The sequence below is a fragment of the Magnetovibrio sp. PR-2 genome, assembly GCF_036689815.1.
Lineage (GTDB): Bacteria > Pseudomonadota > Alphaproteobacteria > Rhodospirillales > Magnetovibrionaceae > Magnetovibrio.
The window spans coordinates 57,672-167,617 of sequence record NZ_JBAHUR010000008.1; the positions used below are offsets into that span (position 1 = coordinate 57,672).

The window sequence follows — 109,946 nt, forward strand, 5'->3', positions numbered from 1 at the left end:
AACTTCTGGCCAGCAACGAAGAGCTTCAAAGCACCAACGAAGAATTGCAATCGGTGAACGAAGAGCTGTTCACCGTCAACGCCGAACACCAAAGTAAGATCATGGAGCTCACCGAGCTCAACAACGATCTGCACAACTTCATGAATTCTGGCAACGTCATCACCTTGTTCTTAGACGAACAGCTGAACGTACGCCGCTTCACGGATAATGCTTTGAAAGTCTGGAGTCTAACTGAACACGACGTCGGACGTCCCTTCGATCACTTGGCGCAGAATTTATCAGGCGCGAACTTGGTCGATTTGGTCGAACGCGCCAACCGCACGGGCGAAACCATCAATCAAGAAGTTCACACCGCACACGACAGTGAAATCTATCTGCTGACGCTTCAGCCCTATGTGGTTTCTGAATCAACCCGCACAGGCGTGGTCATGAGCTTGAGCAACATCACGGCACTGAAACAAGCCCAAGACAACGAACAACGCGCACTGGAACGCGCCAAGGAAGAGGCTGAAAAATCCAACGACGCCAAGTCGAACTTCCTCGCCGCCATGAGCCACGATTTGCGCACACCACTAAACGCCGTGATCGGTTATTCGGAATCCATCCTTCACGAAGTCTTCGGACCCATGGAGCATGAAAAATACGGCGATTATATCCGCATCATCCACAACAGCGGCTATCTGCTGCTGAGCTTGGTCAACGATATTTTGGACATCTCCAAAATCGAAGCGGGCGAATACGCCATCACGCGCTCACCGTGCAATATGGGCGAATTGGTCGAACAAAGTGCGACGCTGATCCAGCCCAATGCCAAAGAAAAGAAAATCGACGTTAAATTCGAAATTCCGGGCGATCTTCCGCCGTTCGATGTCGACGCGCGTGCCTTGACCCAGGTGTTCAACAACCTGTTTAACAACGCTGTGAAATACACCGGCATCGAAGGCACCATCACCGCGAAGGTCTACCAACAAGGCGAGGCCGCCGTTGTCGAAATCATCGATACCGGCATCGGCATGGACGAAGACCAGCTGCGCTCCGCGTTCGAACCCTTCCGCAATTCCACCGCAGCTGTCGCTTCGACGGAAAAAGGCACGGGGTTAGGGCTGTATCTCTGCAAGCGCCTAATGGACATGCATGGTGGAACCATCGAATTGACCAGCACGCCCAACAACGGCTTGACCGCGACTTTGCACTTTCCCCAAAATATCGTAACATAAGATTGGGCAGCACAGTCAGGGAGAGAGCGTTTGACACAGGCAAAAATTCCACCGGTTGCATTTACGGTTGACGCCGACAACATCATCATTGACGTCAACGATCAATGGGACCTGTTCGCCATCGAAAATGACGCGGACGGGTTGGTGCACGCACACGTCATCGGACAGCCCTTGTTAAAGTACGTCACAGGCGATTCCACCCGTATGTTTGTTGAAGTCATGCTTCAAGGTGCGCGTGTGCGCAACACCATTATCTCCAAGCCCTATCGCTGCGATTCACCGGATTTGAAGCGCGCGCTTGAAATGCGCATCATTCCGTTGGACAACCACGAGGTTCGGCTGGAAAATCACATCGTTTCGCTGCAAACCGTGGCCCAGCCCGTGCATTTCATCGGGCACGCCACCCCATCCAGTGACCGAGTCAAGCGCTGTTCCATGTGCAACAAGGTCGAACTAGACCAGGAATGGCGTGACCCTCTTGACGGCTCGGTTGCCCAAAGCTTCCTCGATCCCAGTTCGGTCAAAGTCTATTACGGTGTCTGTGATCCTTGCCAAGGCATGGGCTCGCATTAGAACTTTATTCGCTCAAGCCCTTGGCTAAAGCCCCGATATCCCCTACATACGTTGAGTAATCATTCCAACGCGTGGGGACATTATGTCGTCTGACATCGAAGATAAGCTCAATCTGCTTCAAGACTTGATCCAACAGGCCAAATCCAAAGGCGCAGACGCCGCGGACGCTCTGTTTGCCGAAGGTACCTCCCTGTCACTATCGTGCCGTAAGGGTGAGGTCGAACAGCTGGAACGGTCCGAAGCGCAAGACCTGGGCCTGCGCGTCTTTGTCGGCAAATCGGCGGCCATCGTTTCCAGCTCCGATACGGACAAGGCAGCCCTGGACGAACTGGTGGAACGCGCCGTTGCCATGGCGAAAACCGTGCCCGAAGACCCGTTTGCGGGCTTGGCCGATCCCGACCAACTGGCCACCGAATTCACCGACTTCGACATGTATGACGCCACCGAATTCAGCGCAGAACAACTCACCGCCTTCGCCCAAGAAGCCGAAGACGCCGGACTGGCCGTGAATGGCGTGACCAACACCGAAGGTGCCACCGCAGGCTTTAGCCAGTCCGCCATTGCGTTTGCAGCCTCCAACGGCTTTGCCCACACCTATCAGCGCTCACGCCACTCCTTGAGCGCGTCCATGCTGGCCGGTGAAGGCACGGGGATGGAGCGCGATTACGACTACACCGGCGCCGTTTGGGCCGAAGACCTGCAAAACCCCGATATAATCGGCCGCACAGCGGGTGAGCGCGCGGTCCAGCGCCTCAACCCCAAAAAAGCCGAGACCCAACAAGTCCCCATCGTCTACGACAACCGCGCAGCACGGTCCTTAGTTGGGCACCTGTCCAGCGCCATCAATGGCTCAAGCATCTCGCGCGGCACCTCGTTTTTGAAAGACAGCATGGGCAAACAGCTGTTTGCCGACGCCATCAACATCGTTGACGACCCGCACCGCAAACGCGGGCTGCGCTCCTCTGCCTTTGACGACGAAGGTTTGGCGACCCAGGCGCGCAACGTCATTGACCAAGGCCAACTCACGACGTGGTTCTTGGATTTACGCTCGGCCCGCCAACTGGGGCTACAGTCTACCGGCCATGCCAGCCGCGGCGTGTCCAGCCCGCCGTCACCTGGGGCATCGAACCTCTATCTGGAAGCCGGCGACGTTTCTGTTGAAGATCTGATCAAAGACATCAAACAAGGCCTTCTGGTCACAGAGCTGATCGGTATGGGCGTGAACATGGTCACTGGCGACTATTCACGCGGGGCCAGCGGTTTTTGGATTGAAAACGGCGAAATCGCGTACCCGGTCAGCGAAGTCACCATTGCCGGACACTTGAGCGAAATGTTTAAGGAATTGACCCCGGCCAACGACCTGGAATTCCTCTACGGCGTTGATTCTCCTAGCGTTCGCATCGATGGCATGACGCTAGCGGGGGCCTAAGGCCCTGTGCTATTGTCTGGGCAGTTTCTTGAGCTGAAGTTTAGGGTCAAAGCGTGACGCACATTTCCACCACCAAATTGATGGGCCGTTTGTGGCGTGAGCACATCCGCACCTATGCGGGTTGGTTGATTCTGGCTGTGACTTTCATGGCCGTCGTCGCCGCCTGCACGACGTTTAGCGCGTATCTCATGAAACCCATCGTCAACGACATCTTCGTCAACCGCGACGAAGATATGCTGTGGCTGATCGGTGGATCGGTCTTCATCGTCTTCATCGTCAAAGGCATCGCGACGTACGCGCAACAGGTGCTCATGTCCAAGGTCGGCATGCGCATTGTCGCGGACTTGCAAAACCGCCTGTATCGTCACTTGACCGACCTGGACATCAGCTTTTTTCACGCCAACGCCACCGGCACATTGGTGTCGCGCTTTACCGTCGACATCACGTCTATGCGCGTCGCCGTGTCACATGCCATTACCGTGTTTGGCAAAGACATGCTGTCGCTCATCGGTTTGGTCGGCAACATGTTCTGGCAGGACTGGCAGCTGGCCTTGATCGCCATTTTCGTTTTTCCCGTCGCCATTTCGCCCATCGCAAAAATCGGGCGGCGCATGCGCAAAGTCACGGTGAACTCGCAAGTCGAAACCGGGCAGTTGATGACAACCTTGGAACAAACCTTCCAAGGCATCCGCATGGTCAAAGCCTATTCCATGGAAGGCTATGAGCGTGGCCGCGTCGACACCTTGGTCGAAAAACTCTTTGGGCTGAGCTACAAAGGTGCGCGCACCCGTGCGCTGTCCAGCCCTATTATGGAAACCTTGGGCGGCGTCGCCATCGGCATCATCATTATCTATGGCGGCTTTCGTGTCATTCAAGACGCCACGGACCCCGGCAGCTTTTTCTCTTTCATCACGGCACTGCTTTTGGCTTATGAGCCGATGAAGCGTTTGGCGAATTTAAACGCCACCGTGCAAGAAGGCTTAGCAGGCGCGCAACGCACCTACAAAGTCTTGGATCACGTCAGCCGCATCCAAGAAACCGAAGGGGCGGCCACCTTGAACGTCAGCGGTGGTAAAATCCAACTGGAAAACGTGTCGTTCAGCTATCCCAAATCCGACGAAGACGGCTTTCACGAAACGGCTTTGGACAACATCAACATCACCATTCCCGCTGGCAAGACCGTGGCCTTGGTGGGCACGTCCGGTGCGGGCAAATCCACCATCATGAACTTGGTGCCGCGCTTTTACGATGTCACCGACGGCAAGGTTTTGATCGACGACCAAAACATTCGCGACGTCACCTTCGAAAGCCTGCGCAACGCCATTGCCCTGGTCAGCCAAGAAGTCACCCTGTTCGATGACACCGTGCGCGCCAACATCGGCTATGGGCGTAAAGGTGCCAGTTTCGAAGATATCCAAGACGCCGCCCGCCACGCAGCCGCCCACGACTTTATCCAAGAGCTGCCCGAAGGCTACGACACCATGGTCGGTGAGCACGGCGTGCGTCTGTCCGGCGGTCAACGTCAACGCTTGGCTATCGCGCGCGCCATGTTGAAAAACGCACCTATTCTACTGTTGGACGAAGCCACATCTGCGCTGGATACGGAATCGGAACGCCACGTGCAAACGGCCCTGGAAGAACTGATGGCCAACCGCACCACTTTGGTCATTGCCCACCGCCTGTCCACCGTTGTGGATGCAGACTTGATCATCGTCTTGAGCCAAGGCCGTGTGGTCGAACAAGGCTCCCACGACGAACTGCTGGAAAAAGGCGGCCAGTACGCCAACCTCTACCAACTGCAATTCGCTGAAGACGCCACTGAACAAGCTCTCGAGATTTAAATCGGAGTTCACCTGTGAAGCTCTACAAACGCATCTTTGAAAAACCCTGGGCTCAGAGCGCTATTTCCGCTCTGGCAGCGGGCTATATGCGTTTTGTGCGCCTCACAAGCAAATGGGAACACCGTGGGCTGGAGAACGTCGAAGGTCTTGTGGAAAACGAAACGCCGATGCTCATCAGCTTTTGGCACGGGCGTTTGATCCCAAGCCTGTTTGGCTGGCCCTATGCATCGACACTGCACATTTTGTCCACCCCGCATCGCGACGGCCAAATCGCGGCCAAGGCGTACAACCGTTTTGGCATCAAGACCATTTGGGGCTCGACCAAAAAAGGCGGCACCGAAGCGGTGCGCAACATCATCAAGGTCCTAAAATCCGGCGGTGTGGTGGCGCTGACCCCCGACGGCCCCAAAGGCCCCCGCCAACGTATGCAGCAAAGCTCCGTAGACATTGCGCGCATGACCGGGGCGAAGCTGGTGCCCTTCGGCATTTCCGCAACCAAACTGAAATGGCGCAACAGTTGGGACTGCATGGTGATCCCTAAACCGTTTTCGCACTACATCATTATTTTTGGCGAACCGATGGAAATCCCGCGCAAAGCCAGCAAGGAAGAGTACGAAACACTGCGCCAAGAGTTTGAAAACCGCATGAACGCGCTGCAACTCGAAGTCGACGAAGCCTGCAACCAACCCAGCCCCGAACCTGCGCCTGTGAAATCGGAGACAGCGTCATGAAGCTTTCGCTGTATCGCATGGCGACGACGCTGGGCGGGCCATTGATCCGTCTGTATCTCAACAAGCGACTGAAACGCGGCAAAGAAGATGCGGCGCGCTTTGAGGAACGCTTAGGCATCGCATCCCTGCCCCGCCCCGATGGTCGCTTGGTATGGATCCATGCGGCAAGTGTGGGCGAAAGCTTATCGGTTCTGACGTTCATTGACCGGGTGCAAAAAGACTACCCCGACACCTCCATTTTGGTGACCACCGGGACCCTGACGTCTGCGCGCTTGATGGCTAAACGTCTTCCCCAAGGGGCGGTTCATCAGTATGTCCCCGCTGATTGCGTGAGCTACGTTCGACGGTTCTTAGAACACTGGAAACCCGATTTGGCGTTTTGGGTCGAAAGCGAATTTTGGCCCAACATGGTCATAGAAACCCGGGCGCGGGCCGTGCCCATGGTGGTGCTGAACGGACGCATGTCGCAAAGCTCTTATGAAGGGTGGCGTAAAAGCCGGGCGATGATCGGGCGCATTTTATCTGCGTTTCCTCTGGTCCTCGCCCAAAGCGATACGGACGGCTTGCGTTTCCAAGACCTAGGCGCCAAGGCCGTCGACGTTCCCGGCAACTTAAAATATGCCTCGGCTCCGCTGCCTTATGACGAAGCCGAGCTGACAAAGCTAAAATCCACCATCGGTGAACGGCCCGTTTGGCTTGCGTCTTCGACCCACCCTGGTGAAGAAACCATCGCAGGCCGCGCTCACAAGACGCTCCGGGACAAACTCGACAATCCGCTGACCATCATTGTGCCGCGTCACCCCGAACGGGGAAGTGAAATTGCAGACGACCTGAAAGCGTCAGGCTTAAACGTCGCTCTACGCTCAATCGGCGATGACCTTTCTGATCAAACAGATGTCTATATCGCCGACACCTTGGGCGAGCTGGGCATATTTTATCGCTTGTGCTCGGTCGTGTTTATCGGCAAAACCCTTGCAGGATCGGGTGGGCAAAACCCCATCGAGCCCGCGCAACTGGGCTGCGCCTTGATTTTTGGACCGGACATGAGCAACTTTGAAGATGCCTCCGCCCTGCTGTCCGATGCAGGGGGCGCGCACTGGGTCGCCAACGAAGGCGAGCTCACAAACACCTTAGAGGACTTAATGACCAACGAACAGAACCGCACCAACGCGGCCCAACAGGCTCAAGACGCCATAGCCTCCGAAGCCCAAGTTCTAGAACGCGTGATGACAACTCTGACCCCCTATTTAAAGGGAGATCACGATGCGCGGATTTGACTTTTGGGATCGTAAATCCAACGGTCTGCTGCCGAGCTTGCTGCGCCCCATCGGCTGTGCGGTCGCCGGGATTGCCGCACTGCGTCAACGCACGGCCAAACCGTGGAAAGCCCCCGTACCCGTCATTTGCGTCGGCAACATTGTCGTTGGCGGCGCAGGCAAAACCCCTGTGGCCTTAGACTTGATTGAGCGTCTAAAAGCCCGCGGCCAAAACGTACATGTGGTGTCACGAGGGTACGGCGGCTCGCTGGTCGGGCCTGAACGTGTCGACCTAAACGTTCACACCGCCAAAGAGGTTGGGGACGAACCCTTGCTGTTGGCGCAAAAATCACCAACCTGGGTCAGCCGCGAACGCCGCTTGGGCATCGAGGCCGCTGTCGAACAAGGGGCCAGCCTCATCATTATGGATGATGGCTACCAAAACCCAAGCGTTGTGAAGGATCTGTCTTTGGTCGTCACCGACGGCGGCTATGGCTTTGGCAATGGTCGGGTGATGCCGGCCGGTCCCTTGCGCGAACCCGTCGAAAAAGGCCTCAGCCGCGCTGACGCCGTTATTTTGTTGGGCGCCGACGAAGCCGACGTGTGGGGGCGGGTGCAGCGCCACGGCTATAAATCCTTGAGCGTTATTCGCGCCCAGTTCAAACCCGTCGGTGATTTCGAAAGCTTGCGCGATAAAAAAGTTTTTGCATTCGCAGGCATTGGCCGCCCAGAAAAGTTTTACAGCACCCTCAAAGACATTGGGTGCAATGTCGTCGAGACTCGTTCCTTCGACGACCACCATCCATACCGCGAGGCCGAGATCGTCTCCATCTTATCCGACGCCGTGGACATGACTGTGGTCACCACCGCCAAGGATCACGTGCGCCTCACCCCGGCTCACCAAAAGCGCATCAAAACCGTCAACGTCGAGCTGGATTGGAAGGACGCCAGCGAAATTGATGGCCTGCTCGACAACCTGCTCAACACTTGCGACACACCTGAGGACGACGACTAAGGACCATGGCTGACAGTCTCACCCCCGTCAAAACCCGTGAAGCGACACCGCTGGACTATGTCTCGGCGGGGTTTGTGTATGCGTTTGTGGGACTGTTGCGTTTGTTTCCGTTTGCCTGGGTCTCGGCTATCGGCGGGGCCTTGGCCTCAACGTTCGGTCCGATGCTCAAACCGTCAAAGAATGCGCGTGAAAATTTACGGCGCACCTTCCCTGAAAAATCCGAAGCCGAAATTGCCATGATCCTGCGTGGTGCGTGGGAAAACTTAGGAAACACCGCGTTCGAATTTGCGGTGATGGACCAGCTGCTCACCGACAAAGGCAAACACCGCGTCGAAATCGAAGGCTTGGATGTATTGGAGCGCATTTTAAACTCCGGCAAGCCGGTATTATTTTTCGGCGCACATCAAGCGAACTGGGAACTGTTGCCGGTCTCCAGCAACATCTTGGGCTTTGTCTGCCACATCTTTTATCGCGCCCCGAACAATCCGTTGCTGCAAAACCTTTTCGCCCAGCGCTACGGTACGGGCGAGCTGATCCCCAAGGGTGCGCCCGGGGCCAAACGCGCCTTTGCCTTGCTGAAGAAAAATGAACATTTGGGCATTTTGGTCGATCAAAAGCTCAACGACGGCATTGCCGTTCCGTTCATGGGCCGCGATGCCATGACCGGAACCGCCATCGCAGAATTCGCCCTGCGCTTCGACGCCCCCATGGTGCCCATCCAATGCATCCGCCTACCCGGCGCGCGGTTTAAGGTCATTTACCAAGAACCGCTTCAAGTCACACGCACGGATGACAAAAAAACCGATGTGCGCACCGTGATGACAGATATCAACGCCACCATCGAAGGCTGGATCCGCGAATACCCGGATCAATGGCTATGGCAGCACAATCGCTGGCCGAAATAACGCGGCACAAAAGGTCTGGCTTTTTATTGTGCGCGGCTTGCGCTATAAGTTGACCAGGGCCAGATTTTGTTAAAGTGGATACGCACCGCTTTTGCACGAGACATTCGTGGTTGATATATGCCTGCTCCTCTTTCCATCAAATCCGCCATTCCCAACAGTCGCATTTTGATCGTCGACGACGACGAAATGATCCGCATGTTCATCGAAGTTCTGCTAAACGGCAGCGGTTTTGAAAACCTATTGCAGGCCCAGGACGGGTGGGAGGCGCTTGAAGCACTGAAAACCACAAGCGTGGACTGCGTTATCTTGGACATCAACATGCCCGGCATGGGCGGGCGCGACGTGTTGCGCCATATCCCCGGCAGCGCCAAAACCAAAGACCTGCCCGTTCTGGTCATCACCGCCCAAGATGCCCGCGAAGACCGCAACGAAATCATGCGTGCAGGGGCGACCAACCTCATTTCCAAGCCCTTGGACCAAGAGTTGCTGTTGGAGCTGCTGAACACCATGCTCGAACGCAAGATCATGGTCGACCAGCTGTCCTCATTCCACAATCGTTTGAGCCAAGAACTCGCCCAAGCGGCCAACATGCAAGCGGGCCTGATCCCTAAAGCCGACGCGATCAAAGCGTTGGAAGCGCGCTACAGCGTCAAGATCGCCAGTGCCTTTCAGCCTTCTTCGGAACTGGGGGGCGATTTCTGGACGGCGCAGATTATCGATCACCAAAGCTTTGGGATTTTGATCGCTGATTTTTCCGGGCATGGTGTGTCGGCGGCCTTGAACACCTTCCAGCTCAATATGCTGTTGAACCGACTGGGGCCCTGTGACGCGGACCCGGCGCGCTATCTGAGCCGCATCAATGACGAGCTTTCCCAAGTCGTGCCGCTCGGCCAATACTGCACCATGACCTACGCCATGGTGGACATCGGCAAAAACGCCATCACCTATGCGGCAGCGGCTTCACCGCCGCCTATCTCGGGAACCTGTGGCGAAAGCGACATCTCCATCGGTGACGGCAGCGGTGTGCCGCTTGGCATCAAGGCCGACAACGTTTACGAAAACCGCCACATTGATTTTCACCCGGGACAATTCGCGTTCTTCTTCAGTGATGTGTTCTTTGAAACCAAGCTCGCGGGGATGGACGTTTTGGAAATCGACGGCTTAGCCACATTTGCGCGCCACCACAGCGACGCGGATGCGCACAAGGCGCTGGGTGGCATGCTGAAAGCGTTCTACGACAACGCGCCGTCACCTCTGCCCGACGATCTCACGGCCATTTGGATCACGCGCTAATCAGTTTTGTGCCATGGGGCCCGTCACCAATGACGGGTCCACGTGGGTGGATTTCCAGGTCATGCCCCAGTGCAAGTGCGGGCCCGTGGTGCGGCCCGTTTTGCCCACGGTGCCAAGCGTGTCGCCTTGGCTAAGTACCTGTCCTTCAATCACCGCAACGTCGTCCATATGCGCGTATACCGTGGTGAGGCCAAGGCCGTGATCGATCATCACCGTCTTACCCGTATAGAACATGTCCTGATGCACCAACGCCACCACCCCGTCAGCAGGCGCAACGATGGCCATGCCGCGCGGTGCGGCCACATCCACACCGTTGTGGGGGCTTTTGGGCTTACCGTTCAAAATCCGTTGCGATCCGAACACGCCGGAGATGGGGCCTTTCACAGGCCATATGAAGCCGGATAAAAATCGTGGCTCAGCGCTCATAGAGCCCCGCACACCCCAAATCCCGGCGTTGTCTTTTTTAATGCGTGCCACGTCCTTTGGATTGGGCGTGACTTTGCGGGTTGGCAGGCCGTCTATGCGCTGAATTTTATAAGTAACTTTGGCGATGGAAAGAGATTGGGTTGTTGTCTGCCCCTTTTCGGTGACAGTTAATGTCGCCTGCGGTTTGGCATCCCGTGCAAAACCAATCACGAACGCACCGTTTTCAGCCACTGTGACGGCTTTACCGTTTAACTTCACTTCAGCGCCGGGCTCAGCCGTGCCGAACACCACACCGCCTTGGCTGAAGTTTCCATCCAGCTCAAACGCTTGGACTGGAAGAGCAACGAAGACCAACAAAGCGAATAAAAATCTCACAGCAAGCTCCCTTGAGCATCGTTATTTTTCTTCGTGGGTTTCTTTTTCGGTTTTGGTTGAGCCCCACCCGTGACCCGGGCACCGATGTCGCCGCCTTTCATGCGCACCGTGATGTCGTCGCCCGGCGATACGCCGGAAGCTTCCGTCACGGCCTTACCCTTAGCATCCGTCACCAAAGCAAAGCCACGTTCCAACACGCGTTCATAAGACAGGCCGTCCAATAACCTTGTGGTTTGTTCCAACTGCTGGCGGGGGGCTTGGGTTAAGCGGGCCACCGCGCGGTTGAGACGTTCGGCCCGGCCATTGAGCATTTCACGCGCATACCCAACATGCGCCTTGGGCGAGGTCAGCGCGCCGGAGACCTCGGCCAAGCGGCGGTGGCGGCGATGAACGCCGGACTGCAAACTGCCGCCCAAACGCTCGGCCCAATCGTCCAAACGTTGGCGTTGGGAAGCAACCAAACTGTTGAGGTCCGGCAAGCCTCGGCTGAGACCGCTCAACTGTGTCTTATACTCCGACACTTGTCGTGTCATAGAGCGCACCAAACGCGCCCCGTCTTCGCTGACTTGGGCCAGCAGCTCGGCCCGCACCGGCACAACCATCTCCGCCGCCGCCGTCGGGGTCGGTGCGCGCAAGTCGGAGGCGAAGTCGATCAACGTCGTGTCCGTTTCATGCCCCACCGCACTGATCAGCGGAATGGCGCTTTCCGACGCCGCGCGTACCACGTTTTCTTCGTTAAACGCCCATAAGTCTTCCAACGAACCACCGCCCCGCGCAACAATCAACACGTCCGGGCGCGGGATATCGCCTTGTTTCCCTGTGGCAGGCTTCAAGCGGTTAAACCCCGCAATGGCCTCAACAATCTGATCCGCAGCCCCGTCGCCCTGCACCATCACGGGCCACACCAGGACCCGGCGCGGGAAGCGGTCGTTCAAGCGGTGCAAAATGTCGCGGATTACCGCCCCCGTGGGCGATGTCACCACACCGATAACGTCGGGCAGCAGGGGAATTTCGCTTTTATAGTCCTCGTCAAATAGACCTTCTGCGGCGAGCTTTTTGCGTCGATCTTCCAACAGCTTCAAAAGCGCGCCTTCGCCCGCGACTTCCATGGAATCGACCACGATTTGGTAGTTCGAGCGCCCGGGGTACGTGGTCAACCGCCCGGTGGCGATGACTTCCAGGCCGTCTTCGGGCTCTAACCCTAAGCGTCCCGCTGTACCGCGCCAGCACACCGCGTCGAGATTCGCAGCTTCGTCTTTGAGACGAAAATAGAGGTGACCCGACGCCGCACGCTTAAAACCGGAGATTTCGCCCCGCACACGCACGAACGCAAACGAATCCTCCACCACCCGTTTGAGGTGGCCAGAGATCTCGGTTACCGAAAAAATCGGCGCATTTAAGCCATTTTCGTCCATTTCTTGCCTTTGTGATCAGCTTTCCTATTCCCTACTGCACGACAGTATGTATGATACGGATGCACGCTGTAAAACAAGGCGTGATAAATAATCTTGGAAGAATGAAAAGTTTGGAGGCTTTGGCCCATGAAGGTTCTGGTTGTTGGTTCGGGTGGACGTGAACATGCGCTCTGCTGGGCGATTTCGAAATCGCCGAAATGCGAAAAGCTGTATGCCGCCCCTGGAAATGCCGGAATTGCAGACGTCGCCGAATGCGTCAAGGTGAAAGCCGATGACGTGGACGGCATCGTCAAATTCGCCAAATCCGAAAAAATCGACTTTGTCGTCGTCGGCCCCGAAGCCCCGCTTGTGGACGGCTTGGTCGACAAACTGGACAAAGCCAAAATCAAAGCCTTTGGCCCGTCCAAAAAAGCCGCCCAGTTGGAAGGCTCCAAAGCCTTCATGAAAGACTTACTGGCAAAATACGAAATTCCCACCGCCGACTACGGCGTGTTTGACGAACCCGACGCCGCCAAAGAATACATCATCAAGATGGAAGGCGGCGTGGTCGTTAAAGCCGACGGCTTGGCTGCTGGCAAAGGCGTGATTGTTTGCCACAACAAAAACGAAGCCTTTGCCGCCATCGACCACATCATGACCGAGCGCGCCTTTGGCGATGCGGGTGACGAAGTTTTGGTCGAAGAATTCATGAAAGGTGAAGAAATCAGCTTCTTCGCCCTGGTTGACGGCACCACTGCCGTGCCCATGGGTGCGGCCCAAGACCACAAAGCCGTTCACGAAGGCGACACCGGTCCCAACACTGGCGGCATGGGGGCTTACACCCCGACGCCCTTGGTCGACAAGGCCATGGAAAAGAAAATCATGGCCGAAATCATTCAGCCCACCATCGAAGCCATGGCGGCTGAGGACGCACCTTACAAAGGTGTTCTGTTCGCAGGCCTGATGGTTGAAAACGGCGTGCCGCGTGTATTGGAATACAACGTGCGCTTTGGCGACCCGGAATGCCAAGTTTTGATGGCGCGCATGAACTCCGATGTGTTGGAAGCTCTGGTCGCCTGCGCCGACGGCAAGCTCAAAGACGCCAAGATCACCTGGAAGCGCTCCACCGCCCTGATCGTGGTCATGGCCGCCGACGGCTACCCCGGCCACTACGCCACGGGCACGCAAATCAGCAAGCTGGACGAAGCCCAAGGTGTGAAAGGCGTCGAAGTCTTCCACGCGGGCACCAAACAACAAGGCAAAAAAGTCGTGGCCAACGGCGGCCGTGTGTTGGGCGTGACGTCCATCGGCAAAACGGTCAAAGAAGCCCAGGACAAAGCCTACGAAGCCGTAGACGCCATTGAATGGCCCGAAGGCTTCTGCCGCCGTGACATCGGCTGGCGCGCGGTCGAACGCGAAGAGGCTTAATACTGATGTACATCGCCATGAACCGCTTTCGCATCAAAAAAGGCGCAGAAGCCGACTTCGAACAGATTTGGGCCGAACGCGAAACCTTCCTGGACGAAGTTCCGGGGTTCAAAGCGTTCAACCTGATGCGCGGTCCCGAAGCGGACGACCACACGCTGTATGCGTCCCACTCCGTGTGGGAAGACGAAGACGCGTTTGTCGGCTGGACCAAATCCGAAGCCTTTCGCAAAGCCCACGCCAATACGGGCGGTGCGAAAAAAGACATCTACCTGGGCCCGCCGCAATTCGAGGGTTTCACGTCGGTTTTGTAAGACCGCGCCTCCGACTTATTGCCCATAGACATCAAGCCCTTCGTCCCTATATCTCTGAGAGATATTTTCAGATGAAGGGCTTTTTCCATGTCATTACCCGTAGACGACCAAACCCGCGACAAACTCCAAGCCGCCGCCTGGCGCAGCTTTGTCGAGCACCTGCAAGAGCGCAAGGACGTGCAAAACATCGACCTCATGAACCTGTCGGGGTTCTGTCGCAACTGCCTCTATAAATGGCTACTGGCGGCTGCTGAAGACCAAAACGTGGACCTCACCAAAGACCAAGCCATCGAAGACGTCTACGCCATGACCTACGGCGAGTGGAAAGAAAACCACCAGACCAAAGCAAGCGACGAGCAGCTCAAAACGTTTGAGGAAACCAAACCGCTGCACTCGAAGATTAGTGGGCATATGTAAATACGTCACGGGGCATGCACTGCAAGGATGGCGGTTTAAACATTGAGTCTTTAAATCGCATAAGGGGGCGTTATGGCAAAGCGGCTACTTGCTAGTGCCACTACCACCAGCACCACTCCCACCCGATGAACCACCGCTGCTGCCGCCACTGTCGCCGCCACCCGAACCGCTGCCGCCATCGCCACTGTCCGATGCGCCGCCTGCCGATGCGCCCACACCCGCCGCACCGCCGATGGCGGCTGCTACGGATGATACGGTGCCTTCGGTGGCACCCTCGGCGGCAACACTCATATCGTTTGCCGCACCCGCTCCCACATCCACACCACCCGTTACGGCACCCGATGCCAGTGCCAGTTGGACGGGCTCAGAACTGGCAACTTGGATGCCGCGTTGGGGGATGTAAGCAAGGGCACCCACAGATGGTGCGTTGCCAATATAAAGGGAGGGTTTCAGAAGTTCCCGTGCGGTGTAGTAACGGGTGGCTTCCGCCAACTTCTCTTCATCTTCGGTGACGTATCTGCCGTTGGTTCCTTTGTGGATGCTGTAGAGCAAGTCCAAGGCGGATTGTTTCTGTGCGTCCGAAGCCATGGACAAAGCCCAACCACCCACCTCTTCGCGGCCCAGTTCTCGGTCCGTCAAGGTCAGCAGGAAGTGGTGGGTGTATTCTTCAGGTGTGTAACTGTCTTTGAGGGATGAGAAAAACCCAAGCCCCTCATTGCGTTTCTCTATATCGACAATAGCGTACCGCTTCACGTCGCGTTGAAACAGCGTTCCCGTGCGCCCCAGCCACACGTTCTTGCTGGGCGCTCTGTATGGGGTTCGTGCGGTCTTGCCCGACATGATCTCGGGGTTGGTCTCGCCAAAGGTTTTGACAAACTCCACCTTGCCCGTCGCCCGGTTCACAAACGCAACGTGGAGGTTTTGGAGGGTTTCGAGAACCGTGGCTTTGTCTTGTGCCCAAGCCAAGCCAGACGGAAGCATAAATCCCCCGGCAAGTCCCAGTCCTGCTTTGAACATCTGACGGCGCGTCATGTGATTGTTAGACATACTCAAAGGTGCCCTAATCCCCGTTACCCTAGGTTGCAGTATATTTCGTCACGAATGAGAATCAATATCTATCGCTTCCGTGCCGATCTGATGAACCTGCCTACGCCTGACCCAAGACGGAAAAGTTTTCAGAGGTTTGTTTTGACGGCAGTGTTTATACTCCAGGCCCGTCACACGTCATGTCTGTAAAGGGGGCCGGTTTGTCTATTGGTATCGAATTTTTTGCTTCACTCTCCAGCCCCTATTGTTATTTCACGCTGGATCGCCTTGACGAAATGGTGCGTGACCAAGGGCTTCAGATTGTCATGCGCCCGGTGCTGCCGGGTGTTCTCCGCATGTCGGACTTTTGGTCGAGCACCCCTCACAATGAGGTGAGTTATTTTGAACGCGATGTTGCCAGAACGGCTGATTATTTGGGCCTTCCTTACGCACCCCCCTCTCCAACACCGCTGGCTTGGTCTGATTACAGTGTTTGGCGGCCATCCTCCGACCAGGATTTGATCTATCGTCTCTGCAATATGTTGTTTCAAGCCCACGAGCTGTCCAAAGGCTACGAGCTCTATTCCGCTTTGATGCGCCTGATTTGGGCAGGGCGAACGCCAGGATGGGACAAAGGGGAGCATTTAGCAGCGTGTCTTGAGACCTGTGGCTTGCCGGTCAGCTTAAGTGAAGAACCCCACACCCTCACAGCTGCTGCTGAAAACTTTTTTGCTTCCAATCAGCAAGCCCTTTTTGAGTGCGGCCATTGGGGCGTGCCGACAATGTCTCTGAACGGAGAACCCTTTTTTGGACAGGACCGAATAGATCAGCTCCGTTGGCGCATTGACAATTTGTCGACTTAAAACCAATTGCCACAGCTTGCGTCTTGGCGATAAGCCGACCTTGCGTTTTTCTTCACTCACACAGATGTCGTTCACAAACGTGATTTGTAAACGTCTCCCCTCTATCACACCTATGATCAGGGGAGATGGTCATGACCTGCTACGTCGCCAACAAACACGGTGACCACGAAGTCCATAAGGACACATGCCGCTACCTGCCCAAATGGATCAACCAAGTCCCCCTGGGCGCACATCAAAGTGCGCAGTCCGCCGTGCAGTTGGCGATGATGCTGTTGGGCGAAGCCGACGGGTGTTTTCATTGTTGCCGGGAAGTGCATACGAAGTAAATGCATCGAAGACTGTCTTACAGACTAGGCAATCATCTATGATATAGCCCGTCGCGTCCAAATGGCATCATCACACGAATCCATATCTTGGTTCAATTATGAAGGATCAATAATAAAGCTGGATAGGTGAGACAATCACAATGAAATCCCTCAAATATAAATTATGAGTTCGCCTAAACACCTAGAATTATGGAGGTTTCATAGCAATCGCCATACATATTTTGGTCAGCCTATTACACATATTTGGATTGCAAGAATTTATGGTTGACGTTTTTCCCAATACCTTTTACAAGGCAGGTAAATCAGGTTGTAGTTTTTCTGAAATACACCATAAAAGGCTTTTTCATCAGCTGTATCATAGTTGATGAATGGTCAAGAATTGACGGCCCCTGAAAGAAAAGAATGATGGCTAACTTTGAGAATAGCGTAATCCCAAACATTCAAAGTACTCTGCGTACGCTGGATTTGCCTGCCGAAAACCAGAGTATCATTGATATTCACAAGGACCGGCTGCAAAACTCTGACGCAAGCGACTTTAACAGTGTGAAGTTGTATAGAGGTTATCTGACGAACGTTATCAATCACTCACGCTATGTAACAGAAAAACTGGCGTTCGATATCGTCGATGTCATTAACTACAAACTTGAAGCTTTAAATGACAACATCTTGCGAGCTGCGGATGAGGTCTTAATTTTTGACACTTATATTGCCAACTTTGCTCACAATTTTGAAAACTTTCGAAATGTAAAAAATCGTTTTGACAAAGATGCTTTAGAGCAATTTTATGACCAAACAACTTACACGCATGAAGTTACCTCAGCTCTTGTCAAAGAATACTTAGTACCTAGAAAAGTTGCGTCGCAAATTATGTCTATTGGCCTTAGCTCAGGTTTTAGAAACTTGGAGTTAGTCCAAGTAAATGGCGACAACGGGACTCATCGGCCTATCCCACTAAATGGTGGCGGCACATCCATTATTGAGTCGCATAAGACTGTGCATATCTAAATTAGGCCTAATTTTGCATAGGCGTTAACCTAACGCCTCTTTGAAAAAAACGTCTTCAACATCTCCACCGCCTCACTCTCATCCATCCCGCCGTAAACTTCGGGGCTGTGGTGACAAGTCGGCTGGTTGAAGATGGCCGGACCATGTTCGACACCGCCCATTTTGGGATCGTATGCCCCGAAATAGAGACGCCGGATGCGAGCGTAAGAAATGGCCGTGGCGCACATGGCGCAGGGCTCTAACGTGACGTAGAGATCGCACCCCACCAATCGCGTCGAGCCCACCTTGGCGCAGGCCTCTCGAATAGCCAACAACTCGGCGTGTGCGGTGGGGTCATGATCGCGCTCGGTCCGGTTGGTGGTTTGGGCCAAGACCTCGCCCGTTTCCCCGTCCACAATGACGCAACCCACAGGCACTTCCCCCGCATCCGCGCCTGCGCGCGCCAGGGTCAAAGCCAATTGCATCGGGGTGTCGTTTGCTTCGCTCATGCCCCGAACGTGACGCCTTGTTCGCAGCCCGTCAAGTCTGCTTGCCCTCTCCCGGTGCGAAGCGTACATTCAGCGGATGACAACAGATTTACTGACACCCGTGATCGGCATCACGCTGGACTTCGAAGACGGCGGCGCGGATCAATATTCCAAGTTTCCGTGGTATGCCCTGCGCCACAACTATATCTCTTCCGTCGTGAAGGCCGGGGGCTTGCCGTTGTTGCTGCCCCACGAACCCGATTTGTTGGAGATTTACGCCGACGACATCGACGGTTTGTTGATCCCCGGCGGCAACTTCGACGTAGACCCGTCCATGTACGGTGCGACGACGACCCACGACACGGTCACCACCAAAGATGGCCGCACAGCTTTTGAAATGGCGATTTTGCAGCGTGCGCTCAAACGCGACATTCCCGTGCTGGGCATTTGCGGTGGGCAGCAACTGCTGCACGTGGCGCTGGGCGGCAAGCTGGTTCAGCATATCCCCGACAGCTTTGACAATCCGCTGGCCCACGAACAACCCAATCCGCGTGACGAAGTCGGTCACGACATTGACATCGTGGAAGGCACGCTGCTGCACGACATCGTCGGCGAAACCCACATTCAAGCCAACAGCGCGCATCACCAAGCGGTCGAAGACGAACCCGCAGGTGTGAAAATCAACGCCCGCGCCCCCGACGGCGTGATCGAAGGCATTGAAGCCACCAACATGACGTTCTGTTTAGGCGTGCAGTGGCATCCCGAATTTGAAATCACACCTTCGGACGTGCGCATCTTGGCCGCTTTTGTCCAGGCATCGCGCGAATACGCGATGAAGCGAGAGACATTGGATGACTGATCAACCCGAACCCAAGGGCGAACGCATTGCCAAAGTCATGGCGCGTGCAGGCCTGTGTTCTCGCCGCGAAGCCGAACGCTGGATTGAAGAGGCCCGCGTCAAAGTGGACGGCAAAACCATCGACACGCCCGCAACCCTGGTCACGTCGGCCAACACGGTGGAAGTCGACGGCAAGCCCCTGCCCCAAGCACAAGAAGCCATGTTGTGGCGCTATCACAAACCGCCGGGGCTGGTCACCACCCACAAAGACGACCAAGGCCGCCCGACCGTGTTCGACACTTTGCCGCCGCGTCTGGGCCGGGTGATTTCGGTGGGCCGGCTGGATCTCAATTCCGAAGGTCTCTTGCTGCTCACCAATGACGGTGGACTGGCGCGCGAGTTGGAGCTGCCGTCCACCGGCTGGGTGCGCACCTATCGTGTGCGGGTGTTTGGTCATGTGACCGATGCCATGCTGGAAAGCCTCAAGGACGGTGTCACCGTGGACGGGGTGAAGTATGCCGGGATCGATGCACGGGTCGAAAAGAAAACCGGGCGCAATGCCTGGCTGATCGTGTCGTTGACCGAAGGCAAAAACCGCGAAATTCGCAAGGTGATGGAACACCTGAACTTGCAGGTGAACCGCCTGATTCGTCAAGCCTACGGGCCCTTTCGCCTGGACGATCTGGACCGCGGCGACGTCGCGCCAGTGCCACGCCGCCAATTGATCGATCAATTGGGCGCAAAACTCACCGGCGCGTCCGAACCGCCGAAAAAGACCTCAAAAACCGGCTGGGCCAAACCTAAGTCCAAGCCCAAACCCAAACCGCGCCCCAAATCCAAAAAGCCCGGCAAACCGAGCCCATCGAGAAAACCGCGCAAATGAGACCCCTGCGATGAGAATTGTCGGTGGCAAACATAAAGGTCGGCCGCTTGACGCCCCCAAAGGCCGCGACACCCGCCCCACATCGGACCGCGCGCGCGAGGCCATGTTCAATGTGCTCGCCCACTTGCCGGACGCACCAGGCCTGCACGGCGCACACGTGATCGATGTGTTTGCCGGAACCGGGGCCTTGGGCCTTGAAGCCCTGTCACGCGGAGCCGCCTTCGCCACCTTCGTTGAAAACCACAGAGCCGCGCAAAAAACCATCCAGGCCAACATTCAGACTTTGGACGAAGGTGCGCAGACACAGCTGCTGCCCATCAAAGCCCAGACGCTTCCCCCGGCCCAAACACCCGTGGATTACGCCTTTTTGGACGCGCCTTACGAAAAAAATTTAACCGTACCCGCGCTGGAAACCTTGATCGGTCAAGACTGGCTCAAACCCGCCGCCATCGTCATGGTGGAAATCGCCGCCGAGGAAGACTTTGTCGCCCCGGACCAACTGACTGTTATCAAAGACAAAACTTACGGGGCTGCAAAAGTCCTATTTTTGCGCAATTGTTCCGATACCCTATAACAACACTGTGCTAGCTGTAGTACGCAACTATCTCATGCGTTTCATCCGTAGATAAATACACTATTTTTGTGTGGATATAGCGAACCCCTTTGTTGTAGAACTAATGCTCAATGTAAAAATCTACGCAGGGAATACGCAGGGGGTGCGAACCAATGGCGACACAGCCACTTTACATTATTTTGAGCTCATCCGACCGCGACACGTTTCAACTCGTGTCTATGATCGCTTCTGTTGCAGCCGTTTCCGAACGCCCGGTGCACGTGTTCGTGTCCATGGGGGCAATCAAGGCCTTTGATAAAAGCACAACGGGGAACGATCGTTATGGCGACAGCGCGTTGAACGCTGTCTTATGCGACAAAAACGCGCCCGACCCGATCGACATGTTTTCGCAAGGCAAAATGCTGGGCGAAATGACCGTGTGGGCATGCTCCATGGTGCTGGACGTTTTGGGCTGGGATGAAAGCAACTTGGTTGAAGATTTGTTCGACGGCCAAATGGGTCTGACCAAGTTTTTAAGCGACGCGGAAGACGGACAGCTGTTGTCCATGTAAGATGCCCTGCGGGGATGCAAGAAAGACCAAAAAGTACGGCCAGGGAGGCCATAAATTATGAGTGAGCGGAAAATCATCGATGCACGCGGGTCCTTTTGCCCCGGTCCTTTGATGGAACTGATTGCAGCGTTAAAGCTGATGGAAATCGGTGAAGAGGTGGAGATTTGGTCGACCGACCAAGGCACCGCAAAAGACGTGCCCGAATGGGCCGCCAAAGTTGGCCATGAAACGGTCGATTCTGGGGAGAAGGAAGACCACTGGTTTGTGGTCGTGAAAAAAACCAAGTAACGACATGCCCTTTCCATGCTGGGGAGCATGAGAAGTGAGGGGGTTAGAGGGAGGATTCTTATGTCGAAAAAAGTACTCATCGTCGGTGGCGGTTTAGCCGGCACCATCATTGCCAACGGATTGATTCGTCACATCGGCGAAGAAATCCGCAAAGGCGACGTTTCCATCACCATGTTGGGCACGTCCGATACGCACATGTATCAACCGGGCTTGCTTTACATTCCGTTCGGTAAAATCCGCGAGCGCGAACTGTTCCGCCCGCAGCGCAAAGTCTTGGACAAGCGCGTTATCTTCCACATCGACCCGGCGACTAACATCGACGTCGAAAACAAGAAGGTCACATGTAACTCCGGGACCGTGCATGACTACGACTATTTGGTCATCGCCACTGGCTCGCGTTTGATGCCGCAAAACATTCCGGGTTTGGCCGAAGGCGCGCACTGGCTCTACGACTTGGAAGGTGCCCGCAAAATGCGCGACGCCCTGGACAAGTTCGAAGGCGGCAAAATCGTCGTCAACGTCAACGCACCGCACAAGTGCCCAGTCGCCCCCTTGGAAATTACCTTCATGCTCAAAGAGTATCTAGAAGGCAAAGGGCTGTGGGATAAAACGGAAATCACTTATACCTATCCCATCGGTCGCCTTCACGCGTTGGAGCCGGTTGCCGAATGGGCCAAACCGGCCATGGATGAAGCAGGCATCAAGTACGAAACCTTCTTCAACACCAAAGAAGTCGACCCGGCCGGTAAAACCATTGAATCGGAAGAAGGCGTCACGCTGGATTACGATTTCTTGGTCACCATCCCGCCGCACAACGGCGCAGAAGTCATCACGGAATCCGGTCTGGGCGACGGCGGCTGGGTGCCGACCGATAGGAAAAAGCTCACCCACCCCGAACACAGCGACGTGTTTGTCTGTGGCGACACCACCAACATCCCGATTTCCAAAGCCGGTTCCACGGCACACTTCGAAGCGGACACCGTCATCGACAACTTGGCTTCATTGCTGACCGAGGGACGCTGGGCGCGTGACTACGACGGCAAGGTGTTCTGCTTTGTGGAAACGGGCATGAAAACGGGAACGTACGTGTGGTTCAACTACGAAACGCCGCCGAACCCCGGTGCGCCTTCGCAAATGATCCACTGGTTCAAACTGGCATACAACCGACTGTATTGGCTGTCCGCCCGCGGTCTTCTGTAAGGGAGGGGCCCTATCATGAGTGATACTCAAGACAACGGACTGCGCTTGGTCCAAGCCGCCCAAGACGCACTCACCGACGGTATGGTGGAACGTTTCGCCGAAACCGGCGGCAATGCCTTGGAAGTGCTGGACCGTCTCAACAACGAAGACACCCGCGATGCGGTGCTCAACATCATGGATCGCATGACCGAGCTGCAACGCTCCGGTGCACTGGACACCTTGTTCGACTTGGTGATCTTGCTGCACGGCGCACGCTCGGCTCTGACCGATTCCATGGTCGAGCGTTTGGTGATCTGGATGGAATGCATGATCTCCAACGTGGCCAACGAACACTTGGCCGAGTTCGCAGGCGAAACCGTTGACGCCATGCACGACGCAGCCATTGAAACGGCTGCTGAAAACTCTTCTGGGGGCTTAATGTCTACCGTTTCGATGCTGAGCAAGCCTGAAACGCAACAAGCTCTCAAATTCCTGATGACGTTCGCTGCTAAAATGCAGAAGAACGCGACCGACTCCCAGGGGAATACCACAACGAACGGATAGCCCTCCCTTCGTCCACGTATTTCTCTTTTGCCGTGGTTCCCCTTTTGGGGTTCCACGGCCTTTTTTTGTGCCCCTAGATCGTATGAAGAATTGACCTTGCCTGTGAATCAGGAGACACTGATATAAATACGGCATCAGTGGGGCGCGCTGAGAGTGGATCAAAAAAATATGCTTATTGAATGGGATCAATCCCTGAGTGTCGGCATTGATAAAATCGATAGCGACCATAAAAAGCTGCTGGATATCATTAATGATTTCGGGAGCGACGACGACAAAACGCGTGAAGAACTGACCACTCTGATCAACGATCTGGTGGACTACACCCGCTATCACTTTGATCGCGAAGAAGATCTGATGGCGGCCAACGGCTACGTCAACTTGGAAAAACACCAAGAAGAACACGGCATCTTCATCGCCAAACTGTTAGAGCTCGGCATCATGTTGGAAACCGAAGACTTAGACACCACCCGCAACGAAGCCGGGCAGTTCCTATCCATGTGGCTGACACGCCACATCCGCATGTCGGACATGGATTATATCAGTTGCGTCGTTTCCGGCGGGTTCTCGTCTTAGCGCCGACCAAACAACTTTTCAATATCGCTGAGTTTGAGCTCCACGTACGTGGGCCGTCCGTGGTTGCATTGACCGGAATGCGGCGTGGCTTCCATTTCGCGCAGCAGTGCGTTCATCTCTTGCGCGTTTAACCGCCGTCCAGAACGCACCGAGCCGTGGCAGGCCATGGTCGCGGCAACGTCGGACAGCTTTTCTTGAAGCGACAAGGTCTCCCCCCACTCTGCCAAATCGTCGGCCAAGTCGCGCACCAAGGTCTGAATGTCGGTTTGCCCCAACAGGGCCGGTGCTTCGCGCACCACCACCGCACCTTCGCCGAAGGGCTCAATGATAAGCCCCAGTTCCGCCAGCTCGTCAATGCGCTTGGACAGGCGCACCACGGCAGGTTCGTCGAGCTCTACCACTTCGGGCAGCAACAGGCCTTGGCGTTTGATGCCACCCTCGGCCAGGGCCTGTTTCATGCGCTCATAAACCAAACGTTCGTGAGCGGCGTGTTGATCGACGATGACGATGCCGTCGGCGGTCTGGCTGACGATATAGGTTTCGTGCACTTGGCCGCGGGCGACACCCAACGGGAAGTCCGCACCGTCTTCGATGGGCTCAGCCATCCCTGGCGCGCTGCCTTGGGTGTTGGCCGTAGGCGTCATATCCAAGTTGTTCAGCGGGGCTTGAAATTCAGCGGCGCGATCTGACAGGTGTTGGGTTGGATAGCCCGTGCCTTGGGTGTAAGGGCGCGACTGAAACTGACCTTGGCCGGTGAATTCAGTGTTTTGAACAGCGCCTAAGGCTGCGTTGGACACCGTGGTCGATGCCCGGTGTCCCGCATCGGCCAACGTATGTTTCAGTGCACTAACGATGAGACCGCGCACCAAACCCGCATCGCGAAACCGCACTTCGGTTTTCGCCGGATGCACGTTGACGTCCACTTGATCAGGCGGCACGTCGAGGTAGAGCGCAATATAAGGGTAGCGGTCATGCGCCAAAAAATCCCGATACGCGCCCCGCACGGCGCCGAAGAACAGCTTGTCCTTTACGGGCCGCCCGTTCACAAACATGTATTGCTGCTGTGCATTGCCGCGATTGAGCGTCGGCAGGCCGATGTGCCCGGCCAAGTGAATGCCTTCGCGTTCGGCCTCCACCAACAAAGCGTTGTCGAAGAAATCCCGGCCCATGACCTGGCCCAAACGGTCTAGGCGCTTGGACAGAAAATCGCCCTGAGCCCGATTGAGACGCGTCACCGTCCGCATGCCGTCGGACAACACGAAGCTGACACCCGGATGCGCCATGGCTAGGCGATTGATCATCTCTGTGGCGTGGCTGAGCTCTGTGCGCGGTGTTTTTAAAAACTTCAAACGTGCGGGCGTGGCAAAAAACAGATCGCGGATTTCAACGCGCGTCCCTTTCGGGTGGGCCGCCGGTTGAACATCACCGACTTTGCCGCCTTCCACGTGGATGGACCAAGCACTGTCGCCGTCTTCGGTGCGAGACGTCATGGTCAGGCGCGACACCGCGCCGATGGATGGAAGCGCTTCACCGCGAAAGCCCAAGTGCTGAATGTGCACCAAATCATCGTCGGGCAGTTTCGACGTTGCGTGCCGTTCCACAGCCAACGCCAGTTCATCCGGGTCCATGCCCTTACCATCGTCTGTCACGCAGATGAGTGAACGCCCGCCGTCGCGCAGTTGAATTTCAATGTTGGACGCACCTGCATCCAGGGCGTTTTCCACCAGCTCTTTCAACGCGCTTGCCGGGCGTTCCACCACTTCACCGGCGGCGATTTGGTTGACCAGAGTGTCCGGGAGCCTGCGGATCATTCGCCCATGTCCAGCAAGAATTTGCGCGCCAGGACTTTACCTTCTTCGACAGCCGGTTGGTCAAACGCGTTCACACCCAGCAAGCCTGCCGCAATCATGGTTTCCAACATGAAATGCATCATCAGCCCACCCATAACTTCTTCGTCCAGGCGTTCCAATTCAAACAAGCGCGTGGGGCAGCCGTTGTTGATCAGCGTCTGCGCGGTGGCGCGTTGTTCGGCGTCCAGCAAATCCCCCATGCGGCGGCGTTGCAGGTATTCCAGTTCGGACTCTTTGACCAAAGCGTTGGAGATCAAACCACCTTTACCGGCCACCTCCAACGTGATCAGCGTGAACATTTTGTCGCGCGGACCGTCTAAGTAGAGCTGCATCTGGCTGTGCTGATCGCGCGTCCCCATGGCGCGGATCGGGGTCGATCCCGTCCCATTTTTGCCCAAGCTTTCGGCCCACAGCTGTTGAAACCACAGCCCAAAGTTCGCCAAACGATCCACGTAGGGCATCATCACCGTGTTGGCGATGCCTTTTTTCTTCAAAAACGCGACCTTAATCGCCGCACCCACAGCTGGGTCGCTTTCGCGCGGATCGGGGCCTTCCAACGTCGCATTGAGAACCTCCAAGGCCCCACGGCGTACGGCTTCAGCGTCCAGCCCCGCGATCATGGCCGGCAACAGCCCCACCAAGCTCAGCGCCGAATAACGCCCGCCAATGTTGGGATCATGGTCCAAAATTTTCAGGTTCAAACGCGTTGCCAGAGATCTCAGCGGATTGCTTTTGTTGTCGCGCTCTGTAATCACCAAGGCGTGACGCGGCACACGATCGCGCCCGATCAACGTCATCAAACGGTCCAAGCACGCAATGAACTGCGCCACGGTTTCCGCCGTGCCGCCGGACTTGGAGATGACAATGAAGCCCGTGCGTTTGAGATCCAGCTGTTCGTACAACAGTTCAAACGTATCTGGGTCCACATTGTCCAAAAAGTGCAGGCGCGGGCCGCCTTTGCGCGGGCCAAAGCCACTGTCGGCTAGCGAATACAACGTCTGCCCGCCCAAAGACGAACCCCCTGTGCCCAGAATAACCACATCGTCGAAGGCTTTGCGAAACCGCTTGGCGATAAAATCCAGCTCTTCGAGATCGTCCGTGTGCGCAGGCAAGCTCAACAGCGGCAACGTTCCGTCGTCGCGCGCTTGGCGCAGGCCGTCGATGATTTGGCCGGTTTGGGCTTGGAGCTCGTGAAACTCTTCTTCCAAAAGGCCGTGTTCGCCCACGTGCGTGCGGAAACAGGATTGAATAATGTGACGGTAGAGCATCGCGCCCCTGATCTTGTAGAAAACCTAAGTTCCCAGCGGCAATACCCCCAGGAATCGGCCCCCAGATTACCACGTCAGGGCTTTGAGACAATGCCTGCGGGACGTCCGACGATAATGATGTCCAACGCATCGGGCTTGAGCAGCGTGCGCGCCACGCGATTGACGTCGTCTCGGCTCACCGCACCGATATATGTTTTACGCCTGTCCAGATACTCCAGACCTAAGTCATTGATTTGCATAGAAACCAAGACCCGTGCAATGGTGTCGGTAGAGGTTAGCGTCAACGGAAACGAGCCCATCACATAGTTTTTGGCACTGGTGAGCTCAGCCTCGGTGATATCGCCGTTGGCCATGCGTGCCCATTCAGTGCGAATCACGTCCACAGTTTCCGCCACCCGGGCATTTTCTGTCGCCGCCGATCCGATCAACACCCCGGCCAAGGCCATGGGATAATTCCCGGTGCCGACCGAATAGGCCAAACCGCGTTTTTCACGCACTTCGTCATAAAGGCGGGAGGTAAACGATCCTCCGCCCAAAATGTGGTTCATCACCAACACGGCGTAATAGTCGGGATCTTGGCGCTTCAAACCGGCTTGACCGAAAACAATAGTGCTTTGCGGAATGTCACGTTCGATGACTTCAAGCTTTCCGCTCACTTTGGCTTGGGTATGGGGCTGGTGCTGGAACGCAGGCTGCCCAGGCAGATTGCCAAACGCTTGGTCTAAAATGACTTTGAGCTGTTCAGCCGTCACATCCCCCGTCACGCCAATGATCAGGTTTTCACGGCCCAAACGCGTGCGCACAAAGGCCTTCAGATCGTCCTGCGTGATGGCTTCGACCGTTTCCACGGTGCCGTCGCTGTCATGGGCATAACCGTGGCCGTCGAACATGGTTTGATAGAGCGCGTTGTACGCGATTTTGCCTGGACGTTCCGAACTGGAGCGAATGCCCGAAATGATCTGGCTTTTGAGCCGCGCCACGGGCTCTTGATCAAAGCGCGGTTGGGTCAACGCCAAGTTCATCAGCTCTGCCGAGCGGTCTAAGTTCTCCGTCAGCGTTTTGATCCGCCCGGAAAAGCGATCGTAGCCCGCTTCAAAACGAAGGGTGATGGATTGATCCGTCAGGGTTTGCTGGAACATTTGACTGTCCATCTCCCCCGCGCCCTCATCCATCGTGCTGGCGGCGAGATTAGCGAGCCCTTTTTTGCCTACCGGATCCAGCTCTGATCCTCCTAAAAATGCGAAACGGATAGCGACCACGGGGTTGGAATGGTCTTCAACCAACCAAGCGACGATACCCTTGTCGCTTTCGACGCGTTGGACGTCTACGCCAAAGGCTTGAACGGGAAGAACGGCGATAAAAACTGCCATGAGCCATTTCAGTTTCATTGGCTGGCTCCTTGTTGGGGCAACAGCTTGGCCGTGGTCCGTTTGGGTTCATCCATCACAGCTTTGAGCGCGTCGAGCACGTCTTTTGCCGTCACCGCAGAGATGCGGTCCGGCCATTTTTCAACGTCTTCAATGGTGTGGCCTTGGGCTAATGCGCCGCCGATGGCCCAAGCTCCGGTTTTAAGAGAATCTCGCGAAAAGACAGCTTCCGCCTGCATGCGTTTTTTGACCCGCGCCAATTCATCTTGTCCCAAACCTGCGGCCAGAAGCTTGTCGGCTTCTGCGTAGACTGCGGTTTTCAAATCATCCAATTCAACGCCCGGAAGCGGAGACGCATAGAACACGAACCGCCCGTCACCGCGCTGGCCGGAATCGTAATACGTCCCCACCGACACGGCCAAGGGCTGTTCGATCACCAAGGCACGATACAGACGCGACGTTCCGCCGCCGCCCAAAATTTCCGATAAGATTTCCAAGGCCGCCACACGTGTGGCATGGCCATTGGTGAGAGACGGCTGAATGATATTGTCCGACCAGCTGGCTTGTTTGACGCGCGGGTCCGCCAACACCGTTTCCCCGCCTTCGATTTTGGCGTCAATCAACAGCGATTGGCGCGGCGCCAAGCCGGACGGTTTTTTGGGGCCGTAGTGCTGTTCAGCCAAGGCTTTGACACGCTCCACCGTCACGTCGCCCGCAACCACCAAAATGGCGTTGTCGGGGGCGTAATAGTCTTTGTAAAACGCCAACGCATCTTCGCGGGTCAACTGTTCCAACTCGTCACGCCAGCCGATGATGGGACGTCCGTAGGGATGATCTTTGGGATACAGTTTTTGGTTAGATTGTTCGCGCAGCCGCGCCGCTGGTTTGGTTTCGATGCGCGAATTGCGCTCTTCCAACACCACTGCCAGCTCGGTGCGGACGTCTTCTTCGCTCAAGACCAAATTGGTCATGCGGTCGGCTTCCAGCTCCATCACCATGTCGAGCTGGTCGGACGCCACGGTTTGGTAGTAGCCAGTGTAATCCAAGCTGGTAAAGGCATTTTCCTGCCCACCATATTCGGCGATACGTGTGGAAAACTCACCGTCGGGGTGCTTGGGCGTGCCTTTGAACATCAAGTGTTCAAGCACGTGTGCAATGCCGGATTTACCTGCGGGTTCTTCCGCCGAGCCCACCTTGTACCACACCATATGCAGCACCACGGGGGCACGGTGATTGGGCAGAACGACGACCTCCATCCCGTTTTTCAGGGTAAAGGTGTGCGGATTGAACACGCCCTCTGCGCGCGCATGCGACGCCACGAGGAGAACAGCCGATAAGAAGAGAGAAACGATAAATGTGCGCATCAAATTCACTTTAAGTTTTTAGACTGGCTAAAATATATGTGCCTAATGCGGCAAAAAAAGGAATAAAAAAGGGCCGGTCAATCCGGCCCTTTGTTGTTATGAAAGCAACGGTCTAGTTAAACCAGCCGCCAAATACACCTTCCAGAGGCGCGCGGGATTTCTTGCGGATAACGGGGCTTTCGCCTTCGTTCACCGGCTGACCCAACGCTTGGTTTTCTTGGATGCGTTTCATCTCACCCGACGGCTCAACTACGTCGCCGGGGTCGGGCTCGAACATCAAAGCTTCCATGAAGTTTTGATCTTCTTCGGCAAAGGCCGAGGTTTCACGGTTCACCGTTTTGCGAATGTCGGGCTCAGCATTGTGCGCGCCCGCTTTCGACAACAAGGCCGTGGTGCCGGGCGTATCCGCTTGAATCGGTTGGTTTTGGGCTTCTCGGCCACTCAACAACACGCGACGGGCTTGGTTTTGTGCGTTATCGGCTTCGCGCGTTCCCGCAGCTTCGGACGGCGGACGCAGGCCGAAGTCCGGCGGCAAGGTCAGCGGTGCGCGGGTATAAACCGAAAATTCGTCCGGCGCGGCTTTGGTTTGCGTCAAGGCTTTGCGCGCACCATCACACCCCGTAAGGGCCACGGCACCGACCAAAACCAACGCTGCAAATTTGACTGTCTTCATTTTTCCATGCCTTAGGCTTTACCATCCATCTGTTCATTGTCGTCTTCTTGGGACGGTTTTGCAAACAAGGATTCCCACACGATCAGCATCGCTCCCATAACAATAGCGCTATCGGCGACGTTAAATGCAGGCCAATGATACCCCAAAACATGCACATCTAGGAAGTCTGTCACGGCACCAAAGCGAAAACGATCAATCACATTTCCCAAAGCACCGCCGATAATCGCCCCAAAAGCCAGCGCACTTACACGTGAATCAGCCTTACTGAGCCACACCGCGAGGGCTGCAGAAATCACCAAACTCAGCCCAATCAGAATGTCCGGACCGTGGTCGCCCACATCGCCAAACATGCCAAAACTGATGCCCGGGTTCCACGCCAATACGATGTTGAAAAACGGGGTGATCTCAAAGTACGGCTGCGCGGCGGCTTGAAACAAGTTCAATATCAGATACTTAGAAATTTGATCCGACACGAATATGGCAACAGCCACGGTCCAGCCCATGGCCTTCGCCTTTTTCAGCTGATCCGCTGAAGCGCTCATGGTTTAAGCCCCTGCGTGTTCGACAGCGTCGGCACAACGTCCACACACCGTCGGATGTGCGGAGTTGGAGCCAATATCGTCCAAAACTTTCCAGCAGCGTTCGCATTTTTCGCCGTCTGCCAACGCAGAAACCACACCGACGCCTGCGATACCGTCCACGGTGAACGCACCGTCGGGCACGTCGCCTTCGATCAATTCAGCGTCAGATGTGATGGCGATTTCGGCCAAATCGACGCCGACCATGGCCGTGACGTAATCCGCCGGGGCGTAGACTTTCGGGGCGGCTTGCAAGCTGGAACCAATACGTTTTTCCGCACGTTCGATTTCCAACGCACCTGTAACGACGCGGCGCAGTTCACGAACTTTTGACCATTTGGCGGCCAATGCATCGTCTTCCCAGTTCGCCGGAACGTCCGGGAACAGGCGCAGGTGCACGCTGTCGGCGTCGGGGAAGCGGGCTTGCCAAGCTTCTTCCGCCGTGAAACACGCAAACGGTGCCAGCCAAGCCGTCAGACAGTTGAAGATTTCGTCCAACACCGTGCGTGTTGCGCGGCGCAAGGTCGAATCGGGCCGTTCGCAGTACAGCGTGTCCTTGCGAATGTCGAAATAGAACGAGCTCAGCTCGATGGCACAGAAGTTATGGAGTTCCGTGAACAACGGGTGGAAGTGGAAGTTTTCGCACGCGTCCCGCACTTTGGCGTCCAGTTCCCACAAACGGTGCAGGACCCAGCGTTCCAGCTCGGGCATTTGGGCATGATCCAAACGCTCTGATTCTTCAAAGCCGTCCAAGTTGCCCAGCAGATAGCGCAACGTATTGCGTAAGCGGCGATAAACGTCCGTGTGGCTTTTGATGATGTCGGGCCCGATGCGCAGGTCGTCGGAATAGTCCGAGCCCACCACCCACAAACGCAAAATATCCGCACCGAACTTGTCGTTCACGTCTTGCGGGCTGGTCACGTTGCCCATGGATTTGGACATCTTGCGCCCGTCTTGATCCAGCACGAAGCCGTGGGTCAAAACCGCGTCATAGGGTGCGCGCCCACGCGTGCCGCAGCTTTCCAAAAGTGAGGAGTGGAACCAACCGCGGTGCTGGTCGGAACCTTCCAAATAAAGGTCCGCAGGCCAGCTGAGGTCGTCGCGATTTTCCAAAACGAAGCTGTGGGTCGAGCCCGAATCAAACCAAACGTCCAAGATGTCATCGACCTTGTCGAAGTCGTCGGCATTCAAGTCGTTGCCCAAGAATTCTTGAGGATCACGCGTATACCAAGCATCCGCGCCGTCTTCTTTGAAGGCTTGCACAATGCGGTCCATGACGGCTTGATCGCGCAAGGGCTGGCCCGTCTTTTTATCGACGAACACGGCGATGGGCACGCCCCAGGCCCGCTGACGCGACACGCACCAGTCGGGGCGTTCGGCGATCATGGACTGCAGGCGGTTCTTGCCTTGCGCAGGCACGAAGCGTGTCTCATCAATGGCTTTCAAAGCCTTTTCGCGCAGATCGTTTTGCTCCATGGAGATAAACCACTGCGGCGTGTTGCGGAAAATCACCGGCGCTTTGGACCGCCACGAGTGCGGATAGCTGTGTTCGACACGATCGGACGCCAACAGGGCGCCCAACTCATCGAGTTTTTCCATCACATGTTTGTTGGCGATATAGCGAGTTTTCTTTTTCTTCTCATCGAAGATCAAGATTGGCATACCTTCGAACATGGGCACTTGGTCGGTGTAGAGACCATCGCCGTTCACGGTGTTAGGCACGGGAACCCCGTGCTTCATGCCCAATTCCCAGTCATCTGCGCCGTGGCTGGGGGCAATGTGAACGATGCCGGTACCCGATTCGGTCGTGACGAAGTCACCGGCCAAAGCCGGAACGTCAAAATCATAGCCATGGCCCGCAAACGGGTGTGCGCAGACCGTGCCTGCAAGTTCGGATCCCTTAAACGTCGCTTCGACTTCATGCGCCGTGATGCCAGCCACTTTGCAGACGTCTTCCAACAGTTCTTTAGCGACAACCATTTTGCCGAGACGGGTGTCGTCTTCGGCCTTAGTCGCGTTAAACACGACATACTCAATGTTGTCGCCATAAGCCACCGCACGGTTGGCGGGGATGGTCCACGGTGTGGTGGTCCAGATCACGATGGACGCGTCTTTGATCGCGTCAACCGATGTCTCTTTGATGGGGAAGCGTACAAACAGCGTTTGCGAACTTACATCGTGATATTCGATTTCAGCTTCAGCCAATGAGGTTTTTTCCACCACCGACCACATGACAGGCTTGGCCCCTTTGTAGAGCGAGCCGTTCATCAAGAACTTGCCCAACTCCGCCACGATCTGCGCTTCGGCGTCGTGGGTCATGGTGGTGTAGGGTAAGTCCCAGTTGCCGATACAGCCCAGGCGCTTGAATTCTTCTTTTTGGATCTTGATCCACTCGGCGGCGAACTCGCGGCATTCTTGACGAAACTCCACAACGGGGACTTCGTCTTTGTCTTTGCCTTCGGCGCGGTATTTTTCTTCGATCTTCCACTCAATCGGCAGGCCGTGACAATCCCACCCGGGGACATAGTTCGCGTCTTTGCCCATCATTTGTTGGGAGCGTACGATCACGTCTTTCAAGATTTTGTTGAGCGCGTGGCCGATGTGCAGGTGCCCGTTCGCATACGGGGGGCCGTCGTGCAAAACAAACGGATCGCGCCCCTCGCCCGCTTTGCGGCTCAAACCAAACAGGTCAATCTCTTCCCAACGCTTCAAGGTTTCCGGTTCACGCTTGGGCAGGCCTGCGCGCATGGGAAAATCGGTTTGGGGCAAAAAGACTGTGTTTTTGTAGTCCGTCATGATCTGGGAATACCGTTATAAAACTGGAATTGTTTGGATAAATCGAAGGCCTGTTTTAGCCTTCTTTTGACAAGATTTCTCTAGCTTTTTCGCAATCAATGGCAATTTGCGCTTTAATCGCGTCAAGCCCGGCGAATTTTTGTTCCGGGCGCAGGCGTTCGATGAGCTGCACACGCAAGTGCTTGCCGTACAAATCGCCTTCAAAATCAAAGAGATGGGCCTCCAACAAAACGTCTTCGCCGTCCTTGAAGGTGGGGCGTTTGCCCACATTGCAGACACCGTTGATCCACTGCGTCTCCAGGCCTTCATCCACGCCTGCGCGGATGGCATATACGCCAAGCGCCGGGCGGAGAAAATCGCTGAGATCTAAATTGGCTGTGGGGAAGCCCAATTGGCGGCCGCGCTGGTCGCCTTTTTCGACCCGGCCTTCCAACTCTGCGGGGCGTCCCAGAACGTGGGCCGCGCCGCGCGGGTCGCCTGCAATCAAATACTCCCGCACGCGGGTCGACGAATACACAATGCCGTCTTCATCCGCCACTTTGGGCACGGCGGTGAAACCAAAACCCAGTTCGCGGCCCATGTGCAACAATGTGTCGCAATCGCCGGAGCGCTTTTGGCCAAATTGAAAGTCATAGCCGGCAACCACATGGGTTGCGCCCAAACCGCCCACCAAAACGTCTTCGACAAACTGCTGTGCCGTGAGGCCAGCAAATGCAAAGTCGAAATGCTGAACCAACAGCTCGTCCACGCCCAGTTGTTCAATCATGTGCGCCTTGGTGCGCATGGTGGACAGACGAAACGGCGCACCGTCCGGTTTGAACAATGCGTCCGGGTGGGGCTCGAAAGACATCACCGCCCACGGCACGTTGGTGGCACGCGCAATGGACCCGGCCTCGTTGATGACAACTTGGTGGCCTTTGTGGATGCCGTCGAAGTTGCCAATGGCGACGACGGAGCCGCGGGCGTCTTCTGGCAGGTCGGTGTAGTGTCTAAAGATGCGCATGATGCGCGAAAAGTGCCCATGGGAACGCGCTGGGTCAAGGGAAATTACGCAAAATCAGCGCAAATCCCCTAGCCCGCGCATTTTCAAGCTTTAGCGCTTGGGCGGCATCAAGGTCGCTTCGCCGATCAAAACCTCTTTGCCGTCAACCAGACAGCGGCAATTGAATTGCACAAAGCCACGCTTTTCAATCAGATCGGTGATCTCGACCTCAGCCGTGACCACATCGCCAGCTTTGACCGGCGCGCGGAATTTGAGGCTTTGGTTGATGTAAATCGCTCCCGGCCCCGGCAAAACGGTGCCAAAGACCGTGGAGACAAAACCCGCTGACATCATGCCGTGCGCAATGCAGCCGCCGAACGGCGTGTGCTCTGCGGCAAATTCCGGGTCCAAGTGAACCGGGTTGTTGTCGCCCGATACGTCCGCAAACGCCTGGATGTCAGCGTCCGTGACTTCCTTGGTGAAGCTGGCTTTTTGGCCGATTTCCAATTCGTCAAAGTAATAGGCATTCCCCGGCGCAGCACCTGCGCCTTTGGTCAGAATTTCGCCACTCATGAGATCAGTTCCCTGTTGTCGGTAGACTTGGACGAGCCTTCGCCCAGCACACGCTGCACCGCAGCAAAATTAAGCTTACTCAGTTCGCACATGCGAAGCAAGGATGCATACCCGAAGATATCTTGATCCCAGAACTTTCATGCCCAAGTTTAGGCAATAGAGAATACGGGCCTTTTGGAATGATACAAAACCGACCCTCTTCCCACGTTTTCCTCTCCCCCTTTTGGATAGCCTTAATCTACGGCGCCTTTGGGGTGTTGTGGATATTTTTTTCCGACAAGGCTGTGCTGGCCTTGGTCGCAGACCCTCAGCACGTGACAGCGTTGCAAACGGCCAAAGGCTGGGTGTTTGTCGGGCTGACAGCGGCGTTGATCTTCGCTCTCTGCCGACGACTGGTTAACGATACCCACAGCGCCCATAACGTGGCATTGCAAGAGATTGCCGACCTGCGTCAAAGCTACGAACAACAGACGGCGCAAATCCGTGCGCGAGAAAATTACATCCGCGAAGTCGTGAACAACTCTGCTGAAGCCATCGTAACACTGGACGAACGCGGCAAGATCGAAACCTACAATCCAGCGGCGGCAAAGGTGTTCGGCTACAGCGCTGAAGAAGCCATCGGTCAATCCATAGCCTTGGTCATCCCCGAACACAGCCGCGCTGTTCACGACGTTTATATGAACGATTCCCAGCAGTTTTCCAAAACCATCTTGAACAAACCCCGCGACATTCTAACCGTGCGTAAAAACGGCGAGGAATTCCCCTTGCGCATCAACATTTCGCAAATGTCCGTGCGAGACGAGCACAAATATGTCGCCATCATGCGCGACATCACCGAACGCAAAGCCTTAGAAGACGATTTGCGCTTCGCCAAGACCATGGCGGAACAGGCCAACCGTTCAAAATCGGAATTCTTGTCCTCCATGAGCCACGAACTGCGCACGCCCTTGAATGCCATCATCGGGTTTTCCGAATCCATGCTCAGCGGGGTATTTGGCCAAATCGAAAACGCATCCCACACCGAATACCTGGGCCACATCAATGCCAGCGGCGAGCTATTGTTGGAGCTCATCAACGAAGTTTTGGATTTGTCCAAAATCGAAGCCGGGAAATTGGATTTACGACTAGAGCCCACCTCCCCGTGCGACATGATCGCTTTGTGCACCGACATGTTCCAAGACCAAGCGAAAAAGCACGACATCTCTATCGACATCGCAACTGGAAACACCCCAAACAACATGGTCAACGCCGACCCTCGGCGTTTGCGCCAAGTCTTGATGAACCTGATTTCCAACGCCATCAAATACAACACCACTGGTGGCAAGCTCACCATCGACTGCAACATGCCCACGCAAGACCGATTACGCATCCTTGTCACTGATACGGGGACAGGCATTTCGGCTGCGGAAATGACCAAACTGTTCGTGCCGTTCAACCGTTTGCACGCCGAACACAGCGGCATTCCCGGCACCGGCATCGGTTTAACGCTGAGCAAAAAGCTCATGGAAGAAATGAACGGAGAGATCGGTGTCGAATCGGTCAAAGGCGAAGGCTCGACGTTTTGGATCGAATTGCCGAAAGTGACTTATCAGCACACCACTTAGGCCAAAGGTCTCACTTTGGCCGTCGCCGTTTGAGGCGCGGCTCTGTCGTCATCACACGACGTTTTTTTGGGGCTGGCGGCTTTTCAGGCTGTGAGGGTTTTGCAACCTCGTCAGACAAAATAGCTTCATCAAACAAGTTCGAACGCTGAGCTTGGGTTTCAGCCCGCTGCTCAATCAACGACAAGGTTTTTTGCACCGTCGGATGGCGCGACGGCACGCGTGCGCTCTTTAACAGGTGTTCACGTGAGATCACGTCCAAGACGGCCTTCGCGGTTTTTGCGTCTTTGCGCCGCTCTACCCAGCGCAGATACGCCGCTATGGTCCAGGGATGGGCTGGCAACGATTTCAGCCCGCGAGCTTTGCACCAGCGCCGAAAGTCCCCCCACATGCGGGTCCGCGTTACCATGGCTTAAGCCCTCACAAAACGTCCCAAGCCAAATACATCAAAAACAAACCGTTGACGATCAACAATACCGGCGCACCTTGCTTGGCGATGTCGGGCCACCGTCCCAACAGCGCACCGCCCGTCAAACCGAGGCCAAATAAGGCGGGAATTGTGCCCAGCCAAAACGCCATCATGGCAAAAACACCCGTTAACCAGTCCCCAGCGGCGCCGGTGGCGGCCAATGCGCCATAAACCAATCCACAGGGAATAAAGCCCAAAATCAGCCCCAAAACATAACCGCGCAGACCTGTCGGATGGGCAAACAAAGGCTTTACCCACCGCCCAAGAGCGCGGGCGAAGACGCCTTCTTGGGCCGTGTTTCGGTCTTTAACTGGAATCAGCTGGATGCCAAAACTGCGCAGCGCATAGCCCAAAAAGAACACCCCAGCGAAGGCCAACAACACCGCCGCCAGCCATTTTAAGGAATCCAACCTCACCAATTGTTGAGAAGCCATGCCCACAAGACCGCCCAAGACGATGTACGTCGTGCCCCGGCCAAAGTGATAAGGGAACAGCGCGCCACCACTGAGCCGCTTGAATTCGCTCATGTTTTGTAATGACACGGCTTCGAGACGCGATTGAACCTGGGATAATACGAAAGGACCGCACATGCCGATGCAGTGCGATGCCCCACCTGCGAAACCCGCCATAAAAAGCGCCATCAACAAACCTTCAGACCCGTCAATGGCTTCACTGCAGTGAGATATCCCGGCTAACAAGAGGCTTTGTAAAAATACATCTTCAGTCATTATTGGGGGTTATGCCTTTGTTTTTGGATGATTTTCATCTTCATTTGTTGTTAAAGATGCATGCTAGATACATTTTTAACTTCTTTATCGCCGTCCAAACGCATTTTATCGTCCATTTAGATGAGACGTCGCTAAAATAACGTTGCATTAAACAGAAAAAAAGTGTTTAAATTCGGCCAGTCGGGTCCTCACTATACACCTTTTGTATGTGAGGCCCGTTTCAGCACTGGGATTGAAATGCTCATCGTGCAACACCACCCGCGTGATGAGCGGCTCACTCAGTAAACAACAACAAGGTTGGGAGCCAGAGATGTCTTCAGCATCCCTAGCAAATCCGGCAGCCTCTGAACCGATGTTTCATGACGCTATTATCAAAAAATACGTCATTGCAGCGGTTTTCTGGGGTTTGGCTGGTTTCCTGGCAGGCGATTTGATCGCTTGGCAGTTGGCCTTCCCTGTCCTCAATTTGGACTTGGAATGGACCTCCTTCGGACGTTTGCGTCCGCTTCACACGTCGGCGGTGATCTTTGCCTTCGGCGGTAACATTTTGATCGGTTCGACCCTCTACGTGGTGCAGCGCACTTGCCGCGCATCCCTGTTTGGCGGGGCTTTCCTGGGTAACTTCATTTTCTGGGGTTATCAGCTGTTCATCGTTTTGGCAGCAACGGGTTACCTGCTGGGTATCACCCAGGGTAAAGAATACGCTGAACCGGAATGGTATGTTGATCTGTGGTTGACGATTATCTGGGTCTTGTACCTGGTTCAATTCGGCGGCACCGTCATCATGCGTAAAGAGCCGCACATTTATGTGGCAAACTGGTTCTTCTTGGCATTTATCGTCACCATCGCCATGCTGCACCTGGGCAACAACGCCACGGTTCCTGCAGTTCTGTTCGGCGGCGAATTCACCAAGAGCTACATCGTTTGGGCCGGCGTTCAAGACGCTATGACCCAATGGTGGTACGGCCACAACGCCGTGGGCTTCTTCCTGACGGCTGGTTTCTTGGGCATGATGTACTACTTCGTGCCAAAGCAAGCTGAGCGTCCGGTGTATTCCTACCGCTTGTCCGTGATCCACTTCTGGGCTCTGACCTTCTTGTACATCTGGGCTGGTCCCCACCACTTGCACTACACCGCTCTGCCGGATTGGGTGCAAACGTTGGGTATGACCTTCTCCGTTATGCTGTGGATGCCGTCTTGGGGCGGTATGATCAACGGTGTGATGACCCTGTCGGGTGCTTGGCACAAGCTGCGCACTGACCCGGTCTTGCGCTTCATGGTCGCTTCTGTTGGTTTCTACGGTATGTCCACCTTCGAAGGCCCGCTCATGTCTGTGAAAGCTGTGAACTCTCTCAGCCACTACACGGATTGGACCATCGGCCACGTGCACGCTGGTGCTTTGGGTTGGAACGCACTGATTTCCTTCGGTGCAATCTACTACTTGGTGCCGAAACTGTGGAAACGTGATCGCTTGTACTCCTTGCGCTTGGTGAACACGCACTTCTGGATCTCTACGATCGGTATCGTGCTGTACATCGCTGCCATGTGGGTGTCGGGCATCATGCAAGGTTTGATGTGGCGTACGTATGACAGCCTCGGCTTCTTGCAGTACTCCTTCATCGAAACTGTTGAAGCGATGCACCCGTACTACATCATTCGCGCAACGGGCGGCTTGCTGTTCGTCTTGGGCGCAGTGGTGATGACCTATAACCTGATCCGCACGGCCAAAGGCCATGTGCGCGATGAAGCACCGATTGGTCTCGACCAACCGGCAGCTGCAGAATAAGGGAGGCAGTTATCATGCAACAAGTGCTTGAAAGAAACTTTATCCTCCTCACCGTTGTGACCTTGCTTACGGTTGCTATCGGTGGTTTGGTGCAGCTCGTTCCGCTTTACACGATGGAAAGCACCATCGAAAAAGTGGATGGCGTTCGTCCGTACAGCCCGCTCGAACTGGCGGGTCGGAGCATCTACATCCGTGAAGGTTGCTACCTTTGCCACTCGCAGATGATCCGTCCTTTCCGTGACGAAGTGGAACGCTACGGCCATTACTCTTTGGCTGCAGAAAGCATGTACGATCACCCGTTCCAATGGGGTTCGAAACGTACCGGTCCTGACCTTGCTCGCGTTGGCGGCAAGTACTCGAACGACTGGCACATGGCTCACTTGATCAATCCGCGCGAAGTTGTGCCGGAATCGATCATGCCGGGCTATCCGTTCCTCATGCGTCCGCTGAACGTTCCGAAAATCGCAGGGGAAATGAAAACCCTGGAATTCGTCGGCGTTCCGTACACGGATGATCAAATCGCAAATGCCCAAGCAGACTTGATGGCGCAAGCCAACCCGGATGCTGACGGTGCTGACGCTGTAACCGAACGTTATGGCAAAGCCGTTGTGGGTAATTTCGATGGCGACACTTCCACCTTGACCGAGATGGACGCCCTTGTGGCCTATCTCCAAATGCTGGGTACGCTTGTGGACACCACGTCCTACAAAACCAGCCCGGATGGGAGATAAGTCATGGATTTGATGACCATTCTTGAATTGGCAAAATCAGCTTGGGTCGTATGGCTCACGTTGGTCTTCGCTGGCATCGTGTTCTGGGCATTTCGTCCCAGCAACAAGAAGCGCTTCGAAGACGACGCCATGATCATCTTTAAGAATAACGGTGATAAAGGAGGACACGCTCATGGCTAACATCGAACGTGATGAAGTCAGCGGCACCGAGACCACCGGTCACGAGTGGGACGGTCTTAAAGAGCTGAATACGCCTCTGCCGCGTTGGTGGCTGTGGACCTTCTGGGCCACGATCATCTTCTCCGTCGTCTGGTGGGTCCTGTACCCGTCCTGGCCGACGTTGAACGGCTACTGGAAAGGCACGTTGAACTACTCTTCTCGTGTCGACGTTGCTAACGACTTGGCAGCACGTGATGCATCACGCGCTGGCGAATTGAAGAAGTTTGCGACGCTGGGCATCGCTGATGTCGCAGCTGACAAAAAGCTTTCTGAATTCGCCATGGCTGGCGGCAAAGTGATCTTTGCCGACAACTGCGCACCGTGTCACGGTTCCGGCGGTACGGGTGCTCCGGGTTATCCGGTGCTGGCAGATGACGATTGGCTGTGGGGTGGTTCTCTCGAAGCAATCGAGACCACCGTACGCTACGGCATCCGCTCCACCCACGACGACACCCGCGTCAGCGAAATGCCGGTGTTCAGCGATGACTACCTGAGCGATGCTCAGATCACCGCTGTTGCCGACCATGTCCTGTCGCTCGGTGGTGCTGGTTCCAGCTCCGCAGCTGGAGCTCAAGTCTTTGCCGACGAGTGTGCTGCTTGCCACGGTGAAAACGGCGAAGGTGGTCGTGACTTCGGTGCTCCGAAGTTGAACGATGGCATCTGGCTCTATGCCGGCAGCAAAGCTGACTTGGTTGCTCAGATCGGCAAACCGAAGCACGGTGAAATGCCGTCTTGGCTTGGTCGTCTGGATGACGCGTCCATCAAGCAAGTGTCGATTTACGTGCACTCACTTGGCGGCGGTGAATAAGTCCCTTAAAGCGCACGTCTTAGCGCTTTAAGCAAAACTGAGGGGGGGAGAGTTCCATGGTATGGTTCTCCCCCCTTTTTGCTTAAAATAATTTGTTATGACCTTTAGTATTTTCTGTAACCGAACGCCTAAGAATTCGATTTAAAGAGGATCCCCATGGACCATCACCACGAAGAAAACTATCACCATGTGCCGTCGTCTCCGTCTTTGTACGCGAAGCACAAGAAAATCTACCCGCAAAACATTTCGGGTTATTTTCGCACTTTGAAGTGGAAAGTCAGCGCCGCTGTCTTTGCCTTTTACTTCTTGGCACCTTGGATCCGTTGGGATCGTGGTGAAGGTCAGCCGGACCAAGCCATTTTGGCGTCCATGAACTTGCGCCGTCTGTATATGTTCGACATCGAAATCTGGCCGCAGGAAATTTATTACCTGACCGGGATTTTAGTTTTGGCCGCCGTCGGACTGTTCTTGGCCACCGCCATGGCCGGACGTGTCTGGTGTGGCTTCGTATGTTGGCAAACCGTTTGGACCGACCTATTTGTTTGGGTTGAACGCAAGCTTGAAGGGGACCGCAACAAACGCAAACGTTTTGATGCGCAACCTTGGAACTTCGACAAAATCTGGCGCAAAACGGCCAAACAGTTGATCTGGATTGCCTTTTCGCTGCTCACGGGTGCTGGGTTCTTGTTCTTCTTCAACGACGCCCCCTCCACAGCCATGAGCTTGCTTGACGGCAGCGGCACTGAAGCCGAATACGGGTTTACCGCATTGTTTGGCGCGACCACCTATTTGTTGGCCGGTTTTGCTCGTGAACAAGTTTGCATCTACATGTGTCCGTGGCCGCGCTTCCAAGGTGCGATGTTCGACGAACACTCCATGATCGTGACCTACGAAGCTTGGCGTGGTGAACCGCGTGGTAAAGCCAAAGAAAAAGAAGCCAAGGATTTGGGCGACTGTGTCGATTGCGACCTGTGCGTCAATGTCTGCCCCACGGGCGTGGATATCCGCGAAGGCGATCAATTCCAATGCATCGGCTGTGCCCTGTGCGTGGACGCTTGTAATTCCATCATGGCCAAACTGGGCCGTCCGGGTGAATTGATCACGTATGATTCCGTGTCCAACCAAATGGCGCGTGAACGCGGCCTGCCGGACAAAAAACGCCTGATCCGCAAACGCACCATTGCCTATATGGTGATGCTCAGCGCCGTGGTCGGTTTGATGACATATGGTTTGATGAACCGCTCAGAGCTGGAAATCAACGTTCAGCGCGACCGCGCACCGCTGTTTGTGCAGTTGTCCAGCGGCGAAATTCGCAACGGCTATACGTTTAAACTGTTGAACATGATCAACGAGCCCCAAGACTTCACCCTGTCCATTGCCGGGTTGAACGGTGCAAAGATGACTGTTATCAACGTCGCCAAATATCCGGTCAATCAGGTCGAGCTGCATGCTCCGGGCGATACCGTTACAACGTTCCGCATTTTTGTGCGCACGCCGCGGGCCAGTGTCGACGATCAGTTCGAAGACATGAGCTTCATTTTGACCAATACCGCAACCGGCAAGGTCACAAACTATCCGCAACGCTTTGCGGGCCCGGATAAGTAAGGCATTTGATAAAGACTATGCAAAAGAAAGCCATGCCAAAAAAAGCCATGCCAAAAAAAGAACGGCAAGATGGATGGTGGTACCCTTGGATTTTTGTGGCGGCCTTTGCTGTCATCATCTCGGTCAATGGAACCATGGCGTTTTTCGCCGTGGATTCCTGGACCGGGCTGGAAACCAAGAACCACTTCACCGAAGGCGTCGAATACAACGACATCTTGGAACAAAACAAGCGCCAAGACGCCTTGGAGTGGACGACCACACTCGCTTACGAGACCATCCCTACCCAAGGTGATCCACGTGCCGGTCAATTCTTGCTCAGCTTCAAAACCAAAGACGGACATGGCGTTGACGGGTTGACCATCCAAGCCCGCGCCATGCGCCCGACCCATGAAGGCTATGATCAAGACCTGATCTTCACCGCACGCGGCAAGGGTGTCTATGTGGCCAACGCCACCCTGCCCTTGCCCGGGCAGTGGGAGCTACGCTACCGCGCCGAACGCGCTGATGAGCTTTATCGCGAACGACAACGTGTCGAGGTTCGTTAATGACCACGCCGCAAGGCGATAACACCCCTGGGACTTGCCTACACTGTGGGGAGCCCATACCGCCCTCGTCCACCGGGGGCGAAAGGTTTTGTTGCGGGGGGTGTCGCGCGGCTTATGAAATGATCCAGGGTTTAGGCCTGGACAGCTATTACCAGCGCCGTTGCCTGGACCCCGACCAGCCGGTTTTGCGCCCCGACGAAATGGACGCCCGGTTTGATTTCGAAGCCTACACCCAAACCGAAGACGACGGCCCCAACACCCTGCACCTGATGGTCGAAGGCCTTCAGTGCGCCGCGTGTGTGTGGCTCATTGAAACGGTGTTGAGAAAGCATCCCGGTGTGCTTCACGCCCGCATCAACATGACCACGCGTCGGCTGGTGTTGAAGTGGGACCCGGAGCAGACGTCCGCCGATGACTTGGTCAGCGAAGTCGCAAAGCTCGGCTATCGTTTGGCGCCATATGACCCCACGCTGATTTCCGCCGAAACGCAACAGCGCGAAAAGGCCTTGCTGCGTGCCATGGTCGTTGCCGGCTTTGCCGCGGGCAACGTGATGTTGTTTTCCGTCTCTGTTTGGGCGGGCCATTCGACGGGTATGGGCGAGTTTACCCGTGGGCTGATGCACTGGCTCTCGGCTTTGGTGGCGCTGCCCGCCATTGCATACTCCGCGCGCCCATTTTTCAACAGTGCGCTCACCGCCCTCAAGGCCGGGCGCACCAACATGGATGTGCCGATTTCTTTGGCCGTGTTGTTGGCGTCTTCTATGAGCTTGGTTGAAACCATCCGGCTCAGCCAACACGTCTATTTCGACAGCGCCATATCTCTGGTCTTTTTCTTGTTGATTGGGCGCTATTTGGACAGCCGCGCGCGTGGGCGTGCACGGTCTGCAGGTGAAAATTTGATGGGGCTTCGCGCGCGCGCCGTCACCATCTTGTTGGACGACGGCGGACGCGAAGTCGCACCCCCTGAAAAGCTCAAACCCGGGATGAAATTTTTAACATCTACGGGCGAACGCATTGCCGCAGACGGCTTAGTCCTTGCGGGCGAAAGTGACATCGATACCTCTCTCATCAATGGTGAAAGCATCCCCGTCCAAGCCAAGCCCGGCGAACAGGTCTTTGCCGGGACCTTGAACCTCAGCGGCGCGTTGACCATTGAAGTCACCCAAACGGGCGAAGACACGCTGTTGGGTGAGATTGTGCGTCTGATGGAAGCCGCCGAAGACGCCCGCGCCAAGTTCGTGGCCCTGGCCGACCGGGTGGCACGGCTGTATGCCCCTGTGGTCCACACACTGGCCGCCAGCGCGTTCTTGGGCTGGTGGCTGTTGGGCGGACTGGTGTGGCAAGACAGTTTGATGATCGCCATTGCGGTCCTGATTATCACGTGCCCCTGCGCGCTCGGCCTAGCGGTTCCGGCGGTGCAGGTCGTCGCAGGCGGACGCTTCCTTGCACGCGGCATCTTGATGAAATCCGGCACGGCGCTGGAACGTTTGGCGTCCATTGACGTCGCCGTGTTCGACAAAACCGGCACACTCACCCAAGGCGCGCCGCATTGGATAAACCGCGCCGAAATTGACGAAGACGATGTCCAACTGGCCGCATCCCTGGCGGTGTCGAGCAAGCACCCCCTTTCACGCGCCCTGTGCCTCGACGTCGCAGGCATCAAAGCCGCTGAAGGTGTGCAAGAAGTTCCGGGCTTCGGCCTGAAGCTCGCCACGCCCGACGGAGAAGTCCGTTTGGGTCGGGGCAGCTGGTGTGCCAATGCCAAAGACCATGAAGGTGCTGAGGCTGAACTGTGGCTGTCCAAGCCGAACGCCGAGCCCATCCGTTTTGCCTTCATAGACCAAATCCGCGCCGACGCTGCAGAGGTCATTGAGCACCTCAAATCCCAGGGCATCAAAGTTATGCTGTTGTCGGGCGACCGTGCCCCTGCTGTTCAGGCCACAGCCGAATTGGCGGGGATCGAGGACTGGCACGCCGGATTAAAACCGGGGGACAAGGTCGACCACCTGCTCCAGCTTGCCCAAGACGGCAAAAAGGCCATGATGGTGGGCGATGGGCTTAACGACGCCCCGGCTTTGGCTGCGGCGCACGTGTCCCAATCCCCCTCCTCTGCCGCCGATGTCAGCCAAACAGCTGCGGACGTGGTGTTCCAAGGTGATAAGCTCGCCCCTGTATTGGAAAGCCTCAAGGTCGCAAAACTGGCCGACAAACTGATCAAGCAAAACTTCGCCCTGTCGTTCCTGTATAACGCCTTCACCATCCCCTTGGCCTTGGCCGGATATGTCACGCCCTTGATTGCGGCCGTGGCCATGTCGACGTCTTCTTTGGTTGTCATCGGCAACTCTTTGCGGTTAGGGTGGCGCACCCGCAAAGTCACGGACGCGGATGCCTTACACCAACCCGTCCCGCCTGTCATTGAGACCCCGGAGCCCTAGCCCGAAGGAAGCCTGATATGGAAGTCCTACTGTATCTCATCCCCATCGCCTTGTTTCTAGGCTTGGCTGGCTTGGCAGCGTTTATGTGGTCGCTGAAATCGGGCCAGTTCGACGATATGGAAGGCAATGCCAGCCGTATTTTGTTCGAAGAAGACATGCCGTCTCCTGCACCAAAACCTAACGATCACTCAAAAGACGAAAATAAAGACTAGTGCTGATGACGGCGATCAAGACTGATCGCCACCACCAACGGCACACCAGCCGCCAACAGGTGCTTGATGGAGTGGCCCGACAGTGTCTCGCCCAAAGCATGGAACAGCTCCACATCGGAGAACTCGGTCACTTTTGCAAGGCCGTACCACACCATGGCCCAAATGATCATGCGCCACGTGATCCACACGCGACCATGGGACGCATCGTTTGACCACATCCACAAAATCAGCGGAATAACCAACGCCGGCACGATCTGGACCAACACATACGCGCGCAGGTCGTCCGTCAGCTTCCAATGCAGCGCGAGAGCGATGCCCAAAGCGACCAAAATGGGCAAAGCGATGTGGGCGCCCATGCGCGGTGAAATGCGGTCCGCAATCACAGCTGCCGTCAGCGCCATAAAGCCCGCGACGATAGGCACACGGTCCCAAAACAAAGTGTCGTGGTTTGGCTCTAAGTGATAGTAGGCAGAGCCCGGCCCGACAAATACAATGGCAATGAAAAACACCACCAGCGGCAGACGCGCATCATGCAGCCAGCTGCCAGTGCTGCGGGTCACGGCAATACACTTCCCCATCACCCACAAGCCATAAAGACCGAACAGCGTGAACGGCAGGTTTGACGCCACGTCGGCGAAGTTCGGCACGCCCAACCATCCGCGCATATCGGCGAAGTTGTGATATTCCACGGGCTGGGGGATCGGTCCGGAAAAGATAAACATGGATGCTGAAATCACAGCTGTGACGGCGAAAAGAACGACGTATTTCATTTGTGCGCTCATGACACACCCCCTTTCGCTTCGGCCAAGGACTTGACGGCGGGATAGTCCGTTTTGCCACTGCCCAGAAGCGGCAGCTCATCAACGCTCAGGATGGTTTTGGGCACCATGATCTCGGCGATGCCTTGGGCTTTGGCGGCCTTCAACAAATCCTCACGGTTGGCGTTTTCAAAGTCGGACACCAAAACCACCTGCTCGCCTTTTTTGGGATCGGGCTGCGTCACGGCGGCGTGACGGTTGTCGGCCCAGACCTTGTGCGCCAATTCTTCCACTGCGCCCAAAGACACCATTTCTCCAGCAATTTTGGCAAAGCGTTTAGCGCGGCCCTGGATTTTCACGAAACCGTGTTCATCGATGCTAACGATGTCGCCCGTGTCGTACCAACCGCCGTCCGGCGGCACCAGCACCCCTGGATTGTCGGCCAAAAAATAGCCCTTCATCACATTGGCGCCGCGCACAACCAAGCGCCCTCCGTCATTTATACCCGGAACGGGCTCAAGCTTCTTCTCAATGCCGGGCAACAAACGGCCAACGGTTCCGGCTTTGTAGTGCATCGGCGTGTTGAACGACAGAACGGGAGCGGTTTCCGTGGCCCCATAGCCTTCTAAAATGCGCAGGCCGAACTTGTCGGCAAACACGCGCCGGGTTTCGTCTTTGACTTTCTCAGCACCTGCACAGACATAGCGCACCTTGAAGAAGTCATACGGGTTCGCCATGCGGGCATAGCCAGCCAAGAACGTATCCGTGCCGAACAACACGGTTGCTTTGGTGTCGTAGACCAATTCCGGCACGATGCGATAATGCAAAGGCGACGGATACAAGAACGTATTGATGCCCGCAAGCACCGGCAACAACAGCCCAGCGCTTAAACCGAAGCTGTGGAAGATCGGTAAGGCGTTAAATACGGTGTCGGTCGGATTGAATTCAATGCGTGACGACAACTGATAGCGATTGGCCAGCAAGTTGTTGTGGCTCAACACCACGCCCTTGGGCTTGCCTTCGGACCCAGACGTGAACAACACGGCGGCAGCTGCACCGGGATCTTTGACAAAGCGGCGATGCCAAGACTTCGCACCGCACGTCGCCGTCCAAACAGCACCAAGTTTATCCAAGAGACCAATATCGGCCTTCACGTCTTCCAAGTAGACAACTTCCGCATGGCGGGACAGTTCTTCGATATCTTGGTTTAAATCAGCAGCCTCTACAAATACCCGCGATGTCACGACAACTTTGGCTTCAGCCGTGTGAACGGCTGAAATCATGTTGCCCACACCTGCGGAATAATTCAGCATTGCGGGAACGCGGCCGATGGCTTGAAGGGCAAAGAACGTCACCGCGCCGCCTACCGCGTTTGGCAACAAGACCCCTACCGTGTCTTGCGGCGCGCTCAATTTCTTCAGCTGACGTCCCAAGGCAATGGACCCCGTCACCAGCTTGTTATAGCTGATGGGCTCGCGCTTGATGTCTTCCAAAATCGGCGCGTCCCCGCCATGGATTGCGCGCGCGTCCAGCACTGCAGAAAACAGAGTTTGATGCTGACGACTCGAGTCAAACATCAGATCGCTCATAATGTCGTAAAGTTCCAGCCCAGCTTGCTCGCGGCGTTTTGCGCCTTTGAAGTCTTCGTTCACCGTGAGGCGACGCGGTTTCAAAATCGTCAGCGTGATTTTTGGAAACCAGCGACGGCGCACTGTGCCTTTCAGACGTGAAAAGACCGTGTACTGGGTACCGTCTATCCGAATAGGCAAAACGTCTGCATCCGCCTTATCTGCGATTAACGCCGGACCTTCGTAGACTTTCATCAAGCCGCCGGTGACGGTGATGCGGCCTTCTGGAAAGATCACGCACTTGAAGCCCTTACCCACTTCTTTGATCAACGACTTGGTCGACAGCGGCTTGGTGGGGTCCATGGGAAAGGCGTTGACCAAAGCCAAGAACGGCTTCATCCACCAGCGCCCGGCGATGTGCGTGTTGACCGCAAACAACGGTTTTTCCGGCAAGAACGCCGCCAGCAATGCTGCGTCTAAGAATGAAACATGATTGACCACAATCACGGCGCGCTCGCCCACGGCTTTCCAGTGCTCCAAGCCTTTCACTTCAGCGCGGTAAGCCAACTTGAAGATGGTGCGCAACACGGCCTTCAAGACTTCGTCGGGCAACAGCTTACAAATGTAAAGCGCAACGCCCGCATTGGCGATGGCGACCCACAAGAAAATATGCGGAACGCTGGCCCCGGCCCCCAACAAGGCGGAGATCACCAAAGCCGAAACCACCATGAACAAGGCGTTCAAGATGTTGTTGGACGCGATGTTGCGCGAACGGTGGCTGTCTTCACCCCGGCTTTGCAAGATGGCGTACAGCGGCACGATATAAAGCCCGCTGGAGATCGCCACCAACAGCAAGTCCACGATGATGCGCAGGCCCATCCACGTCGAAAGGAATACACCGGCGGACGCCAACGTCTCATCGTGTGCGACCAGGGCGTAACCATGGGTGCTGGCGAAGTAGAGATCGACCATAAACACGGTCATCAACAGGGCACCAAACGGCACATACTTGGCTGTCACTTCGCCTTTCAACAGGCGGTTACACAAGACCGATCCGACGGCGATACCGATGGAAAAGATCGACAAAAACAGCGTCACAACGGTTTCGTCGGCAGCCAAGGTGTCTTTAGCAAAGGTCGGAAACTGGCTGAGGAACGTTGCCCCCACCAGCCAAAACCAGGAAATGCCTAAGATGGAAAGAATGATGTCGCGGCGGCTTGCGGCGTGGCGCATCATCGAACCCGTGGCGCGCACGATGTTGAAATCGACGTTTAAGTCTTCAGCCAACGCGGGGGCTTTGGGAATGAAGAGACTTGAGACATACCCCAGCACAGCGATCCCAATGATCAGGGCCGACACCAGCAACACACCGCCGTCGTTCAAGATCAATAGACCGCCAGCGATGGTGCCGATCAAGATGGCGAGAAACGTTCCAGCCTCGACCATGGCGTTGGCACCGATGAGTTCGTCTTGATGCAGGTGTTGCGGCAAGATCGCATACTTGACCGGACCAAACAGGCTGGACTGCAGCCCCATGAAAAACAAAACGGCGAGTAGAGACCAGACACTTCCGCTCAAAAACGCAGCGGCGGCCCCCACCATAATCAGGATTTCAGCCGCTTTGACCTTGCGCGCAATGGACGCTTTGTCGAAGCGGTCCGCCAACTGTCCCGCCGTGGCGCTGAACAGGAAAAACGGCAAGATGAACACACCTGCCGCAACCGTCACCAACACCGGACCGTCCAAGCCGGACACTTCCGCCAATTGATAGGTCACCAACATGATCAACGCGCTTTTGAACAAGTTATCGTTCATCGCACCTAAAAACTGGGTGACAAACAACGGTAAAAAGCGCCGTGTTTTGGCCAAATGGATCAGATCGTTACTCATGTTCAATACCCCCGGCGCCGGGCGCTCTGCCCTGCACGATACGTTGTGAGCTTAACAGGCATGCCCGCATATTTCGAAACAAATACGAGCACGCCCTTCATAACTAAACGTATGTTTACATTACGCAGCTCATTTTGCAAACAATTGTTTACATACGAGCGCGTGCGAGGCACACCCAAAGTCATCTTGAAACGCTTGTGGGTGGAGTTATGGTATTGAATACAGATGGTTAGACAAAACAAAACGCCGCCCAAAAAAGGCGGCGTTTGGCAGGTTATTTTGATAAGAAAGGAGCTGTTTAAGCGCCTTTGTTCATGTCGATGGCGTAGCCTTCGCCGCGAACGGTGCGAATCATGTCCAGGGCCCCTTCGGTATTCAGCGCTTTGCGCAGTCGACGAATGTGGACGTCGACCGTGCGGTCTTCGACATAGACGTCACGCCCCCAAACCAGATCCAACAGGCGTTCGCGCGAAAACACGCGACCGGGCTTTTCCATCAAGGTTTTGAGCAAGCGAAACTCGGTCGGGCCAAGGTGGATGAAGTTCCCGCCACGATTGACCTTGTGCTGGGCCAAGTCCATGACGATGTCGGCGTATTCGATGGTTTCCGAGCTCAACGACGGGTTGGAGCGGCGCAGCAAGCCCTTCAGGCGCGCCACGACTTCGCGGGGGCTGTAGGGTTTGACAACATAGTCGTCCGCACCCGTTTCGATGCCACGAACGCGGTCTTCTTCTTCACCGCGGGCGGTCAGCATCAAAATGGGGATTTCGCGGGTATCGGTATCGCTGCGCAGTTGGCGGCAAACTTCAATGCCGCTCAAACCCGGCAACATCCAATCCAAAACGATGGCGTCGGGAACATTTTCTTGGGCCATCATCAAACCGTCTTCGCCATTTTCCGCCATCATCACCCGGAAGCCTTCTTTTTCCAGGTTATAGGACAGCATCTCAGCTTGGGGTGGTTCGTCTTCGACGATCAGAACAGTCTGGCTCATGTATGCGTACTCCTCACCCCTTAGCCGACCACTGTCTCACTGGACAGGTCGTTTTTGGGGCGTTCTTCTGACGGCTTTTCGCCGGAAACCAAGAAGTGGACATTTTCGGCGATGGACGTAACGTGATCGCCAATGCGCTCCACATTCTTGGCAATAAACAAAAGGTGCGTGCACGCCGTGATGTTGCGCGGGTCTTCCAGCATGTAGGTCAGAAGCTCGCGAAACAGGCTGGTGTGCATCATATCGACTTCTTCGTCGCGCAGGCGCACGGCGTTGGCTTTGGCCACGTCGCGGGTGCCATAGGCATCCAAAACGTTGCCGATCATGCTTTGCACTTGGCGCGCCATGCGTTGAATGGTGGCCGTTGCGTCACCGACGGTGTCCATCTCGGAAAGCGTCTGGGTGCGCTTGGCAACGTTTTTGGCGTAATCGCCGATGCGTTCCAAGTTGGACGCCATCTTCAACGCCACCACAACGGCACGCAAATCGTCGGCCATGGGTTGGCGCAAGGCCAAAACTTTAATGGTGAAGTTGTCGAGATCTTCTTCCAAAGCATCAATTTTGATGTCTGAATCGATGACTTTTTTCGCCAGCTCAACATCGTTGCGCGCCAACGCGTCAACGGCGTCGCTCAACTGACGTTCGGCCAAGCCACCCATTTCCGCAATCACACTGTCGATGCGGCCCAGGTCTTCGTCGAATGAAGTAACGATATGGTCTTGTTCCAACATAATTCGATCCCTTAGCCGATTTTACCGGTGACGTAAGCTTGGGTGCGTTCGTCTTTCGGGTTGGTGAAGATTTCGTCCGTACCGCCCGATTCCACCAAGTCGCCCAAGTGGAAGAACGCGGTTTTTTGCGACACACGCGCAGCCTGCTGCATGGAGTGCGTCACCATGATGATGGTGTAATTGTCTTTAAGTTCGTCGATCAGCTCTTCGATCTTCGCCGTGGCGATGGGATCAAGGGCCGAGCACGGCTCGTCCATCAAGATAACTTCGGGCTCAACCGCAATAGCGCGGGCAATGCACAGACGTTGCTGCTGACCACCGGAAAGGCCAGTGCCCGGAGAATCCAAGCGATCACGGACTTCGTCCAGCAACCCGGCTTTTTCCAAGCTGGTGAGGACGATTTCATCCATGTCCGCACGGGTCTTGGCCAGACCATGGATTTTCGGACCATAGGAAATGTTGTCGTAAATGGATTTCGGGAACGGGTTGGGTTTTTGAAACACCATGCCAACGCGCGCACGCAGGTGAACCACATCCACACCTTTGGAATAGATGTTTTCCCCGTCCAGCTTGATTTCTCCTTCGACGCGGCAACCGTCCACCACATCGTTCATGCGGTTCAAGCAACGCAAGAAGGTGGATTTACCGCAACCGGACGGACCGATCAGTGCTGTAACTTGGTTGGACGGAATGTCTAAGTTGATGCCTTTCAGCGCTTGTTTATCTCCGTAAAACACATCAACGGATTGTGCCGTCACTTTGTGTGGGTTCGAAGGGGCCACAGAAATTCCCTGCTCTTTTTCCGGCAGATCCGTGTGAATAGCGAGTTCCATAGGGTCGCACTCCTTACCAGCGACGTTCGAAAGACTTGCGCATGATGACCGCAAGAATGTTCATCGTAATCAAGAAACCAAGCAGAATGATAATAGCACCCGCTGTGCGTTCAGAGAACGCGCGTTCGGGGCTGTCTGCCCAGATGTAAATTTGCACCGGCAGAGCCGTGGCCGGGTCGGTAAAGGCCGCCGGAATGTCGACAATGAAGGCCACCATGCCGATCATCAGCAACGGCGCACTTTCACCAAGCGCCTGAGCCATGCCGATAATCGTCCCCGTCAGCATACCCGGCATCGCCAATGGCAACACGTGGTGTGTGATGGTTTGGATGGGGCTTGCGCCCATGCCCAAAGCCGCTTCGCGAATGGACGGCGGCACGGAGCGCAACGCGGCGCGACCGGCAATGATAATGGTCGGCAAAGTCATCAGCGCCAACACCATGCCCCCCACAAGCGGGGCTGAACGGGGCATGCCGAAGAAGTTCAAGAACATGGCCAAGCCCAGCAGACCGAACACGATGGACGGCACGGCGGCGAGGTTGTTGATGTTGACCTCGATCATGTCGGTCCATTTGTTTTTCGGCGCGAACTCTTCCAGATACACCGCCGTCATCACACCCAGCGGGAATGAGAGCAACAAGCACACCGACAAGCTCAAGAACGAACCCATGACCGCGCCTAAGATGCCGGCCTGTTCCGGTTCACGTGAATCGCCCGAGGTGAAGAACGTCGTATTAAATTGCAGCTCGATGGTGTCTTGGGCGATCCATTGATCCACCCAGGCGATTTCTTGGTCCGACACACGACGGTCGTCTTCAGGCAACGTGCGGTCAATTTGACCCTTCATCAGCATGTCGATATCATCAGAAGCCGTCAGCCAAAGTTTGCGCGATTGCCCCAACACATCGGGGTTCTCGACATAATACTCACGCACTTCAAAACCAGCGCCGGAGCTCATCAACTTGTACAGCTTACGCTTGTCTTGACGCCCCGTGACTTCTGGGAACGCTTCACGCATGGCGTCTTTGACGATGCCACCCCAGTCATTGTCATTGATCCGCGCTTCGTCGAATTGAACCGTCAGTGCCACATGGGTCTGACTGATCGCGCCGGAGCCACGAATAAAGACGGCAACCAACATGATGGCCAGGAACGCAACGGCGACACCGATGGCGGCCACACCATAAGAACGAAAACGTTTCTCGGCAGCGTAACGTTTTTTCAAGCCCGCTTGGACGAGCTCTGAATTGGAAAGCTGATCAGTCATATTGCTCTCGATACTTATTCACGATGTGCAGCGCGATCACGTTCAAGAACAACGTGACGACAAACAACATCAAGCCCAAAGCGAACGCGGCCAATGTTTTGGCGCTGTCGAATTCTTGGTCACCCGTAAGCAACGTCACGATTTGAACCGTCACGGTGGTCACGGCTTCTAACGGGTTAGCCGTTAAGTTTGCGGCCAGACCAGCGGCCATCACAACGATCATGGTTTCACCGATGGCGCGCGATGCGGCCAACAACAAACCGCCTGCGATGCCCGGAAGGGCCGCGGGGACGATCACGTTGCGAATGGTTTCGGACTTGGTTGCACCGATGCCCAACGAACCCTCGCGCAAGGACTGCGGAACGGCGTTGATCACGTCATCGGACAGGGATGAAATCAGCGGAATGATCATAATGCCCATGACCAAGCCTGCGGCCAGTGCACTTTCGGACGAAACATCCAGGCCGACACCTTCACCCGTTCCCCGGATCCACGGCGCCACAATCAGAGCGGCGAAAAAGCCGTAAACAACGGTGGGGATACCGGCCAGAACTTCCAAGATCGGTTTGATCCAGCTGCGCACATTGCGGTGAGCGTACTCGGCCAGATAGATGGCTGAAAATAAGCCAATGGGGGCAGCGACAACCAATGCAATGAAACTGATCAAGAGTGTGCCCGCAAAAAGCGGTATGGCGCCAAATGCAGCAGATGAGCCGACCTGGCCTTCATACATGGCCGTCTGCGGGCTCCATTGGGTACCGAACATGAAATCCACAAACGGGACTTCACCGAAAAAACGCGACGATTCAAAAATGAGCGACGCGACGATACCGACAGTGGTCAAAATCGCGACCGTGGAACTGAGGATCAAAATACCTTTGATCCCGCTTTCCACGGCCTTCTTCACGCGGCGGGCTGGCGTGACGTACATCCGGCCTCCACCGGCCCGACCTGCGCGAATTGTTTCAGCTGTTGTTGTCACAACAAAAATTCCTAAACAAATTGAGAGATGGTTGGGGACAATCCCCAACCATCGCCCAGTGACATTATTTAACGTCGTCGTTGACGTTGTTTGCCAGACCCATTGCCGCTTTTTGGAACTTCATGCGTTCCGCTTTCGGCGCAGGAATCATGCCTTTGTCGGTCAAGTAGCCTTCATCACCCCAAGCTTTTTCGCTGGTGAATTCAGCCAGGTATTCTTTGATACCCGGGACTTTGCCGATGTGTGCGGTTTTCACGTAGAACCACAGCGGGCGAGAAACCGGGTATTTACCGGAAGAGATGTTTTCGAACTTCGGTTCCACACCGTTGATGGTGGAGCCTTGGATTTTGTCAGCGTTTTGGTCCAAGAAGGAGAAGCCGAAGATACCCAGAGCGTTCGGGTTAGCTTCCAATTTTTGAACGATCAGGTTGTCGTTTTCGCCAGCTTCGACGAAAGCGCCGTCTTCACGAACCGTGTGGCACAATGTTTTGTATGCTTTTTTGTCAGACTTTTTCAGAGCTTTGATCCAAGCAAACTTTTTGCAGCCGCCTTCCATGGCGAGGCTAACAAATGCGTCACGGGTACCGGAGGTCGGCGGCGGGCCGAGCACTTCGATTTTCACGTTCGGCAGATCGGAGCGCACGTCTTTCCACGTTTTGTGGGTGTTTTCCATCAGCTTGCCGTCTTCACCAGCGGGGATGTCTTTGGCCAGGGCCAAGAACAGGTCTTTGGTGGTCAGCGCAAATTTGCCAGCTTTTTTGGAGTTGGCGACAACGATGCCGTCATAACCGATTTTAACAGCGGTGATGTCGGTGATGCCGTTTTTGACACACTGAGCAACCTGGGACTTTTTGATGCCGCTCGACGAGTTGGTGATGTCCGGATGGCCTTCACCAATACCTGCGCAGAACAGCTTCAAGCCGCCGCCAGAGCCGGTGGATTCGATCACCGGGGTTTTGAAGGAAGTGGTTTTACCGAATTGTTCGGCCACTGCGGTGGCGAACGGGAAAACCGTGGAAGAACCGACGATGCGGATCTGGTCACGTGCTTGTGCAGTACCTGCAACAACGACGCTGCCGAGTGCAGCGATCATAAGGGTCTTTTTGAACATCTCGTCCAAACTCCTCTAAGGGCTTAAAAAAACTTGTCCTCATACGCACATCATATGCGCGTAAACACTGTCGCAAGCTATTGCCCTGCAGGGTCCCTTTTATGAAAGATATGTTACAGATATGTGACGAGCAAAAAGCTAAGCTTTTTGAGGGTGTTGCGACTTTTCAAGGGGCAGCTGAACCGAAAAAGTAGCCCCTTGTGACAGTTCGCTTGTCACAATCAAGCGGCCGCGGTGGCGATTGATGATGTGTTTGACAATGGCGAGTCCCAAACCGGTCCCTCCCATGGCGCGCGAACGGCTTTTGTCGATGCGGTAAAACCGCTCTGTCAGGCGTGACAGGTGCTCAGGTGCGATTCCCTCACCTTGGTTGGTGACGGAGACCTCGACCCCCGGCTCGCCGGTGTCTTGCATGTTGTTCACCAAAGCCGCTTTGAGGTTCACAGGACTATCGCTTGCGCCGTACTTCACAGCGTTATCGACCAAGTTCTGGAACACTTCACGCAATTGGTCTTCATCACCGTAAACTTCTGGGAAGTCGTGGGGGCACGTCAGCACCAGCGAAATGTTCTTCTTGTCGGCCCTGATCTGAATGGAATCGACGACAGCTTCTAAGATTTTGGGCAAGGCGACCTTTTCCTTCGGTCGGATGTGTTCGCGAATCTCAATTTTCGACAGAGACAACAAATCATCAATCAGGCGCGCCATGCGCCGGGCTTCGCCGTCCATAATGCCTAAGAAACGTTGACGCGCCTGTGGGTCGTCTTCAGCCGACGTTTGCAGTGTTTCGATAAAGCCGCTGACCGACGCCAAGGGAGAGCGCAGTTCGTGCGAGGCGTTGGCGACGAAGTCCGCGCGCATGGTTTCGGCATGCTTCAAAGCGGTCACTTCGTGCAGCGCCATCACCGCGCGCACAGCCAAGGCTTGGCCCTTGGGCACCGACATAATTTGCAGCTGATAGCTGCGGCGCACCGGCAGCTCGAATTCGACGTCTTTCGCACCGCTCGACTGATGACCCGCGACCGTGTTTTTCAGCGTGTCTTGGATGTGGGGTTGGCGCATCACCAAGCAGATGTCACGCCCGTGAATGGCGGAGCCCAACAATTCGTCCGCCGCCCGGTTGGCCGCCACCACGCGACGGTGTTTATCCAACAACAGCACCGGATCGGGCAGTGCGTCCAAAATGACCGAGGCCAAGGTGGTATCGACTTTGGTGACGGGTTCGGGGAACACACGCGCTTGCTTAAAACCCGCCCACACCGCGCCTGCGCCAATCACGATCACGGACAGCCAAATTTCGTGCGTGCTGAACTGATCGTCCGCCGAAAACGCGGCCAACAGGGTAAACCCCGGGACCAGCGCCATCAGCGGCGAAAAGGAAAATTCGGACGGCACAAAACGGCGCATGAAGTATCGAACCTCGCTCATTAATCGTCTAAGCCCATACCATGCTTTGTGTTCGCCGCCAAGGCAGGGCTTGAGCGCTGAAGAGACGCTGCAAAACGTATCCGTTTGACGTTAATGTATGTTATACACGTTTTGCGCATACTGGCGTGGACCTCCCGTGCCCGAAACCAAACGATCGGAGAAAAAAATGGGGCTCAAAGACCCACTTCCGACAGATCTGAAAACAGACTTAATCGAAATCAAAACCGAACCTGGGCCCAGGTGTCTGTGCCATTCGCACATGGCGGACGAAGCCACCAACCTGATCGCCGAACTGGCGCACCCCGATCGTCTCATGATTATGACGTTGCTTCATGACATGGGAGAGTTACAGGTTGATGAACTCCTCGACATCATCGGCGGCAAGCGCGACGACCTTGCCCAGCATTTAGGCCACTTGCGCGAACAATGCTTGATCACCACCCTGCGCAAAGACGACAAGACCTATTACACCTTGGACAGCCCCTATGCAGCGACGCTGATCATGGCGCTCGGCACGGCACAACGCTAAAGCGTTTGCCAAACCGCACCTATTTCATAGCAAATCTATGTAAATAGAGGCTTTTTCGCGCAACTTTATTACCCTTCCAAATCCCCAAAACCGTCTTAGATTTCAAAGCACTAATACAATGTTACTACTTTAGAAAAAACCGAAATAAACTTTATTTTGTAAGCACTTAGCTTTTTGATTTAGACTGCCTCAACACGCCCACAAAGGGCGGCGAGGCAAAACGTAATTTGGGGAAGTTTAAGTATGATCGAATGCACATCTGTTGACAGTGCAGAATTGAAGCAAGCCTGCGAAGACATGGCGTGCCTGGATTTGTTGGAATTCTTAATCAAAGAAAAATTCCCGGGACGCATCGCCATGACCGCATCTCTGCGCGCGCGCTCCACCATCGTCCAGCAAATGGTGGCGGAGGTTGATCCGAACGTTCCGATCATCTATTGCAACGCGGGCAAAGTGTTCCCCGAAAGCGAAGAGTTCAAAACCGACATCGTCAAACGTTTTGGATTCACCAATGTGTTAAGCCCCGTCGGCGACAACGAAAGCCAAATTCAAAAAGGCGATTTGGACCACATCGAATGGGTCAAAGCCCAATACGACCGCGCCACCGACGGCACCCAAGAAGCCATGCACTTAAACGCCACGCTGGCCCCCTATGACTGCTGGATCAGCGCCGTCTATCACTATGACCAAGACCGTTCCACCCGCACCCGGGTGGAACGCGAAGGCCGCTTGATCCGCGTGAACCCCTTGTTGGATTGGGATCAGGACCGCTGTCAGACCTTCATGGAAGAGTTTAATTTGCCCTATCACAAACTGGCCAAAGCGCCGGTGGATATGGAGCAACAACACGGCGACGGAACGGAGTTCCCGACCTACGCTTAAGACGCCTCATACATCGCGACCAAACAAAAACGCCCTTCGATTTTGGAGGGCGTTTTTTATCATTTTTATTGTCGCTCCTGCGAAGGCAGGAGCCTATGGGCCTCTCGGCTTAAAGTCACTAACAAACACGTCTAAGCAGTCGCCCATGGACCCCGGATCAAGTCCGGGGTGACGGAGGATGGGGAAGCTGTTGAGCTTAACCTGAACAGTTGAATACTGACTTACATCTGCACGATATCAATCATGTTCTTCTGAACGTCTTTAACGGTGTCGTACGTTTCCAACATCTCCACCACCTCTTTCATGGGCGTGGCCCAGACCGGGTCGAAGTTGATCTCGCCGGGCTCTTTGCCTGTCCAGGCGAGGTGTTCGTTGGGGGGCGTAAACTGGGCATCGACACCGTCTGTGTTGCCACGTGCGTCCATGCGATACCAGCCCAAGCGCGGCAGGTGCACCACGTTGAGACCATGCAAGACATAACGCGTGCCGTCGTCGGCGCGCAGACGCTGATACGTCATACCGGCTGGCACCCCGTTGGCGCGCAGAAGGGCCGCGAGCAAATGGCTTTTGGCAAAACAAAAGCCCGTGCGGTGCTCAAGCACATCGGACGCTTTGCACGTCACAGGTCCCTCACCCACATCGCCGGTATGTGCAACTTCATCGCGCACCCACTCATAACACGCGCGCGTGATGTCTTCGTCGTCCATCAAACGAAAGGCCAATATCTCGGCCTGATCTTGGATGGCGGGATGGGTGGCGTCAATTTGGGGACAGTCCGCCAAGAACGGATCGTACTTGGCAACGTCCAGAGGTTTGGGCAGCGGTCTTTGAAGGGGGGCGGAAATAGCCTGCATCATGCTGGCACCCTTGTCACGTTTCTTAGCTTTTTCGACCGCACATAACCATGTAGCTGTGACAGCTGCATGAATCTAAAGTGAATCTTAGCTTGCAGCTTTCAACGTTTCCAAAGGTGCAACCTCCAACGTGGTGTCGAAGTGCCCTGCGTCTTCGTTCCAGCGGTGCAGGTGATAGACGGGCTGTCGCACTTGGTCGGGCGGAAAGTCGCCCAAACGGTTGTCCGGCGGCAGGCTGGGCACGCACGTCGCCATGCAAGTGCCGAGCTTCACTTGAAAGTCCCGGTGCATGTGGCCGCAAAACATCTGCACGATTTGTGTGTTCTTCGCCACCGTGTCCAAGAACGCTTCGGCCAGAACTTGATCGTCGAAGGGGAACGGATACGCGGACGTGGTGACTTCAAACGGCGGGTGGTGCATGAACAGCGCCGTTTTGCGCTCAGGCTGTTCGTCCAACAGTTTTTGCAACACGCCCAAACGCACCGAGCACGTTGCCCCTTTGTTGTTTTCGCGGTTTTGCGTGTCCATGGCGATGAGGCGTATGGGATAATCTTCCACGCTGTAGATCAAAAAGCCCTCGTGCAGCTCCGCCTTGCCGAAGTGGCTCAAACACGTCACCAAGTTTTCGCGTTGATCGCGGTTGCCGAGGGAGAAATAAACCGGAATGCCGATGCCGTCAAAAATCTGATGTACGTGGGCATAAAGCTCTTCGGTGCCGCCGTGGGTGGCGTCGCCCGTGTGCAAGATCAGGTCGGGCTTTTCGTCCAAGCTTTTGATGTGCGCGACAAAGGCTTTGGTGACGTCGATACGGTCGGGCCCGTCGGGCATGTTTTTGTCCATCTCCCCACCGATGTGGGTGTCGGAAATCTGAGCAATCAGCATGAAGTGGTCCGTGTCCTTTTGGGCTTGGAATCCAGTAGAATAGAAGTTATCGCTAATATACGACATTTTGGCGCGCGAGCGACGGAAAATGCGCTATTTTTATCGGGTTGAGATTCCCTTTTGAAATGAAAGAGATGGGCATGAGCCAACTGATCAATGACCTGACCGAGCGCCTGATTGCGTTTCGCGACGCCCGCGATTGGCGCCAATTTCACAGCCTCAAAGACTTGATCGCGTCCGCGAGCATCGAGGCCGGAGAGCTCTTAGAGCTCACCCAATGGAAAGACGCCGCTGAGCTGGAAGCCAAAGTCGACGACCCAGACTTCCGTGCACGGCTGAGCGAAGAGGTCTCTGACGTGTTTTTGTACCTGCTGCTCATCTCCGAGCGCGCCGGAATAGACCTCGTCACCGAAGCCCACAAAAAAATCGTCAAGAACGATGAGAAATACCCGGTGGAGAAAGCCAAGGGGAATGCGCGGAAGTATACGGAGTTGTGAAGGGTGAGCACATCTTCAGCTACACCTGATCGCTAGGTAAAAAAGGGCCGTTGCTGCGCACATTCCTCAAAACGAAATAAGGCAAAGGATATGTCTTTGCCATAACAGAGCAAAATGCCTAGAAAACCTGAATAGGAAAATATACTTGACACTGTTCGTGTTTTGTTCTATTCATGAGTTCAAGGTGCTTCTGCCATGCTCTTTTTGAGGGTTTTGGACACAAGACGGCGCAGCTCGATATATATGTGGCGCGCCCACGGCTCATGGATGCCCTCGGGTATTGGCAGAGCATCTCCCACTTTTGTTGAACCCGGCACGCTCGGGAACCGCGCTGTTTGGCGTGTGTGTTTCTGCATGCCCATTGACTAGGAATACAGTCATGAACAACCGAATGAACCTTAACGCCATGTTGGCCGCCAGTGCAGCAGCCAATCCTGCCGACGTCCTATCGGTCAAACACGCTCTGTCAGACCTGGGCTTTTACGAAGCTCCTGAGTGGGGTGTCAGCGAATACCCTGACCGGGGCCTGTTCGATGCCATTCGCCAATTCCAAGAAACCAGCGGCTTGCGTGTCGATGGCGAGATGAAGCCGGGCGGAGAGTCTGAAACTATGCTCAAGGCTATGGCCCAAAGCGTACGCCAACAAGGCCGCTACGGCGACACCATATTGGCCCATATCACCCCAGCGGAAGCCAACCTGCTCGACCGGGTAACGGATGGTGGGTCCATCAATCCTGTGACAGGGCTACCAGAGTTCAATATTCACGGTGTAGATATCGGCTTCGACGATGACGACAGTATGAGTGATGACGACTTCTGGGGAGGGTATGAAAGTGCAATGGGCGCTTATGATGCTCAAAACACCCATGGAACCGGAGGCTTTCAAAACGACAGTGGCGGCGACAATGAAAACAGCCAACTCCAAGCCAAAGGAAATCAGGGCCAAGAAACACCTGGCGGTATGCTATCGACGAAATCTGTGCCGACCATGACTGTCAACAAAGATGAGGAGAAAGCAAAAGATCTAGCCGAACGCCAGAACCGCGCCGCTCTTATTCAACTAAAAGAGGAGGAAGACGAAAAAGAAACTCTGGGAGCGGACCCAATGTCCTCGATTAAGGACGCTCCGGTATCTGTGAACGAAGAAAATACGACTGTGCGTGGTGGTTATAATCAGCCCCAAACCATCGAAGATGTCGAACGCGAAAATCAGGCGATCATGGATCGATCAGATCAGTTGGCAGCGGAGCAAAAGTCGGAATCATCAAAACCTTCGACACAACAATCGAACGATGTTGAAGCGACCCGGAGTTTTCTGCAGGACTGGATGGAAAACCTTGCAAAGAAAGCAGCTGGTGCACCTCCTATTGGTTCACCCCGCAAGGGATTGAACACAACTACACCATATAACCTTCTAGATGGCCCAGTTTCTTTGAGTACCCCCCCCCGCACCTCCGCCAGATATGAGGCTAGATTCATACAAGCAACTTAACGGTTATGGCGGTGGAAAACACAACGCAAACCCAAAGTTGAACGATCCTATGAACCCACATTATAATAGTATCTTCGATGTTTATAGGTGAGCCATAAACCGAGGCGCATTGATGTTCAAAATATTTTTTGTTGTCAGTCTTTGCCTATTTTTGCTTGTTCCACCACCAGTTTTGGCTGGTGTAGCGGAAGGCAAGGCAGCTTTTGTAAAACAAGATTATGAACTGGCTTACAAAGAGTGGCTTCCTGTGGCCGAAGCAGGTCACCCGGAAGCCGCATACTTGATTGCCATGATGTATCGTGAGGGGCTAGGTGTCGAAACCGACCAATCACTTGCGTTGTCATGGCAGCGCAAAGCCGCTGAACTAGGGCATCCGAGGGCTCAATACTTGCTTGCAAGGCGATATGCTGAAGGTGATGGCTTTATTAAAGACCAGAATCAATTTCTATACTGGCTTGTTAAATCGGCAGAAGGGGGATTTGACTTTGGTCAGATGGTGCTGGCGCGGATGCACTTGCACGGTCAACTCGTGGAGAAAAATCCGCAACGGGCATTTGAGTTGTTGGAAAAATCAGCCAGCCAGGGTTTTGCTGAGGCACAATATCACCTTGGCACCCTTTATGAAACTGGCGTAGGCACGAAGCTCGACAAGCCATCGGCATTTCATTGGTACGAGAGTGCGGCTTATAAAGGCAATGCAAGAGCACAATCCGAGCTTGGCGTAGCTTACGCGGAAGGTAAAGGTGTCGAGCGAGATTTAACCAAAGCTGTGGAATGGATCAGTCGCGCTATACTGAATGGTGATGATACGCGAGAAATTTTCTTACTTGCCTTGATCATTGACGAAAGCGAAGAAAGAGTGCGTGAAAATATAAATAAGCCAGAATTTGTCGCTCAAAGAATTGAAATCGTAGATCAAAAATACTTTGGAATTGAGCCATTTAAATTGCTTATTGGGAAATACGCTGAATAGTATTGGGGGATGAATTACAGCAATGGTATGGACGGCCCCAACGGACTCTAGATGAGCCATACTGGTGAGTGTCACAACTATCCACTAAAGGGAGCGCCCTAACAATGCGGTCAGAGTTAATTGATTTAGCTGAAGTCGTTCAGACTTGATCTCAAAGACGCCACGTCAAAACCGGGAACTGTCAGATCAGGTCGCGACTACTACAAATAAGGTCTAAAATTATTTTTGACCCAAATTTCTATAACCGCCAAGTCTCCTTTTGATAAGTGAGGAAGTATGCCGTTCATTCTGGACAGGGCTTCTTCTCCACCTCCATTCTTATGGGCACGTTGATACCAAAAGTAGGCCATGGAAATGTCCTGGTGAAATTGATCTCCGATTTCTAATCGTCGGGCGAGTTCAAATTGTGCATGAAGGTCACCTTTATCGGCTTTGTCGACAAGTACAGCCTGGGAGAAGCGCTTGTTACTTCTCTCAGGAAGTGCCCGTTTTTGCTTATCTTGAGCATCAAAACCAACCAATTTGGCGAATGTGACAAGCTCCCTTATTTTTGGATTTTCCTCAGATCGTTTTTTTATCTCTTGCGCCATACGCAACGCTTTTTTTGCGTCGGCAGACTTAAACTTTGTGGCCCAGTCAATGCCATCTTGCATGAAGCGCGAAATAATCGTCGGTCGTCCGTCCGTAAGGCGGCACTCTGTGATGGCCCGCATCCAAACGTCATGCTCCGAGCCCTCGTCAACTGCGATATAGGCCAAAAACGCAGATTGATGGCGAAGAACATCCAAGAATTCGGCTGAATAAATGGGTTGGGTAATTCTGTCATATGCGCACATTTTTTCAATGTACTCATCATCTGAAACGCCTTCGGGGACACCTGTCGACGCGGATGGAAAACCGGTTACACGCTCAAGAATGCGATCCAAGATGAGGTCAAGAGATTGTTCGTCTTGAGCCTCGAAAGCGACTTTGGCTTTTTGGACCAAAGCTTGTATCGACGGCTGATCCGATGTTTCGGCGAAGGAAAAATGTGGAAATAGGCTAACGACGAGCAACAGAGCCCCCGCCACTAACGGGCCTAAATCAATCAATCCGCGCTTAGCTGCCAAGTTGCAGGCCAACACGGCCAATAGGGATTGGCTTTCGGTAAGGTTGGAGCGATCCCTTTTGAGTTGCGTCTGCATCATACACATTCCCCTTGAGTGTGCAGCCATCATACGACCTTCGCACGAGCCAAGTCACCCCAATTTGGCGTTTAGACAATCGCGCCCACGACCAACAAAAAAACGGCGGAGCACCCTGCTCCGCCGTTTGGCAATCTCAGACCTAAACCCACCGCTCAGTTGATCGGGACAGCGTTGTCCATGTTGATGTTGGGGGTGTCTTCTACGGCTCCGCCGTATTCGATTTCTTCTTCCGTGGCGGCGCGGACGTTGAGGACTTCGAGCTTGAAGATCACCATGCGGCCACACAGCGGGTTGTTGCCGTCGATGGTCAGCGTTTTGTCGTCCATGCGCGTCACGATGAAGTTTTTCGGCTCGCCTTTGGAGTTTTCCATGGTGATGGTCATGCCGATTTCACGGTACTCTTCGGGCACGTTTTCAAGCGCGTCCGTGAACACCAGGTTTTCATCGCGCGGGCCATAGAGCACGTTGCAGTCGATGGGGACTTCGATGATGTCGCCCTTCTTCTTACCGGCGAGCTCGGACGTCACGCTGTCGTCCAGGGCACAGTCGCAGCCGTGCACGTAGCCGATGGGATATTCCACAGCAATCAGCTGTTCACCGGTCTTTTGGTCGATGACCTTGTAGCTCAGCTCGACGAACTTATCGTCTTCAATTTTTTCGCTCATGTCAGACTTGTTCCCACACCTTAGAAGATGGACGCGCCAAAGACTTTGATTTCGTCTTTGTCATTATAGCCCAAAACCAAGCGGCCCAGCCACTCGCCTTCTTTTTTGGTGGAGCGCACCCGGTACAGCACCGTGATGTGCTCTCCACGGCGGATCATGCCGAGGTGGTCGTAAACTTCGGACAAGGAGCGCGTCAGCTCCGAGCGCGCGAATTGTTTGCCGATTTCGACTTCGTTCAAGCCTTGGACCAAGGTGTAATCGAAGTTGCGGATGAACTTGCCGTACTCGCCCGCATTGGAAAAGCGGATCATGTCTTGCCACATGGGCTCGGCCACGGCGAGGATTTCTTCGTCAGAAAGATCAATAATGTTCATGTGCGTTCTCTATTCAACTGGGGGCATGACCTTGCCAGGGAGCAAAAAAAAGATCAACACCTGAGCGTTGATCTTTTTTAAGGCTCCGGCGGGAGCTCCTGATGAAGCTCTCGCCGGGTGTTTTCATGTTACTCAGCAGCTGCTGCAGTTTCGTCTTCGACGAGGTGGTACAGCGGTGCTTTTTCCATGGTGTATGCGCCGGTTTGCGGATCACGACGCGACACGGTCAGGACGTGCCAGTTTTCGTCATCCACTTTCATGGCGTCACCACGGTAGTAGTAACCCGGCCAACGCGTTTCTTTACGGAACAGCGTGTGCTGCATCACGCACTCAGAGGTGCGATGACGGTGCTTGACTTCCCAAGCGCGCAGCAGTTCGTGAAGGTCGGAAGCCGCAACTTTTTCAAGATCTTCTTCCAAAATCTTCATTTTCATGAGGCCGATGCTCAACAGTTTGTCGTTGGTCATGTAGCTAACCGTCACACCGCCAGCGTATTCGTCCATCAGCTTTTGCAGACGGTCGAGAGCTTGACGCGGGTTGATGTAGTTCGGGTTAACAGAACCAGCAACAATGTCGTTGCGATGGATTTTGTAGTGTTCCATCGGCTTGTAGACTTCTTCCTTCAGCTTGTTGATTTGGCTGTCGGTGACGCGGATGCCTTCGGCTTTGCCGTCGTCGATGTACTTACAAGCAGATTTCGCAGAGATACGACCTTCGGTGAACGAACCGGAAGAGAACGCGTGCGGCGTGCCGCCAACTGCGTCACCGGCGCCGAACAGACCTTCGACGGTCATCATGCGGTTGTAGCCCCACTGGTATTCCGGCGGAGAAATGTCTTCCGGACCCGAGCACCATGCGCCGCAACCGGTGGCGTGCGAACCCATAACGTACGGTTCGGACGTGGTCAGTTCCGGGTTTTGGTATTTCGGATCGACGTCGGTTGCTGCCCACAAGACAGCTTGACCAACGGTCATGCCCAAGAAGTTGTGCCAACCGATTTCTTCCAGGTGCGGATCTTGGAAGGAGTGCATGGTGACCATGTGGATCGGACCGCGGCCAGCGTTGACCTCGTTGATGATCGCGTGGTTACGCAAGCACGTCGGGATCGGACGGTGGGTCGCGTGGGACAGTTCCGGATCCAAGTATTCTTTACCGACCATTTTTTGCAGGGCCGGGAACCACTTGGATTCGTACTCTTCGCCATATGCGTTTTGGGTGTAGGTTTTGAGGTGCAAGAAGTAAGCACCAACCGGACCGTAACCGTCTTTAAAGCGCGCCAGCACGATGCGGTTTTCCATCTGGGTCATTTTTGCACCAGCGTTGATCATCAACGCGTATGCAGAACCAGAGGACCACGGAGCGTACCAAACACGGCCAGCACCTTCGCCCACGGAACGCGGTTTGAAGATGTTGGAAGCGCCACCAGCACCGCAAACAACGGTTTTGGATTTAAAGACGTGGAAGTTACCCGTACGAACGTTGAAACCAACAGCACCGGCAACGCGGTTTTCTTTGGCTTCGTCCATCAGCAAGTGGGTGACGGCAACACGGTTGTAAACTTTGTCAGCGGATTTTTTCGCTGCTTCAGCAACAAGCGGCTTGTAGCTTTCACCGTGGATCATGATCTGCCAGCGACCTTCACGCAGGAAGGAGCCTTTTTCCAGATCACGCATGATCGGCATGCCCCACTCTTCGAATTGGTGAACAGCGGAATCGACGTGACGTGCCATATCAAACAGCAAGTCTTCGCGAACCATGCCCATCAAATCGATGCGCGCGTAGCGCACGTGGTCTTCCGGGTTGTTCTCGCCAAAGCGGGTACCCATGTAGCAGTTGATCGCGTACAGACCTTGAGCAACAGCACCGGAGCGATCGATGTTTGCTTTTTCGGCAATCACGATCTTTTTGTTTTGACCCCAGTAGCGGGCTTCGAAAGCTGCACCAGTACCGCCAAGGCCAGCACCAGCGACGAGGATGTCGATATTGTCTTCGACGATAGTTTTGTAAGCCATTAGTACTGGACCCCTTCAACAATCTTCAAGCCGTTGGTTTCCAGCGTGTGGATCCCGCCGTCATCCATGCGGATGTACTTCGGCTCGTTATACAGATATTGGCTGTCGCGTTGTTCTTGGGTCGGTGCCGGAACGTCACGCAATTGCGGGATGTACTTGCCCCACGGCTTGGTGGTGATCGGAGCCAAGAGGCTGAGATCTTTCTTGCCATTGCGGAATTTGATGCGCCAGGCAATAACACCTTTTTCTTCGTCGCGCACGGCGCGAACGCTGTGACCCAACGGTGCGAAGTCGGCGTAACCACGAACGTCGATGGCGTTTTGCGGGCACGCTTTCACGCAAGAATAGCATTCCCAGCACATGTTCGGTTCGATGTTGTACGCACGGCGATACGTCGTATCGATGTGCATGATGTCAGACGGGCAGATATCAACACAGTGTCCGCAGCCGTCGCATCGTGTCATATAGACAAAAGTAGGCATAATTCGTTTCCTTCCCTGTTCGAAAGAATCTTGCAGGTTAACTTAGTAGTGCTTGGGTTTCTCACGCTTGATACCGAGGCCCATGTAGGACGGGTTGGTACCCATGTATTCCGGAATGTCCGGATAGCGTTTTTGAATTTCGCTGCTCGTCAGATCGAAATCTTCCGGCAAGTTCTCACGAGAACCGTCAGCTTTGATCACGCGTTTGTTGAACGCAGCAGCCGGTTTGAAGAACATGTGAGCGAATTTGGACCACAGCACACCGCCAAACAAGAATGTTGCGGAGATGATGAACAGAGCCAAGAAGATGGTCGTCCACATGGCATCGCCTTTGGATTGCATGATGGACCACAACAGACCGAAGGTCGTGGTGCCCAGCAGAGACAAGATAAACAAGTCAGCCTGGACGATGCGGAACAAAGACACAGCTTCGGCAGATACATCAACGCGGATGAAGAACCAGAACCAGTAACCGCCGACCATGACCATGATCGCACCCAGGTGCCACAGTTGAGCAACAATTGCCGGAGCTTCGCCGGTGTAGGCAAAGGTCAGCGCAACGGTGCTCACGATGAACAAGATAAAGCCCCACATCATCAGCATGTGAGAGATGCGACGCATCGGGTTGCAGAATTCACCAGCCGTTGCCACGTCTACGGTAGCGACTTTAACGGCGATGCCGATTTTGTCGCCTGCGCCGAGTTCACGCACACGGTTGGCTTCAGCCTGTTTGGCTTTAGCAAAAAAGTATTTAGCGCTTTTCTTATGGATCATGTCGTAGATCGTCATACCGACAACCAAGATAGCCATCAAAATGACATAGCCTTGGATCATCTCGGCAGAGATCGTCTCCGTAAGCGCAGCGAATGGATTACTGGCGAACATTAATTCCTCCCATGTTGCAGCCTTCCGGCTCGCAATAGTTATTTGTCACACTTATTGCAAGCCACGTTCATTAGCGGATCAGTATATAAATCAAATGTCATTTGACAATCAGTTTGATGGCTTGACTCGCAATTAAATTCGGAAGTTCTCATATAAGAAAAACCTGAAATTATTTTATATATTAATTTCAATATATTAAACCATAGTTTAGAGTAATAATTACTAGTATTAAGGTTGTTTTGCGGGTGCGAAATGTTCGTTTTCCCACATGAATTCTGAACATTTGATGCTCGATTCATATGCTGCAGAGCACAAAAATTACATGCTGCGGAGCACAATTACATGTGTTTTGGAGGCCGAGTCTGGCAGTCGGTTTCCAGCTCATCGTGCAAGCCGCGATCACTCCCCAAAGGCCTCTATTTGAGACGTCGAGAGGGGGGAGATATATCTTCATTGAACAGGAGGACGAACACCCCGCCTCGGTTTCGCTTTCTGTTCTTATGCAGGCATGTGACTGACCTGCTCGCGTTGATCAGTTCCGCCCTATAAAGGACCTTTTGCACATATCATGAGAGAAACAGAACGGTTTGCTCAAAGCGGGAGGTCATCAAGGGCTTGAACTATGAGCTTCTCTTTCCCGACTGTATAGCGCGCCATATCAAAATCTAATTCAACAAAATGCTTAACCCAAAGGTCTTTCATGAGCTCCCTTAAATGGTCCTGTTCTTCCTTGCTGTGCGTTTCATCCCAAAACTTGCAGAGTTCATCGACACGTCTCAACAGTTCGTCATGCTCAGCTTTGTGTTTGTCATATCCCGGATATTCGCAGATTTTCATCACAGTCTCTTCGCGTTGGAAGTGAGACTTCATGTATTCGACTAGCCCATGTAGCGCTTCATCCAATTCAGAGAGTGGCAAATTGTTATGAATAACGCGGTTGTATATCAAAACAATCCTTTGATGGTCGTTATCGAGTTCATCAATGCCCGTATATAAGTGTTCGCCCCAAACTAAGGCATAAGCATTTGTTGCCAATGGGACATCTAGCCAGAATGTACTGCCCTTACCTTCAGCACTTTCAAACCCAATCGCACCACCTAAACGTTCAATAATCAACTTGGAAACGTTCAGTCCAATCCCTGTTCCTTCTTGGGCAATGTATGCGTCTGAACCAAGCCGATGGAACATCTTGAAGACCTGACCATGATCTTCATTTGGTATTCCAATGCCAGTATCACGAACAAAGATGCGTAAATACCCCTGAGGGGTATGTTTCATTTCAATGGATACTTTGCCACCAGACTTGTTGTAACGAATAGCGTTAGACAACAGATTAAGGAGGACCTGTTTGAGCCTGATTTGATCTGTTCGAACAAATGTGAAAACTGCTTCCGACTGATGAGCAATCAAAGAAATATCATTCGCAATGGTGAGAGGCTGAGATAACTCGACACACTCTTTAATGAGCACATTTGCATCAATCTCTTCGACCTTAACATGCATCTGATTTGCTTCAATCTTCGATAGATCAAGGACTTCATTAACCAGGACAAGCAGATAATTCCCTCCTTCCAAGATGGAAGATAAGTAACTTTTATATTGCTCTGTTAAAATCTGTTTGGGATCCATTTCCAACATCTGAGCAAATCCAAGAACAGCGTTTAATGGTGTCCTTAATTCATGGCTCATGCTTGCTAGAAATTGAGATTTTGCTCGATTGGCTTCTTCAGCCTCTCGTTTTGCTTCTCGTAACAAGCTATTCACATTTTGACGTTCTGATACATCCATACTGATCCCGAGAGCACGGTTCGCCATACCATCTTCAATATCTGAAAACTCAGCAACAATAAAAACCCAGCCTTCATGTCCATCAGGTTTCAGAAAACGAAAATCCGACTTAAAGGTTTCGTTTGATTCTCTTGCTTTTAAAAATGATCTTTCAATCGAACTTGCTTCATTGGGATGTAGGAGATTTCGCCAGTCTTCAAACTTGTTTGTAAAGGTGCTTTGCTCGATCCCAAAGATGCGAAACATCTCATCATTCCAATCAAGATAATCGTTGTTGAAATCATACTCGAAGACACCAATACCTCCTCCAGACGTGGCTATTGATAATCTTTTAGCGAGCTTTGAGACTTCTCTAAATTGATTGGAAATTCTGCTATATGCGAACACAGCTAAGGCCGTGAATGCCGTGCAAAGTATAGCCAAAATCGTCAAATGATGTGCTTCGCTCTGCGTCCATGATTCTGTAAAGTGTGCTTTAGGGTATCCTACGACCAATACCAAATCACTTACGTTTATAGGGCTCCATTGAACAGTGCGTTGAACAAAATCTGTTTTTGTTGCCGTTATATCGGCAATGCCATTGCTATCTATTCCTTGCGCTACCATGGCCGCAACCAATGGGCCATCAGATAAGTCGCGCCCCAAAAGCTCCGGTTTAAAGGGTTCGCGCACCCACAAACGGAAATCAGAAGCCCTCACGAGTGCCATTGACGTTTTGTCAGGAAGTTCCAATTCACGCCAAAACTTGCGTATCGGATCAACGTTCACGCAGGCGGCCATCCATCCTGCCATGTTCGGCAGCATATGAGCAATTGGGGCCATGACTGTCCCAGTAGATATCCACTTTGTTGGCCCAATTTCAAAGACCTTACTCTCAGCCCCTTTCAAAGAATCAATAAGCTCAATTTGACCGCAATCGAGAGCTCGAGATTGGTAAAGTGTTGAATTGTCCGCAGAAACAGTTAAAAGGCCAAGCAAGCAACTCTCATCTGAACTCGTTTCGCATTGGCTGTTATAAGCGGGGACAAATCCGGTTCTGCCAACATGAGTTGCGATATCCCCCAAACGTTGTTTGTACCCAGACAGAAAGACTTGGTTAGTAAGCCGGTTGTCTTTGAGAACAAGCTCAATGCTCTCTTCAAATGACACCTTGGATTTTTTGTATCCGTCAAACACCTCCCAAGTGAGGAGGGCAAGAAAACACAGAGATACAATCACCAGGATTGTTATTGAAGACTTGTTCATATGTCCTCCCCGCGAGGTTGCGAACAAACCAAGTATAGTCACACAGATGTCGCGGTGAAAAGGTCTCAAATATATTTCAAATTTGGCCATATGAAATGTTGTGATGTGTCCGACGAGCTATGGAAAAAAGTGCCCCTTCACATCGCAAAGCATCGTATCTCGTTATGGGCGCTCAACGAATAAAATTGAAACCAAAAAAAGGGGAGAAGCCAACGCTTCTCCCCTTTTCTCGTATTCAGCCGAAGCCTTATTTCAGGGATGCATAGTATTCCTGCAAAACCTTGACGACTTCCGGGCGGGAAAATTCGGGCGGGATGTCTTCGCCCGCGCCCAGCATTTCACGCTGCTTGGTGCCGGAAATGGACACGTGGAACTCTTTGTCGTGCGGACAGGTTTTGGCGGTCGCCATGCCCATGCACTTGGAGCAGTAGAACGTGATGTCGATTTTCAGCGGTTGGGTTTGCAAGGCGCCGTCCCACAGCTTTTCAAAGATGTGCTGTGCGTCGAACGGACCGTAGTAGTCGCCAACACCGGCGTGGTCACGACCAACGATCAGGTGGGAGCAGCCGTAGTTTTGGCGGATCAAAGCGTGGAACAAAGCTTCACGCGGACCGGCATAACGCATTTCGAACGGATAGCCCGCTTGGATCACGGTACCCGCAACGAAGTAGTTGTCGATCATGGCTTGAATAGCTTTGGTGCGGGTTTCGGCGGGGATGTCGCCCGGCTTCAATTTGCCCAAAACTTGGTGGATGTAGACACCGTCGGTGACTTCCACAGCGATTTTCGCCAGGTGCTCGTGGGAACGGTGCATGGGGTTGCGGGTTTGGAACGCCGCCACCGTGGACCAGCCTTTTTCAGCGAATTCAGCGCGGGATTCCGCCGGGCGCTGGTACAGATCGCCAAAGATGGACGGGAACTCGCCTTCGTCGATGACGCTGACGGGACCGGCCAAAGCCACAGCACGCTGAGCGTTGACTTTTTCCACGCCCGGGTGCTCGCCATCGGTGGTGGTGTAGACGTGTTGCGATTCAAACGCTTTGTCTTCGTCGCTCATGGCGAACTTTTCGGTCACGGTCATGATGGCCATGACAGTGCCGCTTTCTTCGTCGACCAAAGCGACTTCTTCACCGTCGGCAATGCTGTCGGCTAAGTCTTGATCGGCGGTCAACGTCACCGGGATCGGCCAGAACAGACCGTCGGCCATTTTCATATCTTTGCAGACACCTTCCCAGTCCGCACGGCCCATAAAGCCGTCCAACGGGGTAAATGCGCCCATGGAGAACATCAAAACGTCAGACGTTTCCTTAGAACCCATGGGAACCTGTTTGAGGTTCTTGGCGCGGTCAATCTCTGCTGCGCGTTCGGTTTTTGGAGCCAACAGCGGCTTCAAACCTTGCCCGCCATGGGGCTCAACCAATTGAGACATATTTCATCCTTCTCACTCATCACTGACGACCGGGAAGTCCCGGCCTGTTGTGTGTCACGCGCCTTTTACCTTTTTACGCAAAATTTGTGAAGTTTATTTTTAATATACACAAACTAGCGGTAAATAAAGCGCCTCCCTAAAATCTCACGGCGATGTGGGCGCCGTCCCAAACGTCAAAGTTTGTGGAATGCGGGCGTGCGGACAGGTCTTGAGCGCTTCGTGCGCATAGCATCACCCATCCCCCTTCTTAACTCGTGGACCCTGCCACAAAATTGCGTTGAGGATAGTTTTAGCAAAACAACTGGAATGAACGCCATCGAAAATTATAAAAATCGCATATATGAGGATTCTTATATGAGGTCCATTTCGCGTAAACCTCATAAATTCGGTACGTTAAGTATGTGAGAAAGCAGCAGAACGTGCCTAGCCTGCCAATGCCCGCAAAACGCTACGCCGTTTCAGCATAATAATGCGCGCTGCAATCATTTGCTTTTCAAATTCTGGATCAGAAGTCTTCAAACCAGACATTTTGCGTATTCCTCAACCTAACCTTACTGGAATGTTGCAAATTATTATCACAATACCGACTGCTCGTACACGTCATGCGCGGGCTTGACCCGCGTATCCACGTCTGAACCCCCAGAGCCCGTGGCATCCAAAGACGTGGATGGCCGGGTCAAGCCCGGCCAAGACGTCATAAAACCAGAGATCAAACTTGAAAACAATCACTCCCCCAACACCCCCGGCCAATTCCCATCGGCTTTGGCGATATTGACGGGGATATTCTGTGCCCATGTGTTCTGCACGTTCTTGGAATAATTGAGATATAGCTTCCCTTCCACAATGGACCACGCTTTGGGGTCGGTGGACGCTGTGTAGCCTTGAGACACCGCCCACGCGCAATAGCCGCCGTATTGCGGAGCGAACCGTTCCGGGTTGGCTTTGAACGCAGCTAAGTTCTCAGCGTTTGAAAAATTCCAGTCCACGCCTTTCCACTGCAGCTCAAAATCATCTGTTCCCTTCACCGCACGGCCTTCGGTGAAATACGCCACCGCATCGTAGCCCTTAACGGCTGTGTTGGAGAATGTGGCGGTGAAAATCGCGTCCTTGGCAAAGGCGGGAAGCGCTTGGGTCAAACCAAGACAAAAGAGCATGATAAAAAAAGTTCGACGTGCGTGGATCAAAATCGCCTCCTCAGTCGTTGTCGGTTCATAAGGCCATACCTCTTTATTCGCGCGTCCCCCCGTACAGGTTACGTTCAGGCCCGGTGGCGTAAAAAGTTTGCAATCCGTGTGACACCTGACACAGCTCAGCATCATGAGAGTGTGTAAAACACAAAGATCAAAACCAAGAGGAGTTCGACAATGAAAACGAACATCAAATCCGTCGTGGGTTGCCTCGGCTTGGTGGCTGCACTGTTCGCATCCCCTGTTATGGCCGAAACCTACAAATGCCCGAGTAAAATCAAAATCGACCAACAAAGCGCCCACTCGACCCTCAGCGCCGACATGCGCTCTGGTCGCTATTCCACCGACGCCTTCACCATCGCCGCCGACCCGCGTCTGGCGAAAGGCAAAGACTGGGCGGCGCACGTGACCTTGGATCAGCCCAAACGTTATGGGCGGTGCGATGTCAACACGTGGGTGGTCCAAACCAATGGCGTGAACGCTTTGGTCTGCGAATGTACGGACCCTGCCAATGACGTGACCTTTACTGTCGCGAAATCCGTCACCGCCGATACATGCAAAACGACCGGCAAGCTCGGTTTTCTCTGCACCAACTAAGTCTGCTTAAAGGATGGGGAGATGGAAAGGATCTCTTCATTTTTTAAGCCGCCTATGCCTTGTCCAGGCTTGCTGCGTCCCCACATATCAATCATAGTTACATGATGTGCGGGTAAGGGACAAACGTTGGACACCATCCTCATTTCCATCGATTACAGAGACCCGGCGTGGATCGCCGTGGCGTTTGTGTTTGGCCTGCTGGTGCGTCAAATCAACTTGCCGCCCATGGTCGGTTTTTTGATGGCCGGTTTCATCTTGCACCTGTTGGGGGCAGAGAACGATCCGTTCTTGTTGGCCGTTGCCGACATGGGGGTGACGTTGTTGCTGTTCACCATCGGTCTAAAGCTCCGCATCAAGACCCTCATCCGTCCCGAAATCTGGGCAACAACGGGCCTCCATATGGCGACGACCATTGGGGCCTCGTTTATTGCGCTGATGTTTTTGGGCTGGGCGGGCGTCATGTTGTATGCCGATCTGGATTATACCAGCGCCTTGATTGTCGCCTTTGCCCTGTCCTTTTCTTCGACCGTCTTTGCCGTCAAAATTTTGGAAGACCGCGGCTCCATGATGTCGCGCTACGGCCAAGTCGCCATCGGCGTTTTGGTCATGCAAGACATTGCCGCCGTGGTGTTTTTAGCCGCCTCCATCGGCAAGCTGCCGTCGTTTTGGGCGGTGGCTCTTATCGCTTTGATCCCGGCGCGCCACATCCTGGGCTATTTGATGCAGGCCAGTGGCCACAAAGAGTTGCTGGCCGTATTTGGCTTCACCGTGGCCTTAGGTGGCGCTGCATTGTTCGAAATGGTCGGCATGAAAGGCGACTTGGGCGCGCTGGTCATCGGCATTTTGCTGTCGGGTCATGCCAAAGCCGGACGGTTGTCGAGAATCTTGCTCAGCTTCAAAGACATCTTCTTGGTCTGCTTCTTCTTAACCATCGGGCTTACGGGCTTGCCCACGTGGGAAACCGCAGGTGCGGCGGGCTTACTGCTTATGTTGGTCCCTTTAAAAGCCATGTTGTTTATTTACTTGATGCTGCGCTTTCGCATGCGCTCGCGGGCCTCTACCTTCGGCGGCTTGGTGTTGGGCAACTATTCGGAGTTTGGCCTGATCGTCGCCACCATCGCCATCAACGCAGGCTGGCTCGCACCCGTCTGGCTGACCGTCATCGCATTGGCACTCACCGCGTCGCTTTTGCTGTCCTCGCCCATCAATGTTTTGGCGGATGTCATCTATGGCAAAATCTCACCGCAACTAAAGCCTCTGGAAACCACCAAGCGATTGGTCGGGGACGAAGACATCAATTTGGGCGGCCACCGCATTCTCATTTTTGGCATGGGCCGTGTCGGACGGGCTACTTATGACGAGATGCAGGCCAACTCCGATGACGCCATCATCGGCATCGACCTGGACGAAGCCGAAGTCAAACGCTCCCGCGATGAAGGGCGCAACGTGGTTTTGGGCGATGCCATCAACCCCGAGTTTTGGTCGCGTCTGGTATCGTCTCACCAAGAAATCGAAATGATCTTGCTCGCCATGCCGCACCACAACGCCAACTTGGACGCGGCCAAACGCATGCGTGAACGCGGCTACCAAGGCCCCATCATCGCCATTGCTCTGTACCCCAATCAAGAAGAAGACTTGTACAAAAACGGCATTGATGAAGTCTTCAACATCTACGCCGAAGCCGGCAGTGGTGCGGCAAGTCGGATGCGGGGATTGTTGGACAAAGACGACACCTGATGTGAACGGATTGCCCCCGGCCTTGTGCAGTCGTACAATTGTAAGAGAGGCCGGATGCCATGAACAAAAAGCTTATCAACAATGTTGAAGTCAAGTTTCTCGGCGCAGCAGGCACCGTCACCGGGTCGTGTTACCTTGTCACGCACCCAGGCGGAAAGTTTTTGATCGATTGCGGCCTGTTCCAAGGCACAAAGTCAGTGCGCGAACTCAACTACGGCCGCTTCCCGTTCGAGCCTGCCGACATCGACTTTGTCATGCTCACCCATGCGCATGTGGACCATTCAGGCTTGGTGCCGAAATTGGTCAAGCACGGTTTTCGCAATCAAGTCTACGCCACCGAGGGCACACGTGATCTGCTCACCTATATGCTGCCCGACAGCGGCTACATCCACGAAACAGAAGTCAAACGCATCAATCGGCGCAACATGCGTCGCGGTGAAAAGCCGGTTGACCCCATCTACACCAAAAGCGACGGCGAACGTGCGCTGGACTTCATCGTCACCCAGTCTTACGGGGAGCGGTTTGAGGCCGCACCGGGCGTGCACGTGCGGTTCTGGAATGCCGGACACATCTTGGGCTCAAGCTCTGTCGAAGTCTCTGTCGATAGCGAACAGCGCCCGGTCAAGTTGGTGTTCTCCGGCGACATCGGCCCGGATGAAAAGTCCTTCCACAACGATCCAGACGCACCGACCGGCATTGATTATTTGTTTGTCGAAAGCACATATGGGGATCGCGAACGCCAAGACCTGACACTGGAACAACGCCGTGATGTGCTGAAGAAAGAATTGTTGGACGGTTTAAGCAAAGGCGGCAATGTTTTAATCCCCGCCTTCGCGGTCGAACGCACCCAAGAGCTGCTCTATGACATTGGCTTGTTGTTGGACGATCAAGACCTCCCGCCCATCACCGTTTATTTGGACAGCCCCTTGGCGATCCGCGCGACGGAGGTGTTTGAGATGCACGCCGCCACCTTGCACGACGTGTCAGGGCGCGGGGGGATGTTTCGCAACGTGCGTTTTCAATTCGTCAACCGCGCCGAAGATTCCATGGCCCTGGACCGCATCACCGGAGGCGCGATCATCATCGCCGCCAGCGGCATGTGCGATGCGGGCCGCATTCGCTATCATCTAAAATCGAACCTGTGGCGACCACAAGCGACCGTGCTGTTCGTGGGCTACCAAGCCGCCGGGTCGTTAGGGGCGACGTTGCTCAAGGGAGCTGACAAGGTGCGCATCCATGGGCGCGAGATTGCCGTCAAAGCGCGCATCCGCCGCCTTGACAGTTATTCTGCTCACGCGGATCAAACGGAACTTGTCAACTGGGTCACAGAACGCTTACCCGTAAAACGTGGCATCTTCATCACGCACGGCGAAGACATGGCGCGCGCGACCTTGCGCGATCATTTGGTGGCACACGGGTGCGAACCCAAAAGCGTCTTCATCCCGCAGTTGGACGAAACGTTTGTCTTGAGCCTCAAAGGCAAGATCAAACACGCCCGCATCAAACCGAGGATCGAGCGCGAAGAATTCTCCAGCCACGACTGGCACAACGACTACGCTTCGTTCCTGGTACGCCTGTCTGACAACCTCCGCCGTCGCGAAAGTGATCAAGACCGCAACAAAACGCTCAAAAAATTGTCCAAGGTTTTGGAGAAAATGGAGACTGGGGAGCAATGAGGTCATGGAGTCAAAATGATGCTGGTTGATTTCAGCTTGTCTGCACATGGCGGACATATTCAAGTCGCATCTTGAAGGAAATGACTCAAAGCCGAAATTTGGCAATCATCAAGGGCGCAGATGGAAAGTGCGACCTTTACCCATTGGTTTTATATAATAAAAAGCAAAAATGATCTGCCATGCGCAGAGTATACGCTGACGCGCAAGGGCTTAGCCTTCAATTGGTGTACCGCGAATGACAGCCACTTCGTGATACAGGTCAACGTGCGGATCTTTATCGACCAACGCCTGTGCTTCACAGGCCGAAAGCGGTATTTTGCCATCTGCATCGGCATAAAACTTACAGACAAGATGTTTTTCCAACCCCGTCCCGTCCAACGCTTTTTCAAGCGCGACGAAGAACGAGATATCCGTACCGTCATCTTGGCGGACAATTTTTGACGCCAATTTTTCCGGCTTAAAACCGTTGGTTTCAAAACATTCGAATATGATGTCCGTACCGATGCGACAGCCAAAATTCATCAAGACTTCCGCGTGCGGGGCGTGTTGATGAATGCGGCGCATCAGCGCTTCGTTCAAGCCCAGACCAACTGCGTTATAGGGATATTCGTCAAACATGGTCCACGGGTAATAGTGGGCAAGATGATCTTCGGCTTCGGATTCAGCTTCATCTGGAAGCTCAACATCATGGGCTTCGCGAAAAGCCGTCAGACGCGGGTCGCTTGGGTCGCCCACTTGCGGGATGCACGCAATCACAACATCTGTCTTTGCGATTTTGCTGTGGGCTTCATCCGTGTCGATCAAGCTGACACTGCCGTGGACCGGATCAAAATGATCGGCGTGTTGAGGCGATAACTTACGCAAGTTGCGTTCCGCCAATTTGATCAAGCGTGGGTCCAAATCGCTGCCGAAAACCGTTTCAGCCCCACACGAGCGCAGCATATAAGCAACATTGATGCCCGTCCCCACGCCAACTTCATACACGGATTTTCCTTCTAAATTGGCTTGCTTGAGCCCCATTTGAAACGTTTGGGTCCAAGGATCATCGGGATCGAAGGCAAATTCAGGAGCTTCTGGTGTCGCGTTTTCTTCCGAGGACGAATTGGCGGAGGCTACAGACATAATGTTTCCTGTTTGGCGCGCATGAAATGGTCAGCTCAGCGCAGATTTTTTTGTGGAAAAGCGAAGTTTTAGTCCTGTTCGTGAAACGCGTCACTGCCAGCTGTGAGCGTAACGTCTTCGGCTAGGTCACCCAATGAGTCTGCCAAGTCGTCACAGTCGCAATTGGAATCAATCAACACGTTGAGCGGCAGGTCATCTTCTGGTCGTGCGATCAAAGCTTGCTTGATGCGCAAAATTGTTGTGGCCGGGGATAGACCATTACAATCAATTGTGTTCGTAACATGCATGCCAAATTCTCCTTGCGTGGCGAACGTGCAAATTGTCACCCCCGTCCATGGGACGGAGACGTAAACAAAAGATTTTTTATATTGAGCGACCGCATGCCCTTTCGGGCCCAGCCCACCTAAGGGCTATGTGGAACTGTCCACTGCCAGACGGTGCATGGCGTTAACACATGAGCACCCGGCTTTCACACTCACCTTTTGGTTATTCCCACTGATTTATTACAAGAGTGGACAAAAAGCGGTATGCACGGCGGTCGCAACGACGATCATTAGATACAGGGGGGGGTAAGACTATCTGCAAACCACCCCAGGTAAACACTCAATCCATTTTCAGGGATTGAACCTCAAACTTACCGAGAATCAGTCAAAACTGTCCAAAAACCAAGTAAATCGAGAACATTACCGCCGCGACGATGTTGCAGACAAGCCTATGGAGTACCCACGAAAGTGTCAAGGTTATTGAGGTTAAATTTTGACCACAGCCAAAATCTGCCCAATTTATAGACATGTTCGTCAATTGAGGGTGGGTTATGCCCTCAGATAAGCAGTTATGTGCTTGAAAACAGAAAGCCCTCTGTCCCATTCCACGCATCGCCATGGAATCGGGGAGAGTAAAACACGCCCTATTGATCGTGGGTCACCAACACATGCCGGGCGACGGTGTAATCTTCAAGGCCATACATGGAAAGATCCTTGCCGTAACCCGTTTGTTTCATGCCACCATGGGGCATTTCATTGGGCAGCATGAAGTGCGTATTGACCCAGCTGGCGCCATATTGCAACTGAGCGGCAACCGCATGGGCTTTGCCGACGTTTTTCGTCCAGATGGAAGACGCAAGCCCGTATTCTGAATCGTTCGCCCACTCAACCGCCTGTTCAACCGTGTTGTCAAAGCGCGTGATGGACACGACCGGGCCGAAAACTTCTTCTTGAACGATTTCGTCTTTTTGCAGGGCACCCGCCAAAACTGTCGGTTCATAAAAGAACCCAGGGCCATCGACCTTGTTACCACCACACAGGTTTTCAATATGTCCGGTTGCTACAGCACGTTGGACAAAGCCGTCAACTCGGTCACGGTGTGCAGCCGTGATCATGGGTGGAATTTCAGACTCAGCATTATTTGCGTCGCCATATTTGATGGTTGAAACAGCTTTCGCCAGCTTTTCAGAAAATTCGTCATAAATGCCATCTGCGGCGTAGACCCGGCACGCGGCGACGCAATCTTGCCCACCGTTGTAATAGCCATAAGCGCGGATCGTTTCGACAGCTTTGTCCAGGTCCGCATCATCAAAGACAATAACAGGTGCTTTGCCGCCCAATTCAAAGTGGGTGCGTTTAAGGTTACCCGCAGCCAATTTAAGCACCGCTTTTCCGGTCTCAACCGAACCGGTGACCGAAATCATGCGGATGCGGGGGTGCTTCGACAGCTCAGCCCCAACGTCAGGGCCATTGCCCGTCAGGATGTTGATCACACCAGCGGGAAAGACCTCAGCGAACAAGGGGGCCAAGGCCAGCATGGTCAATGGGGTGTTTTCGGACGGTTTGAACACCACGCAATTGCCCGCAGCCAACGCAGGCGCAATCTTCCAGGCCGCCATCATCAACGGATAGTTCCAAGGTGCGATCTGAGCAACCACGCCGACGGGGTCTCGGCGGATCATGCTGGTCATACCTTCGAAATATTCACCCGCAGCCGACCCGGTCATCACCCGACACGCCGACGCATAAAAGCGAAAGCAGTCCGAGATCGCGGGAATTTCATCTTCAAGCATGCGCTGATAGGGCTTGCCGGTGTTCAGCGATTCCAGCTTAGCCAGTTCTTCAGCGCGGCTGTCAATTTCGTCCGCAATGCGTGTCAACAAAACGCTGCGTTCCGCTGGCGGCTTCGCCCCCCAAGATGAAAAAGCCGCTTCGGCAGCACCAACCGCTTCGTCAACTTGGGCTGCACTGGCGCTGTTGATGAGAGCAATCTCTTCGCCGTTTTCAGGATTGATAACAGCGTCGCCCTTGCCTTGTCCCGCGACAAGAGACCCATTGATCAGCTGGTGAACTTGCATGCTTAGATTAATCCTTCTTTCTGCAACTCGGTGGTCGCATGTTCGATACTCTTGGCGAGAATGGCGATCATTTCATCAACCCCCGTCTTGTCGATGATCAAGGGCGGCGACAGAATCAACAGGGCTTCGTAGGGGCGCACGATCAGGCCGAACTGCTCGCAGAATTTGTCGACAACAAGTGCGGCATGCATATCTTTGTCTTCTGCCGCCGTCATGTTGTGACTGATGTTGCATTCGATACACGCCATCAGGTGATGTCCACGGACTTCACCAATGATGTCGTATTTCTCCAACTTTTTAAGCTGTTCCATAAAGTACGGGCCAATGTCTTGGACGTGTTCGCACACCTTATCGCGCTTGAGAATCTCGATATTCTTTAACGCCGCTGCACACGCCACCGGATGGCCCGAATAGGTATAGCCATTGGTAAAGTACGCCGCGTCCGGTGCGTTGCTGCCGGACACGCGGTCAAACAACCTGTCGGAAATGATGGTTGCCCCCAACGGCTGATAACCACTGGAAATACCTTTGGCACACGTGATGATGTCCGGCACAATGTCCCAAACGGGTTCGGCAGAGAAAAAATGCCCAAGGCGCCCAAACCCGGTGACCACTTCGTCCAGGATGTAGAGGATGTCGTACTTTTCACAGACCTGTTTCATGGCCTTGTGGTAGCCCGCAGGCGGAACCAAGACACCGCCCGAGCCCATAATCGGCTCGGCAATAAAGCAGGCGACTTTTTCGGGGCCGATCTCTTTGATCTTGTCTTCAAACTCATCAACAAGGTGCTGCAAGTACTGCTCAACCGACAACGCTTTATCGCGACGGTAAGGGTTGGGACCTTCGACGTGATGGATGAAGTCGGACATGTAATGGAAGTAGGTTCGGTCTACCGCTTTGCCGGACAGCGACGCACTCAGAAAAGAGCTGCCGTGATAACTTTCGGTGCGCGAAATCACATGTTTTTTCTCAGGCTGGCCCATCGCGTTAAAGTAAAAATGCACAAATCGAATGGCGGAATCGACCGCACTTGATCCACCCGTAGTCAAATGCACCCGGTTCAAATCGCCGGGCGTTAGGTCCGCCAAAACTTTCGCGAGTTCTGCTGAGAGCGGATTGGTCATGGCACCAAAGGGCGTGTAGTACACCAGCTGTTTGATTTGTTCGGCGATGGCGTCGGCCATTTCTTCATTGGCGTAACCGATGTTGACGCACCACATACCTGCAATACCGTCGATGTAGCGATTGTTCTCGCTGTCATAGACGTGATAGCCCTCGCCTTTGGTCATCACCAAGTCGCCTTGGTCTGCAGCGGTCGCCAAATCGGCCCACGGATGGAGCGTATGACGCTTGTCTATTTCGCTAATGGCGCCCGTGTCAAAATTGTCTTGCCCGTCACTCATAACCATACTGTCCTGTCTCAATCGTTTCGCGTGTGAGGGTGTCTTACTGATCGTCATTCAGCAAGAGGCATTCCGAAAACGCCCCGCGCATGCAGTGATTTGAACTCATCGAAGTTGTGTAAGCCCCCGCATTGATGAACGCGATCAGGTCTTCTTCGTTCACTTGGGGGAAAGGAAAGTCTTCCAACAAGATGTCGAGGGCTTCGTTAATATTGCCCGCAAAGCTGACCGCCTTCATGTTTGACGGATCAAAACTTTTTTCTTTTGTATCAGAAAGTTTGCAGGGTGTCGGTTCAGCCGGAAGCTTGTAGTGCACAGGTTCCATCGACAAGTTGAAGCCACCGTTGACGCCAACAAAAGCTTGACCGGATTTTGTTTCCACGGTGTTGGCTTCCAACACCATCAGGCCAGCGTCTTTGACGATGTAGGTGCCGGGTTCAACGCGAATTTCAAAGGGCTTGTCGCCAAACACTCGTTTGATTTTGTCGCTCCACTCCGCCAAGGACAGGGGCGCGTCATCCTTTGTATAGGGCACACCTAAGCCACCGCCCAGGTTCACACACTTCACATCCCCAACCTGCTCAATCATCTTCAGGCATTCGCCCAAAATGTCTTCCCATGGGCTGAGCTGGCAATCCAAGTAACCACACCCGGTATGAAAATGAATGGCCTCGATGGTCATATCGTAGTCTTTAGCAATCGCCAGCGCTTCATTCAGTTCAGAACGATAGATGCCGAACTTGGTGGGCTTTTCACCACTGTAACGCAACAATTCGTTGGAACCATACCCCGTTCCCATGGCGGGGTTGATGCGCACGCCGATGCTTCGCCCAGGGCTGCGCTTACCCAGTCTGCGCAACATGCTGAGCCCGTCGCAGTTGATCAACAGGTCCGGAAAGCTGGCAAGAAAATCAAGATCGGCGTTGGAAACGGACGTGCCCGTGTATGAGATGTCGCTCACGTCAAATCCGCAGCTCAGCGCATGGCGAACTTCTTCGGGAGAGCACACATCAACACCGCAAGATGTTTGAGTTTTCAGCAGTGTGAGCAACGGCGCAAATCGATTGGCCTTTACAGCGTAAAAAATGCGATTGCTTTTGCCTGTTGCGTCAAGCGCGGACTGAACTCGTTCGATGTTCTCCAACACTCGCGCGCCGTCGTACAAAAACAAAGGCGTTCCCAATTTTTCGCCAAGGCTTTGAACAGACTGTCCCGCGAATGTGAGTTCTTGGTCTTCGTTGTAACGAAGGCCTTCTCTTTCCCACCATAAATTCATAACGCTCAATCTCTTTATTCTCATTAATATCGAAGCCCGTTCTAAGCAGGCCTGTTTCGGGATGTTTCTCGGGCTATAGGCTTGCTGTCTCGTTCGAGCATCCCCCGGCCAAGCATACCCCAGATCGAGAAAGGTTTAGGTGAGCCGCTCAAGCAGAGATGCTGAAACACATTCAGCTAACAATGACGGGGGAGGCACAACGGTGAGGCTTCGACGGAGAGGCCCAACAGGGGGCGTCCGGGGCTATTTAGAACCGATCAGCGCTTTCGTAATGACCTCAATACTTCCTCAACGAAGTGTTTGTACCCATTCATGCTCAAATTTAGGCGGCATGATTGCTTACAAAGCGTAAAGAATCAATGCTGAAGTCTGTTTTTGGCTATACCCGGACCCATGCTTATCATCATTGATATGTCTGGAAACGCACCAAGAGAAGACAATATTTGCACTGCCCTGCGACTTCTTTGGCGCGAAGCCAAAGGGGTATGGATGCCAGCTCGGTCCTGCATACGAGGCCATGACCTAGCCCCGCGATTCCACCTTTAAAATGACCCCTTCGGCAGCCACGACTTCGACCTTAGTGCCCGCAGCCATGTCATCGCCCGCCACTTTCCAGGTGCTGTCGTCCACTTTGATTTTGCCAAAGCCGCCTTCGATGGGCTCCTCCAGCGTGAAGTGACGCCCGACGTATTGTTGGCCCCGTTGGTTCAAAGTCGGATGGTCTGTTTGCAACGGTCTTTTCTTCAGATACATCCGCCCAGCCACCACACTGATGACGGACAAAACGGCGAACACAATCAGCTGCCATTCCATGGCCATGTCGGGGCTCAACCACGACACCACGCCTGTGAGCAAAGCCGCCAAGCCCAGCCACATGAACACGACACCCGGCGCGAACATTTCCAAGATCAACAAGACCACGCCCGCGATCAACCAGTGCCAAAAGGTCACTTCGTCAAACACGTTCATAGGCAGCATCTGCTCGTCAGAAGGTGGTTGCCCCGTCATCACACTAGCGAGAAGGTGGAACACTGCTGCCTCCGCCCGGTTTGTCGCTCATATCCGAAAAAGCCCCTTTGCCCAGTTCCGCAATCCCGGCCAGAGAGCTCAAGATGCCGGTTGCTTCCATGGGCATGAACAAGACTTTCTGATTGCGGGCCGAGGCGATGTCTTTCAAGGCCTCAACATATTTTTGCGCAACGAAGTAGTTCACCGCCTGCACATCCCCGCCAGCGATGGCCTCGGACACCATGTTGGTGGCTTTGGCTTCGGCCTCAGCTTCGCGTTCGCGGGCTTCAGCGTCACGATAAGCGGCTTCTTTGCGGCCTTCGGCTTCCAAGATGGCGGCTTGTTTTTCACCTTCTGCGCGCAGCACTGCCGATTGACGCGAACCTTCGGCTTCCAGAATTTGTGCGCGTTTTTCGCGCTCAGCTTTCATTTGACGCGCCATGGAATCCACCAGATCGCGCGGCGGCGAAATGTCTTTGATTTCGATGCGCGTGACCTTCACACCCCACGGCGTCGTGGCTTCGTCCACCACGGTCAACAGTTTGGCATTGATATTGTCGCGTTGAGACAACAGCTCATCCAAGTCCATGGACCCCATCACGGTCCGCACGTTGGTCATGGTCAAATTCAAGATCGCACGGTGGAGATCGTTGACCTCATAGGCCGCAGCGGCGGCATCCAAGATTTGGTAGAACACCACGCCGTCGGCTGTGACCATGGCGTTGTCCTTGGTGATGACTTCTTGCGACGGCACGTCGAGAACTTGTTCCATCATGTTCAACTGGGCACCAACACGGTCCACCACGGGAATGATGACGTGAAGTCCGGGTTTTAGCGTCGTGGTGTAGCGCCCAAACCGTTCGACCGTGTATTCCATGCCTTGCGGCACGACTTTGACACCCATAAAGACGATTGCCAGGGCAAAAAGAAGGATCGCCCCCGCAAATCCTGCAAATCCAGCCAATTCCATTGGTGTACCCCCTAATAAGTCGTCAACCATTGAGGATTAAACTATGACCGAGAACGTTTGTATGGCGCAACCATTTTCGTTTGGCTTTTGTGCTTTGGGCACATCACGAATAGCTGTAACATATCGAAAATATTACAGAAAATGTCTGTAACCTAAGGGAATGACTACCCCATGACCATTGCTGGGAAAGCCGATTGGCCGCAAACGCCGGATGGCACAACCGACTGGGAATTTGTATTTGAGGATGCAGAAACTGGCTTTATCCAGCTGGTGATGCAGTCGCCCAACACCGACGTCTTGCGTCAAACCACCACGGTGGTGATCGAAAAGCTGTTTACGCGCCGCCTTGACGAGGACGAAGTTGCACGCCTGAAGACCCAGCTGGCGATCATTCTCAGCGAAAGCCCAGAACTGCCCGTCCAGCAACAAGGCGTCACCGCACTTTTGCGGGGCATCAAAGACACACGCATCGAAAAAGCCCGGATTTTTGTCGAGCGCAAAAAGGCCGGGGCAACCATCGACCGCCGTTCCGGTTGGCTGTGGAAGATTGATGTCTTGCTCAGACCTAAAGTCTTGATCCCGGTGAGCTTGATATTCGTGCTGAGCTTAACCGGTGCCGTCTATGGTTTGCTCAACATCACCGTTGGCCCATCGCGACCGAAAGTCATCATCGCGGAACCCAAGACCCCGCCTCTTGTCGCCGCAAACAAAGCTGAGGCCCCTAAAGCAGAGCCAGAAGCGAAACCTGAACCTGAACCGGCTCCAGAGCCAAAACCCGAACCCGAACCCGAGCCCGAGCCCGAGCCTGCTGCTGAACCCGAAGACGAAGCCGCAACACAAGAGCCAGTAAGCGTCTGGTTAAAGACCATGCGCTGGCCATTGTCGTCGCTGAGCACCTCTGAACGGCCGCAGTACTTCGCGGTCATTTTGCATGTGAAAGACTGGGACACCAAAGTCGGCGTGTGTCGGCGGGTCGCCAACGTGATGGACCAGCTATATCAAGCGTTCAATCATGTTCTGCCGCAAAACCGGCGCGTCACCGACAAAGAGATCAGCGATCTATCCACCGTCATCCCCGGGGCCGTAAATCAGATTTTCGGTGGCAAGGTCATCATTGGTGCCGAAGTCCACCGTTACGGCGCGCCGGGATACAAGGCCGCGACATTACCGCCGTACTGCCAGTCGCAAAATAAAAGGTCGCAAAATAAAAGATAGCCTAGACTAGATTGTGACCGGTTCTTCGCGCCCGCCGCGCTTGCGTTCTTCGGCCAAGTAGCCGTCCACTTGCGCCAACGGCACGGTGAAGCTGAAACGCGCACCTTGTTCGTCTGGGTTATCGTCGACCCAGATGGATCCGCCCAAAAACGAAATGATTTCACGGCAAATCGCGAGGCCGAGACCCGTTCCACGGGGCATCTTGTCGGTGCCTTGGTTGAACTGGTGGAACTTCTCAAAGACTTCGGCTTTCTTCTCATCCGGAACGCCGTCGCCGTTGTCCGTCACACTGATCTGCAAAGAGCCTTGCTGCACCCGGGCAACGACCATAACGTGACCGCCGGGCTGGGCACAGAATTTCGCAGCGTTGGACAAGAGGTTCACCAACACCTGCACCAACTGATCCGCGTCGGCCTTGATCATGGGCATGCCTGCGGCTAGGTCCACTCGCAGGTTGATCTTGCGTTCTTTCATCAGACCCGACATGGCCGCGATGGCCTGTTCGACCACAACGCGGGAATCAACGTTCGCCAGCGCCCAGTCCATTTGCCCGGATTCCATTTTAGCCAAATCCAAGATTTGATCGATGAGACGGGACAAACGTTCGCTCTCTTTGCGGATGACGAGCAAAAAGTGTTCCGTTTCTTCTTCGCTGACGTCGGGCGTTTCCGACAAAATTTCTGAAAACGCGCGGATAGAGGTCAACGGCGTGCGCAATTCGTGCGAAATGGTGTTGAGGAAATCGTCTTTCAGCGAGTCGAGCTCTTTCAGCCGTTCGTTGGCAGCTTGCAGCTTGGTCGTGGTTTCTTCCAATTCACGCGATTTGGTTTCCAGCATACGCGAGTACTGAATGGCTTGAGAGGTCTCGTCCAAGATCTTGTACATCTCGTCCAAACTCACGATACCGCCTTTGACGACCGAGCCGATCATCACACGCGACGTCGCCGCGCCGACCGCACCGGACAACATCTTTTCCGCCAAATCCAACCAGGATGTGTCGGCGATCAAGTTGGGGCGATACAAAACGCCTTGGTCCGTGGAAAAATCGCGAAAGGCTTTGGACGCCCGATCTTCGCCGACGAAACGTCCGACCAAATTGCACAAATCGCCAATGGTGGCAGACCCCTTCAAAAAGCGCGGATCTTTCAGACCTTCGGTATACAAAAACACGTCAACAAACATGGTGCCTTGAATGCGCTCGATGGTGCTTTGGCGCGTCAGCAACGAGCCGATCACATAGGCGGAAATGTTGACCAACATGCTCCAAAACATCGAATGCGAAAGATTGTCCAAACCATCCATGCCGAACAAGGCATAGGGGCGCAAAAATTCGATTCCGAACGGACCATAGTCGATCAAGCTGGTGGGCAGCCAGCCCGACTGGGCAAAGGATGGCAACAACAACGTGTAAGCCCACACCAAGGTGCCCAAGCTCATACCCGCCAACGCACCTTTGAGCGAAGCTTCTTTCCAAAACATGCCGCCGATGATCGCAGGGGCAAATTGAGCAGCCGCGGCAAACGACACCAAACCAATGGTCACCAACGAATACGATTCCGACGCAATGCGGAAGTAGGCATAGCCTAAAATCAAAATGCCGATGATGGACGCGCGGCGGATCAACAGCAAAAGGCTAGAGATGTTGGCGCTGCGTTCCAGATCAACCCAACGCATCTTCACCAACATCGGTACAACGATGTTGTTACACACCATGGTCGACAACGCGATGGCCGCAACAATGACCATTGACGTCGCCGCAGACAACCCACCAATGAACGCCAACAGCGCGAGAGCGCCATTGTCGTAATACATCGGCACGGTCAGAACAAACATGTCCGCATCCATGCTGCTCATCATCAATCGTCCGCTGATCGCAATCGGCAAAACAAAAATATTGATCAGCAAAAGATACAAAGGGAACAGCCACACGGCGGTGCGTAAGTGGTTCTCATCCGTGTTTTCAACAGCCGTAATATAGAACTGACGCGGCAAGCAGATGATCGCCAACATGGACAAGATGATCATCGTCACCCAGCGCGCATATCCATCGTCCGGGTTCACCGTAAACAAATGATTCAGCTCAGCGTTTTGAGCTTTCGCAAACAAATCGCCAAAGCCATCGTACACACCGAAGGTCACAAAGAAGCCCACAGCCAAAAATGCAAACAATTTGACGATGGACTCAAACGCAATGGCGGCAACGATGCCTTGGTGGTGTTCACTGGCGTCAATGTGGCGGGTGCCAAACAAAATGGAAAAGACTGCCAACAATAGGGCAATCAAAAACGTCGTATCCAAACCAAACTGGGACAACACCGGACTGATGATGGAATCTTCCTCGGAATGGTTCGTGATGATTTCAAAGCTGGTGGCGATCGATTTCAGCTGCAAAGAAATATATGGCGTGGTGCCGATCACCGCGATGATGGCGACCAAAGCACCTAAGATGGAACTTTTGCCATAGCGCGACGAAATAAATTCGGCGATGGACGTGATGCGGTTAACTTTGCAAATCCGCAAGATCTTCACCCAGCCCACGGACCACACGGCAAAGACCAACGTAGGCCCAATATAAATCGGCAAAAAATCCAGGCCGGAACGCGCGGCTAAGCCCACGGATCCATAAAACGTCCACGATGTACAAAAGACCGCGATGGATAAGGTGTAGATATACGGGTTTTTGGTGATCGAGCGCCCGCGCTCTGCCGCTTTATCCCCAAAGTAAGCGATGGCGAACAAAGCGCAGATATACAAAATGGACGCAAAAACTACCAAACCGCCTTGCATGGCTTAGCTCCGCCTGCGCGCGTCGGTATCTGGAAATGTCGGTTCCATCGCCTGCCCGCTCGCCGCGCCGTCTTTGCGCAAGGGGCTGGGCCTGGCACCAATGAAAATCGCTACGATTATAAATGCCCAAACGCCGAACAAAACTAAGTAGGTCACCGGCAAACCCAACACCAAGACCGAGTGATTATAAATGCCGATCACAGGCGGCAAGAACATGACAACGCCGAACATAAACAGCGTCAACGACCATTCCTGCTTGCGTCCTGTGCGCTTCATAAAAGATCAACTTGTTCAGACAGTTAAGAAATGGTGCAGCCTTCGAGCCCCAACAGCGAATTCACGCGATCACAGACATCGCGGGTCGAATAGGGTTTGGTGATGTAGTCGTCCGCCCCCAATGACATGGCTTTTTCTTTGTCTGCTTCACGGCTTTTGGCGCTTAAAATCAGAATCTTCACATCCGACCAATCTGGATTGGCGCGAATGACTTCGCAAACCGATAAGCCGTCGCGTTTGGGCAGCATAACGTCCAACAGAACCACATCAGGCGTTTGCTCATGCATGGCGTCGAGCGCGGCTTCGCCGTCCTCAGCAATGCGGACGTCATGGCCTGAGCGTTTCATGATGAACTGAAGTGACAGAACGATGTTCGGTTCGTCCTCCACCACCAAAACAGAATGCGTCATACGCGTGATGTTCCCTATCCCCATATTCGTATTCAATTCCGCACTCAGATCGACTTTTTAGTTGTGTTGTCGAATTTTCAGCGCTGCGGAACGTCCTCACTGTGACGCATCCTAACGATTTTGTACGAAATTGTCATCTATCGCGTCTCGCAGGTGCGAAACGCCCAAAAACCAATAAGGCCCCAGGAATAACCCTGGGGCCTTACGGCATCTGACGAGCAAGGGGGGTAGGAGTGATGAGTGTCTTTCCCACTTGCGAGGGAAAAACGTTAGATCGCCAGATATTCGTCGCGAAGTTCTTTGTTATCGAGAACCTCTTGAGCGGTGCCGTTAAACACGACCTCGCCCATATCCAAGATGATTGCCCGGTCTGCCAAGTGCAGTGCCGCAATCGCATTTTGTTCCACGATGATGGACGTCATGCCCAGTTTCTTCACGCTTTCGAGAATGCTTTCGATCTCGTGAACGATAACCGGTGCCAAACCTTCATAGGGTTCGTCCAACAACAACAGTTTGACGTCACGGGCCAAGGCACGGGCAACAGCCAACATTTGCTGTTCACCACCCGACAGGGTCACGCCTTCTTGATTGCGGCGTTCCGCCAAGCGCGGGAAGTGTTCGTAGATACGTTCAATGGACCAGCCAATCGGCGGTGCGATTTGTGCCAGCGACAAGTTTTCTTCCACGGTCAAACCGGGGATGATGTTGCGGTCTTCGGGAACCAGGGCAACGCCGTTGCGGGCTGCCTGCCAAGATTCCATATTGTGCAACGGTTGGTGATCCAACCAAACTTCGCCGTGGCGCAGTTCCGGGTCGTCCATGCGGGCGATGGAACGCAGCGTGGAGGTTTTGCCTGCACCGTTGCGGCCCAAGAGTGCGACGATTTCACCTTCGTGAATGTCGAAGCTGACACCTTGAACGATGTAGCTCTCACCGTAGTAGGAGTGAAGATCCCACGCCGAGAAATAGGCGTGCGCAGAACCTTCGTTTGTGATTTTTTCGGCGGTCGGCGTATTGCCGACATCGCCCAAATCGATGCCAAGATTTTGATCGCTCATAGGTGTGCTCCGCCAAGATATGCTTCTTGAACTTTCGGGCTGCCACGCACTTCGTCGGGCTTGCCGTCAGCAATGATTGCGCCTTGCGCCAAGACCGAGATGTGATCAGCCAAGCTGAACACAACGTGCATGTCGTGCTCAATGATGACTTTGGTCATACCGCGAGTCTTCAAACGCTTCAAGATGTCGATGGTCCGGTTGGTGTCGTGACGCGCCATACCAGCGGTCGGTTCGTCCAACAGCAACAACTTAGGCTTTTGGATCAGACCCATGGCCAATTCCAGACGGCGTTTGTCACCACGTGACATGGAGCCGGAATGCCCATGCTTTTGATTTTCCAAAGCCATGTCGACTAAGACTTCTTCAGCGAGATCGCGGATCTCGGCTTCTTTGCCCATGGACTTGAACGGATTGAATTTAAATTCACCGTCGCGTTTGGCCAAAGCCGGGATCATGACGTTTTCCAAAACCGTCAGTTCCGGGAAGATTTCCGGCGTTTGGAACACGCGCACCACACCTGCTTGGTTGATCTGATACGGCGTTTTGCCGGTCAGCGGAATGTCGCCAAACATCACAGAGCCGTTATCGGGTTCCAAGCGGCCGATGCACACGTTCAACAACGTGGATTTACCTGCACCGTTCGGACCGATGATGGCGTGTGTTTCGCCTTCCTTGATCTTCAAGTTGATGTCGGTCAGCGCTTTCAAGCCACCGAAGGTTTTGTTTACGCCTGAGACGTCCAGGACGATGTTTTCTGTTTCACTCATGTCCCTTACCCCTCATTCGCTTGTGTGTCGGAAGACGCGGTTTCATCGAACTTCGACTTCGTCACAAAAGCCTTAATCTTGTTCACACCTTCGACAATGCCACCGGGCAGGAAGATCACAATCACCATGAACAACGCGCCCAAGGTCAAGTGCCAGCCTTTTCCGACGAACGGATCGACGAGGAACACCATGACATTTGCTAAAATGTCCGGCAGGAACGAGAAGATGTCTTGCAATACCTGTTCGTTGAAGGCCGAGAAGATGTTTTCGAAGTATTTGATGATGCCCGCACCGATGATCGGACCGAACAAAGTGCCGACACCGCCCAAGATGGTCATCAAAACCACCTCACCCGAAGCCGTCCACTGCATACGTTCCGCACCCGCCAAAGGATCGGTCACGGCCATCAAGGCCCCAGCCAAACCCGCATACGAGCCGGAGATCACAAACGCCGCCAACAAGTACGGACGTGTGTTAAAGCCCGTGTAGCTCATCCGCGTTTGGTTGGACTTAATCGCCGCCAACTTCAAACCGAAGGGCGAACGGAAAATCCGAAGCGAGACATAGAATGCGAGAATGAGAATGACCGCACAGAAGTAGAACCCGAAGTTGCCGTCCCAATCGCTCATCTTCATACCGAAGAAGTTCGTGGAAGGCAGGCCTTCGCTTGCGGCACGCTCTGCATCCAAAATCCGCGGATCAGCGGCTTCCAGCTGCAAGCTGGTTTCACCGTTGGTGATCGGCGTCAGAACGGAGTATGCCAAGTTGTATGACATCTGGGCAAACGCCAGCGTCAGGATTGAGAAGTAAATGCCGGAACGACGCAAGCTGATAAAACCGATCAACAAGGTAAACGCGCCAGCGATCAAAACCGCAAAGAGGATCGCCGGAACGACGTTCATGGTCAGCAGTTTAAACGACCAAACCGCCGCATACGAACCAACACCCAAGAACGCGGCGTGACCAAAGGACAGATAGCCCGTCAAACCGAACAGAATGTTGAAACCAATGGCGAAGATGCCAAAGATTGCAAATTTCTGCATCAAATCCGGATAAGCCGCACCGATGGGTTCCAGCCAGATCGGCATGGTCAACACCGCGGCCGAAAAGACGACCATCAGCAGCATATCTTTGCGAGGGCTGGAAGAGGTTGAAATACTCATGACTTAGCTCTCCATCACACCCTTGCGGCCCATCAACCCACGCGGGCGGACCAACAAGATGACCACGGCAACCAAATAGATGATGATTTGGTCAATGCCTGGAATAATTTGTTTAATTTCATTCATCGAGGCGAACGATTCCATGATGCCCAGCAAGAACCCGGCCGCAACAGCGCCAGGAAGCGAGCCCATGCCGCCGACAACCACCACAACAAAGGACAGAACCAACAGTTCCATACCCATGTGATAATCCGGTGCGACAATCGGGGTGTACATGGTCCCCGCCAAGCCTGCGACAACAGCCGCCAAGGCGAACACAATGGTGAAACGACGCTGAATATTGATGCCCATCAAGCCGACCGTGTCACGGTCCGCCATACCGGCGCGAACAACCATGCCATAGGTCGTGTACTGCAAGAACGCAAACACGCCACCGATCAAGGTAAAGGCGAAGAAGGCATAAATCAAACGCCACCACGGATAAACGACACCTTCGCCGAGACCGATCCACGCGCCAATGTTGGCACTGCCGGAAACGACGTCGGGTGCACCCATGGGAATGGGGTTGGCACCGTAAAAGTGTTTGACGATTTCCTGGACCACGATGGCCAGACCAAACGTCACCAGAATCTGTTCCGCGTGGGTACGCTTATAGAAATAACGGATCAGGCCGCGCTCCATAGCGATGCCGATCAACGCCATCATGGGTATGGTAAACAGGATCGATATGGGCACCGAATAGTCGATGATCATCGTCCCGGTTTCACCCAACCATGTTTCCAGATAGGGGATTTCTTTGTAGGCCTCGAAGAACGTGATGCTTTCATCACGGACCTTTTCAGAAACCGACAGAAGTTGGTTTACAGACACCGCGCAAAAAGCGCCCAACATGAACAACACGCCGTGGGCGAAGTTCACGATACCCAGTGTACCGAAAGCCAAAGTGAGCCCAAGAGCGATGAGGGCATAGGCAGCACCCTTATCAAGGCCGTTTAGAATTTGAATAAATATAGCGTCCATTGCACCCAATCCATCTCTGTAGCGCGCGGCGCGCGCTGGATGTTAGCGGTTTGCATTGAAGTAAAGTGGGTTTCGTGGCGCTGAAACCGAAGTTTCAGCGCCACAATCCCGCGGTCGAGGCGAAACTTAGATCGGGCCCAAGTCGCCGCCGAACATTGCTGCGTCATACTCAACTTGAGCACGCGGAACAATTTGTTCAACTTTCAACAGATCGAACTGAGAGGTCGGGTTTTCGTTACCGCGAACAACCAGAACGTCTTTGAAGCACTGGTGATCAGCAGCGCGATATTCGACATCGCCGTTGCCCATACCATTGAACTTGAGGCCTTCCAGAGCCGGAATAACACCAGCCGGATCGAAGGTACCAGCGCGTTCGCAAGCATCTGCATACAGCAACGTTTGAACGTAGCAGGTGTGTGCAGCCATGGACGGCGGGAAGCCGTACTTGCTGGCGAAGGATTTCACGAATGCCGGCGTACCTGCATCGGAATCTTCTGCGGACAAGGACCAGTTCCAGTTGGTGGTACCCAAGATACCTTTGATGTCTTCGCCCGAGCCTTGCGCCATTTTACGCGAGAACAGGGGAACAACGACTTCCCACTTCTTGCCGGTTTTCGCCATTTTGTTGCGCAGATCGAAAGCAACAGCAGCAGACAAGGAGTCGTTCATGTTCTTACCATAGTGGTTCAGAACCAAAACGTCGGCATCGGAGTTGATGGCCTGGGTGATGTAGGACGAGAAGTCAGTTTGCGTCAAAGGCGTGCGAACCGGCTGAACCGTCGACCAGCCGAGTTTTTCGGTGGCGTTTTTGATCGATTCTTCTTGCGTCCAGCCCCAGGAGTAGTCAGCCGTGAGGTGATAGGCGCGACGATCTTTACCGAACTCTTTTTCCAAGATCGGAGCCAGAGCTTGACCGGACATGTAAGCGTTGAAGAAGTGGCGGAAGCCATAACGCTTTTTGTCTTTACCGGTGGTGTCGTTGGAGTGCGTCAAACCAGCCATGAACATCAATTTGGCTTCGTTGCACAGACCTTGAACAGCGATAGCAACACCGGAGGAAGAACCGCCGGTAATCATGATAGCGCCGTCTTTTTCGATCATACGCTTAGCAGATGCACGAGCAGCCGGAGATTTGGTTTGCGTGTCACCCGTGACGTATTCGACTTTTTTGCCCAAGATGCCGTTACCTTTGAGAGACAGCGGCTTCATGGTGTTCATCATACCGCCGTCGCCGCCACCATTGAGGTGTTCGACAGCCAGTTTGTATGCGCGCAGTTCATCTGCACCTTCTTCAGAATAAGCACCCGTTTGCGGAACGTTGAAACCCAACGTCACGCTGCCACCCGTCGGTGCGTTGGTAAAAGCGTTTGCATTGCGGGTAAAAATCAGCGGCGTGGACAAAGCGACACCAGTTGCGGCACCAGCTTTCAACACGCTACGGCGAGAAATATCAGACATATTGTAACTCCCTGATGGTTTATGTCGTCACCGCTTCCGGCCCAATCCGGAGATACGGTTAAGTGACATCTGTGAGAGATGAGCCTTGGGGAGGTCCACATTTTTTGCTTTTCGCCCTATCCCTCGTCACTTTGACAGTAAAGAATTTTCACTAAACCCCGACCAAAGTCGACAACATTTTGCAAATAGGTGCTTTTTTATGTTAACGTTGAAAATAATCATGTTGTAAACTTGTAAATTATGTAAATTTCAAAAGGTTGTGTACAAATGGTAAAAAACATCATGTTGGGGACCCGTTTGCGCAAACTTCGCAATGATCGTGGACTTTCCCAAGTCAAGCTGGCCGACCAGTTGGGTATATCCGCAAGTTATCTCAATTTGATTGAACACAACCGCCGCACCCTTACGGTTCCGCTGTTATTGCGCCTCAGCCAGATCTTGGAAGTAGACCCTCAGGTCTTTTATCCGCAGCAAGAAAACCTGCTGACAGCCGAGGTCGCCGAAACCCTGCGCGACCCCATGTTCGAAGATTTTCAGCTTTCCGACACCGATGTCGGCACCTTGGTGGCGGATGCGCCAGAGCTCTGCCAAGCCGTTGTCAAAGCCTATAGCGCCTACCGGAAGTCTCACGAAGATTTACAAATGGTCTCTGAACGCCTGGCTCAAGACCCCGTCATTTCCAACGCAGGCTACCGTTTGCGCATGCTTTTGACGTCGATTTTGTCGTTTTCGGAAATCCTCCACGATACCGAAGATTTGAGCGCGAACGAACGCCATGACTTTTCCAAAATTGTCATGGACGAATCTGAAAACCTGTCAGAAGCCGTGACCGATATGTTGGGGCTGATTACAGGTGACGGCCTAATGGACGTTGCCGGTGGCCTGTCTCCGACTGAAGCCGTCACCGACTATATGCAGGCCAACAACAACCATTTCACCGCATTGGAAGACGCCGCCGACGATTTGCGCCGCGAAGCAGGGTTGGAGAGTGCATCGCCCCATATGCGCTTAGCCGGATATTTGCTGGAAAAGCATGGTGTAACCATCGAAACCGCCCCACCCGACATCCATACCTCTGCCGCCACGGTCTATGACGAAGAACGTCGCCAGCTGGTGGTGTCGCGCGCGCTTCCCCAGGCCAGTCTCAACTTCCACTTGGCGCTGTTTTCCGGGAAAATGTCGTACGGCCCGCTCTTGGCTGACCTCGCCAACGTGCCGGAGCTGCCTAACGAAGCAGCCCGCACACGAGGCATTGCCGCCCTCGCCAACTATTTCGCTGGGGCCTGCCTCATGCCCTATGACGACGTGTTGGAGACCGCCGAAGTCACGCGCTATGACATCGATCAGATCAGCCAGCACTTCGCCACCAGTTTCGAACAGGCGTGTCACCGCCTCACCAATCTGCGCAATCCCAACAAGTCGGGTATTCCTTTGCACCTGATCCGCGTGGACGTTGCGGGCAATATCTCCAAGCGGTTCAGTGCTTCTGGCCTGCGCATCCCCAAATACGGCAGCGCGTGCCCGCGTTGGGCGGTGCACCAGGCGTTCATGACCCCCGGCGCCATCCGTGCACAGTTGGACCGCCTGCCCGACGGGTCTCGCTATTTCAACGTGGCGCGCACCGTGAGCAAACCGCGTCTGGCTTACGGCATGCCGCAAAGCCACTATTCCATTTCCATTGGCTGTGAGGTGGGTGATGCACGGCGCATGATCTATTCCGACGGCATAGACATCGAGCACGCTCACACCCCGACCCCCGTCGGCATCGCGTGCCGATTGTGCGAACGCGCCGATTGCAGCCAGCGCGCCGCGCCGCCGCCGCCGCAAGTCAGCTCCGCCACTGAGGGACGGGGACGCAATATTTCGCCGGGTATTGGGGATGTTTAAAGCTGGCCGTCTTCCAGGGCCAAGCACGCCGTCATGGCTTGACCGAAACTCAACCCTGCATCACCGGGGGATAATTTTTTTGGCACCAGAACGCTCATGCCTTCTTTGGTTAAATTTTGGACCAAAGCGTCGCGTACGACTGTGTTGAAAAAACACCCGCCGCCAAAGCCCACCGTATTCAGGCCACTGCGTTCACGGGCTTGCAAAACCCAATCGGTCAAGGCCACAGACAGTGTCCCGTGGAACAAATTAGCGCCCGCTTGCGGGTCCATCCCCACCAATTCCAACAGCAACGGCCGCACGTCCAACATGCCGTCTGCATCCACGCTCCAATCGCCTCCCATCACCGTGGGCGCGGTGGCCAGGGCTTCCAGAGCCATGGGCGCTTGGCCTTCAAACGCGGCGACTTCATGGACACCCAGCAGTCCGCACGCCGCGTCAAACAGACGTCCGCAGCTCGACGTCACGGGGCTGTTGATTTCACGGTTCATCATGTCGTCCAACATGGCGGCGTGGGGGTGGTGCGAAAAACGTTCAGCGATCTCTGAGCCATGACCCAGTGCATGAAGGGCTGCTGCGCCCATGCGCCAGGGTTCGCGCGCCGCAATATCGCCGCCGGGTTGAGCCAAGCGTGACAGATGGCCGAAACGGTCATAGGCATGCCCGTCCACCACCAACAACTCCCCACCCCACGATTCATCCCCCGGCCCTAAACCAAAGCCGTCCAGCGCCAAGCCCAACAGCGGCCCCTTATGGCTGTGCTCTTCGGCGACGCAAACGATATGGGCATGATGATGTTGCACAGCCAAGGTCGGGCGGCCTAAGCCTTCGGCAAACTGGGTGGAATGAAAATCGCGGTGCAGATCGTGCGCGGTGGCGGCCAAGTTCTCCGCCCCGCCGGCCCGCGCCAGCATCTTGCCCAACATGTCTTCGTAAAGCTCGACCGCTTCTAGCGTTTCCATATCGCCGGCGGTTTTGGTCAAATAGGCTTTGTCGCCTTCAATCAGACACAAGCTCGCTTTGAGGTGCGCGCCCATACCCAACACGGTGGGATAAGTGCGGTCCAAATCCAGCACGGTTTCTAGAATGTCGTCAGCCGTCATCACCGATCTCCACTTCACAGAGCACACACGGGTCCACGGCTAAGACATGCAAGTTCGCCGCTTGATCAAACGCCGAACGATCGCCCACGCTAGCCCCCTTTAAGCCCAACTCCACCGCACCGCCTGGCTCAAAGTTCGCATCCGTGGGCGCGAAAACATCATAAGCTTTCACCCGCCCAGCTTCGATTTCAACCTTGTGGATCAATGCCCCGCGGGCCGTTTCGACTTGAGCTTCACCCGCACCTGCATCTTTGTGTGCGGTCCGGTCTGGGTCGCACGGGCTGAGGCCGTCCGACAGAATTTTCTGCGATTGCTCCAACACCTTCACATCCACCAAGCGCGAGACAAAACGTGCGCGCAAGCCAGCGCCATACGCGTCACGCGCGCCCTTCACTTCCGCCGTATCCCAATGACGCATCAGGGCACCGACTTCAGGGCTCTGGCCTGGACCCAACGCGCCAAAGTCGTTGATCCCCAGCGTATCGAGTGTGTCTAAAATTTTATCCACCAGGCCATCTTCGTAGAGATCGCGGGCAATCACGTCTTCCAAGCCATTGATAATGTCGGGCACGGCTTTCCTATTCGGCGTAAAGCCTGAACCGCCTAAGCGTTTCCAATCATTGGGGCCAAAGATCGCGTGCTGCAATTCCGATTGAGCCGACAGGGCACATTTCACAGCCGTAATGGCCGGGGGCAAGCCCAAAGCTTTGGGCCAGTCCATCCCGATGCGCATCAAGGTTTGGGTGAGCATTTCGGCTTCACGCAAAATGTCGCGGGCCGCTTGTTCTGAGTCCGACGGTTGAAGCCCCAGCGCCTTTTCACACGCCGTGAGCGCGGCAACGGTTTGCGCGGTTGAGCACAATGAAAAGATCATGCCCAACATCAACACCGTTTGTTCCGCAGAGCGCCCGCCAAACATCTTCGTCACACCTTGGGGGCGTGTACTGTCGATATCGACACTGCGCACACTGTCATTGGATATCCCCAAACGCACATGAATGCGTCCAGCAAAATCGGGGCTAAGCTCGGTGGTCAAATTCACACTCCCAAGTGTTCGTTTACAGCCAGCTTATCAACTGCATCACACCTGCCCAACCAATTTGTCAGGAAAGTCGGTAAACACCGAAGCTACACCCCAAGACCAAAGCTGTTGCGCCCGCTTGGGGTCATTGACGGTGAAGACCCGAAGTGTGACCCCGGCCTGTGCCAATTCGTCAACCAAGGCCTGGGTGATGAACGGATCCGATGCATGTAGGGCGTTCGTGTCGAAATGGTCCAAGCGTTCAGCCCAGTGCGGCGGGACAACGTCAACCAAGACGGCGATGTTCGCCTTCGGCAGTAACGTGTGAAAAAGATCCAGCGCGCGCTCATTAAAGGATGAAACCACCGTGCGCGCCGACGAGTCGCGCAAAACATCAACCATCGCTTTGACCGTCGGGCCTTCCCATCCCAGCGTGGGTTTGATCTCCAAATTCAGCGCAACATCGTTGGCGATACCAAACGCCAAAACCTCTTGCAAGGTGGGTATGCGCGCAGCCCCAAAGTCCTGAGCAAACCAGCTTCCCGCATCGAGCTCTGAAAGATCCGCCCAGCTTTTGAGAATAACCGGACCCTCTCCATTTGTGGTGCGCTCCAAGGTTTCGTCATGCATGACGATGGGCACGCCATCGGCGCTGAGCGTAACGTCCAACTCAATCGCCTGAGCACCCATGGTAACCGCACGCTCAAACGCCACCATTGTGTTTTCCGGTGCCGAGCCTGAAGCGCCCCTGTGGGCAATGGTTTTGGGCAGTTGTAAGGTCATACTTTAGCTTAACATGCTGCATAACCTTTATGCATTAGCCGCCTCACCCGTCTGTTGAATTGTGTCAACGCACCAAAAACGTCAAGATTTGCATGGGTGTGAAAAAACGTTCCGACGTTCTGCGGGGGGCCATGTTCACGCGAGAGACACAAAAACAACAAAATACGTTTACCCCAAAGTGCCACACTCGGTTTGAACACGAGCGATGACATCTTTTTTTGAGGTGGACCAAGGCATGAAACAACTGACGGCATACGACTTAAGCGAACTCAGCGTTCTCATCGTCGATGATAACCCACACATGCGCTATCTGGTGCGCCAACTGTTGGGCGCGTTTGGCATACGCAAAAAACAAGAAGCCGACGATGGCGCTGAGGCACTCAAGTGTCTGAAAAGCTTCCAACCCGATTTCGTGATTTGCGATTGGAGCATGTCCCCGCTGGACGGCCTTGATTTCACGCGCTTGGTGCGCACGTCGGATGATACGCAAAACCCGTTTCTGCCCATCATCATGCTAACCGGATACACGGAACTGCATCGTGTGGAAGAAGCCCGCGATGCTGGCGTGGATGAGTTTTTATCCAAACCCATTTCAGCAATGGCGTTATATTCGCGCATTGTCTCTGTGATTGAAAAGCGCCGTCCGTTCGTGAAATCAACAACGTTCTTAGGCCCGGACCGACGCCGCAAGCGGATGTTCAGCTCTTACAAAGGCCCGGAACGGCGCACGGATGTCCTCATTGACGACACACCGCCGGCCAGCCTGTTCGCAAAAACCGCCATCCCGACACACCACGTGAGCTGACATAAACCGTCTTATTCTTTCGCAAACAACTTGCGCGCGCGCGCCAGCTTTTGCGCGTTGTGCGCCTCAATCTGCTTTTGCAGAGTTTCGGGAACCTTGTCGGCCAACGCCAGCTCGATGAACTGCTCGATGACCTCGACTTTGTCCAAGGGAACTTCAGCCAAAATCTCTTTCGTTTTGGGCTCTTTGGATATGCCCTCTTGTGCACGTTTACCGACGTGAGGCCCACGCATATACTTCGCGTAGTGCATATCGACTTTGCGGATGTGATTGTCCAACCACGTCGACAAATACGCCACGATTTTGCCAAGGTGGATGGTCTCGGGCTCTTTATTGATCAGCAGGGTGAGAGATTCGATCTCTGCTTGATACTTGCGATGAATCTCCACGTGCTGGTCGTATTTGGGGTAGTTGGCACCTTCCATCAATTGCTCTTCGCGTTCGAAGTGATGGTCAACGTAGACCTGAAGACGCTCGACAATGTTTTTGACCTTCGCCGGGTCCTTATTGGTGGCATAGGCGTTGTGCATCAACTTGAACATCTCGTAGAGATTTTTATGGTCATCGTCGACCACGCGAATTTTGGTGAGATAGGCGTCGGACCATTTGAATAATTTCATGACGTCTATTGCTCCACGCGAACGGATATTTCAACGCGGCGGTTTTTCGCCCGATTTGTAGCATTGTCATTTGCCACCAGCGGGCGGCTCTCGCCATAGCCTTGGATGGTGATGCGTTCCGGCGCGATGCCGTTGTATTCCAACAACTGGTGCACCACGGACGTGGCGCGCGCCGCCGACAATTCCCAGTTCGAACGATACCGTCCATCGGAACTAACGGGAATGTTATCGGTGTGACCCGATACAATCAACGTCCCCTTGGTTTTCACCAGCGCGGGCGCGAGCTTGTCTAAAATGCTTGCGAATTCAAACGTTAAATCACCGCCGCCCGACGGGAATGCGATTTCATTGGGAAAGCGGATGACGACTTCGTTGCCGGCTTTTTCAACGGTGATCCCGGAACCCGCAACTTCATCGTTGATAATCTTCTTGAGCATCCCGCTCAGCTCTTCGAGTTTTTGTTCTTGTTGGCGGCGCGCTTCTTCTTTGATCTCTTCTTGCATGGCGCCCAGATCATACGACGCCACATATTCTTTTTCTTTTTGGCTTTCGTAATCGGCGTCTTCTTGCATGTTTTCGGTTTGCGTGTCGTCGGGCGGCGCAATTTCACTGGCCGAACGGCGCAGTTCCGCCCCATCGATCTCAATCATGCCCGACAGCTTGGACGTTTCCGATGTACCGAACGCCTCTGACAAGGAACCCGCCAAAGACTGATACTTAATCACGTCCATTTCCGAAAACGTCAACAACAGCACAAACAGCGTCAACAGCAGCGCCATCAGGTCCGCAAAGGTGACCATCCACATTGGGGCGCCGGCTGGTGGTGCTTTTTTTCCCAATGCTCAATCCAACTAGTCGCGTTGCGGGGCCGAGCCGGAGGGCAAGTAGCCACTGAGAATCTCAGCCAAAATGCTCGGGTTTTGGCCCTTTTGAAGCTGCAAAACACTTTGCATGATCAAATCCAAGTTGTTGCGGTCGAACTCGGCCTTGATCGAGAGTTTCTCAGCCAATGGAATGGCAATCAAGTTTGCGATCAAAGCACCATAAAACGTCGTCAACATTGCGATGGCCATAGCGGGACCGATGGACGCCGGATCAGACAAGTTGCTCAACATCTGCACCAGACCGACCAGTGTACCGATCATGCCGAACGCAGGTGCCGCGTCGCCAATGCCGCGAAACATGGATTCGCCCGCTTCTGAATCATGGATCATGGTGTTCGCTGTACGCACGAGCGTCTCGCGAATGACCTCTTCGTTGTGGCCGTCCACACACATGGAGATGCCGCGTTGAAACAGTTCATTGTCGACGGTCACGTTTTCCAGGCCCAGCAAGCCCTTGTCGCGCACAATTTTCGCCAACTCGAGAGCTTTTTCGTAAAGCTCCTGAGGGTCGTTCACAGGGTTTTTGAACCCAATTGAAATCCCCGTTTTGAGGGATTTAAGGACATCTTTCATAGGGAATTTGATCAACGTGGCCGCCAACGTTCCGCCGAACACGACCAAAAGACTCGGAACGTTAATAAACGTCCCGATATCTCCGCCCAGGAAAATTGCTGTGAAAACAACACCTAAGCCAAAAACAATCCCAACAAGAGTCGCAATATCCATGGTTTTTTCCTGGACAATTACGTCATTTTTTTTAGCTATATACCCTATATTGTGAAGTGTTTCTATTTCAGTTTCTAAGGGATTGAGCCTTTTTTAGAATCATATGATAATTACGCCCATGAATGCCGAGGAGTAAGCCATGAACGTGTTCGTACCAGCCCTGTTGTTAACGCTGATCACTGCGCCGGTTTTGGCGGCGGATGACCCCGATCCCAATGCCCCGGTAGAGCCGGCCCAGGCCATGTTGCCGTCTTACAAGCTTCAGCCGGAAAACAGCCGGAAAAAGATTACCTTCACCCCGTTTTTCGAAGTCTTCGATCAAGATGAAATGTGGATGCTGTGTTATAACGAGCCGCGCATCCGCGATGCCTTCAACATGGAACTGATGACCCGGCGCGTCAAAGTCGACGCCAAGCGCCGCCCGATTCTCAAGCCCCTGGAAAAACGCCTCCACGCCCTGGCCAACCGGGCCATAAAAGCGAACGTGGTCAAGAAGCTTTATCTTGTGGAAGGGGAATACGACAAAGCTTGGGCGCCGGACACACCACCACCGGTGCCAAACCCGATCGATTGCAGCCTCATTGAATTTCGCGCACGGGGAATCAAGTGACGCGTATGAATTCTTAACTTTTTCGCGAAATTATGTTTCAGGTACAGACCGCATTCTAGTTTCAGCGCTCTCAACTAAGTCTCTGAAACAGAAACAAAAGGCCGAACATCCCCTTTTCTGCTCTTTATGCTGTATACTAGACATGTGCAGGGGGCACGGGAGGGCCAATATGATATCCGAGTATCTCAAACATACCCGGTCTGTTGCTGAGCTTGATGAGCTGTTCGATCGTGACAAGCAGCTGGCTGCCATTGCCGCGACAACCCTGTTTCAGCATGAAATCAGCGTTGCCGTTTCCAACATTAGCGAAATTCAACAGGTCGCCCAAGCGCGCGTCTTAGCAGACTGTCAGGTCGCGTCTGCAACGCTGATGAGTGATGCCGAAGTCAAAGCGGCACAACTGTTGGCCGATGCCCAAAAGGCAAAGCTAAGAGCGCTCATGCAAGAGTTCGATGAGCGGAGCGCGCGATACCCCAGTCCGCAAAAAATTGATGACATCCGCGTAGAGACGTCCAATAAATTGTCGCAGGCAGCGCAGGATGCCATCACGGAAATCGAGAAAACGGCGCAGAAAGCCGTTCAGGAATTGAAAACCCAGTCCGATCAGGCCATTGAAAACATTCAAACCCTTTCCCAAGACATGCTTGAATCCGTTTCTGAAAACCTTGAAATCGCCAAAACAAGATTATCCCAAGAACAAGAAACGGATCGCACGCCAGAAGACGTGGCTGAAAATGCGCTTGAAGCTGCAGAAAAAGTCATTGATGAAGCCAAGCGTGCTTCATCCGCGCTTCAACATTTAACAGAACAATCCATTGCCGAATTGAAGCTCATCACCGATGACGCTGTGAACACCATCAAAAAATCAACACACAAAGCGCGGGAGCGATTGAACTCTATGCTCTCAAAAGCGCTCGCGTTGTTAGATGAAGATATCCAAGTTTGATGCAGGATCCTGATCAGATCCCCAAAACCCAACAAAAAAGCCGCCCACGGCGACTTTCAGGCATCCCAAAACTGAACAAAGATGGTGCCCCCAGTCGGAATCGAACCGACACTCCCTTGCGGGAACGGGATTTTGAATCCCGCGCGTCTACCAGTTCCGCCACAGGGGCACTGTGATCTTTGGTGAACGGGGGCCATCATACTCAGGGTTTGCTCAGCGTCAACACCGAACTGTCACAAAATTTCCGCCCTCTAAATGCCTCATTTTCCGGGCAAAAACCCGTGATTGCTCAAACGTGCCGGGACTGCTAGACAAGGGCCGCACCAAAAACTGAGAAATGGGGACCGAAGCCCTTGCTGCGTCGCACTTACGATTGGACCATGAAGCTTGCCGAACACGAACATGCCCTTTGGGCGTTATTCTTGGTGGCGTTCATTGAAAGCTCCGTTTTCCCCATCCCACCGGATATCTTGCTGATCCCGATGGTTTTGGCGTGCCGGGAAAAAGCTTGGAAAATCGCGGCCGTGTGTACCCTGGGTTCGGTCCTGGGCGGCATGCTGGGCTACGGCATCGGCTTTTTCCTGTTCGAACAACTGGGCGGGCCGATTTTGGACATGTACGGCAAGCTGGAAAAATTCGAAGAATTCCAGCAGATGTACAACGAGTGGGGCGCGTGGGTGGTCGCTATGGCGGGCCTGACGCCGTTCCCCTACAAGGTCATCACCATCGCGTCGGGCGTGACGGCCCTAAACATCGTGACCTTCGTGATCGCGTCTGTGATTTCGCGCGGCATTCGCTTTTTCTTGGAAGCGTGGCTGTTGTGGTACTTCGGCGATCCCATCCGCGAATTTATCGACAAGTATCTGGGCATTTTGGTCACCATCGGTTTTGTCGTATTGCTCGGCGGCTTTGTCGCGGTGAAGTATGTGATGTAGGCTCAACACATGTTAACAGCGCCCCGCCTTTACCCCGTTATTCTGATCGCCATCGGTGTCGGCTCATTGGCTTTCGCCTATACGGCACAATACGGTTTCGATCTGGAGCCGTGCATTCTGTGCCTTTATCAGCGCATTCCGTTCGCCGTCGTGGCGATTTTGGGCGGCATCGGCTTTTACCGGCCTCAATGGCTGAGCCCCCTCTTTGCGTTAGCCACCATTGCGTTCGCCATCAACTCAGCCATTGCTTTCTACCATGTTGGGGTGGAACAGCACTGGTGGGTGTCCGCCGCCGGGTGTGGTGGCGGCAACGTCAACACCGTGATGTCGGCCGCCGACATCCTTGCCAGTCTCGACAAGCCCCAGCCCAAAGCTTGCGATGCGGTGGACTGGACGTTCTTGGGCGTTTCCATGGCGGGGTGGAATATTGTATTCTCTGGGGGCTTAGCCGTCATTTCCGGCTACGTGCTGAAAACCCGCAAATGGGAAGATTAAAATGAGCACCAAAGACACCGATATCGACACCTCCATCACGCCCACGACCACACCGGTTGGCGGACGCATGCCCGGCGACCCCACCAAGGACGAACTGATCGAACGCATCATCCGCGTCGATCAAGCCGGAGAGTATGGCGCGGTGCGCATCTATCAAGGCCAACTGGCTGTGCTTGGCAAAGGCCCCAAGGGCGACATGATCCGCCACATGAAAGAGCAAGAAGACGTGCACCTGGACACGTTCACCAAAATGGCGTCCGAACGCCGGGTGCGTCCCACGGCCTTGATGCCGTTTTGGCACGTCGCCGGATTTGCATTGGGTGCAGGTACGGCTCTGCTGGGTGAAAAAGCCGCCATGGCCTGCACCGTCGCCGTCGAAGAAACCATCGACGAGCACTACCAACACCAAATCGAAAAGCTGGGCGACGACGAAAAAGAGCTGCGCGATCACTGTGTGCAGTTTCGCGAAGAAGAGCTGGAACACCGCGACATTGGTTATGAACACGGCGCGGAAAGCGCTCCGGCCTACCCGCTACTCAGCCGCGCGATCAAGTTCGGCACCAAGTTGGCGATTAATTTGTCTGAGCGGGTTTAGGGTCATAAGCCTTACGGAATGATGCGTCCGACCAGGGCTTCCATGGGCACGAAACCGATTTCGTCGGTGCGGCTATCGGTTGAATAATCGCGATTGTCGCCCAGGACGAAGAAGTGGCCTTCCGGCACGTGATAAATTGGCGTGTTGTCTAAAGGATATGTGTCGTTTTTTTCAACAATTGACGCTTGCACACCATTGGGCAGGGTTTCCCTATATAGGGTGAGGTTTCCTCTAAAATAATCATGTTTGACTTCGAGGACGTAATCCCCTACCCGCTCGCGTTCGACTTTCTGACCATTAATAAAAAGAACCCCACCTTTCATTTGAATACTGTCCCCGGGCAACCCGATCAGGCGTTTCACAAAAGGTGTGGAATTGGGTTCTGGCGACAGAAAAACAATCACGTCACCACGCTTGGGCGGCGTATAGAAGAACCGTCTTTCTCCAGGTGTTGCACTCAAACCAAACGAAGCAGCGGAATAACCGTAGGCATACTTCTCGCCCCAAAACGTATCCAGTCTCTTGATGGTCGGCTCCATGCTTATGGACGGTAGGCGGTAACGTTCCATCACCAAAGACTGAAAAGAAAACCCTGCCGCAATCGGCAACACAAATGCCAGCCCCACAATCCAATACCAACGAGAGAACCAAACCATAGGCGGTACAGAACCTCTGCTGCGCGCGATGACATAGCCGTGAATTGCACCGCCTATTTTTAACGATATGGACCAGATGAATACGCTGATATCAGCAGAAAGGCCAAAGGGCAGCGGTCCCAATGGCCAATAAATATATAGGACAGAAACGGTCGTAAACGCCAAATAGATCAGCGCCAAACGCCCTCTGCCCAAATACATCATCGCCACAACTGGATCAAAGATCAGTGCAAGGACAACAACACACCAAGGTCTGCGGTTTTGAAAATCTGAGAAAATATTAATCACAACAATGCTCAATAATAAGTTGTGAGTATATATTTAGCACATCTC

Annotated in this window: 104 protein-coding genes, 1 tRNA gene and 3 pseudogenes (1 of these 108 only partly in view); 48 read left to right on the forward strand and 60 right to left on the reverse strand. The window is 54.0% G+C overall.

Going from position 1 to position 109,946, the window contains the following annotated elements; genetic code table 11:
- The 9 genes from V5T82_RS11105 to V5T82_RS11145 form a co-directional block, all read left to right on the forward strand.
- Positions 1–1,217, forward strand: partial view of a chemotaxis protein CheB gene (locus tag V5T82_RS11105; protein WP_332895707.1) — the final stretch only. Its footprint begins 2,011 nt before the window's first position; the window shows 1,217 of its 3,228 coding nt (coding positions 2,012–3,228); its start codon lies beyond the left edge, outside the window; it ends in the stop codon at positions 1,215–1,217.
- A 30-nt stretch (positions 1,218–1,247) separates the two neighbouring features.
- Positions 1,248–1,790, forward strand: coding sequence for a hypothetical protein (locus V5T82_RS11110; protein ID WP_332895708.1), 543 nt, complete (start codon positions 1,248–1,250; stop codon positions 1,788–1,790).
- A gap of 82 nt (positions 1,791–1,872) precedes the next feature.
- Complete coding sequence (locus V5T82_RS11115) at positions 1,873–3,219, forward strand: TldD/PmbA family protein (protein WP_332895709.1); 1,347 nt, start codon at positions 1,873–1,875, stop codon at positions 3,217–3,219.
- A 53-nt stretch (positions 3,220–3,272) separates the two neighbouring features.
- Positions 3,273–5,060 carry a lipid A export permease/ATP-binding protein MsbA gene (gene msbA / locus V5T82_RS11120; RefSeq protein ID WP_332895710.1) on the forward strand — a complete coding sequence of 596 codons (1,788 nt, stop codon included), beginning with the start codon at positions 3,273–3,275 and terminating at the stop codon, positions 5,058–5,060.
- Between the two features lie 14 nt (positions 5,061–5,074).
- On the forward strand, positions 5,075–5,791 hold the full coding sequence (locus V5T82_RS11125; protein WP_332895711.1) for a lysophospholipid acyltransferase family protein: 717 nt from the start codon (positions 5,075–5,077) through the stop codon (positions 5,789–5,791).
- On the forward strand, positions 5,788–7,068 hold the full coding sequence (locus V5T82_RS11130; protein WP_332895712.1) for a 3-deoxy-D-manno-octulosonic acid transferase: 1,281 nt from the start codon (positions 5,788–5,790) through the stop codon (positions 7,066–7,068). Before V5T82_RS11125 ends, V5T82_RS11130 begins: the two co-directional genes overlap by 4 nt.
- Positions 7,055–8,062: a tetraacyldisaccharide 4'-kinase gene (gene lpxK / locus V5T82_RS11135; RefSeq protein WP_332895713.1), complete on the forward strand. Its 1,008-nt coding sequence runs from the start codon at positions 7,055–7,057 to the stop codon at positions 8,060–8,062. Before V5T82_RS11130 ends, lpxK begins: the two co-directional genes overlap by 14 nt.
- A gap of 5 nt (positions 8,063–8,067) precedes the next feature.
- On the forward strand, positions 8,068–8,967 hold the full coding sequence (locus V5T82_RS11140) for a lysophospholipid acyltransferase family protein (protein ID WP_332895714.1): 900 nt from the start codon (positions 8,068–8,070) through the stop codon (positions 8,965–8,967).
- Between the two features lie 117 nt (positions 8,968–9,084).
- Positions 9,085–10,260, forward strand: a complete 1,176-nt coding sequence (locus V5T82_RS11145; protein WP_332895715.1) for a PP2C family protein-serine/threonine phosphatase — start codon at positions 9,085–9,087, stop codon at positions 10,258–10,260.
- Here the strand turns inward: V5T82_RS11145 and V5T82_RS11150 are convergent, their stop codons facing one another.
- Together V5T82_RS11150 and xseA are read right to left on the reverse strand one after the other, a co-directional pair.
- Positions 10,261–11,061 (reverse strand): M23 family metallopeptidase, encoded by an 801-nt coding sequence (locus tag V5T82_RS11150; protein WP_332895716.1) that lies wholly within the window; start codon positions 11,059–11,061, stop codon positions 10,261–10,263.
- Positions 11,058–12,476, reverse strand: coding sequence for an exodeoxyribonuclease VII large subunit (gene xseA, locus V5T82_RS11155; RefSeq protein ID WP_332895717.1), 1,419 nt, complete (start codon positions 12,474–12,476; stop codon positions 11,058–11,060). Before xseA ends, V5T82_RS11150 begins: the two co-directional genes overlap by 4 nt.
- Before the next feature lie 126 nt (positions 12,477–12,602).
- Here xseA and purD point away from each other — a divergent pair, with 126 nt between their 5' ends.
- The 3 genes from purD (at position 12,603) to V5T82_RS11170 (ending at position 14,611) form a co-directional block, all read left to right on the forward strand.
- The gene (gene purD, locus V5T82_RS11160; RefSeq protein ID WP_332895718.1) at positions 12,603–13,883 is read left to right on the forward strand and encodes a phosphoribosylamine--glycine ligase; all 1,281 of its coding nucleotides are present in this window, start codon (positions 12,603–12,605) and stop codon (positions 13,881–13,883) included.
- Positions 13,884–13,888: 5 nt separating this feature from the next.
- On the forward strand, positions 13,889–14,194 hold the full coding sequence (gene hmuQ / locus V5T82_RS11165; RefSeq protein WP_332895719.1) for a heme-degrading protein HmuQ: 306 nt from the start codon (positions 13,889–13,891) through the stop codon (positions 14,192–14,194).
- Between the two features lie 87 nt (positions 14,195–14,281).
- Positions 14,282–14,611, forward strand: a complete 330-nt coding sequence (locus tag V5T82_RS11170) for a DUF1244 domain-containing protein (protein WP_332895720.1) — start codon at positions 14,282–14,284, stop codon at positions 14,609–14,611.
- 84 nt (positions 14,612–14,695) lie between these two features.
- On the opposite strand, the gene V5T82_RS11175 is transcribed toward V5T82_RS11170, so the two are convergent.
- Entirely contained in the window at positions 14,696–15,658 is a 963-nt protein-coding gene (locus V5T82_RS11175; RefSeq protein ID WP_332895721.1) for a hypothetical protein, read from the reverse strand.
- 200 nt (positions 15,659–15,858) lie between these two features.
- On the opposite strand from V5T82_RS11175, the gene V5T82_RS11180 reads away from it, so the two are divergent.
- The 3 genes from V5T82_RS11180 (at position 15,859) to V5T82_RS11190 (ending at position 17,831) form a co-directional block, all read left to right on the forward strand.
- Positions 15,859–16,500, forward strand: a complete 642-nt coding sequence (locus tag V5T82_RS11180) for a DsbA family protein (RefSeq protein ID WP_332895722.1) — start codon at positions 15,859–15,861, stop codon at positions 16,498–16,500.
- 131 nt (positions 16,501–16,631) lie between these two features.
- Positions 16,632–16,826 carry a hypothetical protein gene (locus V5T82_RS11185; protein ID WP_332895723.1) on the forward strand — a complete coding sequence of 65 codons (195 nt, stop codon included), beginning with the start codon at positions 16,632–16,634 and terminating at the stop codon, positions 16,824–16,826.
- A gap of 405 nt (positions 16,827–17,231) precedes the next feature.
- Positions 17,232–17,831, forward strand: coding sequence for a hypothetical protein (locus V5T82_RS11190; RefSeq protein ID WP_332895724.1), 600 nt, complete (start codon positions 17,232–17,234; stop codon positions 17,829–17,831).
- 29 nt (positions 17,832–17,860) lie between these two features.
- Here the strand turns inward: V5T82_RS11190 and V5T82_RS11195 are convergent, their stop codons facing one another.
- On the reverse strand, positions 17,861–18,319 hold the full coding sequence (locus V5T82_RS11195) for a nucleoside deaminase (protein ID WP_442917597.1): 459 nt from the start codon (positions 18,317–18,319) through the stop codon (positions 17,861–17,863).
- A gap of 76 nt (positions 18,320–18,395) precedes the next feature.
- Here V5T82_RS11195 and V5T82_RS11200 point away from each other — a divergent pair, with 76 nt between their 5' ends.
- The 8 genes from V5T82_RS11200 to V5T82_RS11235 all read left to right on the forward strand — a co-directional run bounded on the left by V5T82_RS11200 (position 18,396) and on the right by V5T82_RS11235 (position 23,748).
- Positions 18,396–19,157, forward strand: coding sequence for a gamma-glutamyl-gamma-aminobutyrate hydrolase family protein (locus V5T82_RS11200; RefSeq protein ID WP_332895725.1), 762 nt, complete (start codon positions 18,396–18,398; stop codon positions 19,155–19,157).
- Positions 19,150–20,019 (forward strand): pseudouridine synthase, encoded by an 870-nt coding sequence (locus V5T82_RS11205; RefSeq protein ID WP_332895726.1) that lies wholly within the window; start codon positions 19,150–19,152, stop codon positions 20,017–20,019. Before V5T82_RS11200 ends, V5T82_RS11205 begins: the two co-directional genes overlap by 8 nt.
- Before the next feature lie 10 nt (positions 20,020–20,029).
- Positions 20,030–20,593, forward strand: a complete 564-nt coding sequence (gene rsmD, locus V5T82_RS11210) for a 16S rRNA (guanine(966)-N(2))-methyltransferase RsmD (RefSeq protein WP_332895727.1) — start codon at positions 20,030–20,032, stop codon at positions 20,591–20,593.
- Positions 20,594–20,745: 152 nt separating this feature from the next.
- A complete protein-coding gene (locus V5T82_RS11215; RefSeq protein ID WP_332895728.1) occupies positions 20,746–21,144 on the forward strand; it encodes a hypothetical protein in 399 nt (132 codons plus the stop codon).
- Positions 21,145–21,201: 57 nt separating this feature from the next.
- The gene (locus tag V5T82_RS11220) at positions 21,202–21,432 is read left to right on the forward strand and encodes a sulfurtransferase TusA family protein (RefSeq protein WP_332895729.1); all 231 of its coding nucleotides are present in this window, start codon (positions 21,202–21,204) and stop codon (positions 21,430–21,432) included.
- Positions 21,433–21,492: 60 nt separating this feature from the next.
- On the forward strand, positions 21,493–22,632 hold the full coding sequence (locus tag V5T82_RS11225; RefSeq protein WP_332895730.1) for an NAD(P)/FAD-dependent oxidoreductase: 1,140 nt from the start codon (positions 21,493–21,495) through the stop codon (positions 22,630–22,632).
- A gap of 15 nt (positions 22,633–22,647) precedes the next feature.
- Entirely contained in the window at positions 22,648–23,175 is a 528-nt protein-coding gene (locus tag V5T82_RS11230; protein ID WP_332895731.1) for a helical membrane plugin domain-containing protein, read from the forward strand.
- Positions 23,176–23,343: 168 nt separating this feature from the next.
- Entirely contained in the window at positions 23,344–23,748 is a 405-nt protein-coding gene (locus tag V5T82_RS11235) for a bacteriohemerythrin (RefSeq protein WP_332895732.1), read from the forward strand.
- Here the strand turns inward: V5T82_RS11235 and mutL are convergent.
- The 9 genes from mutL to V5T82_RS11280 all read right to left on the reverse strand — a co-directional run bounded on the left by mutL (position 23,745) and on the right by V5T82_RS11280 (position 35,199).
- Complete coding sequence (gene mutL, locus V5T82_RS11240; RefSeq protein WP_332895733.1) at positions 23,745–25,559, reverse strand: DNA mismatch repair endonuclease MutL; 1,815 nt, start codon at positions 25,557–25,559, stop codon at positions 23,745–23,747. The two genes, V5T82_RS11235 and mutL, sit on opposite strands and share 4 nt — an antisense overlap.
- Complete coding sequence (locus tag V5T82_RS11245) at positions 25,556–26,866, reverse strand: phosphoglucose isomerase-related protein (RefSeq protein ID WP_332895734.1); 1,311 nt, start codon at positions 26,864–26,866, stop codon at positions 25,556–25,558. The genes mutL and V5T82_RS11245 overlap by 4 nt, the downstream gene beginning before the upstream one ends.
- Positions 26,867–26,940: 74 nt before the next feature.
- Positions 26,941–28,254, reverse strand: coding sequence for a M16 family metallopeptidase (locus V5T82_RS11250; RefSeq protein WP_332895735.1), 1,314 nt, complete (start codon positions 28,252–28,254; stop codon positions 26,941–26,943).
- Positions 28,251–29,597 (reverse strand): M16 family metallopeptidase, encoded by a 1,347-nt coding sequence (locus V5T82_RS11255; RefSeq protein ID WP_332895736.1) that lies wholly within the window; start codon positions 29,595–29,597, stop codon positions 28,251–28,253. Before V5T82_RS11255 ends, V5T82_RS11250 begins: the two co-directional genes overlap by 4 nt.
- 112 nt (positions 29,598–29,709) lie before the next feature.
- Positions 29,710–30,270 (reverse strand): DUF3035 domain-containing protein, encoded by a 561-nt coding sequence (locus tag V5T82_RS11260; protein WP_332895737.1) that lies wholly within the window; start codon positions 30,268–30,270, stop codon positions 29,710–29,712.
- 11 nt (positions 30,271–30,281) lie between these two features.
- Positions 30,282–30,812, reverse strand: a complete 531-nt coding sequence (lspA, locus tag V5T82_RS11265; RefSeq protein WP_332895738.1) for a signal peptidase II — start codon at positions 30,810–30,812, stop codon at positions 30,282–30,284.
- A 3-nt stretch (positions 30,813–30,815) separates the two neighbouring features.
- The gene (gene ileS / locus V5T82_RS11270) at positions 30,816–33,647 is read right to left on the reverse strand and encodes an isoleucine--tRNA ligase (protein WP_332895810.1); all 2,832 of its coding nucleotides are present in this window, start codon (positions 33,645–33,647) and stop codon (positions 30,816–30,818) included.
- A gap of 52 nt (positions 33,648–33,699) precedes the next feature.
- Positions 33,700–34,647 (reverse strand): bifunctional riboflavin kinase/FAD synthetase, encoded by a 948-nt coding sequence (locus V5T82_RS11275; RefSeq protein WP_332895739.1) that lies wholly within the window; start codon positions 34,645–34,647, stop codon positions 33,700–33,702.
- A 90-nt stretch (positions 34,648–34,737) separates the two neighbouring features.
- Positions 34,738–35,199 (reverse strand): MaoC family dehydratase, encoded by a 462-nt coding sequence (locus V5T82_RS11280; RefSeq protein ID WP_332895740.1) that lies wholly within the window; start codon positions 35,197–35,199, stop codon positions 34,738–34,740.
- A 254-nt stretch (positions 35,200–35,453) separates the two neighbouring features.
- Here V5T82_RS11280 and V5T82_RS11285 point away from each other — a divergent pair, with 254 nt between their 5' ends.
- Positions 35,454–36,803, forward strand: coding sequence for a PAS domain-containing sensor histidine kinase (locus V5T82_RS11285; protein ID WP_332895741.1), 1,350 nt, complete (start codon positions 35,454–35,456; stop codon positions 36,801–36,803).
- Between the two features lie 10 nt (positions 36,804–36,813).
- Here the strand turns inward: V5T82_RS11285 and V5T82_RS11290 are convergent, their stop codons facing one another.
- Positions 36,814–37,209 carry a hypothetical protein gene (locus tag V5T82_RS11290; RefSeq protein WP_332895742.1) on the reverse strand — a complete coding sequence of 132 codons (396 nt, stop codon included), beginning with the start codon at positions 37,207–37,209 and terminating at the stop codon, positions 36,814–36,816.
- An 11-nt stretch (positions 37,210–37,220) separates the two neighbouring features.
- Positions 37,221–37,997, reverse strand: a complete 777-nt coding sequence (locus V5T82_RS11295) for a sulfite exporter TauE/SafE family protein (protein WP_332895743.1) — start codon at positions 37,995–37,997, stop codon at positions 37,221–37,223.
- Between the two features lie 310 nt (positions 37,998–38,307).
- On the opposite strand from V5T82_RS11295, the gene ccoN reads away from it, so the two are divergent.
- From ccoN to ccoS, 8 genes are all read left to right on the forward strand, one after another.
- Positions 38,308–39,783 carry a cytochrome-c oxidase, cbb3-type subunit I gene (ccoN, locus tag V5T82_RS11300; RefSeq protein ID WP_332895744.1) on the forward strand — a complete coding sequence of 492 codons (1,476 nt, stop codon included), beginning with the start codon at positions 38,308–38,310 and terminating at the stop codon, positions 39,781–39,783.
- A gap of 14 nt (positions 39,784–39,797) precedes the next feature.
- A complete protein-coding gene (gene ccoO, locus V5T82_RS11305) occupies positions 39,798–40,514 on the forward strand; it encodes a cytochrome-c oxidase, cbb3-type subunit II (RefSeq protein ID WP_332895745.1) in 717 nt (238 codons plus the stop codon).
- A gap of 3 nt (positions 40,515–40,517) precedes the next feature.
- Entirely contained in the window at positions 40,518–40,694 is a 177-nt protein-coding gene (locus V5T82_RS11310; protein ID WP_332895746.1) for a cbb3-type cytochrome oxidase subunit 3, read from the forward strand.
- A complete protein-coding gene (ccoP, locus tag V5T82_RS11315; protein ID WP_332895747.1) occupies positions 40,687–41,541 on the forward strand; it encodes a cytochrome-c oxidase, cbb3-type subunit III in 855 nt (284 codons plus the stop codon). Before V5T82_RS11310 ends, ccoP begins: the two co-directional genes overlap by 8 nt.
- Before the next feature lie 156 nt (positions 41,542–41,697).
- Entirely contained in the window at positions 41,698–43,146 is a 1,449-nt protein-coding gene (gene ccoG, locus V5T82_RS11320; RefSeq protein ID WP_332895748.1) for a cytochrome c oxidase accessory protein CcoG, read from the forward strand.
- A 17-nt stretch (positions 43,147–43,163) separates the two neighbouring features.
- Entirely contained in the window at positions 43,164–43,691 is a 528-nt protein-coding gene (locus V5T82_RS11325) for a FixH family protein (RefSeq protein ID WP_332895749.1), read from the forward strand.
- Positions 43,691–46,126, forward strand: coding sequence for a heavy metal translocating P-type ATPase metal-binding domain-containing protein (locus V5T82_RS11330; protein ID WP_332895750.1), 2,436 nt, complete (start codon positions 43,691–43,693; stop codon positions 46,124–46,126). The genes V5T82_RS11325 and V5T82_RS11330 overlap by 1 nt, the downstream gene beginning before the upstream one ends.
- A gap of 17 nt (positions 46,127–46,143) precedes the next feature.
- A complete protein-coding gene (gene ccoS / locus V5T82_RS11335) occupies positions 46,144–46,338 on the forward strand; it encodes a cbb3-type cytochrome oxidase assembly protein CcoS (RefSeq protein ID WP_332895751.1) in 195 nt (64 codons plus the stop codon).
- Here the strand turns inward: ccoS and V5T82_RS11340 are convergent.
- From V5T82_RS11340 to V5T82_RS11380, 9 genes and pseudogenes are all read right to left on the reverse strand, one after another.
- Positions 46,335–47,120, reverse strand: coding sequence for a hypothetical protein (locus V5T82_RS11340; protein ID WP_332895752.1), 786 nt, complete (start codon positions 47,118–47,120; stop codon positions 46,335–46,337). The two genes, ccoS and V5T82_RS11340, sit on opposite strands and share 4 nt — an antisense overlap.
- Positions 47,117–50,554 (reverse strand): acyl-[ACP]--phospholipid O-acyltransferase, encoded by a 3,438-nt coding sequence (locus V5T82_RS11345; RefSeq protein ID WP_332895753.1) that lies wholly within the window; start codon positions 50,552–50,554, stop codon positions 47,117–47,119. Before V5T82_RS11345 ends, V5T82_RS11340 begins: the two co-directional genes overlap by 4 nt.
- Before the next feature lie 298 nt (positions 50,555–50,852).
- On the reverse strand, positions 50,853–51,548 hold the full coding sequence (phoB, locus tag V5T82_RS11350; protein ID WP_332895754.1) for a phosphate regulon transcriptional regulator PhoB: 696 nt from the start codon (positions 51,546–51,548) through the stop codon (positions 50,853–50,855).
- A 20-nt stretch (positions 51,549–51,568) separates the two neighbouring features.
- Positions 51,569–52,279 (reverse strand): phosphate signaling complex protein PhoU, encoded by a 711-nt coding sequence (gene phoU, locus V5T82_RS11355; RefSeq protein ID WP_332895755.1) that lies wholly within the window; start codon positions 52,277–52,279, stop codon positions 51,569–51,571.
- A gap of 11 nt (positions 52,280–52,290) precedes the next feature.
- Positions 52,291–53,112: a phosphate ABC transporter ATP-binding protein PstB gene (gene pstB, locus V5T82_RS11360; RefSeq protein WP_332895756.1), complete on the reverse strand. Its 822-nt coding sequence runs from the start codon at positions 53,110–53,112 to the stop codon at positions 52,291–52,293.
- Between the two features lie 13 nt (positions 53,113–53,125).
- Positions 53,126–54,379, reverse strand: coding sequence for a phosphate ABC transporter permease PstA (gene pstA / locus V5T82_RS11365; RefSeq protein ID WP_332895757.1), 1,254 nt, complete (start codon positions 54,377–54,379; stop codon positions 53,126–53,128).
- Positions 54,372–55,241: pseudogene (gene pstC, locus V5T82_RS11370) on the reverse strand (phosphate ABC transporter permease subunit PstC); the annotation flags it as partial. The gene pstA and the pseudogene pstC, both read right to left, overlap by 8 nt.
- A 184-nt stretch (positions 55,242–55,425) precedes the next feature.
- Positions 55,426–56,472, reverse strand: coding sequence for a PstS family phosphate ABC transporter substrate-binding protein (locus V5T82_RS11375; RefSeq protein WP_332895758.1), 1,047 nt, complete (start codon positions 56,470–56,472; stop codon positions 55,426–55,428).
- A gap of 138 nt (positions 56,473–56,610) precedes the next feature.
- A complete protein-coding gene (locus V5T82_RS11380; RefSeq protein WP_332895759.1) occupies positions 56,611–57,900 on the reverse strand; it encodes an ATP-binding protein in 1,290 nt (429 codons plus the stop codon).
- Between the two features lie 136 nt (positions 57,901–58,036).
- Between V5T82_RS11380 and V5T82_RS11385 the strand changes: the two genes are divergently transcribed.
- Together V5T82_RS11385 and V5T82_RS11390 are read left to right on the forward strand one after the other, a co-directional pair.
- Entirely contained in the window at positions 58,037–58,429 is a 393-nt protein-coding gene (locus tag V5T82_RS11385) for a hypothetical protein (protein WP_332895760.1), read from the forward strand.
- Positions 58,430–58,672: 243 nt separating this feature from the next.
- Positions 58,673–59,311 (forward strand): phosphoadenosine phosphosulfate reductase domain-containing protein, encoded by a 639-nt coding sequence (locus tag V5T82_RS11390; RefSeq protein WP_332895761.1) that lies wholly within the window; start codon positions 58,673–58,675, stop codon positions 59,309–59,311.
- 221 nt (positions 59,312–59,532) lie between these two features.
- Here the strand turns inward: V5T82_RS11390 and V5T82_RS11395 are convergent, their stop codons facing one another.
- Together V5T82_RS11395 and V5T82_RS11400 are read right to left on the reverse strand one after the other, a co-directional pair.
- Positions 59,533–60,168, reverse strand: a complete 636-nt coding sequence (locus tag V5T82_RS11395; protein WP_332895762.1) for a transglutaminase-like domain-containing protein — start codon at positions 60,166–60,168, stop codon at positions 59,533–59,535.
- A gap of 84 nt (positions 60,169–60,252) precedes the next feature.
- Positions 60,253–61,047: a metallophosphoesterase family protein gene (locus tag V5T82_RS11400; RefSeq protein ID WP_332895763.1), complete on the reverse strand. Its 795-nt coding sequence runs from the start codon at positions 61,045–61,047 to the stop codon at positions 60,253–60,255.
- 140 nt (positions 61,048–61,187) lie between these two features.
- On the opposite strand from V5T82_RS11400, the gene V5T82_RS11405 reads away from it, so the two are divergent.
- The 3 genes from V5T82_RS11405 (at position 61,188) to V5T82_RS11415 (ending at position 64,009) form a co-directional block, all read left to right on the forward strand.
- On the forward strand, positions 61,188–61,544 hold the full coding sequence (locus V5T82_RS11405; protein WP_332895764.1) for a nucleotide pyrophosphohydrolase: 357 nt from the start codon (positions 61,188–61,190) through the stop codon (positions 61,542–61,544).
- 379 nt (positions 61,545–61,923) lie between these two features.
- Positions 61,924–63,036 (forward strand): peptidoglycan-binding domain-containing protein, encoded by a 1,113-nt coding sequence (locus tag V5T82_RS11410; protein WP_332895765.1) that lies wholly within the window; start codon positions 61,924–61,926, stop codon positions 63,034–63,036.
- A 112-nt stretch (positions 63,037–63,148) separates the two neighbouring features.
- On the forward strand, positions 63,149–64,009 hold the full coding sequence (locus V5T82_RS11415) for a tetratricopeptide repeat protein (RefSeq protein WP_332895766.1): 861 nt from the start codon (positions 63,149–63,151) through the stop codon (positions 64,007–64,009).
- 200 nt (positions 64,010–64,209) lie between these two features.
- Here the strand turns inward: V5T82_RS11415 and V5T82_RS11420 are convergent, their stop codons facing one another.
- The 9 genes from V5T82_RS11420 to V5T82_RS11460 all read right to left on the reverse strand — a co-directional run bounded on the left by V5T82_RS11420 (position 64,210) and on the right by V5T82_RS11460 (position 75,230).
- Entirely contained in the window at positions 64,210–65,196 is a 987-nt protein-coding gene (locus tag V5T82_RS11420; protein ID WP_332895767.1) for a hypothetical protein, read from the reverse strand.
- A 152-nt stretch (positions 65,197–65,348) separates the two neighbouring features.
- The gene (locus tag V5T82_RS11425) at positions 65,349–65,861 is read right to left on the reverse strand and encodes an FKBP-type peptidyl-prolyl cis-trans isomerase (protein ID WP_332895768.1); all 513 of its coding nucleotides are present in this window, start codon (positions 65,859–65,861) and stop codon (positions 65,349–65,351) included.
- A 20-nt stretch (positions 65,862–65,881) separates the two neighbouring features.
- Positions 65,882–66,235 carry a hypothetical protein gene (locus V5T82_RS11430; protein ID WP_332895769.1) on the reverse strand — a complete coding sequence of 118 codons (354 nt, stop codon included), beginning with the start codon at positions 66,233–66,235 and terminating at the stop codon, positions 65,882–65,884.
- Positions 66,236–66,363: 128 nt separating this feature from the next.
- Positions 66,364–68,247: an adenylyl-sulfate reductase subunit alpha gene (aprA, locus tag V5T82_RS11435; RefSeq protein ID WP_332895770.1), complete on the reverse strand. Its 1,884-nt coding sequence runs from the start codon at positions 68,245–68,247 to the stop codon at positions 66,364–66,366.
- On the reverse strand, positions 68,247–68,729 hold the full coding sequence (gene aprB / locus V5T82_RS11440; protein ID WP_332895771.1) for an adenylyl-sulfate reductase subunit beta: 483 nt from the start codon (positions 68,727–68,729) through the stop codon (positions 68,247–68,249). Before aprB ends, aprA begins: the two co-directional genes overlap by 1 nt.
- A gap of 42 nt (positions 68,730–68,771) precedes the next feature.
- Positions 68,772–69,614, reverse strand: a complete 843-nt coding sequence (locus V5T82_RS11445; protein ID WP_332895772.1) for a hypothetical protein — start codon at positions 69,612–69,614, stop codon at positions 68,772–68,774.
- Positions 69,615–70,205: 591 nt separating this feature from the next.
- Positions 70,206–72,647, reverse strand: a complete 2,442-nt coding sequence (locus V5T82_RS11450) for an ATP-binding protein (protein WP_332895773.1) — start codon at positions 72,645–72,647, stop codon at positions 70,206–70,208.
- Positions 72,648–72,894: 247 nt separating this feature from the next.
- Positions 72,895–74,076, reverse strand: coding sequence for a sulfate adenylyltransferase (gene sat / locus V5T82_RS11455; protein ID WP_332895774.1), 1,182 nt, complete (start codon positions 74,074–74,076; stop codon positions 72,895–72,897).
- Positions 74,077–74,801: 725 nt separating this feature from the next.
- Positions 74,802–75,230 (reverse strand): YHS domain-containing (seleno)protein, encoded by a 429-nt coding sequence (locus V5T82_RS11460; RefSeq protein ID WP_332895775.1) that lies wholly within the window; start codon positions 75,228–75,230, stop codon positions 74,802–74,804.
- 210 nt (positions 75,231–75,440) lie between these two features.
- Here V5T82_RS11460 and V5T82_RS11465 point away from each other — a divergent pair, with 210 nt between their 5' ends.
- From V5T82_RS11465 to V5T82_RS11475, 3 genes are all read left to right on the forward strand, one after another.
- The gene (locus tag V5T82_RS11465) at positions 75,441–75,860 is read left to right on the forward strand and encodes a hypothetical protein (RefSeq protein WP_332895776.1); all 420 of its coding nucleotides are present in this window, start codon (positions 75,441–75,443) and stop codon (positions 75,858–75,860) included.
- A 126-nt stretch (positions 75,861–75,986) separates the two neighbouring features.
- A complete protein-coding gene (locus V5T82_RS11470) occupies positions 75,987–77,597 on the forward strand; it encodes a cation:proton antiporter domain-containing protein (RefSeq protein ID WP_332895777.1) in 1,611 nt (536 codons plus the stop codon).
- Positions 77,598–77,656: 59 nt separating this feature from the next.
- Positions 77,657–79,273 carry an MBL fold metallo-hydrolase gene (locus V5T82_RS11475; protein WP_332895778.1) on the forward strand — a complete coding sequence of 539 codons (1,617 nt, stop codon included), beginning with the start codon at positions 77,657–77,659 and terminating at the stop codon, positions 79,271–79,273.
- Between the two features lie 210 nt (positions 79,274–79,483).
- On the opposite strand, the gene V5T82_RS11480 is transcribed toward V5T82_RS11475, so the two are convergent.
- The 8 genes and pseudogenes from V5T82_RS11480 to V5T82_RS11510 all read right to left on the reverse strand — a co-directional run bounded on the left by V5T82_RS11480 (position 79,484) and on the right by V5T82_RS11510 (position 87,393).
- A complete protein-coding gene (locus V5T82_RS11480) occupies positions 79,484–80,395 on the reverse strand; it encodes a methyltransferase domain-containing protein (RefSeq protein ID WP_332895779.1) in 912 nt (303 codons plus the stop codon).
- 68 nt (positions 80,396–80,463) lie between these two features.
- Positions 80,464–80,682 carry a hypothetical protein gene (locus V5T82_RS11485; protein WP_332895780.1) on the reverse strand — a complete coding sequence of 73 codons (219 nt, stop codon included), beginning with the start codon at positions 80,680–80,682 and terminating at the stop codon, positions 80,464–80,466.
- Positions 80,683–81,302: 620 nt separating this feature from the next.
- Positions 81,303–82,736 carry a gamma-aminobutyraldehyde dehydrogenase gene (locus V5T82_RS11490; RefSeq protein WP_332895781.1) on the reverse strand — a complete coding sequence of 478 codons (1,434 nt, stop codon included), beginning with the start codon at positions 82,734–82,736 and terminating at the stop codon, positions 81,303–81,305.
- A 2-nt stretch (positions 82,737–82,738) separates the two neighbouring features.
- Complete coding sequence (locus tag V5T82_RS11495) at positions 82,739–84,139, reverse strand: aminotransferase (protein WP_332895782.1); 1,401 nt, start codon at positions 84,137–84,139, stop codon at positions 82,739–82,741.
- Positions 84,140–84,182: 43 nt separating this feature from the next.
- Positions 84,183–84,587 (reverse strand): type III PLP-dependent enzyme domain-containing protein, encoded by a 405-nt coding sequence (locus tag V5T82_RS18240; RefSeq protein WP_442917623.1) that lies wholly within the window; start codon positions 84,585–84,587, stop codon positions 84,183–84,185.
- A pseudogene (locus tag V5T82_RS11500) lies at positions 84,570–85,439 on the reverse strand (type III PLP-dependent enzyme domain-containing protein); the annotation flags it as partial. The gene V5T82_RS18240 and the pseudogene V5T82_RS11500, both read right to left, overlap by 18 nt.
- A 498-nt stretch (positions 85,440–85,937) precedes the next feature.
- The gene (locus V5T82_RS11505; RefSeq protein WP_332895784.1) at positions 85,938–86,384 is read right to left on the reverse strand and encodes an NfeD family protein; all 447 of its coding nucleotides are present in this window, start codon (positions 86,382–86,384) and stop codon (positions 85,938–85,940) included.
- A gap of 43 nt (positions 86,385–86,427) precedes the next feature.
- The gene (locus V5T82_RS11510; protein WP_332895785.1) at positions 86,428–87,393 is read right to left on the reverse strand and encodes an SPFH domain-containing protein; all 966 of its coding nucleotides are present in this window, start codon (positions 87,391–87,393) and stop codon (positions 86,428–86,430) included.
- A gap of 171 nt (positions 87,394–87,564) precedes the next feature.
- Here V5T82_RS11510 and V5T82_RS11515 point away from each other — a divergent pair, with 171 nt between their 5' ends.
- On the forward strand, positions 87,565–88,608 hold the full coding sequence (locus V5T82_RS11515; RefSeq protein ID WP_332895786.1) for a hypothetical protein: 1,044 nt from the start codon (positions 87,565–87,567) through the stop codon (positions 88,606–88,608).
- 6 nt (positions 88,609–88,614) lie between these two features.
- On the opposite strand, the gene V5T82_RS11520 is transcribed toward V5T82_RS11515, so the two are convergent.
- The 9 genes and pseudogenes from V5T82_RS11520 to V5T82_RS11555 all read right to left on the reverse strand — a co-directional run bounded on the left by V5T82_RS11520 (position 88,615) and on the right by V5T82_RS11555 (position 97,547).
- Positions 88,615–91,395, reverse strand: a complete 2,781-nt coding sequence (locus tag V5T82_RS11520; protein ID WP_332895787.1) for an ATP-binding protein — start codon at positions 91,393–91,395, stop codon at positions 88,615–88,617.
- Between the two features lie 3 nt (positions 91,396–91,398).
- A complete protein-coding gene (locus V5T82_RS11525; RefSeq protein ID WP_332895788.1) occupies positions 91,399–91,671 on the reverse strand; it encodes a hypothetical protein in 273 nt (90 codons plus the stop codon).
- A gap of 23 nt (positions 91,672–91,694) precedes the next feature.
- Positions 91,695–92,081, reverse strand: coding sequence for a response regulator transcription factor (locus V5T82_RS11530; protein WP_332895789.1), 387 nt, complete (start codon positions 92,079–92,081; stop codon positions 91,695–91,697).
- A gap of 269 nt (positions 92,082–92,350) precedes the next feature.
- Positions 92,351–93,139: an ABC transporter ATP-binding protein gene (locus tag V5T82_RS11535; protein WP_332895790.1), complete on the reverse strand. Its 789-nt coding sequence runs from the start codon at positions 93,137–93,139 to the stop codon at positions 92,351–92,353.
- The gene (locus tag V5T82_RS18245; RefSeq protein ID WP_442917625.1) at positions 93,136–93,447 is read right to left on the reverse strand and encodes an ABC transporter ATP-binding protein C-terminal domain-containing protein; all 312 of its coding nucleotides are present in this window, start codon (positions 93,445–93,447) and stop codon (positions 93,136–93,138) included. The genes V5T82_RS11535 and V5T82_RS18245 overlap by 4 nt, the downstream gene beginning before the upstream one ends.
- Positions 93,421–93,825, reverse strand: a pseudogene (locus tag V5T82_RS18250) (ATP-binding cassette domain-containing protein); the annotation flags it as partial. The gene V5T82_RS18245 and the pseudogene V5T82_RS18250, both read right to left, overlap by 27 nt.
- An 86-nt stretch (positions 93,826–93,911) precedes the next feature.
- Positions 93,912–95,069 (reverse strand): branched-chain amino acid ABC transporter permease, encoded by a 1,158-nt coding sequence (locus V5T82_RS11545; protein WP_332895792.1) that lies wholly within the window; start codon positions 95,067–95,069, stop codon positions 93,912–93,914.
- A 3-nt stretch (positions 95,070–95,072) separates the two neighbouring features.
- The gene (locus V5T82_RS11550; RefSeq protein ID WP_332895793.1) at positions 95,073–96,089 is read right to left on the reverse strand and encodes a branched-chain amino acid ABC transporter permease; all 1,017 of its coding nucleotides are present in this window, start codon (positions 96,087–96,089) and stop codon (positions 95,073–95,075) included.
- Positions 96,090–96,215: 126 nt separating this feature from the next.
- Complete coding sequence (locus tag V5T82_RS11555; RefSeq protein ID WP_332895794.1) at positions 96,216–97,547, reverse strand: substrate-binding protein; 1,332 nt, start codon at positions 97,545–97,547, stop codon at positions 96,216–96,218.
- 267 nt (positions 97,548–97,814) lie between these two features.
- On the opposite strand from V5T82_RS11555, the gene V5T82_RS11560 reads away from it, so the two are divergent.
- Entirely contained in the window at positions 97,815–99,434 is a 1,620-nt protein-coding gene (locus V5T82_RS11560) for a helix-turn-helix domain-containing protein (RefSeq protein ID WP_332895795.1), read from the forward strand.
- On the opposite strand, the gene V5T82_RS11565 is transcribed toward V5T82_RS11560, so the two are convergent.
- Genes V5T82_RS11565 through V5T82_RS11575 form a run of 3 tightly spaced genes read right to left on the reverse strand, consistent with a single transcriptional unit; the run spans position 99,431 to position 102,341 of the window.
- Positions 99,431–100,537 (reverse strand): Kae1-like domain-containing protein, encoded by a 1,107-nt coding sequence (locus V5T82_RS11565; protein WP_332895796.1) that lies wholly within the window; start codon positions 100,535–100,537, stop codon positions 99,431–99,433. The two genes, V5T82_RS11560 and V5T82_RS11565, sit on opposite strands and share 4 nt — an antisense overlap.
- Positions 100,527–101,573, reverse strand: a complete 1,047-nt coding sequence (locus V5T82_RS11570; protein ID WP_332895797.1) for a hypothetical protein — start codon at positions 101,571–101,573, stop codon at positions 100,527–100,529. The genes V5T82_RS11565 and V5T82_RS11570 overlap by 11 nt, the downstream gene beginning before the upstream one ends.
- A gap of 45 nt (positions 101,574–101,618) precedes the next feature.
- Positions 101,619–102,341: a glycerophosphodiester phosphodiesterase family protein gene (locus tag V5T82_RS11575; RefSeq protein WP_332895798.1), complete on the reverse strand. Its 723-nt coding sequence runs from the start codon at positions 102,339–102,341 to the stop codon at positions 101,619–101,621.
- Positions 102,342–102,576: 235 nt separating this feature from the next.
- On the opposite strand from V5T82_RS11575, the gene V5T82_RS11580 reads away from it, so the two are divergent.
- Positions 102,577–103,146 (forward strand): response regulator, encoded by a 570-nt coding sequence (locus V5T82_RS11580; protein WP_332895799.1) that lies wholly within the window; start codon positions 102,577–102,579, stop codon positions 103,144–103,146.
- An 11-nt stretch (positions 103,147–103,157) separates the two neighbouring features.
- Here V5T82_RS11580 and V5T82_RS11585 read toward each other — a convergent pair whose 3' ends face one another.
- The 3 genes from V5T82_RS11585 to V5T82_RS11595 are packed head-to-tail and all read right to left on the reverse strand — an operon-like array spanning position 103,158 to position 105,376.
- The gene (locus V5T82_RS11585; protein ID WP_332895800.1) at positions 103,158–103,766 is read right to left on the reverse strand and encodes a bacteriohemerythrin; all 609 of its coding nucleotides are present in this window, start codon (positions 103,764–103,766) and stop codon (positions 103,158–103,160) included.
- Between the two features lie 5 nt (positions 103,767–103,771).
- Complete coding sequence (locus V5T82_RS11590; RefSeq protein WP_332895801.1) at positions 103,772–104,605, reverse strand: OmpA family protein; 834 nt, start codon at positions 104,603–104,605, stop codon at positions 103,772–103,774.
- A 12-nt stretch (positions 104,606–104,617) separates the two neighbouring features.
- Complete coding sequence (locus V5T82_RS11595) at positions 104,618–105,376, reverse strand: motility protein A (protein ID WP_332895802.1); 759 nt, start codon at positions 105,374–105,376, stop codon at positions 104,618–104,620.
- A 139-nt stretch (positions 105,377–105,515) separates the two neighbouring features.
- On the opposite strand from V5T82_RS11595, the gene V5T82_RS11600 reads away from it, so the two are divergent.
- Both V5T82_RS11600 and V5T82_RS11605 read left to right on the forward strand, forming a co-directional pair.
- A complete protein-coding gene (locus V5T82_RS11600) occupies positions 105,516–105,986 on the forward strand; it encodes a hypothetical protein (RefSeq protein WP_332895803.1) in 471 nt (156 codons plus the stop codon).
- Positions 105,987–106,155: 169 nt separating this feature from the next.
- Entirely contained in the window at positions 106,156–106,932 is a 777-nt protein-coding gene (locus V5T82_RS11605) for a hypothetical protein (protein ID WP_332895804.1), read from the forward strand.
- 82 nt (positions 106,933–107,014) lie between these two features.
- Here the strand turns inward: V5T82_RS11605 and V5T82_RS11610 are convergent.
- Positions 107,015–107,101: transfer RNA gene (locus V5T82_RS11610), tRNA-Leu, on the reverse strand.
- A 184-nt stretch (positions 107,102–107,285) separates the two neighbouring features.
- On the opposite strand from V5T82_RS11610, the gene V5T82_RS11615 reads away from it, so the two are divergent.
- The 3 genes from V5T82_RS11615 to V5T82_RS11625 are packed head-to-tail and all read left to right on the forward strand — an operon-like array spanning position 107,286 to position 108,957.
- A complete protein-coding gene (locus V5T82_RS11615; RefSeq protein WP_332895805.1) occupies positions 107,286–107,867 on the forward strand; it encodes a YqaA family protein in 582 nt (193 codons plus the stop codon).
- Between the two features lie 9 nt (positions 107,868–107,876).
- A complete protein-coding gene (locus tag V5T82_RS11620; protein ID WP_332895806.1) occupies positions 107,877–108,362 on the forward strand; it encodes a disulfide bond formation protein B in 486 nt (161 codons plus the stop codon).
- A gap of 1 nt (position 108,363) precedes the next feature.
- Positions 108,364–108,957, forward strand: a complete 594-nt coding sequence (locus V5T82_RS11625) for a demethoxyubiquinone hydroxylase family protein (protein ID WP_442917620.1) — start codon at positions 108,364–108,366, stop codon at positions 108,955–108,957.
- 11 nt (positions 108,958–108,968) lie between these two features.
- Here V5T82_RS11625 and lepB read toward each other — a convergent pair whose 3' ends face one another.
- Complete coding sequence (gene lepB / locus V5T82_RS11630; RefSeq protein ID WP_332895807.1) at positions 108,969–109,901, reverse strand: signal peptidase I; 933 nt, start codon at positions 109,899–109,901, stop codon at positions 108,969–108,971.
- Positions 109,902–109,946: the final 45 nt, after the last annotated feature.

Bases quoted from the DNA above. Each gene is read 5' to 3' on its own strand.
- V5T82_RS11115 (WP_332895709.1), top strand. From the start codon at position 1,873: ATGTCGTCTGACATCGAAGATAAGCTCAATCTGCTTCAAGACTTGATC.
- V5T82_RS11130 (WP_332895712.1), top strand. From the start codon at position 5,788: ATGAAGCTTTCGCTGTATCGCATGGCGACGACGCTGGGCGGGCCATTG.
- lpxK (WP_332895713.1), top strand. From the start codon at position 7,055: ATGCGCGGATTTGACTTTTGGGATCGTAAATCCAACGGTCTGCTGCCG.
- V5T82_RS11140 (WP_332895714.1), top strand. From the start codon at position 8,068: ATGGCTGACAGTCTCACCCCCGTCAAAACCCGTGAAGCGACACCGCTG.
- V5T82_RS11145 (WP_332895715.1), top strand. From the start codon at position 9,085: ATGCCTGCTCCTCTTTCCATCAAATCCGCCATTCCCAACAGTCGCATT.
- xseA (WP_332895717.1), bottom strand. From the start codon at position 12,476: ATGGACGAAAATGGCTTAAATGCGCCGATTTTTTCGGTAACCGAGATC.
- purD (WP_332895718.1), top strand. From the start codon at position 12,603: ATGAAGGTTCTGGTTGTTGGTTCGGGTGGACGTGAACATGCGCTCTGC.
- hmuQ (WP_332895719.1), top strand. From the start codon at position 13,889: ATGTACATCGCCATGAACCGCTTTCGCATCAAAAAAGGCGCAGAAGCC.
- V5T82_RS11170 (WP_332895720.1), top strand. From the start codon at position 14,282: ATGTCATTACCCGTAGACGACCAAACCCGCGACAAACTCCAAGCCGCC.
- V5T82_RS11175 (WP_332895721.1), bottom strand. From the start codon at position 15,658: ATGTCTAACAATCACATGACGCGCCGTCAGATGTTCAAAGCAGGACTG.
- V5T82_RS11185 (WP_332895723.1), top strand. From the start codon at position 16,632: ATGACCTGCTACGTCGCCAACAAACACGGTGACCACGAAGTCCATAAG.
- V5T82_RS11190 (WP_332895724.1), top strand. From the start codon at position 17,232: ATGGCTAACTTTGAGAATAGCGTAATCCCAAACATTCAAAGTACTCTG.
- V5T82_RS11195 (WP_442917597.1), bottom strand. From the start codon at position 18,319: ATGAGCGAAGCAAACGACACCCCGATGCAATTGGCTTTGACCCTGGCG.
- V5T82_RS11200 (WP_332895725.1), top strand. From the start codon at position 18,396: ATGACAACAGATTTACTGACACCCGTGATCGGCATCACGCTGGACTTC.
- V5T82_RS11205 (WP_332895726.1), top strand. From the start codon at position 19,150: ATGACTGATCAACCCGAACCCAAGGGCGAACGCATTGCCAAAGTCATG.
- rsmD (WP_332895727.1), top strand. From the start codon at position 20,030: ATGAGAATTGTCGGTGGCAAACATAAAGGTCGGCCGCTTGACGCCCCC.
- V5T82_RS11215 (WP_332895728.1), top strand. From the start codon at position 20,746: ATGGCGACACAGCCACTTTACATTATTTTGAGCTCATCCGACCGCGAC.
- V5T82_RS11220 (WP_332895729.1), top strand. From the start codon at position 21,202: ATGAGTGAGCGGAAAATCATCGATGCACGCGGGTCCTTTTGCCCCGGT.
- V5T82_RS11225 (WP_332895730.1), top strand. From the start codon at position 21,493: ATGTCGAAAAAAGTACTCATCGTCGGTGGCGGTTTAGCCGGCACCATC.
- V5T82_RS11230 (WP_332895731.1), top strand. From the start codon at position 22,648: ATGAGTGATACTCAAGACAACGGACTGCGCTTGGTCCAAGCCGCCCAA.
- V5T82_RS11235 (WP_332895732.1), top strand. From the start codon at position 23,344: ATGCTTATTGAATGGGATCAATCCCTGAGTGTCGGCATTGATAAAATC.
- mutL (WP_332895733.1), bottom strand. From the start codon at position 25,559: ATGATCCGCAGGCTCCCGGACACTCTGGTCAACCAAATCGCCGCCGGT.
- V5T82_RS11245 (WP_332895734.1), bottom strand. From the start codon at position 26,866: ATGCTCTACCGTCACATTATTCAATCCTGTTTCCGCACGCACGTGGGC.
- V5T82_RS11250 (WP_332895735.1), bottom strand. From the start codon at position 28,254: ATGAAACTGAAATGGCTCATGGCAGTTTTTATCGCCGTTCTTCCCGTT.
- V5T82_RS11255 (WP_332895736.1), bottom strand. From the start codon at position 29,597: ATGCGCACATTTATCGTTTCTCTCTTCTTATCGGCTGTTCTCCTCGTG.
- V5T82_RS11260 (WP_332895737.1), bottom strand. From the start codon at position 30,270: ATGAAGACAGTCAAATTTGCAGCGTTGGTTTTGGTCGGTGCCGTGGCC.
- lspA (WP_332895738.1), bottom strand. From the start codon at position 30,812: ATGAGCGCTTCAGCGGATCAGCTGAAAAAGGCGAAGGCCATGGGCTGG.
- V5T82_RS11275 (WP_332895739.1), bottom strand. From the start codon at position 34,647: ATGCGCATCTTTAGACACTACACCGACCTGCCAGAAGACGCCCGCGGC.
- V5T82_RS11280 (WP_332895740.1), bottom strand. From the start codon at position 35,199: ATGAGTGGCGAAATTCTGACCAAAGGCGCAGGTGCTGCGCCGGGGAAT.
- V5T82_RS11290 (WP_332895742.1), bottom strand. From the start codon at position 37,209: ATGGTAACGCGGACCCGCATGTGGGGGGACTTTCGGCGCTGGTGCAAA.
- V5T82_RS11295 (WP_332895743.1), bottom strand. From the start codon at position 37,997: ATGACTGAAGATGTATTTTTACAAAGCCTCTTGTTAGCCGGGATATCT.
- ccoN (WP_332895744.1), top strand. From the start codon at position 38,308: ATGTCTTCAGCATCCCTAGCAAATCCGGCAGCCTCTGAACCGATGTTT.
- ccoO (WP_332895745.1), top strand. From the start codon at position 39,798: ATGCAACAAGTGCTTGAAAGAAACTTTATCCTCCTCACCGTTGTGACC.
- V5T82_RS11310 (WP_332895746.1), top strand. From the start codon at position 40,518: ATGGATTTGATGACCATTCTTGAATTGGCAAAATCAGCTTGGGTCGTA.
- ccoP (WP_332895747.1), top strand. From the start codon at position 40,687: ATGGCTAACATCGAACGTGATGAAGTCAGCGGCACCGAGACCACCGGT.
- ccoG (WP_332895748.1), top strand. From the start codon at position 41,698: ATGGACCATCACCACGAAGAAAACTATCACCATGTGCCGTCGTCTCCG.
- V5T82_RS11325 (WP_332895749.1), top strand. From the start codon at position 43,164: ATGCAAAAGAAAGCCATGCCAAAAAAAGCCATGCCAAAAAAAGAACGG.
- V5T82_RS11330 (WP_332895750.1), top strand. From the start codon at position 43,691: ATGACCACGCCGCAAGGCGATAACACCCCTGGGACTTGCCTACACTGT.
- ccoS (WP_332895751.1), top strand. From the start codon at position 46,144: ATGGAAGTCCTACTGTATCTCATCCCCATCGCCTTGTTTCTAGGCTTG.
- V5T82_RS11340 (WP_332895752.1), bottom strand. From the start codon at position 47,120: ATGAGCGCACAAATGAAATACGTCGTTCTTTTCGCCGTCACAGCTGTG.
- V5T82_RS11345 (WP_332895753.1), bottom strand. From the start codon at position 50,554: ATGAGTAACGATCTGATCCATTTGGCCAAAACACGGCGCTTTTTACCG.
- phoB (WP_332895754.1), bottom strand. From the start codon at position 51,548: ATGAGCCAGACTGTTCTGATCGTCGAAGACGAACCACCCCAAGCTGAG.
- phoU (WP_332895755.1), bottom strand. From the start codon at position 52,279: ATGTTGGAACAAGACCATATCGTTACTTCATTCGACGAAGACCTGGGC.
- pstB (WP_332895756.1), bottom strand. From the start codon at position 53,112: ATGGAACTCGCTATTCACACGGATCTGCCGGAAAAAGAGCAGGGAATT.
- pstA (WP_332895757.1), bottom strand. From the start codon at position 54,379: ATGACTGATCAGCTTTCCAATTCAGAGCTCGTCCAAGCGGGCTTGAAA.
- V5T82_RS11375 (WP_332895758.1), bottom strand. From the start codon at position 56,472: ATGTTCAAAAAGACCCTTATGATCGCTGCACTCGGCAGCGTCGTTGTT.
- V5T82_RS11380 (WP_332895759.1), bottom strand. From the start codon at position 57,900: ATGAGCGAGGTTCGATACTTCATGCGCCGTTTTGTGCCGTCCGAATTT.
- V5T82_RS11390 (WP_332895761.1), top strand. From the start codon at position 58,673: ATGATCGAATGCACATCTGTTGACAGTGCAGAATTGAAGCAAGCCTGC.
- V5T82_RS11395 (WP_332895762.1), bottom strand. From the start codon at position 60,168: ATGATGCAGGCTATTTCCGCCCCCCTTCAAAGACCGCTGCCCAAACCT.
- V5T82_RS11400 (WP_332895763.1), bottom strand. From the start codon at position 61,047: ATGCTGATTGCTCAGATTTCCGACACCCACATCGGTGGGGAGATGGAC.
- V5T82_RS11405 (WP_332895764.1), top strand. From the start codon at position 61,188: ATGAGCCAACTGATCAATGACCTGACCGAGCGCCTGATTGCGTTTCGC.
- V5T82_RS11410 (WP_332895765.1), top strand. From the start codon at position 61,924: ATGAACAACCGAATGAACCTTAACGCCATGTTGGCCGCCAGTGCAGCA.
- V5T82_RS11415 (WP_332895766.1), top strand. From the start codon at position 63,149: ATGTTCAAAATATTTTTTGTTGTCAGTCTTTGCCTATTTTTGCTTGTT.
- V5T82_RS11420 (WP_332895767.1), bottom strand. From the start codon at position 65,196: ATGATGCAGACGCAACTCAAAAGGGATCGCTCCAACCTTACCGAAAGC.
- V5T82_RS11425 (WP_332895768.1), bottom strand. From the start codon at position 65,861: ATGAGCGAAAAAATTGAAGACGATAAGTTCGTCGAGCTGAGCTACAAG.
- V5T82_RS11430 (WP_332895769.1), bottom strand. From the start codon at position 66,235: ATGAACATTATTGATCTTTCTGACGAAGAAATCCTCGCCGTGGCCGAG.
- aprA (WP_332895770.1), bottom strand. From the start codon at position 68,247: ATGGCTTACAAAACTATCGTCGAAGACAATATCGACATCCTCGTCGCT.
- aprB (WP_332895771.1), bottom strand. From the start codon at position 68,729: ATGCCTACTTTTGTCTATATGACACGATGCGACGGCTGCGGACACTGT.
- V5T82_RS11445 (WP_332895772.1), bottom strand. From the start codon at position 69,614: ATGTTCGCCAGTAATCCATTCGCTGCGCTTACGGAGACGATCTCTGCC.
- V5T82_RS11450 (WP_332895773.1), bottom strand. From the start codon at position 72,647: ATGAACAAGTCTTCAATAACAATCCTGGTGATTGTATCTCTGTGTTTT.
- sat (WP_332895774.1), bottom strand. From the start codon at position 74,076: ATGTCTCAATTGGTTGAGCCCCATGGCGGGCAAGGTTTGAAGCCGCTG.
- V5T82_RS11460 (WP_332895775.1), bottom strand. From the start codon at position 75,230: ATGCTCTTTTGTCTTGGTTTGACCCAAGCGCTTCCCGCCTTTGCCAAG.
- V5T82_RS11465 (WP_332895776.1), top strand. From the start codon at position 75,441: ATGAAAACGAACATCAAATCCGTCGTGGGTTGCCTCGGCTTGGTGGCT.
- V5T82_RS11475 (WP_332895778.1), top strand. From the start codon at position 77,657: ATGAACAAAAAGCTTATCAACAATGTTGAAGTCAAGTTTCTCGGCGCA.
- V5T82_RS11480 (WP_332895779.1), bottom strand. From the start codon at position 80,395: ATGTCTGTAGCCTCCGCCAATTCGTCCTCGGAAGAAAACGCGACACCA.
- V5T82_RS11485 (WP_332895780.1), bottom strand. From the start codon at position 80,682: ATGCATGTTACGAACACAATTGATTGTAATGGTCTATCCCCGGCCACA.
- V5T82_RS11490 (WP_332895781.1), bottom strand. From the start codon at position 82,736: ATGCAAGTTCACCAGCTGATCAATGGGTCTCTTGTCGCGGGACAAGGC.
- V5T82_RS11495 (WP_332895782.1), bottom strand. From the start codon at position 84,139: ATGAGTGACGGGCAAGACAATTTTGACACGGGCGCCATTAGCGAAATA.
- V5T82_RS11505 (WP_332895784.1), bottom strand. From the start codon at position 86,384: ATGAACGTGTTTGACGAAGTGACCTTTTGGCACTGGTTGATCGCGGGC.
- V5T82_RS11510 (WP_332895785.1), bottom strand. From the start codon at position 87,393: ATGGAATTGGCTGGATTTGCAGGATTTGCGGGGGCGATCCTTCTTTTT.
- V5T82_RS11515 (WP_332895786.1), top strand. From the start codon at position 87,565: ATGACCATTGCTGGGAAAGCCGATTGGCCGCAAACGCCGGATGGCACA.
- V5T82_RS11520 (WP_332895787.1), bottom strand. From the start codon at position 91,395: ATGCAAGGCGGTTTGGTAGTTTTTGCGTCCATTTTGTATATCTGCGCT.
- V5T82_RS11525 (WP_332895788.1), bottom strand. From the start codon at position 91,671: ATGAAGCGCACAGGACGCAAGCAGGAATGGTCGTTGACGCTGTTTATG.
- V5T82_RS11530 (WP_332895789.1), bottom strand. From the start codon at position 92,081: ATGACGCATTCTGTTTTGGTGGTGGAGGACGAACCGAACATCGTTCTG.
- V5T82_RS11535 (WP_332895790.1), bottom strand. From the start codon at position 93,139: ATGAGCGATCAAAATCTTGGCATCGATTTGGGCGATGTCGGCAATACG.
- V5T82_RS18245 (WP_442917625.1), bottom strand. From the start codon at position 93,447: ATGTCACGTGGTGACAAACGCCGTCTGGAATTGGCCATGGGTCTGATC.
- V5T82_RS11545 (WP_332895792.1), bottom strand. From the start codon at position 95,069: ATGAGTATTTCAACCTCTTCCAGCCCTCGCAAAGATATGCTGCTGATG.
- V5T82_RS11550 (WP_332895793.1), bottom strand. From the start codon at position 96,089: ATGGACGCTATATTTATTCAAATTCTAAACGGCCTTGATAAGGGTGCT.
- V5T82_RS11555 (WP_332895794.1), bottom strand. From the start codon at position 97,547: ATGTCTGATATTTCTCGCCGTAGCGTGTTGAAAGCTGGTGCCGCAACT.
- V5T82_RS11560 (WP_332895795.1), top strand. From the start codon at position 97,815: ATGGTAAAAAACATCATGTTGGGGACCCGTTTGCGCAAACTTCGCAAT.
- V5T82_RS11565 (WP_332895796.1), bottom strand. From the start codon at position 100,537: ATGACGGCTGACGACATTCTAGAAACCGTGCTGGATTTGGACCGCACT.
- V5T82_RS11575 (WP_332895798.1), bottom strand. From the start codon at position 102,341: ATGACCTTACAACTGCCCAAAACCATTGCCCACAGGGGCGCTTCAGGC.
- V5T82_RS11580 (WP_332895799.1), top strand. From the start codon at position 102,577: ATGAAACAACTGACGGCATACGACTTAAGCGAACTCAGCGTTCTCATC.
- V5T82_RS11585 (WP_332895800.1), bottom strand. From the start codon at position 103,766: ATGAAATTATTCAAATGGTCCGACGCCTATCTCACCAAAATTCGCGTG.
- V5T82_RS11595 (WP_332895802.1), bottom strand. From the start codon at position 105,376: ATGGATATTGCGACTCTTGTTGGGATTGTTTTTGGCTTAGGTGTTGTT.
- V5T82_RS11600 (WP_332895803.1), top strand. From the start codon at position 105,516: ATGAACGTGTTCGTACCAGCCCTGTTGTTAACGCTGATCACTGCGCCG.
- V5T82_RS11605 (WP_332895804.1), top strand. From the start codon at position 106,156: ATGATATCCGAGTATCTCAAACATACCCGGTCTGTTGCTGAGCTTGAT.
- V5T82_RS11620 (WP_332895806.1), top strand. From the start codon at position 107,877: ATGTTAACAGCGCCCCGCCTTTACCCCGTTATTCTGATCGCCATCGGT.
- V5T82_RS11625 (WP_442917620.1), top strand. From the start codon at position 108,364: ATGAGCACCAAAGACACCGATATCGACACCTCCATCACGCCCACGACC.